Source organism: Kitasatospora sp. NPDC036934 (assembly GCF_055608425.1).
In genome coordinates this window covers 393,827-507,278 of sequence record NZ_JBVJQR010000002.1, presented here as the reverse complement: position 1 = coordinate 507,278, position 113,452 = coordinate 393,827, and the positions used below count along the sequence as shown (strand labels likewise).

Sequence of the window (113,452 nt, the reverse complement as noted above, 5' to 3'; positions counted from 1 at the left end):
GCTTCGCCCCAGACGCCCGCACCACAGCAGCGGGCCCGCGATACTGGAGTCACCACAGTGACCGACGTACAGACCCCCGCCACGCACCCCGCACCCGGCGTGCTCAGCAGGATCTTCCGCACCGAGCAGGACGGCGCCCCCGGCGACGGCCACGAGCAGGTCGTCCTCTGCCACGACCGCAGCTCCGGGCTCAAGGCGATCATCGCCATCCACTCCACCGCACTCGGCCCCGCCCTCGGCGGCACCCGCTTCTTCCCGTACGCCTCCGAGGAGGCGGCCCTGGAGGACGCGCTGAACCTGTCCCGCGGCATGTCCTACAAGAACGCGCTGGCCGGGCTCGACCTCGGCGGCGGCAAGGCCGTCATCATCGGCGACCCGAACAAGGACAAGAACGAGGCGATGCTCCGGGCCTACGGCCGCTTCGTGGAGTCGCTGCGCGGCCGGTACATCACCGCCTGCGACGTGGGCACCTACGTCCAGGACATGGACGTCATCGCGCGCGAGACCGAGTTCGTGACCGGCCGCTCGCCCGAGAACGGCGGCGCCGGCGACTCGTCCATCCTCACCGCCTTCGGCGTCTTCCAGGGCATGCGCGCCAGCGCCCAGGCCCGCTGGGGCCAGCCCACCCTGCGCGGCAAGCGGGTCGGCGTCGCGGGCGTCGGCAAGGTCGGCCACTACCTGGTCGGCCACCTGGTCGCGGACGGCGCCACCGTCGTCGTCACCGACCCCTTCGAGGCCGCCGTCAACCGGGTGCGCGCCGCCCACCCGGAGGTGGAGGTGGTCGCCGACACCACCGCCCTGCTCCAGGCCAAGCTGGACGTCTACGCCCCCTGCGCCCTCGGCGGCGCGCTGACCGACCCCGTGGTCGCGGCGCTCGGCGAGTCCGGCACCTCGATCGTCTGCGGCGCGGCCAACAACCAGCTGGCCCACCCGGGCGTCGAGAAGGACCTGGCCGACCGCGGCATCCTCTACGCCCCCGACTACCTGGTGAACTCCGGCGGCGTGATCCAGGTCGCCGACGAGATCGACGGCTTCAACTTCGAGCGGGCCAAGAACAAGGCCACCAAGATCTTCGACACCACCCTGGAGATCTTCACCCGGGCCGCCTCCGACGGCATCCCGCCGGCGGTCGCCGCCGACCGCCTGGCCGAGAAGCGGATGCGCGAGATCAGCGCCCTGCGCACGGTGCTGCTGCCGGGCAGCCGCCGCGGCTGATCGCGGTCGCTCCGCTGACCCCGGTGCGCGGGGGGCCGTCACCTCCGGCCCCCCGCGCATCACGATGTGGAACCGGATTCTCACTTCTCCGCCCGAACGGGTGATCCGAGGTCCCCCTTGGGGGGATAATCAGTCCTGGAACGACGGACCACGAACACCTCCGGACAGCGTGCAAAACGCCGCAAAACCTCCCCTGACCTGGGAAGACCTGGTCGCGGGTGCAGTCGGTGCGCGCCACGTCACACCGACGACGTACCGTCCAGCGGCGGAAACAGGTACCGTTAATGCTCCAAGGGACGGTCCTCCCATTCGGGCAGGCCGGACCTGATCATGAACACGTGTCAGACTCGGGGCCGTGAGCCCCATCGTTGAGGGGGTCGACCCATGGGGCGCGGCCGGGCCAAGGCCAAGCAGACGAAGGTCGCCCGCGAGCTGAAGTACAACAGCGGCGGGTTCGACGCTAACCGTCTGTCCAACGAGCTGGGCGTATCGCCGTCCACCGCTTCGATCGACCCCGAGCCGATCGAGGAGGAAGAGGACGACGACCCGTACGCGGAGTACGCCGCCCGCTACGCCGACCTCGACGACGAGGACGACACCGGGCCGGGCACCGGGCCGTCGCAGGCCTCCCGCCGCTCGTAACCGCAGCTTCGCCGGACCGGTCCTGGCGCCCCTGGGCGCCGGACCGGTCTTCGGCGTTCCCACGGGCGGGCGGGGCCCGGACGGCTTGCGCGCCGTTCCGGACCGGCCGGCCGGCCGGCCGCCGTGAACGCCCAGGACGTGCGAGAGGGCCCCTCCGGTGCGCCGGAGGGGCCCTCTCGCGTCCGCGGGCCGGTCAGCCCGCGGTGAAGCCCTCGTAGGCGTTGTACAGGGCCGCGCCGGCCTCGTGCTCGTCGGTGCGCTCCACGATGTCGCCGAGCAGCCAGGCCTCGACGCCGCGGTCCTCCAGGATCGACAGCACCGCGTCCACCGAGTGCGGCGGGACGACGGCGACCATGCCGACGCCCATGTTGAGCGTCTTCTCCAGCTCCAGGGTGGCCACCCGGCCGACCTCGGCGACGGTCCGGAAGACCGGCAGCGGGGTCCAGGTGCCGCGGTCCAGGCGGGCGTGCAGGCCGTCCGGGACCACCCGGGCCAGGTTGGCCGCCAGGCCGCCGCCGGTGACGTGCGAGAAGGCGTGCACCTCGGTCGCGCGGGTGAGCGCCAGGCAGTCCAGCGAGTAGATCCGGGTCGGCTCCAGCAGCTCCTCGCCGAGGGTGCGACCGAACTCCTCGACCTTGCGGTCCAGCTTCCAGCCGGCCTCGTTCAGCAGCACGTGGCGGACCAGCGAGTAGCCGTTGGAGTGCAGGCCGGAGGCGGCCATCGCGATCACCACGTCGCCGGCCCGGACCCGCTCGGAGCCCAGCAGCGCGTCGGCCTCGACCACACCGGTGCCGGCGCCCGCGACGTCGTACTCGTCCGGGCCGAGCAGGCCCGGGTGCTCGGCGGTCTCGCCGCCCACCAGGGCGCAGCCGGCCAGCGCGCAGCCCTCGGCGATGCCCTTGACGATCGAGGCGACCCGCTCCGGGACGACCTTGCCGACGCAGATGTAGTCGGTCATGAACAGCGGCTCGGCGCCGCACACCACGATGTCGTCCACGACCATGCCGACCAGGTCGTGGCCGATCGTGTCGTGCTTGTCCATGGCGGCCGCGATGGCCACCTTGGTCCCCACGCCGTCGGTGGCCGAAGCCAGCAGCGGCCGCTCGTAGTTCTTGAAGGCGGACACGTCGAAGAGGCCGGCGAAGCCGCCGAGACCGCCGACCACCTCGGGGCGGTTGGCCTTCTTCACCCACTGCTTCATCAGCTCGACGGCGCGGTCGCCCGCCTCGATGTCGACACCGGCGGCGGCGTAGGTGGCACCGTTCTGGTTCGTGGTCACTGCGTGCGGCCCTTTCGGGTCAGGGTGGGGGCGGTTCGTTACAGCAAGGGGGTGGAACGGCGGAGGGGCCCCGGTTCGCGGGACCCCACCGTGCGTTCCTACGGGCGGCGCAGCGCGTCGGCCGCGCCCGCCCCGCCGAGCAGCGACTGGACGCCGTCCAGGTCGCTGCCGCTGGTCGGCTTGCCGCGGACGGCGGGCTGCTGCCGGCCGCCCTTGATCTCGGCCTCCAGCAGGAGCTTGCCGAGCAGCGCCGGGTCCGGCAGCTCCATCGGGTACTCGCCGTCGAAGCAGGCCCGGCAGAGCTTGTCCTTGGGCTGCTTGGTGGCCTCGATCATGCCGTCGATCGAGATGTAGGAGAGCGAGTCGGCCCCGAGGGTGCGGCCGATCTCCTCGATGGTCATGCCGTTGGCGATCAGCTCCGCGCGGGTGGCGAAGTCGATGCCGAAGAAGCAGGGCCACTTCACCGGCGGCGAGGAGATCCGGATGTGCACCTCGGCGGCGCCAGCCTCGCGGAGCATCTTCACCAGCGCGCGCTGGGTGTTGCCGCGGACGATCGAGTCGTCCACGACCACCAGGCGCTTGCCGGCGATGACCTCGCGCAGCGGGTTCAGCTTGAGCCGGATGCCGAGCTGGCGGATCGTCTGGCTGGGCTGGATGAAGGTGCGGCCCACGTAGGCGTTCTTCACCAGGCCGGAGCCGTACGGGATGCCGCTGGCCTCGGCGTAGCCGATCGCGGCGGGGGTGCCGGACTCGGGAGTGGCTATCACCAGGTCGGCCTCGACGGGCGCCTCCTTGGCCAGCCGGCGGCCCATCTCCACCCGGGAGAGGTGCACGTTGCGGCCGGCGATGGAGGTGTCGGGGCGGGCCAGGTAGACGTACTCGAAGACACAGCCCTTGGGCTTGGCCTCGGCGAACCGCGAGCTGCGCATGCCGTTCTCGTCGATGGCGATCAGCTCGCCCGGCTCGACCTCGCGGATGAAGGAGGCGCCGCAGATGTCCAGCGCCGCCGTCTCGGATGCGACCACCCAGCCGCGCTCCAGCCGGCCGAGCACCAGCGGGCGGATGCCCTGGGGGTCGCGGGCGGCGTAGAGGGTGTGCTCGTCCATGAAGACGAGCGAGAACGCGCCCTTGACCTTGGGCAGCACGACCTTGGCCGTCTCCTCGATGGAGAGGTCCGGGTGGCCGGCCAGCAGGGCGGTCACCAGGTCGGTGTCGTTGGTCGCGGCGGTCCGGCCGGAGCGCGATACGTGCTCCTCGCCGGGCAGTTCGGCGACCATGGCCGCCAGTTCGGCGGTGTTCACCAGGTTTCCGTTGTGCCCGAGGGCCAGCGAACCGTGCACGGTCGCCCGGAAGGTCGGCTGGGCGTTCTCCCAGACCGAGGAACCGGTGGTCGAGTAGCGGGCGTGTCCGACGGCGATATGCCCGTGCAACGACCCCAGCGAGGCCTCGTCGAAGACCTGGGAGACGAGCCCCATGTCCTTGAAGACGAGAATCTGGGAGCCGTTGCTCACTGCGATGCCCGCGGATTCCTGACCGCGGTGCTGCAGGGCGTAAAGGCCGAAGAACGTGAGCTTGGCGACCTCCTCGCCGGGAGCCCAGACACCGAAGACGCCGCAAGCGTCCTGGGGGCCTTTCTCACCGGGAAGAAGATCGTGGTTGAGTCTTCCGTCACCACGTGGCACGCCTTCGAGTCTAGGGCAGTTGACCAGGGCTTCCGGAACCCGGGAGGTCCGGTTCGGACCGGGATCACGGAGTAACGCGCGTAGACAAAACCCCTTACGGGGCCGGGAATTCGGGTGGGGGAATTCCGGCGGACGGCGGTTGGCCTTGTGGTTCGCGCCCGTTGGGGCTTTCCGTGTGCGGACCGGTGATCGGCGGGCGGCCCCGAACGTGAGCCTGCTCACCCGTCGTTCACCCGGCGGTCACGCCGCGGGCAGCAGCAGGCCCCAGGCGCCCGGGTGAACCGTCCAGGTGCGGGCTCGGACCGGGCCCACCGGGTGGCCGTCCGCCTCGTAGCCGAAGCCCCGGCCGACCACCGAGACGCTCGCGGCCCGCGCCCGCACCAGCGCGCCCGGGCCGCGGACCACCACCTCCAGCACGCCCGCGCCGGCCGCGTCCCCGGCGCCCGGGAGGAAGACCTGCACCAGCCGGACGGGGCGGTGCACGTCGGCCAGCAGCCGGCCGTCCGCCTCGACCCGGACCCGGGCGCTGTGGTCGACGGGCTCCGGGGTGAGTGCGTTCGCCTGCTCGGCCGCAGCCAATTTCGCCCATAGCGAACGCCAGCCACCTGGACGGCCCCCCGGCCGGCGCCCGCCGCCACCGATGATCCGCACCCCGCCCAGGGCCACCCCGCCGCCGTCGTCCACCAGCAGGTCGAAGGTGCGCGGCGCGCCCGACAGCACCGCCCGCGCCGCCCGCACCGGCTCCCCCGGCACGCCGAGCGCGCGGGCCGTCGCCAGCTCCTCCGCCCGGCCGACCGGAACCATCCCCACCGGATCGGCACCCAGCTCACGCTGCCGGTGCAGGGCCTGCAGCACCCGCTGCAGCGCCAGGTCGGAACCGATCACCACCGGTCTCCGCCGACCCCGGTGCGAAAGCATCCGGTCGAGTTCGAACGGGCTCTCCGGATAGGCCACCTTGACGTCCGCGCCCCCGCACAACACGTCCTTCGCGATCCTCACCGACTCCCCGTCGGTCTGCCGGGCCACCGGGTCGAGCAGCAGCAGAAGGGGCTCGGGACCGCCGGTAGCAGGCGTGGACAGGGACGACACGACCGGTCCTTCCTCAGGTAATCTCTCGGTGCAAGAGCCCCTTGCGCCATTGCGCCAGGGGCTTCGTCTATCTCGGGGCAGACTGCGGCCTACGCAGGATGCCCCAACCGGAAGGGGTGTACGCCTGTGCCGGCACTCGTGCTCGTTGGCGCTCAGTGGGGGGACGAGGGCAAGGGGAAGGCCACCGACCTCCTCGGCGGCTCCGTCGACTACGTCGTCCGCTACCAGGGCGGCAACAACGCCGGTCACACGGTGGTCATCGGCGACCAGAAGTACGCCCTGCACCTGCTCCCCTCCGGCATCCTCAGCCCGAACGTGACTCCGGTCATCGGCAACGGCGTCGTGATCGACCCGGGCGTGCTGCTCTCCGAGCTCAACGGCCTCAACGAGCGCGGCATCGACACCTCGAAGCTGCTGGTCTCGGGCAACGCCCACCTGATCACCCCGTACCACCGGACCATCGACAAGGTCGCCGAGCGCTTCCTCGGCAAGCGGCGGATCGGCACCACCGGCCGCGGCATCGGCCCGACCTACGCGGACAAGATCAACCGCGTCGGCATCCGGGTCCAGGACCTGTTCGACGAGTCGATCCTGCGCCAGAAGATCGAGGCGGCGCTGCACGACAAGAACCAGATCCTGGTCAAGCTCTACAACCGCCGGGCCATCCCGGCCGACCTGGTGGTCGAGGAGTACCTGGGCTACGCGGAGAAGATCAAGCCCTTCCTCGCCGACACCACCCTCGTCCTGGACGAGGCCCTCAAGGCGAACAAGGTCGTCCTGCTGGAGGGCGGCCAGGGCACCCTGCTGGACGTCGACCACGGCACGTACCCCTTCGTGACCTCGTCGAACCCGACCGCGGGCGGCGCCTGCACCGGCGCCGGCATCGGCCCGACCAAGATCGACCGGGTCATCGGCATCCTCAAGGCCTACACCACCCGCGTCGGCTCCGGCCCGTTCCCGACCGAGCTGCTCGACGAGGACGGCGAGGCGCTGCGCCGCATCGGCGGCGAGCGGGGCGTCACCACCGGCCGCGACCGGCGCTGCGGCTGGTTCGACGCCGTCATCGCGCGCTACGCGACCCGGGTCAACGGCCTCACCGACTTCTTCCTCACCAAGCTCGACGTGCTGACCGGCTGGGAGCAGATCCCGGTCTGCGTCGCGTACGAGATCGACGGCCGCCGGGTCGAGGAACTCCCGTACAACCAGTCCGACTTCCACCACGCCAAGCCGATCTACGAGACGCTGCCGGGCTGGACCGAGGACATCAGCAAGGCGAAGACCTTCGCCGAGCTGCCGAAGAACGCCCAGGCCTACGTGAAGGCGCTGGAGGAGATGTCGGGCGCGCCGATCTCCGCCATCGGCGTCGGCCCGGGCCGGGACGAGACGATCCAGATCAACTCGTTCATCTGATCGCTCACCGGACCGCTCTCCACGAAGGGCCCCACGGGACGCACCGTCCCGTGGGGCCCTTCGTTCTGCGCCACTTCGGGAGAATTGAACTAGTACATAAAAGCATTGCCTCTAGTGCAGAGTGGCGCTACGTTCTGGGCATGACCGCGAAGCAGCCCGCACCCGTCACCCTCACCGGCCGGCACATCCGCCTGGAGCCGCTGGAGCACCGGCACACCGCCGACCTCTGGGCCACCGTCGGCCCCGACCCCGAGGTCTGGCGCTGGACCATGTCCCTCCCGCCGGCCACCGAGGAGGACCTCGGCCAGGACCTCGACGCCCGCATCGCCGAGGCCGCCACCGGCGAGTGCGTCTACTTCGCCGCCGTCGACCTCACCACCGGCACCGCCGTCGGCATCACCGGCTACCACGACATCAGCACCCGGAACGAGTCCCTCGAGATCGGCGCCACCTTCTACGGCCGCTCCTACTGGCGCACCGCCGTCAACACCGAGGCCAAGCTGCTGCTGCTCACCCACGCCTTCGAGGACCTCGGCATGGGCCGCGTCTACTGGAAGACCGACGCCGACAACGAGCGCTCCCGCAACGCCGTCCTGCGCCTCGGCGCCCAGTTCGAGGGCGTCCACCGCCGGCACCGCCTCCGGCCCACCGGCACCTGGCGCGACACCGCCTACTTCTCGATGCTCGCCGGCGAGTGGCCCGCCGCCAAGTCCCGCCTCACCGAGCGCCTCTCACGCGGCTGACCGGCCGGCCCCGGTGGCCCCGGCGGGGGCGGGGCCACCGGGGAGCGGGGTCAGGCGACGATCTGCCAGGACGTGGTGGGCACGGGGGGCCGGAGCGAGACGTCGTGCCAGCGGACGGTGCGGCGGGCGGGGCGGGGCGCCGGGGCGGCGGCACTGCGGGCTCTTCGCAGGAGCAGCACGGTGAGGGCGGCGATCTCCTCCGGGGTCAGGTCGGTCCGGTCGGTGCGGAAGAGGGCGGGCCGTTCGGGCTGGACGGACATCTGGGCCTCCTGGTGCGGGAACCCCGACGGCCCCGACGCGGTGCGTCGGGGCCGTCGAGGGGGGTTGGCGGCGCGGGGGTCGGGCGTCAGGCGTGCTTGACGAGCAGCAGGCGGTGCATCGGGGTGTCCAGCAGGGCGACCCTGCGCAGGCCGGCGTCGGCCAGCCACTGGTCGTAGTCGTGCACGGTGAAGGCGTCACCGCCGCCGGTGGCGAGCATGGACGCGGCGAACAGCCGGAAGAAGCGGTTCTGGGTGTTCCCGTCGGTGCTGTCCTCGTCGACGATGTGGTCGGCGATCGCGATCACACCGTCCTCGGTGAGCGCCTTGGCCGAGCGGAGCAGCAGCTCGCGGGCCGACTCGGGGGTCTGCAGGTGGAAGATGTTGACGAACAGGGCGACGTCGACGCCGGTGCCCCAGTCGTCCGCCCAGAAGTCGACGACCTCCGGGTTGAAGCGCTCGGCGACCCCGAGGCGGTGGGCCTGGGCGTTGGCGATCGGGATGATCCGCTCGGCGTCCAGGGCCCGGGCGTTGAGGCCGCTGAACTCCTGGAGCAGCAGCTGGCTGTAGATGCCGGTGCCGCAGCCGACGTCGAGCAGGGTACGGCCGGTGCCGTCGGTCCAGCCCTGCTCGCGCAGCGCGGTGGCGAGGGTGGCGGCGATCGGCGGCGCCCAGAAGTTGATGCCGCGGACCAGGGAGGTGTAGTCCTCCTCGGAGATCTGGTTGAGCTGCTGGGAGCCCTCGGAGTTGCGGGCGCCGGTGCGGACGTTGGTGGCCAGGTTGCGCCAGGCGCCCCAGGCCACGTTGCGGTCGTGCCGGATCTTGCCGACCAGGCTGTACAGGCCCTCGGGGGCGAAGATGTCGTGCATCTCCGGTGGCAGGGTGTAGACCGCCTGGCCGTCCGCCGCGCGGCTGCGCTCGACCACGTCGTAGGCGGCCAGGCCGTCCAGCAGGACGCGGGTGGCGCGCAGGTCGGTGCCGAGACGGATGGACAGCTCGCCGGCCGTGGCCGGGCCGCTGATCAGGGCGGTGAAGGCGCCGAGGTCGTGGGCGGCCTCGATGACGCCGGTGGCCCAGATGCCGATGAGGTGCTCGTACATCCGGTGGGCGGCGCTGACGCCGCTGCCGCGGCCGGGGAGCAGCTCGGTGTCGACCAGCGGGGTGTGGTTGTCGAAGGTGCGCACGGCGGGGATGGTCATGGTCGTATCTCCTAATCGAAGTTGACGGTGCGTCTGGTGCGTCTGGTCACAGGACGATTCCGCCGTCGATCTGCAGGACCGAGCCGGTGAGGTAGGCGGATTGCGGGCCCGCCAGGAAGGCGACCGAGTCGGCCACCTCGTCCGCCGTGCCGAAACGGCCGAGCGGGATGTGCTTGAGTGCGTCGGTGCGCTGGTTGTCGGTGAGCACCGAGGTCATGTCGGTCTCGATCATTCCGGGGGCGACCGCGTTGACCCGGACCCCGTACCGGCCGACCTCCTTGGCCAGGGCGCGGGTGAGCGCGATGATGCCGGCCTTGGAGGCCGCGTAGTTGCTCTGGCCGGGGTTGCCGTAGACGCCGGAGACCGAGGAGAGCGTGATGATCGAGCCGCCGCGGCGCTTGACCATCGGGAAGGCCACCGCGCGGCACAGGTTGGCGGTGCCGTTCAGGTTGGTGTCGGTGACGGACCGCCAGTCCTCGTCGGCCATCAGCAGCAGGGGCTTGTCCCGGGTGATGCCGGCGCTGGCGATGGCGACGGTGATCGGGCCGAGCTCCTCCTCGGTGCGGGTGACCCAGGCGCGGACCGCGGCGGCGTCGGTGACGTCGACCTTCACGGCCAGGACGCCGACGCCGAGGGCGTCGAGCTCCTTGGCCAGGAGGTCCGCGGCCTGCTGGTCGGACTGGTAGCAGAAGCTGATCGCGTAGCCCTCGGCGGCCAGTCGCAGGGCCGCCGCCTTGCCGATGCCGCGGGAGCCGCCGCTGATCAGGGCGATGCCCGGGGTGCTCATCGGCCACCGCCGGTGAGGCGCAGGACGGCGCAGGCGGCCAGGCCCTGGTGGTCGAGCGAGGCGATCACGGCGAGGCGGCCGGCGGCCGCGGGGTCGTGCTCGGCCAGGGACAGGACGGTGGTGAGGGAGAAGACGGTGCCCGCGGAGCCGGTGTCGCCGAGGAGTTCAGCCGTGCGGATCCGGCTGACGGCCTCGGCGCCGACCAGTTCGGCGAGCTGTGCCTCGGCCGGCTGCCCGGTGACGGCCGCGGCCCAGACCTGGTCGGGCGTCGCGTCGGCCTGGGCGAGGGCATCGCGGACGGTGGCGGCCAGGGCCGCCTGCGGGTCGTCGTCGACGTCCAACCGGACGTCCAGGGCCAGCAGTTCGGCCAGCACCCGGCGGCCGGGCGGCAGCGTCCGCGCGGTCTCCACCAGCAGCACGGCACTGCCCTCGCCGGTCGGCTCGTCGTGGTCGCCGGCCAGCCACTCGCGGGCCTCGGACTGCTCCTCCACCGCGCCGACCACGGCGCGTTCGGCGCGGCCGGCCGCCAGCAGGCGGCGGGCGTAGCCGAGGGCGAGCAGGCCGCCGGCGGCGCCGCCGGCCAGGGTGGTGTTGGGGCCCTTGAGGTCGAAGCGGATGGCGGTGGCCGCGGCCGGGCCGTTCATCAGCACGTTGGGCATCAGCTGGGCGGGCACGTCGTAGGGCTTGTCGCCCTCGAAGGAGGCCCGGCTGAACCCGGCCGCGCTCTGGGCGCTGCCGAGGGTGGTGCCGAGGACGAGGGCGGTGCCGCCGCCGGTGGCGATCGGGCTCTGCGCGGCCTCGGCCTCGCCGAGGAGTTCGCGGACGGCGGTGACGACCAGGCCGGTGGCCCGGTCGAAGGTACGGGTGCCGGCCTTGCCGAGCACCTTGCGGGTGTCGAAGTCGGGTACCTCGTGGGCCGGTTCCCCCCGGCCGACCCCGGCCGCGAACGCGTCGCGGCCGAGGCCGAACGGGGAGACGGCGGACCACGCGGTGATCAGCGGCCGGTCCCGGTGGATCGTGGTCGCACTCATGCGCACCTCTCGATGGTTCGCTCGCTGCGCTCGCTCATCGGCTGGGCTCCTCGTCATGGCGCCCCAGGACAACGGAGGCGTTGTTGCCGCCGAAGGCCAGTCCGTTGTTGACCACCACCCGGAGGTCCGCGGGGACGGAGTGGTTGGGCACGCAGTCGATCTGGCACTGGGGGTCGGTGGTGCGGTGGTTGACGGTGGGCGGGACGAACCCGTGGGTCAGCGCGAGCGCCGAGGCGGCCGCGCCGAGCGCGCTCGCCGCGCCCATCGAGTGGCCGAGCATCGCCTTGAGGGCGACGGTGCGCGGCGGGGTGTCGCCGAAGACCTCGCGGATCGCGCGGGTCTCGGTGATGTCGTTGGTGGGGGTGCCGGTGCCGTGGGCGGAGACGAGGTCCACCTCGGCCGCCTTGACCCCGGCGTCGGCGAGCGCCAGCTCCATGCAGCGGGCGACGCTCGCCTGGTCGGGCGCGGTCGGGTGGTGGGCGTCGCAGTTGAGGCCGTAGCCGAGCAGTTCGGCGTAGATCCGGGCGCCGCGGCGCCTGGCGGACTCCAGCGTCTCCAGGACGAGAACCCCCGCGCCCTCGGCCGTGAGCAGCCCCTCGCGGTCGGCGTCGAACGGACGGCAGACGTCGGAGGAGACCAGGCCGAGCCGGCTGAACCCGGCGAAGGTGCGGCGGCAGATCGCGTCCGCGCCGCCGACGACGGCGATGTCCGCCTCGCCGGTGCGCACCGCGTCGAAGCCGTCGCCGATCGCGTAGTTGCCGGCCGCGCAGGCGGTGCCGAGGACGGCCGGGACGACCCGGGGGAGCCGCAGCTCCCGGGCGATCGCCAGGGCCAGCTGGTGGGCCGGCAGGCGGCCGGCCACCAGCTGGTCGGCCGGGTGCTCCGGCCCCTTCGCGACGGACTCCGCCATCAGCTTGTCCAGCTCGGGGGCCTCACCGTCGGTGGTGCCGATGGTGATCTGGGCGCGCAGTCCGGCGAGCTCCTGCTCGTCGATGCCGGCGTCCTGGACGGCCATCCGGGCCGCCGCGACGGCGAACTGGGTGGCGCGGCCGAGCTGTTCGACGGCGAGGCGGCGGATCCACTGCTCCGGCTCGAAGCCGTCGACCTCGTGGCCGTTGGTGCGCAGGAAGCCCGTGGTGTCGAAGCTGGTGATCGGACCGGCGCCGCAGCGGCCCTCGCGCAGGGCCGAGGTGAACTCCTCGACGCCGTTGCCGATGCTCGACAGGACGCCGATGCCGGTCACCACCACGCGCTGCGGCTCGCTCATCGGGCGGTCGCCCGGGAGAGGACCTCCAGCACGGCGGCCAGGTTGACCATGTTGGGCAGCTCCTCCTGGGGGATGGTGACGTGGAACTCCTTCTCCAGGCGGGCCAGGACCTCGATGGCGTTCAGCGAGTCGGCGCCGTAGTGGTCGATGAAGTGGTCGGTGAGGGTGAGCTCGTCGAGCTCGAGGTCGAGGCAGTCGGCGACGATCTCGCGGACCTTGGGCTCGCTGATGGCGACGGTGCTCATGGGGTGCTCCAGAGGTGTGTTGGGTGAGTGGGTGGTCAGGCGGTGGCGTCGATCAGGCTCTGCGGGCGCAGGTCGGTCCAGGTGCGCTCGATGTGGTCCAGCGCCTCCTGCCGGGTGCTCGCGCCCTTGACGGTCCGCCAGCCGGCCGGGACCTCGGCGAAGGCGGGCCAGAGGCTGTGCTGGTTCTCGTGGTTGGCGAGGACGAGGAAGGTGCCCTGCTCGTCGTCGAACGGATTGCTCATGATTTCTCGGTCCTTTCGGAGTTCCCGGAAATCGTCCGGTTTTCGGGCGCAGTGCCCCCGGGGTGGAATTTCCGGGGCGGCCGCCGGTTATTTCAGGATGGCCGGTTCAGGGCCATTTCAGGTCAGCCATTCCAGGTCGGCCATTCCAGGATGGCTATGCCAGGACGGCCGACAGGGTCTTTCCGATGAATGCGGCCGGCGCCGGTTCGAGCATCGAGTCGTGGTCGCTGTCGACCGGGTGCCGGAGGATGCGGCCGGTCACGTGCTCCCGCCAGGACTCCGCGTCCGGGTGACCGGGGGCGAGGCCGCGGGTGGCCGTGAACAGGAGCAGGTCGCCCCGGTAGCGGCCGGGCCGGTGGGCGTCGCCCAGCAGGCTGTGGGTGCGGATCACCCCGAGCAGCCTGACCAGCTCGGTCTCGTCCAGTTCCGCGAGCGCGTTGCCGGCCTCGGCGAGGCGTTCGCGGGCGGTGGCGAGGTCGACCGGGCCGTCGCCGGGGAGGCCGGCCCGTTCGAGCAGTTCGGTCAGGACGGCCGCGTCGTCCGGCGCGTCCTCGGCGGGCGAGCCGCTGCCGGGGTAGCCGTCCAGGTCGGCGAGCAGTTCGACCTGTTCGCCGCGGGCCTGCAGCTGGACGGCGATCTCGTGGGCGACAACCCCCCCGAACGACCAGCCGAGAATACGATAAGGCCCCTGCGGCTGGATTTCCAGCATTTCGCCGAGATATTTTCCGGCGATTTCCCGGACGGACTCCGGGGCCTTTTCCGAGGAGCGTACCCCGGCCGCCTGGAAAGCGTACACGGGAATGTCCGCGTCAATTTCCGCGGCGAGGGCCAGGAACGGCCAGCCGAGTCCGACGGCGCCGTGCACGCAGAACAGCGGCCGGCCGGTGCCGGTCGGGCGGACGGCCAGGACGGGCGCGAACGGGTCCTCGGGCACACCGGTGCCGTCGACCGTGCCGGCCACCAGGGCCAGCCCGGCCACGGTGCGGTGCGCGAAGACGTCGGCGGGGGTGAGCGACAGCCCGGCCGCGCGGGCCCGGGTGACCAGCTGGATGGACTTCAGGCTGTCGCCGCCCAGCTCGAAGAAGCCGTCCTCGGCCCCGACCCCGTCCAGGCCGAGCACCTCGGCGAACACCCGGCCGAGCGCGAGTTCCACCGGTCCGCTGGGGGCGCGGCCGTCCGAACGGACCACCGCCCGGTCGCCGGCCCCGGGTGCGGGCAGCGCCTTGCGGTCCACCTTGCCGTTCGGGGTGAGCGGCAGCGCGTCCAGCGGCACGTAGCCGGCCGGGAGCATGTAATCCGGCAGCACGGCCGCCAAGTGGGCGCGCAGTTCGGCCGGTTCGGGCCGTTCGGAGCCGGCGGGCACCAGGTAGGCGACCAGCCGGCGTTCGCCGGGCGAGTCCTCCCGGTCGATCACCGCAGCCTGTCCGACCAGCGGATGGTCGGTCAACACGGCCTCGATCTCACCGAGTTCGATCCGGAAGCCGCGGATCTTCACCTGGTGGTCCACCCGGCCGAGGTAGTCGACCGAGCCGTCCGGCCGCCAGCGGGCGAGGTCCCCGGTGCGGTACGTCCGGGAGCCGGGCGGCCCGTACGGGTCGGCGGTGAAGCGTTCGGCGGTCAGCCCGGGGCGGTCGAGGTAGCCCCGGGCCAGGCCGGCGCCGGACAGGTACAGCTCGCCGACCACCCCGGGGGGCACCGGGCGCAGCGCGGCATCCAGCAGCCGGACCTGGTTGCCGGCCAGCGGCCGGCCGATCGGCGGGGTGCCGTCCTGGCCGGGCAGGACGTCCGCGGCCAGCGACCAGATGGTGGCCTCGGTCGGCCCGTACAGGTTGCCGACCCTCGCGGCGGCGCCGGTCAGCGCCGCGGCCAGGGCCGGGGGCAGCGCCTCGCCGCCGGTCAGGACGTGCAGCCCGACCAGCGACTCCGGCCTGGTGGTGACCAGGGTGTGCCACAGCGTCGGGGTGGCCTGGAGGACGTCCGGCCGGCTGCTGCCGATCAGTCCGGCGAGCAGCTCCGGGTCGCGGACCGTCTCCAGGGGGGCGACCACCAGCCGGGCGCCGCCGAGCAGCGGGGCCAGCAGCTCCAGGTTGGCGATGTCGAAACCGAAGGTGGTGACGGCCAGCAGGGTGCGCCCGGCGGTGAGGTCGAGCCGGCCCGCCAGGTCCAGCAGGTGGTTGACCAGCGCACCGCGCGGCACCACGACGCCCTTGGGGCGGCCGGTTGAGCCCGACGTGTAGATGACGTACGCGGCGTGCTCGGGCCGTACCGGCGCGGCCAGTTCGGCCGGGCTCAGGTGGTGCGCCGGCTGGCCGTCGACGAGGGCGCGGGTCGCCGGGTCGTCGAGCGGCAGGAGCGGGCCGGCGTCCAGGCCTGGGACGGCGGCGGCCACCTCGGCCGTGGTGACGGTCAGCACCGGCCGGGCGTCCTTGACCATCCCGGCGATCCGGTCGGCCGGGTAGGACGGGTCGATCGGCAGGTAGGCGGCGCCGCTCTTGATCACCGCGAGTGCGCCGACCACCAGATCGACCGAGCGCGGCAGGGCGATCGCCACCAGCCGGTCCGGCGCCGCGCCCTGGGCGACCAGGGTGCGGGCGAGCCGGTTGGCCCGCCGGTGCAGTTCGGCGAAGTCGAGCCGCCGGTCGGCGCATTCGAGTGCGACCGCGGCCGGGTCGGCGTCCGCCGCGGCCTCCAGCAGTTCGGCCAGCGTCCGCTCGCTGGTCAGGGCGTCGGCGCCGGTCCCGATGGTCAGCAGTTCCTCCTGCTCGCCGGGCAGCAGCACCGGTGCGGCACCGATCGGCCGGTCCGGCTGGTCGACCAGGGCGCCCAGCAGGTGCACCAGCCGGTCGGCGAGGCGCTGGGCGCCGGCCGCGCTGAACAGGTCGGTGCTGTACTCCAGTCGGCCGTCCAGCCCGCCGGGGCCGTCCGGCCCGGGGAGTTCGGCGAGTTCGAAGCAGAGGTCGAGCCGGGCCACGCCCAGCTCGGCCGCGCCCGCCTCGGCGGTGATGCCGGGCAGCTCCAGCCGGGCGGCGGCGTTGTTGTGCAGCGCCAGCAGGGTCTGGAACAGCGGGTTGCGGGCCGGGGCGCGCTCGGGGCCGAGGGCGTCGACCAGCTTCTCGAACGGCAGGTCCTGGTGGGCGTAGGCGGCCAGGTCGGTGGCCTTGACCCGGTCCAGCAGTTCGCGGAAGGTCGGGGCGCCGGACAGGTCGGTGCGCAGCACCAGGGTGTTGACGAACATCCCGACCAGGTCGTCCAGGGCGTCGTCGGTGCGGCCGGCGATCGGGGTGCCGAGCGGGATGTCCTCGCCCGCGCCGAGCCGGCCGTACAGGGTGGCCAGGGCGGCCTGGAGCACCATGAACAGGCTGGCCCCGCTCTGCCGGGCCAGCGCGACCGCCCGCCGGTGGAGTCCGGCCGGGACGGCGAAGCGCACGCTCGCGCCGCGGTAGCCGGTGGTGGCCCGGCGGGCGGTCTCCACCGGGAGCTGGAGCTCGTCGGGGATTCCGGCCAACTGCTCCTTCCAGTAGGCGGTCTGGCGGGCGATGAGGGACTCCTGGTCGCCCTCCTCGCCGAGCAGTTCGCGCTGCCAGAGCGCGTAGTCGGCGTACTGCACCGGCAGCGGCGTCCAGGCGGGCGCGCGGTCGGCCAGCCGGGCGGCGTAGGCGGTGGAGAGGTCGCGGGCGAGCGGGCCGTTGGACCAGCCGTCGCCGGCGATGTGGTGGATCACCACGACCAGCAGGTGGTCCTCGGGGCCGGCCGCGAGCAGGGTGGCGCGGATCGGCGGCCGGTTCGCCAGGTCGAAGCTGCCGGTGGCGAACTCCGCGGCGGCCCGGTCCAGTTCGCTCTCGGCCAGTTCGCGGACGGGCAGCTCGACGGCGGCCTCGCCGACCGACAGGACGCGCTGGTACGGCAGCCCGTCGCGGTCCGGGAAGACGGTGCGCAGGCTCTCGTGCCGCTCGACGACGTCGGTGAGCGCGGCGGTCAGCGCGGCGCGGTCCAGCGGTCCGCGCAGCCGCAGCGTCCAGGGCAGGTTGTAGGTGGCGGAGGGGCCCTCCAGCCGGTCCAGGAACCAGAGCCGCTGCTGGGCGTACGACAGCGGCAGCAGCTCCGGGCGCTCCCCGGCGGTCAGCGCGGGGCGGACGGCGTCCTGGGTGAGCCGGCCGGCCAGCGCGGCCACCGTGGGGGCCTCGAACAGGGTGCGGATCGCCAGTTCGGCGCCGAGCAGCGTGCGCACCCGGCTGACCAGCCGGGTGGCGAGCAGCGAGTGGCCGCCGAGCTGGAAGAAGTCCTCGTCGATGCCGACCCCGGGCAGGTCGAGCACCTCGGCGAAGGCGGTGCACAGCACCTCCTCCTGGGGGGTGCGCGGGCCGCGGCCGGTCGAGGCGGCCAGGTCGGCCTCGGGCAGTGCCTTGCGGTCCACCTTGCCGTTGGGGGTCAGCGGCAGGGCGTCCAGCACCACCAGGGCCGAGGGCACCATGTACTCGGGCAGGATCGCGGCGGCCGCCGCCCGGCCCCAGGCCGGGTCGAGGTCGCCGGTGACGTAGCCGACCAGCCGGGCGTCGCCGGCCCCGCCGCGGCGGACCACCACCACGGCGTCGCCGATCCGGTCGATCGAGCGCAGCGCGGCCTCGACCTCGCCGGGCTCGATCCGGTGGCCGCGGATCTTGACCTGGTGGTCGACCCGCTCCAGGAACTCCAGCTGGCCGTCCGGCCGCCGGATCACCCGGTCGCCGGTGCGGTACATCCGGGCGCCGGGCAGCGGGCTGAACGGGTCGGCGACGAACACCGCGGCGGTGCGGCCGGGCTGGTCCAGGTAGCCGCGGCCGACGCCGCGCCCGCCCACGTACAGCTCGCCGGGGACGCCGTCCGGGACGGGGCGCAGCGCGTCGTCCAGGACGTACAGGCCGGTGCCGCGCACCGCCCGGCCGATCGGGGCCCGGACGGAGTCCAGCTCGGCCGGGGAGCCGATCACGGCGTGGGTGACGTCGTCCGAGCACTCGGTCGGCCCGTACGCGTTGACCAGCGGGATCGCCGGGTAGCGGGCGAACCAGCGGTGCGCCAGGTCGGCGGGCAGTGCCTCGCCGGTGACGACCAGCTTGCGCAGCCCGTCCAGGACGGGCTGCCGGGCGCCGTCGTCCCAGCTGTCCAGGGCGGCCCGCAGCAGCGAGGGGACGACCTCCAGCACGGTGACGCCCTCGGGGGCGACCAGGCCGAACAACGCCTGGGGGTCGGCGGCGAGTTCGCGGCCGGTGACCCGCAGCCGCCCGCCGACGACCAGCGCGGAGAGCATCTGCCAGACCGAGATGTCGAACGTGACCGGGGCGTTGTGGACCAGCACGGTGTGCTCGTCCAGTTCGAGGTCGTCGATCTTGGCGAACAGGTGGTTGACCATGCCCGCCCGGTGCACCATGGCGCCCTTGGGGCGGCCGGTGGAGCCCGAGGTGAAGATGACGTACGCCAGGTCGTCGCCGGTGCCGCGCGGGGCGGGCAGCCGCTTGGCGGTATCCGTGCCCAGCTCCAGCACCGGGACGTCCAGTCCGGCCTCGGCCAGCAGTTCGGCGGCCATGGCGCGCTCGCCGGGGCCGACCAGCAGGGCGCTGATGCGCGCCTCGCCGGCCAGGACGGCGCCGCGCTTGACCGGTGCGGCGACGTCCAGCGGCAGCCAGGCGGCGCCGGCGCCGAGCACGCCGAGCACGGCGGTGACGAAGCCGCAACCGGGCTGGGCCAGCACCCCGACCGGTCCGGTCCCGGCGCCGGCGGCGACCAGCGCCCGGGAGAGGGCGCCGGCCCGGCCGGCCAGCTCGCGGTAGTCGAGCCGCTCGGTGCCGTCGGAGACGGCGATCGCGGCCGGGGTGGTGCGGGCGAACTCCTGGACCCGTGCCACCACGTCCGTCCACGGGTCGGTCTCGGCCGGCTCGGGGGCGGGGACGGCCAGCCGGGTGCTCTCGCCGGGCAGCAGGAGGTCCAGCCGCCCGAGCGGGCGGTCCGGCTCGGCCTGGGCGGTGCGCAGCACGTGCAGCAGCCGCTCGGCGACGACGGCGGCCTCGGCCGGGGTGAACCGGGCGGTGTCGTAGCCGATCTGGAGCCGCAGCCGCTCGCCGGGCAGGGCCATCAGGCTGAGCGGGTAGTGGTTGGCGTCGCCGGCCCGCAGGCCGGTCAGCCGCAGCCCGGCGACCTCGCCGGCCAGCGCCTCGGGGTCGAGCGGGTAGTTCTCGAAGACCAGCACGCTGTCGAAGAGGTCGCCGACCCCGGCGAGGCGCTGGATGGTGTTGAGGCCGAGGTGCTGGTGCGGGAGCAGCAGGGACTGGCGGTCCTGGAGGGCGGACAGCAGGTCGGTGAAGCTCTGCGCCGGGTCCAGGTCGACCCGGACCGGCAGGGTGTTGATGAACAGCCCGACCATGCCCTCGACGCCGGGCAGCTCCGGCGGGCGGCCGGAGACGGTGCCGCCGAAGACGATGTCGCGCAGTCCGGTCAGGGTGCCCAGGACGGTCGCCCAGGCGCCCTGCACCACGGTGTTGACGGTCAGGCCGCGGCTGCGGGCCCAGCCGGTGAGGGCGGCGAACTCCTGCGCGTCCAGCTCCACGGCGTGCTCGCCCGGCATGCCCCTCGGTGCTTCCGGGGCGCCGGCCGCGCCGGACAGCCGGGTGGGCTCGGTGAAGCCCTCCAGCGCGGCCGTCCAGGCCGCCTCGGCCGCCGCGCGGTCCTGCCTGGCCAGGTGGGCCAGGTAGGACTTGTACGGGGCGGGGCGGGGCAGCGAGACGCCGCCGTCGGCGTAGCAGGCGAACAGTTCGCGCACCACGATGGGCATGGACCAGCCGTCGAAGACGATCTGGTGGGAGGTCAGCACCAGCCGGTGCTGCCGGTCGGCCAGCCGCAACAGGCTGAAGCGCAGCAGCGGCGGGCGGGCCAGGTCGAAGGGGCGCAGCCGGTCGCGCCGGCAGAGCTCCTCGCTCTCGGTCTCCCGGGCGTCGGCGGGGAGGGCCCGCAGGTCGGCCTCCCGCCAGTCCAGCGGGACCTCGCGCGGCACGATCTGCACCGGGTCGCCGTTCTTGCGGTAGCGGAAGGCCGCCCGCAGGTTGGGGTGGCGCTCCAGCAGGGCGCCGACCGCGCCGCGCAGCCGCGCCGGGTCCAGCTCGCCGGCCAGGTCCAGCACCAACTGCACGGTGTAGACGTCGAGTTCCTCGCGGTGGTACTGCGCGTGGAACATCAGTCCTTCCTGCAGCGGTGCGACCGGCAGGATGTCGCTCAGATTGGAGCTCCGCGCGGGTCGTCGCCCGGTGCGGGGCTCGGCCGAGGCCGTGGTCACAGCTCGTCCCCCCAGTCGTCCATCTCGTCCTCGAATTCGTCGATCTCGTCCTGGCTGAGTGCCACCAGGTCGAGGTCGGACGGCGTCCAGCCGCCGGCGCCCGGCTCCCGGGTGTGCCGCACCAGGGCCCGCAGGGCGGCGAACCAGCCCTCGGCGAGGTCCTCGGCGTCGGTCTGCGCCATGGCCTGGCCGGCCCAGGTCCAGCGGGCGCTGAGCCGGGGTCCGTCGGGGCCGTCCTCGGTCACCGCGTTGACGTCCAGGACGTGCGGCAGCGGCATCCCCGGGTCGGCCCCGGCGGCCAGGGCGGCGGACTGCCCGGTCAGCGACCAGTCCTCGCCGGTGGGCGCGGGCAGCCGGCCCAGGTAGTTGAAGCCGAGCTGCGGCCGGGCGGTGCCGGACAGCTCCTCGGTGCTCCCGCCGTCCGAGCCGTGCCCGTCCAAATACCGCAGCAGGCCCCAGCCGAGCCCGTGCGCGGGCACCATCCGCAGGTGCTCCTTGACCAGCTTGAGGCTGTGCCCGGCGGCGGGACCGCCGGCCAGTGCCTCCGCGAGGTCCACCGCGCCCGGGTCCAGCCGCAGCGGGTAGGCGGTGGTGAACCAGCCGACCGTGCGGGAGAGGTCCACGCCGGGGGCGAACTCCTCGCGCCCGTGGCCCTCCAGCTCGACCGGGACCGGCCCCTCCGGCCGCCCGGTGCGGCGCCGCCAGTCGGCGACGGCGAGCGCCAGGGCGGTCAGCAGCACGTCGTTCACCTCGGCGTGGAACGCCCCGGTGACCTCGGTGAGCAGCGCCGCCGTGGTGTCGGCGTCCAGGACCAGGTGCAGCGTCCGGGCGGTGGCGAAGGTGTCCACCGCCGGGTCGGCGGCCCGGTGCCCCAGCGGGGCCTCGGCCGCGGCCGACTCGGCGCGCCACCAGTCGAGTTGGGCGCGCGTCCCGGGCTCGGCCGCGGTGCGCTCCAGCAGTCCGGACCAGTGCCGCAGCGAGGTGCCGACCGGTTGCAGCCGCACCTGCTCGCCCGCCCGGACGGCGCCGTGGGCGCGGGCCAGGTCGGGCAGCAGCACCCGCCAGGACACCCCGTCCACCACCAGGTGGTGCAGGGTGAGCAGCAGTTCCCCGGCGCCCCGGTGCCAGAGCGCCTGGACCATCACGCCCTCCCACGGCACCAGCCGCTGCCGGGCCGCGACCGCCTCGGCCGGCCAGTCGGGCGCCGGGCCGTCGATGACCCGCAGCAGGGCGGCGGCGTCCACCGTGCCGGCCTCGGTGATCAGCAGCGACCAGTCCGGCAGCAGCCGCATCCGCAGCCCGTCGTGGTGGTCCAGCACGGCCTGCAGGGCGGCGGTCAGCGACTCCCGGGTGGCGTCGGCCGGGGTGCGGACCAGGACGGCCTGGTGGAAGCCGTCCACCGGCCCGCCGAGTTCGCGCAGCCAGTGCCCGATCGGCAGCTGGCCGAGCGGGCCGACGCCGTCGTCCGTGCCGACCGTGACCGGCACCCCCTCGCCCTCGCCGTCACGGGCCACCACGGCCAGCGCCGCCGGGGTCCGGTGGGTGAAGACGTCCTGCGCGGTGACCACCAGCCCGGCCGCGCGGGCCCGGCTGACCAGCTGGATGGAGACGATGCTGTCGCCGCCCAGGTCGAAGAACCCGTCGTCGGCGCCGACCTCGGGCAGTCCGAGCACCTCCGCGAAGACCGCGCAGAACGCGGCCTCCCGGGCGTCGGCGGGGGCCCGGCCGGTGGATGCGGCGGCGTAGTCGGGCGCGGGCAGCGCCCGGCGGTCCAGCTTGCCGTTGCCGGTCAGCGGCAGGGTCTCCAGCGGGACGAACGCGGAGGGCACCAGGTAATCCGGCAGCTCCGCCGCGAGCGCCGCCCGCAGCTCGCCGACCGGCAGGCCGGCCGGGGTCACGTAGGCGACCAGCCGCTTGTCGCCGGGGCGGTCCTCACGGACCACCGCGGCGGCCTGCTCGACGCCCGGCCGGGCGAGCAGCGCGGTCTCGATCTCGCCGAGCTCGATCCGGAAGCCGCGCAGCTTGACCTGCTCGTCGACCCGGCCGACGTAGTCCAGCTGGCCGTCGGCCGTCCAGCGGACCAGGTCCCCGGTGCGGTACATCCGGTCGTTCAGGCCGCCGTACGGGTCGGCGGTGAAGCGCTGGGCGGTGAGCTCCGGCCGGTGCAGGTAGCCGAGGGCCACCCCGGCACCGGCCACGTACAGCTCGCCGATCACGCCCGGCGGGACCGGCCGCAGCGCCTCGTCCAGCACGTACACCCGGGCGCCGGCCAACGGTCGGCCGATCGGCGGCTTGACCGCTCCGGCCAGTGGTTCGCTGACGGTGGCGCAGACCGTGGTCTCGGTCGGGCCGTACGCGTTGAGCATCCGCCGGCCCGCGGACCACCGCTCGACCAGCTCGGGCGGGCAGGCCTCGCCGGCCGTGATGAGGGTCAGCCCATCGGGCATCGGCAGCCCGACCGGCCAGGCGGCGAGCACCGTCGGCGGCAGGCAGACCACCTCGACACCGGCCTCGGCGACCAGCTGGGCGAGCGGCTCGCCGGGTGCCCGGTCGGCCTCGGCGGCCAGCACCAGGACGGCGCCGTTGAGCAGCGCGGTGAGCAGCTCCCAGGCGGCGGCGTCGAAGCTGAACGAGGCGAACTGCAGCAGCCGGGTGCCCTCGCCGACGCCGAACCGGTCGTGTTCGGCGGCCAGCGCGGCCACCGCCCGGTGCGGCACCAGCACGCCCTTGGGACGGCCGGTGGAGCCGGAGGTGTAGATCACGTACGCCGGGTGGTCGGGCCCCAGCGGGGTGGTCCGCTCGGCGTCCTGCGGGTCGTGCCCGGGGGCGTCGGCGATCGCGGCGGTGGTCGCCGGGTCGTCCAGCAGCAGCACCGGCGCGGCGGGCTGCTCGGGCAGCCGCCCGGCCACCGAGCCGTGGCTGAGCACCGCGAGCGGACCGGAGTCCGCCAGCAGGTAGGCGATCCGCTCGCGCGGGTACGCCGGGTCGACGGGCAGGTAGGCCGCGCCGGTCTTGAGGACCGCGAGCACCGCGACGACCGCGTCGACCGTGCGCGGCAGCGCCAGGGCGACGATCCGTCCGGGGCCCGCGCCCAGGGCGATCAGGTGGTGGGCGAGCCGGTTGGCGCGCTCGTTCAGCTCGCCGTAGCCGAGCTCGGTGCGCACCGCGCCGTCCTCGAACCAGCGCAGCGCGGGCCGCTCGGGCGCGCGCCGGGCCTGGGCCTGGAACAGCTCCGGCAGCCGGACCGCGCCGACGGTGGTCGGCGTGGCGGCCCCGCTCCAGGAGCCGAGCAGCCGCTCGCGCTCCTCGGGCAGCAGGGCGTCCAGGCCGCTGAGCGGCCGGTCGGGCTCGCCGGTCAGCAGCCGCAGCAGGTGCGCCAGGCGGTCCGCCAGGCCCTGCGCGGTCCGCTCGGTGAACAGGTCGGTGCTGTACTCCAGGGTGCCGGTGAGGCCGTCCGGCTCGCCCGACGCGCCGTACTGCTCGACGAGTTCGAAGGCCAGGTCGAACTTGGCGGTGCCGTTGCCGACCGGGCTCACCTCGGCGGTGATCCCGGGCAGCTCGGGGCGGGCCCCGGCGTTGTTCTGGAAGGCCAGCATCACCTGGAAGAGCGGCTGGCGGGCCAGCGAGCGGCCGGCGCCGAGCCGGTCGACCAGCCTCTCGAACGGCACGTCCTGGTGGGCCAGGGCGGCGAGCACGGTCTCCCGGGCCCGGCCGACCAGGGTGCGGAAGGTCGGGTCGCCGCCCAGGTCGGTGCGGAGCACCAGGGTGTTGACGAAGAAGCCGACCAGGTCGTCCAGGGCGTCGTCGGTGCGGCCGGCGACCGGGGTGCCGAGCGGGATGTCGGTGCCGGCGCCGAGCTTGCCGAGCAGGACGGCCAGCGCCGCCTGCACCACCATGAACGGGCTGGCGCCGGACTCGCGGGCCAGCTCGGTCAGGGCGCGGTGCGCCGCGGCGTCCAGCCGCAGCGGCACGGTGGCGCCCCGGTAGCTGGGCACCGCCGGGCGGGGGAAGTCGACGGGCAGCGCCAGCTCTTCCGGCAGGTCGGCCAACTGACCCGCCCAGTAGTTCAGCTGACGGCTCATCAGGCTGTTCGGGTCGTCCGGCTCGCCGAGCAGACGGCGCTGCCAGAGCGTGTAGTCGGCGTACTGGACAGGCAGTTCGGCCCACTCCGGGGCGCCGCCGGCCAGCCGGGCCCGGTAGGCGGCCTGGAGGTCTCCGACCAGCGGGCGCACCGACCAGCCGTCGGCCGCGATGTGGTGCTGCACCAGCAGCAGCACGTGCTCCTCGACGCCGGTCTCGAACAGCACCGCGCGCAGCGGCGGTTCGGCGGCCAGGTCGAAGGGCGCGCCGGCCCGGGCGGCCAGCTCGGCGTCCAGCTCCTCGGCCGGACGGCCTGCGAACGGCACCACCGGCAGCTCGGGGCCGGCCTCGCCGACCGGGAGCACCCGCTGGTGCGGGCGGCCGTCCTCGGCGGGGAAGACGGTGCGCAGGCTCTCGTGCCGGGCCACCACGTCGGCCAGCGCCTCGGCGAGGGCCGCCCGCTCCAGCGGGCCGGTCAGCCGGACCGCGTGCGAGAGGTGGTAGGTGGCACCGGCGGCGTCCAACTGGGAGAGGAACCAGAGCCGTTGCTGCCCCGGGGAGAGCGGGACCAGCTCCGGCCGGGGGCCGGCCACCAGCTTCTCCCGCGCCGCCTCGGCACCGTCCAGGGCGAGGGCCAGGGCGTACGGGGTGGGCGCCTCGAACAGCGTCCGGATCGGCAGCTCGACACCGAGCCGCGCGCGCAGCCCGGTGACCACCCGGCCGGCCAGCAGCGAGTGCCCGCCGAGCTGGAAGAAGTCCTCGTCGGCGCCGACCTCGTCCAGCTCCAGGACCTCGGCGAACAGCGCGCACAGCAGCGCCTCGCGCTCGGTGGCCGGGGCCCGCCGCTCGCGGCGCAGCGCACTGAAGTCCGGCAGCGGCAGGGCCTTGCGGTCCACCTTGCCGTTGGGGGTCAGCGGCAGCGCGGCCAGCGGCACCAGCACGGCCGGGACCATGTAGTCGGGCAGCGTGCGGCCCAGTTCGGCGCGCACCCCGGCCGGGTCGGCGCCGCCGGTCAGGTGGGCGACCAGCCGGGCGCCGCCGGAGGGGTCCCGGGCTACGGTGACCACCGCGTCGGCCACGCCGGGCACGGCGCGCAGCGCGGCCTCGACCTCGCCGGGCTCGATCCGGTGGCCGCGGATCTTGACCTGGTGGTCGACCCGCTCCAGGAACTCCAGCTGGCCGTCGGTCCGGTGCACCACCCGGTCGCCGGTGCGGTACATCCGGGCGCCGGGCGCCGCCGCGTACGGGTCGGCCACGAAGGCGCCGGCGGTGCGCCGCGGGTCGTTCAGGTAGCCGCGGCCGACGCCGCGCCCGCCCACGTACAGCTCGCCGGGCTGGCCGGCCGGGACGGGCTGCAGCGAGTCGCCGAGCACGTAGAGCCGGGTGTCGCGGACCGGGCGGCCGATCGGGGCGCGCACCGAGTCCAGCTCGGCCGGGGAGCCGATCACGGCGTGGGCGACGTCGTCCGAGCACTCGGTCGGGCCGAAGGCGTTGACCAGCGGGATGCCGGGGCGCAGTGCGAACCAGCGCCGGGCCAGGTCGGCGGGCATCGCCTCGCCGGTGACCACCAGCCGTCGCAGCGCGGCGAGTCCGGGCAGCGCGGCGCCGGCCTCCCAGGCGTCCAGGGCGGCGCGCAGCAGCGAGGGGACGACCTCCAGCACGGTGACGCCCTCGGCGTCGGCGAGCGCGAACAGCGCGCCCGGGTCGGCGGCGAGCTCGCGGGAGACCACCCGCAGCCGGCCGCCCGCGACCAGCGGGCTGAGCATCTGCCAGACCGAGATGTCGAAGGTGACCGGGGCGTTGTGCACCACGGTGTCGGCCTCGGACAGCTCCAGGTCGGCGTGCTTGGCGAGCAGGTGGTTGACCATGCCGTCGCGGTGCACCATGGCGCCCTTGGGGCGGCCGGTGGAGCCCGAGGTGTAGATGACGTAGGCCAGTTCGGCGGGGCCGCCGGCGGGCGCCAGCAGCTGCTCGTCGCGGGCGTCGTCGAGGGTGAGGACGGCGGGGCGGTCCGGCAGGGCGCCGAGCAGGGTGTCGACGTACGGCCGCTGGTCCGCGCCGTGCAGCAGGACGGCGGCGCCGGCGGCCTCCACCAGGGCGGCGCCGCGGGCGGCCGGGGCGTGGACGTCCAGCGGCAGCCAGGCGGCGCCGGCGCCGAGCACCCCGAGGACGGCGGTCACGAAGCCGGTGCCGGGGGCGGCGGCGATCGCCACCAGCCGGTCCGGTCCGGCGCCGGCGTCGAGCAGTCGGCGGGAGAGGGCGCTGGCCCGGGCAACCAGCGCGGCGTAGTCGAGCCGGCCGCCGTCGTCCTGGACGGCGACGGCCCGGGGCTGCGCCAGGGCGAGGGCGCGGATCCGGGGAAGCACGTCGGTGAAGACCTCCGGCTGCTCCCCGTAGCTGTTCCACTCGACCAGGACGCGTTCGCGCTCGGCGTCGGGCAGCGCGGTGATCCGGCCGACCGGCAGCTCGGTGGAGACGGTGGCGAACTCGGCGAGGTAGCCGAGCAGGGCGTCGCGGAAGAGGTCCAGCCGCTCCTGGGGGTAGCGGTCGGCGTCGCCGTCGACCCGCAGTTCGCAGCCTTCCGTGCCGTTGTCCAGGAAGAGGATCTGGAGGTCCGGGACGGGGCCGGTGGACAGGTTGCGGACCTCGGCACGGCAGTCGCCGAGGGCGAACTCGCCGCCGGTCTGCAGCACGTTGACGGTCGGGCCGAAGGTGCGGCCGGCGTCGCCGGTGAGTCCGAGCTCGCGGCGGATGGCGTCGTGCCGGTGGCGCTGGTGGCGCAGCGTGCCGCGCAGAGCGGCGGCGACCTGGGTGAGCAGGCCGTCGCGGCCGAGCGCGGGGTGCGCGGAGAGCGGCAGCGGCAGGAAGTTGGCGCGCATGCCGGGCACGGACTGGGCGAGCGGGGTGGTCCGGGCGGCGACCGGCAGGGTCAGCACGACCCGGTCGGTGCCGCAGAGCTGGGCCAGGCAGCCGGCGGTGGCGCCGATCAGCAGGGTCTGCCAGGTGACCCGCTCGGCCCAGGCGGCGTCCTGCAGCCTGGTGACGGTCTCGGACGGGATCAGGCCGCTGCTGCGCAGGGTGGTCCGGGCGGGCGTGCCGAGGTGGCCGGAGAGCACGGTGGGCTCGATGCCGTCGGCCAGCCGCTCGGCCCAGTAGGCGCGGTCGCGCTCGTGGGTGGCGGAGGCGAGGTAGTCGCGCTCCTCGGCGAGCAGTTCGGCCAGGGTCGGGTCGGTGGCGGGCTCGGCGTCGGGCAGGTCGTACTCGGCGGCGAGCCGGCGGTAGACCAGGGTGCGGCTGAAACCGTCCAGCAGGATGTGGTTGGCCTTGACGTACAGCCAGGCCTGTTCGGGGCCGATCAGCAGCAGGGTGGCCGCCAGGGAGTCGGGGCCGAGGCTGGACGGGAGCTGCCGGTCGGCCTCCAGAAACGTTTCAGCGGCGGCCCGCGGGTCGGACTCACCGGTCAGGTCGAGCACCGGGAGGGGGCGCTCGCGGGGCGGCTCGACGATCTGCACCGGTCGGCCGTCGCGCTCGGCGAAGCGCACCCGCAGGCACTCGGTGCGGTCCTGCACCCGCTGCCAGGCGGCCCGAAGCCGGTCGTGGTCCAGCGGGCCGGTCAACTCCAGGCAGTCCGCCATGGTGAACACCGGGTTGCCCGGGTCCAGCTGCTGGGCGAACCACATCTCGCGCTGGGCATCGGACAGCGGCAGCTCTTCGGGATGCACTGCTTCAAAAGGACGCGCGAGGTGACGCATCGTCATCTTACCCCCGTGGCAATGGCGTTGGGCGGCGCCAGGCGTTCGATCGCATTCAGTGCGTCGGCGCCGTAGATGTCGCGCACCCACGCGCTCTGGTAAATGGTGTCGAGGTAGCGGTCACCCAGGTCGGGCGAGACGGCGACGGCGACGACGTCGTCCCGGCCGGCCCGGTGCTCCGCCAGCCAGGCGGCCGCTCCGCTGACCACCGTGCCGGTGGAACCGCCGAACAGGAAGCCGCCGCGGGCGAGCCGGTGACAGGTGCGGACGGTGTCGATCTCGGGCACGTGCACCACGTCGTCGACGAAGTTCTCGTCGAGCAGGGCCGGCCGGACGCCGGCGCCGAGCCCGGGGAGCATCCGCGGCCCGGACTCACCGCCGAAGGTGACGGAGCCGACGCTGTCCACCGCGACTATCCGGGTGGACGGCCGGTGCTCCCTGAAGTAGCGGGCGCAGCCCATCAGCGTGCCGGTGGTGCCGGCGCCGATGAACAACAGTTCCAGGTCCGGGAATTGACTTAGGATCGCCGGAGCCGTGGTGCGGTAGTGGGCCCGCCAGTTGTCCGGGTTGGCGTGCTGGTTCAGCCAGACGTAGCGGGGCGAGGAGGCGCACAGCTCACGGACGTAGTCGAGCCGGGCGCCCAGGAACCCGGTCTCCGGCGAGGGCTCGGTGATCATGTGCACCTTGCCGCCGAGTGTTTCGATGAGCTGACGGGTGGACAGATTGGTACGTGGGTCGACGACGCAGATGAACTGGTAGCCCCGGACTGAGGCGATCATGCTCAGCGCCATCCCGAGGTTCCCCGAGGAGGACTCCACCAGGATGGAGTCGCGGTTCAGCCGTCCGTCCCGCTCGGCGGCGTCGACCATGCTGAGGGCCGCCTTGAGCTTCACGGAGCCGGCGAAGTTGAAGCCCTCGCACTTGAGGTACAGCGGGTAGTCGAACATCGCCCGCAGGTCGACGAAGAGTTCGTCCTCGTTGAACTCCTGCGGCGTTCTGATGATGGGCATCGCCCGTCCCCCTTCGCAGTGGAGTGAGTGACGGGACGTCAGTCCCAGATGATGTCGTCGCCCTGCACGGAAACGGTGCCCGTGGTGGCCTGGACGGCGGCGGTGCGGGCGGCGACAACGGTGCTGCTGCTCATGATGAACCCCCGGAGACGATGGAGCCGCGGGCCGTGGAATCGGCGGCGGCGGAACGGCTGGAACGGATGAGCGCTCGGCCGGGCTCGGCTCCCGCGCTGAATCACCGGGCGAACCCGGAATCCCGAATCGCGGGAAGGGGCTTCCGGCCCCCTTCGCGTCGAGTGGTGGGAGGTCAGTCCCAGATGATGTCGTCGGCGTGCGCGGAAGCGGCGCCCTTGGCGACCGGGCCGTCCCAGATGATGTCGTCGCCGTGCACCGAACCGGTCGTCATGCGAGCCGGGGTGCCCTTGGCGACCGGGCCGTCCCAGATGATGTCGTCGCCGTGCACCGAACCGGCGCCCTTGGCGGCCGGGGCGGTCGCCGTGGTGGCGGCGCCGGCGACCGGCGCGGTGAGGGCGACGCCGGCGACCAACAGGCCGAGGACGGCGGCGGTGCGGGCGGCGACAACGGTGATGCTGCTCATGATGAACCCCCGGTGACAATGGTGCCGCGGGCCGTTAAATCGGCGGCGGCGAGACAGGCCATACGGATGAGTGCTGTGCCTGGTTCAAATTCCCGCGGTGAATGATCGCGCGGGCCCGGCTCTCGAATCCCCCCGGAAGGGGGTTCCGGCCCCCTTCGGCATGACCAAGTCTGTCTCGCACACACGTTCCGTGCCACAGTTCTCCACTGTCAGGGTCCTGCCCTGGCAGCACCCTGCACAGCGGCCGACCCCGGGGTCACTCCTCCAACAACGGCAGCCTGTCGTCGCTGAATTCGGCCGCCAGCCGCCATCCGCGCAGTTCAGGTGCATCGCGCAGGCAGCGGCCGGCGATCCGGTTCGCAGCGGAATCCAGGTTTCCGGATTTAGGTGGGCCGAGAAAGAAGACGAGATCCGCCCCCAGGGGATCGATCTCGACGTAAACGTGCTCCAGTCCGTCGGCCGGTTCGGCGGCCTTACGGAGCAGTTCGACGAGTTTGTCGGGCGTGACCTGTTCCGGCCCGACCATACCCCGAACCAGACGTCCGACAGTGATATACATGTCAAATCCTCTCGTGGGTGGACCCGCTCGAAGTCCGCAGGAAAGCGCCTGAACCCGAAACGGCGGGTGGCTGTGGGCAGGGTGTCGTAGCATGCCCCCGAGATCCGGCAATGACGTGGCGTCATCAGGTTCGAGTTATCGGGGGGGCAGGCGGTGCTGTCAGTGTTAGGACTGGATCCCGACGCCGAGGCCGTGTACCGGACGGTGCTGACGCGTCCGGAGCTCGGCATCGCAGGGGTGGCGCAGGACCTCGACTGGCCCGAACAACGCGTCCGGGACGCCCTGGACGGGCTGGCCCGGCTCACCCTGATCAGGCACTCCGAGCTGGATCCCGGGCACCTGCTCCTGGTGAACCCGGAGGTCAGCCTGGCCATGCTGATCGGCCGACAGGAGGCCGAACTCGCCGAGCGGCAGCGCCAGATCGCGCAGAGCCGGCTGGAGGCCGCCAAGCTCGTCGCCCAGTACGCGGAGAACCGCAAGGGTGAACGCGGCCTGGGCGTGGAGCAGTTGGAGGGCGTCGACCAGATCCGGCTGCGGCTGGAGGAGCTCTCGCACTCCTGCACCAGCGAGATCATGGGCTTCGCGACCGGCGGCGGACAGTCCCCGGCCGCCCGCAGAGCCGGCCAGACCGCCGACCAGGAGGTCTTCGACCGCGGCGTGCAGATGCGCAGCATCTACCTGGAGAGCGCCGCCAACGACGGCGGCACCATCTCCCACCTGGACTGGCTCACCGAGCGGGGCGCCCGGGTGCGGATAGCCCCGTCGCTCCCGATGCGCCTGGTGGTCTTCGACCGCAAGGTGGCCGTCGTCCCCACCGATCCGGACGACACCAGCGTGGGGGCCCTGGTGCTGTCCGGTCCCGGACTGGTCTCCGCGCTCTGCGCGCTGTTCGAGTACGTCTGGGAGAACGCCGCCCCGTACGGGACGGCCTCGGCCAAGGGGGCCGACGGCCTGAACCCGCAGGCGATGGCGGTGCTCAGCCTGCTCGCCCAGGGCCACACCGACGAGGTGGTGGCCCGCAAGCTCGGCGTCTCGGTGCGCACTTCGCGCCGGATCACGGCGGAGCTGATGGCCTGGCTCGGCGGCCGGAGCCGCTTCCAGGCCGGGGTGATCGCCGGCGAGCGCGGTCTGCTGCAGGGCGGCGCGGCGGCGCGCGAGGTCGACTGAGACCCCCGCGCGCCCACGCCGACGGCCGGTCCGGACGGGACGGGTACCGCCCCGCCCGAACCGGCCTGCCCGGTGGAGCGTCAACGCGTCACCGCGGTGCGGTAGACCCTCAGGTTCACCGGGATCAGCACCGCCAGCAGGGCCGCCACCACGATCACCGCGAGCAGTACCGGATGCCGGTCCGGCAGGCTGCCGCCGACCACCGTCGGGGCGTTGCCCCACAGCTCCCGGCAGGCCGCGGCCACCAGGCTGACCGGGTTCCACTCGGCCACCGCACGCAGCCAGGCGGGCAGCCCGGACAGCGGCATGAACGAGTTGGACAGGAACGACAGCACCACCAGGAACAGCGCCGAAATGCCGTTGATCGCCTCGGCGTTGCGCATCAGCATGCCGACCAGTGCGCCCAGCCAGAGCATCGCGTAGGCGAAGGCCAGCACCAGGACGAAGCCCAGCGCGGCCGAGCCGACGTCCTTGTGGATCCGCCAGCCGACCCCGAGGCCGGCCAGGGTGACCGCGAAGGTGGCGGCCGCGGCGGTCAGCAGGTCGGCCGCGGTGTGACTGACCAGGACGGCGGAGCGGCCCATCGGCAGCGAGCGGAAGCGGTCGATCAGCCCGGTGCGCAGATCGGTGGCCACGCCCAGCGCGGCCACGCCGACGCAGGTCAGGCCGACCTGGGCGAACACTCCGGCCATCACGTAGTCGTGGTACTCACCCGAGCCGGTCACCGTCACCACGCTGGCGAACAGGTAGCCGAGCACGACCACCATGGTCACCGGGGTGAGGGTGATCGCGATGATCTTCTCCGGGGTGCGCCGCAGATGCCGCAGGTGGCGGCCGATCAGCGCGGCGGTGTCTCCGAGGGCCGTGCCGAGGCCGGCCGGGGCGCCGATGTCACTCACTGCTGGTCTCCCGTCCGTCCGGCGGCGACGGCCACCGGTTCGCGCTGCTCCGGCCCGTCCGGTCCGTCCTCGTTCTGCTGTCCGGCCTGATCGCCGCGCTCGGGCTGCGGGGCGGCCTGCTCGGGGGCCCGGCCCACCTGGGTACCGCGCCCGGTCAGGTGGAAGAACACGTCGTCCAGCGACGGGCGGCGCAGCGCGAAGTCCGTCACCGGCACGCCCGCCGTCTCCAGGGCGACCGCGGCGGCGGCGATCGTGCCGATGCCGTCGGCCAGTTGGACGGTGATCCGGCGCCCGGTGCGGTCCACCTCGGGCTCGGCGGCGGCCACCGGGGCGAGCACGGCCAGGGCCTGCGGAAGGGCCGCGTCGGTGGCGACGCCCACCTCCAGCCACTCCTCGCCGACCTTGCGCTTGAGCTCGTCCGGAGTGCCCTCGGCGATCACCTGGCCGGTGTCGATCACCAGGATGCGATCGGCCAGGAAGTCGGCCTCCTCCAGGTACTGGGTGGTGAGCAGCACGGTCACCCCCTGGGCGACCTGCTCGCGGACCATCTCCCAGAGCACCAGCCGGCTCGCCGGGTCCAGCCCGGTGGTCGGCTCGTCCAGGAACAGCACCTCGGGCCGGCCGATCAGCGCGGCCGCCAGGTCCAGCCGGCGGCGCATGCCGCCGGAGTAGGTCTGGGCCGGCTTCCCGGCGGCGTCCTCCAGCTCGAACCGGGCGAGCAGCTCGGCCGCCCGCTCGCGGGCGCCCTTGCGGCCCAGGTGCAGCAGCCGGCCCAGGAGTTCGAGGTTCTCGCGGCCGGTGAGCAGCCCGTCCACGGCGGCGTACTGGCCGGCCAGGCCGATCCGCCGGCGCACCTGGCGCTGCTGGCGGACCACGTCGTAGCCGGCCACCTCGGCCCGGCCCTGGTCCGGCTCCAGCAGGGTGGCCAGCAGCCGGACGGTGGTGGTCTTGCCGGCGCCGTTGGGGCCGAGCAGGCCGAGCACGGTACCGGCCGCCACCTCCAGGTCCACGCCCTTCAACGCATGGTGATCGCCGTATCTCTTGCCGAGCCCGGTCGCCCGAATCGCGGTGTCCATCATTCATTCCCCCTTCCACGGAGGTCAGTGGATCGTTCGGAAAGCAGACGCCGGAGCGAATTCCCGGCGTGGGATCACGAAATTCTTCGGAATCGTGCGGGCGTCGGCCCGGTCGGGCAGCGAGGTGTTCGACGACCGGTCGGTCGCGTGCGGCGGCCTGCCGACTTTCCCGAATCATTGGCCCGGCGTCACCCGAATGTGGCCCGCTCGAATGGTTGTCCCTCAACGGGGACCGACCGTAGCACCGGGGAAACGGGCCCGGTAAGGGGCTCCGGCCCGGCTCTGCTGGCAGCAGCTTGCCACCGCAGGATGCTGCAACTCCCAAGGGCTCCGCAGCCGTTCGGGAGGCTCTACGGTCATGGGTATTCCCCCGGTCTCCCTCATGCCGGTGAGGACACATCCCGACCCACTGTCGCCACCGCGGCTTGATCATGCCGCCGATCGCAGGAGAGGTAATGGCAAGTCAAAGGAATTTCGCGGCTCGGCTGGGCGAGTGGAGTGCCCAGCACCGCAAGACCGCCGTCTTCGGCTGGATCATCCTGGTCGTCCTGGTCACCGTGCTCGGTGGCATGGCCGGGCAGAAGAGCCTGACCCAGGCCGACTACGGGACCGGGGAGTCGGGCCGCGCCGCCCAGGTCCTCAAGGACGCCGGGATCAACGACCCGGTCAACGAGCTGATCCTGGTCCACAGCGACGGCCTGACCTCGGACTCCCCGGAGTTCCGCAGCGCCGTCCAGGCCACCGCCGACGCGGTCGGCAAGACCGGTCTCGCGGAGAACCTGCGCGACCCGTACACCACCCAGGCCTTCTCGGCCGACAAGCACTCCGCGCTGATCATGTTCTCCGTCACCGGGGACCCGGACACCGCGGCCGACCGGATCGACCCGGTGATCACCGCGGTGCAGGACACCGCCAAGGCGCACCCGCAGGTGACGCTCGGCGAGTTCGGTGGCGCGACCGCCCTCAAGGGCATCAACGACAGCCTCGGCGAGGACTTCACCCGCGCCGAACTCACCGCGCTGCCGGTCGCGTTGGGCATCCTGCTGGTGGTCTTCGGCGCCTTCGTGGCGGCCGTGCTGCCGGTCGCCCTGGCGGTCACCGCCTGCATCGGCGCCATGGGCCTGCTCGCGCTGAGCAGCCAGGCGGTGCCGGTGGACGGCATGACCAACTCGGTGATGTTCCTGATGGGCCTCGCCGTCGGCGTCGACTACTGCCTGTTCTACCTGCGCCGTGAGCGCGAGGAGCGGGCGGCCGGCCGGGACAAGGCGACCGCGCTGCGGATCGCCGCCCACACCTCGGGCCACTCGGTGATGGTCTCCGGCCTCACCGTGATGGTCGCGATGGCCGGCATGTTCCTCTCCGGACTGACCGTCTTCGAGGGCTTCGCGATGGCCACCATCGAGGTCGTCGCCGTCGCGGTGGTCGGCTCGATGACCGTCCTGCCGGCCCTGATGTCGATGCTCGGCGACAAGGTCGCCTCCGGCCGGATCCCGTGGATCAGCAAGCGCCGCCAGGCCGCCGCGGCCAGCCCCAAGCCCGCCAACGCGCTGCTGCGCGGTGTGCTGGCCCGCCCGGGGATCTTCGCCGCGCTGGCCGCCGCCGTGCTGCTGGTGCTGGCCCTGCCGGCGCTCGGCATGAAGACCGAGAAGCTCGGCATGGACAAGCTGCTGCCCTCGGACAACCCGCTGGTCTCGGTCTCGCAGCAGATCGACCGGGAGTTCCCCGGTTCGCCCTCGCCCGCCACCGTGGTGGTCAAGGCCGACGACATCGAGTCGCCGCAGATCGCCAAGGGCATCGAGGACTTCAAGCAGGCCGCGCTGGCCTCCGGCAAGACCGGCAACCAGATCGACGTGCGGTACTGGAAGGACAAGAACATCGCCCAGATCAGCGTTCCGCTGGCGGGCAACGGCACCGACGCGACCTCCAAGGCGGCTCTGACGGCGCTGCGCGGGCAGCTGGTGCCGCAGACCCTCAAGTCCGTCCCCGGCACCACCGCGCTGGTCGCCGGTGACCTCGCCTTCTCGGTCGACTACAACGACCAGCTGGACAAGAGCATCGTCCCGGTGTTCGCCTTCGTCATGGGCGTCACCTTCCTGCTGATGCTCTTCTCCTTCCGCTCGCTGACCATCTCGATCACCTCGATCCTGCTCAACCTGCTCTCGGTGGCGGCCGCGTACGGCGTGATGACCGCGGTGTTCCAGCACGGCTGGGGGGCCTCGATCGTCGGCACCAAGGCGCCGGGCGCGATCGAGTCCTGGATGCCGCTGTTCGTCTTCGTGGTGCTGTTCGGCCTCTCGATGGACTACCACGTGTTCGTGGTCTCCCGGATCCGCGAGGCCTACCTCTCCGGCAAGTCCAGCCGGGAGGCGGTCGGCCTCGGCATCCGCAACACCGCCGGGGTGGTCACCAGCGCCGGTCTGATCATGGTCGCGGTGTTCGCGGTCTTCGGCACCCTGGGCATGCAGGACTTCAAGCAGCTCGGCATCGGCCTGGCGGTCGCGGTCCTGCTGGACGCCACCCTGGTCCGCGCGGTGCTGCTGCCCGCGGTGATGGCCCTGCTCGGCGACGGCAACTGGTACCTGCCGCGCTGGCTGGGCGGCGGTCGCACCGCCCGGGCCGCCCACGCCGCCGGGGCGCCCGCCGCCAACGGGCACCACGAGCCCGCCGGCACCGCCTACGTCGGCTGACCGAGCGCCCCTCCTCCTCCGTTCACCACTGGAGCCACCACCGTGTTCGAGTTCAGAGTCATCGACGGCACCACCGCCCGCGAGGTCATCGCGGGAGCCAGGCCCCGGATCGTCCAGGAGGTCCGGGAGACCTACCTGACCCACGGCGCCGGCGAGTCCGTGAACCCCGACAGCTACTTCCTGCGGTTCCCGGCCAAGCCCGACGCCCGGATCATCGCCCTCCCGGCCTACCTCGGCGGCGGCGTCGGCCTGGCCGGCCTCAAGTGGATCAGCAGCTTCCCGGCCAACATCGAGCGGGGCTTCCCGCGCGCCTCGGCCGCCCTGCTGCTGAACGACTACGAGACCGGCTACCCGTTCGCCGTCCTGGAGGCCTCGCAGATCAGCGCGGCCCGTACCGCGGCCTCCGCCGTCCTCGCCGCCGAGGTGCTCGGCGGCGGCCGTACGGCGGGCCGGCTCGCGGTGGTCGGCGCCGGCATCATCGCCCGCAACATCCTGGAGTTCTTCGGCGCCCAGCAGTGGGCGATCGACGAGCTGGTGGTGCACGACCGCAAGGCCGAGTACGCCCAGGCGCTGGTGGACCACGCCGACGCCGAACTCGGTTACCCGGCGCGGGTGGTGGAGGACCTGGGCGAGGCGCTCAAGGGCGCCGACGTGGTGGTGCTGGCGACCACCGCGGGCGAGCCCTACATCCTCGACCCGGAGACCTTCGCCCCCGGCCAGCTGGTGCTCAACATCTCGCTGCGCGACCTCGCCCCGGAGATCATCGGCGGCGCGTACAACGTGCTCGACGACGTGGAGCACTGCATGAAGGCGAACACCTCCCCGCACCTGGCCGAACAGCTCTACGGCAACCGGGAGTTCGTCACCGGCACGCTGGCCCAGGTGATCGAGGGCGAGGTCGCCGTCGGCACCGACCGCCCGGTGGTCTTCTCGCCGTTCGGCCTCGGCGTGCTCGACCTCGCGGTCGGCGCGCTGGTGCACGACGAGGCGGTGGCCGCGGGCAAGGCCACCGAGATCCCCGGCTTCTTCGCGGAGACCACCCGCTGGTAGGCCACGGCGCGGACCCGCCCCACCGGGACCGCTGACACCGGGCCCGTCCCCCAGCGGGCCCGTCACCACCGACGAGGGCCCCGACCGTTCACCACGGTCGGGGCCCTCGTGGGGTTCCGGACTCGGACCGAGCGGGCTCGGACCGGTCGGTCTCAGGCGTCGGTGCCGCCGAAGCGGGCGGTCCAGGCCGCCAGGTCCTCGTCGGTGATCTTCGCGAACAGCACCGGCGGCACGGTGAACGGCGTTCCGGCCGGGACGAGGTCCAGCGCCCGCGCCTCGTCCCCGGTGATCCAGCGGCGCTCGTCCGCGGGGAGCGCGAAGGCTCCGCGCATCGCCGCCGCCGCGGCCGGGACGAACGGCTCGGACACCACCGCGTACAGGTGGATCAGGTTCATCGCGGTCCGCAGGGTCAGCGCCGCCGCCTCCGGGTCGGTCTTCACCTGCCGCCAGGGCGCCGTCTCGTCCAGGTAGGAGTTGCCCGCGCTCCACAGCGCGCGCAGCGCCTGGGCGGCCTTGCGGAAGTTGAGCGCGTCCAGCTGGGCCTCGTACTCGGCCAGCAGGCCGGCGATCTGCTCGCCGAGCCGCGCCTCGGCCTCGCCCGCCGCGGCCCCGGCCGGGACGTCGTCGCCGAAGCGCTTGCGGCTGAACGAGAGCACCCGGTTGACGAAGTTGCCGAGGGTGTCGGCGAGGTCCTTGTTCACCACCGAGGCGAAGAGGTCCCAGGTGAAGCTGGAGTCGTCCGACTCGGGGGCGTGGGCCATCAGGAAGTAGCGCCAGTAGTCGGCCGGCAGCAGCTCCAGCGCGACGTCGGTGAAGATGCCGCGCTTCTGGCTGGTGGAGAACTTCCCGCCGTAGTACGTCAGCCAGTTGAAGGCCTTGACGTAGTCGACCTTCTTCCACGGGCGGCGCGAGCCGAGGATCGTCGCCGGGAACATCACGGTGTGGAACGGGACGTTGTCCTTGGCCATGAACTCGGTGTAGCGGACGGTCTCGTCGGCCTCGTACCACCAGGACTGCCAGTCCCGGGCCTGCCCGGCCGGGGCCGCGTCGGCCCACTCCTTGGTGGCGCCGATGTACTCGATCGGGGCGTCGAACCAGACGTAGAACACCTTGCCCTCGGCGGCCAGTTCGGGCCAGACGTCGCCCGGCACCGGGACGCCCCACTCCAGGTCGCGGGTGATCGAGCGGTCCTGGAGGCCCTCGGTCAGCCACTTGCGGGCGATCGAGGAGGCCAGCACCGGCCAGTCGTCGCCGTGCTCGGCGATCCAGGCCTCGACCTCCTCGGTCAGCTTCGACTGCAGCAGGAACAGGTGCCTGGTCTCCCGGACCTCCAGGTCGGAGCTGCCGCTGATCGCCGAGCGCGGCTCCAGCAGGTCGGTCGGGTCCAGCACCCGGGTGCAGTTCTCGCACTGGTCGCCGCGCGCCTTGTCGTAGCCGCAGTGCGGGCAGGTGCCGACGATGTAGCGGTCCGGCAGGAAGCGGCCGTCGGTGTTGGAGTACACCTGGCGGACGGCGCGCTCCTCGATGAAGCCGTTGCGCTGCAGCTCGCGGGCGATCTCCTGGGTGATCTCCCGGTTCTGCGGCGAGGAGCTGCGGCCGAAGTGGTCGAAGGACAGCCCGAAGCCGTCGTACACCGCCTTCTGCGCCTCGTGCGCCCGGGCGCAGAACTCGGCGACCGGCAGCCCGGCCTCCTGGGCGGCCAGCTCGGCGGGCGTGCCGTGCTCGTCGGTGGCGCAGATGTACAGCACCTCGTGGCCGCGTTGGCGCAGGTAGCGGGAGTAGACGTCCGCCGGGAGCATCGACCCGACCATGTTGCCCAGGTGCTTGATCCCGTTGATGTACGGAAGGGCGCTGGTGATCAGGTGCCGAGCCATCCTCGGATGCTCCGATTTCTCCCGCACGCGCACCCCACCCGGAGTGCTGTGCCAGGCGCAGGGGTCCACTGTGGGCTGCCAAGCCTACCGCCGCCGACCCGGCGGACCGCTCCGCCGCCCGGCCCGGGCGGCCGGATCCACGACCAGGTTCGCAGCTGGATCCACGGCCGGGTTCACGGCCGGGCGGGGTCGGCGTACCGGTCGAACTCCCCGGCCTTCACCCCGCGGACGAAGGCCGCCCACTTGCGCGGCGTCGTCCGCACGACCACGTCGGGCCGGTCCGACTCGCGGATCTCCACCAGGCCGCCCCTCGCTCTGACCTCGACGCAGTCGGTGCTCTCACCGCTGGCCGACGCCTTGCGCCAAACGTTCATGCGAAATCTTTCAGTAAGGCCCGGATGAAGTCCCGGGACTCCGCCGTCCCGAGCGCGATCGCCGCGGTCTTCTCCTTGATCCGCCGGTAGGAGGCCAATTCCGCTTCGGAGTGCACGAACTTCGGTCCGTGGGAGAGGTCGATCTGGACGGTGTCCAGTTCCGGGACGGGCCCCCGGGCGAGATACAGGCTCTCCCCGGACCCGGTGTAGGTGGGGACGCTGAACGGGATCACCCGGATCTCCACTCCGGGGCACTCGGAATTCTCCAGCAGGCCCAACAGCTGGCAGCGCAGCACTTCCGGGCCGCCGAACTGCATGCGCAGCGCGGATTCGTGCAGGATTGCGCTGTACGGCTTCGGACGGTCCACGAAGATCTGCTGGCGCCGAATCCGGAATGCCTTCCGGACCTCCGCCTCCTGCCGGTGCTGCGCGGGGAGCCGCTCGAACACCGCGGCCGCGTAGTCCGGGGTCTGCAGCAGCCCGGGGATGAAGGTGCTGTTCAGGATGGACAGCGAGGCCGCGTGGTGCTCCATCTCCGCGATGTCGACGATCCCGCTGGGCATCCGCCCCCGGTAGCCGTCCCACCAGTACTTCCGGCGGTCCTGCGTCATGGCGAGCAGGGCGTCCAGGTACGGCCCGTCCGGGCAGCCGCAGGTGCGCGCCCAGAGCCGCAGCCGCTCGGCGCTGATGCCCGACTTCCCGTTCTCCATCTGGGAGATCTTGGGCAGGTCGGTGCCGATCGTGGCGGCCAGGCTCTTGGGCGTCACGCCCACGCGTTCGCGCATCCTGCGCAACTCGATCCCCAGGCGCTGCTGGCGCACGGTCGGCGACAAGCGGGGTGGCATGACTCTCTTCTCCGGATCGCGGCTACGGTCGATGCTTCCGGTGAAGTGTGCCGTGCACACCGGGCCCTAGCTAGCGAATTGGGGGATACCCCACGATGGAGTGAACGTCCAGTCCCTCGGTAGCAACTCTGGCACCCTGACTCTATGGTCATCCGTGTCACTCACTGACTTGTTGCTCCCTAAACAGTCGCCACTCAGCCGTAAATACACACCAGATGCATGGTCAGGGCGCTCGACATCACCGACCGGAGACAGCCATGCCCCTTCCCCCGCCTCTCCGCCTTCCCCGTCGCCCCCACCTTCCCCGGCGCATTTCCGCACCCCGGTGAATGCCCTTCTCGTCGCCGGATTGTCCGCCCTCCTCCTCGCCGTCCTATTCGTCGGCTGGCTGGTCTGGCTGGTCAGCGTCCAGCCCCGGGAACTCCGGGCGACGACCCGCGAACTCCGGGCGACTAAGCACGACTTCACCCCCCGTCCGCCCGTGCCGGGCCGGCCCGACTAGCGGGTCGGCCCGCCGACACCGCCGACCCGGCCGCCGGGGGCGCCGCACCCTCCCCCGGAGAAGCCAGGAGGCCCGGAGCCCCCCTGGCCCCGGACCCTCCCGCCTCCCGCCCCGCTCTCACCCGATCAGATCCAGCGTCCCCGCCCAGGGCCCCGTCCCGACCAGGTCGTAGCCGCCCGCCAGCACCAGGAACAGCAGCGCCGCCAGCGTCACCCCGGTGTAGTGCAGCCGACCGAACACCCCCCACCAGCCGCGCCGCCAGGCGACCACCGCGCAGACCACCATCAGCAGGGTGAGCACCGCCGCCCCCGCGTACATCGCCGGCACCACCTTCAGCAGCGGCGAATCCCCCAGGAAGAGCGTCTGGTTGAGCGCGTTGGAGTCCGAGGTGAGGAGCGCGAAGCACCCGGTGGCGACGACCAGCACCGCGCCGGTCACCCACCCCAGCAGCCGCACCACCGGCTGCCCGGCCCGCCCCTTGCCCCGCGCGGCCCGCACCACCGCGGCCACCAGCCAGCCGATCACGGTGAGCCCCAACAGCGCCAGGCTTCCGATCGCGATCCGCTGGTGCAGCTCGGGGGCCTGGTACCAGGCCAGCGGCTGGTAGGCGATGGTCGGGTCGCTGTCCGTGACCATCGAGACGACGTCGCCGTCCCCGTTCAGCTCGAAGGCGAGCTGCGCCGCGCCGCCGACCTGCTGGAAGAGACCCGGCTGCACCTGCTCCCACTGGGTCTCGTCGACCTGCGGGTCCCGGCTGACCGGCCCGGTCACGATCAGCTTGCCGTCCCGGGCGGCGATGTGGACGGAGCCCATCAGCGCCGCCGCCTTGGTCAGGTTGGACTGGCTGACCCGGGTCGACCGGTAGTCCCCGGTGAACTTCCCGAGGTCCCCGCCGATCGCGGCAGGCGCGGCGGCGGAGGGGGAGGCCGGGTAGAAGCGGTCCACGAAGGCGTTCAGCACCTGCTGGGTCATCCACCCGCCGGTGGCGTCCTCGCCGTCCCCGTTGACGGTCACGTACAGCCCGACGCCCCGCCCCGGCAGCAGCGCCAGGTTGCTGTGGAAGCCGGGCACGTCGCCGTCCTTGACCAGCAGCTGCTGACCGTTCCGGTTGCGCTGTTCGAGCAGGTACGCCATGCCGGGGATCCGCTGGTCGGGCCCGAAGTGCCGGGCGAGCAGCAGGGCGTCGCCCTCCCGGTCGAGGATCGAGCGGCCGTCCACCGAGCCCCCCTGGAGCTGGGCGAGCATCAGCCGCCCCATGTCGGTGACGGTGGTGACGGCGGCCGCGCCGGTCGGGGTGAGCGGGCCGTAGAGCCCCTTGGTCTCGGTCTGGCCGTCGCCGTCCGGCCGGTAGCCGTGGGCGAGGTCGGCGTCGATGCCGGCCGGGTGCGGCTGGGAGAAGGTGGTGTGGTCCATGCCGAGCGGCTGCAGGATGTGCTCGGCGACGTACTGGTCGAACGGCTGTCCGGAGACCACCTCGACCAGGTAACCGGCCAGCGCCACACCGTAGTTGTCGTACGCGGCGGTCACCCCGGGCGCCCGGACCCGGTCCGGCTGGTGGGCGGCCAGCGCCGCCCCCAGGCCGCCGACGTGCTGCGGGGCGGCCTCGGCCAGCCCCATGAAGGTGTCGTCGAAGCCACCGGTGTGGGTGAGCAGGTTCTCCACGGTGACCGGGTGCCCCGGGTAGCTGTCCTTGATCTTGAAGCCGGTCAGGTAGGTGTTGACGTCCGCGTGGAGGTCCAACTTCCCCGCCCGGACCTGCTGGAGGACGGCTACGGCGGTGAACACCTTGGCGTCGGAGCCCATGAAGAACGCGGTCCGGGCCGGGTCGACGGCCTTGCGGTTCGGCACGTCGGAGACCCCGTACCCGCCGGCGAAGACCTGCTGCCCGCCGGCCACCACGCCGACCGCCGCGCCGGGGATCTTGTGCTCGGCGAGCAGTTTCGGCACGATCTCGTCGAACAACCGCTTCACCGACCCGGGGTCGGGTGGTGCCGTCGATCCGCCCGCCGCCGCCGAACTCCCGCTGGCCGCCGTCGTGGTGGCGGCGTGGGCGCGGTCCGGCGTGAGCCCGTACAGGAACAGACCGATCGCCGCGAGCAGCAGGACCAGTCGCACCCAACCCCGCCGGACCAGCGGCCGGGTACCCTCTGCACGTCGCACGCTCATGGTGAACTCCCGTTCGGTACAAGTGGCTTGTGGAAGCTCCGGCGCCCTGCGGCGGGTTGCTTCCCGACACCCCCAACACTAGGTCGGGGAGCACCACCGGGACATGGCCTCTGGGCGTCGATCGGGGGGTGTACCCAGGTACCACCAACAGGGGTCCAGGGCCCAGTGATCGGAGCGGCGCCGGACGGCAGTCTTGTTGTCGTCAGCAAGCGACGCAACGGGTAGGGATACCGGCCGCGAGGCCGTCACGGAAGGGGCCGAGCGGTCATGACCAGCAGCATCACCACGGGAGTTGTGAGCAACGTGCAGAACACCGACACCACGAGCGGCCGCGCCGGTCGACGGAACCCGCTCGGCGCGCTGCGCAACGCCGTCGCGTCGCTCTTCCGCGGCCCGGCCCTGGCCGCCTTCGCGGTGCCGCAGCTGGCGCTGCTGACCGCCGCCTCGGTCGCCGCCGCCCTGCTGGGCCTCGGCGTCGGCGCCCTGCTGGTGCCGCCCACGATCCTGGCGGTCCGCGGCCTGGCCGGGCTGCGGCGCCGGCTGGCCGCCCGCTGGTCCGGAGTGGAGATCCGCGACCCCTACCAGCCGCTGCCGGAGGGCGAGGCGGGCTTCAAGGGGGCCTGGAAGCGCTGCCAGGCGATGCTGTCGGACCAGGCCACCTGGCGCGACCTGCTCTGGCTGCTGATCGACCCGGTGATCGGCTTCACGGTGGCGCTGCTCCCGCTCGCGGTGGTCGCCTACGGCGTCTTCGGCCTGGTGCTGCCCCAGGTCTGGCAGTCGATCGCCGACAACGGCGGCAACACCTGGTACCTCTGGTTCCACGTCACCGACTCGGCCACGGCCGGCACCGCCGCCCTGTTCGGCGTCCCGGTGGTGCTGGCCGGCCTGGCGCTCGCCCCCGCCGCCCTGCGCGGCCACACCGCCCTCGCCAAGGCGCTGCTCGGCCCGACCGCCCGGGCCGAGGCGCTGGCCGCCGAGCGCAAGGTCGCCCACCTCACCGAGACCCGCCGCGACGCGCTGACCACCCAGGCCGCCGAGCTGCGCCGGATCGAGCGGGACCTCCACGACGGTGCCCAGGCCCGGCTGGTCGCCATGGGCATGAACCTGGGCGTCGCCGAGCGGCTGGTCGAGCGTGACCCGGAGGCCGCCAAGCAGCTGCTCGCCGAGACCCGCCAGGCCTCCGCCTCCGCCCTCAACGAGCTGCGCGACCTGGTCCGCGGCATCCACCCGCCGGTGCTCGCCGACCGCGGACTGGCCGACGCCGTCCGGGCCCTGGGCATGGACAGCCCGCTGAACGTGACCGTCTCCGCCGAACTGCCCGGCCGCCCCGAGGCCCCGGTCGAGTCCGCCATCTACTTCGCCGTCTCCGAGGCCCTCACCAACGCCGCCAAGCACTCCGGCGCCGCCCACGTGGACGTCCAACTCTGGTACGAGAACGGCACTCTGAAGGCCCAGATCACGGACGACGGCACCGGCGGCGCCGACCCCTCCCGCGGCACCGGCCTGCGCGGCCTGGAGCGCCGACTTGCTACCTTCGACGGAGTCCTGGCCGTCCGCAGCCCGCTCGGCGGCCCCACGACCCTGACGATGGAGCTGCCGTGCGAGTTGTACTCGCGGAGGACCTCTTCCTCCTGAGGGACGGTCTGATCCGGATGCTGCAGGCCTACGACTTCGAGGTCGTGGCCGCGGTGGACACCGGACCGGACCTCCTACAGGCCCTCCTCACCGAACGGCCGGACGTGGCAGTCGTCGACGTACGACTCCCCCCGACGTTCACCGACGAGGGCCTGCAGGCGGCTCTGGAAGCGCGCCGGCAGATCCCGGGTCTGCCGGTGCTCGTGCTTTCCCAGTACGTGGAGCAGCTCTACGCCAAGGAGTTGCTCGCCGACGGCAGCGGAGCGATCGGCTACCTGCTGAAGGACCGGGTCTTCGACCCCGACGAGTTCGTCGCCACCGTCCACCGGGTGGCCTCGGGCGGCACCGCGCTCGACCCCCAGGTGATCGCGATGCTGGTCAGCAACACCGAACGCACCAAGCCGCTGGCCCGCCTGACGCCCCGTGAGCGCGAGGTCCTGGAGCTGATGGCGGAGGGCCGCTCGAACGGGGCGATCGCCGAGCGGATGGTGATCACCGAGCGGGCGGTGAAGAAGCACACCGCGAACATCTTCCTCAAGCTCGACCTGCCGCCCTCCGAGGAGGACCACCGCCGGGTACTGGCGGTGCTGGCCTTCCTCCAGGTCGCCCCCTGACCGGCTAGGACGCCGTCTCCCCGGCCACCCAGCGCAGGTAGCCGGGGCTGCCGGACACCACCGGCACGGCGATCACCTCGGGCGTCTCGTACGGGTGCCGCTCGGCGACGAACCCGGCCAGCCGGCCGGCGAGTTCGGCCCGGGTCTTGAGGTCGATCCGCCACTCCTCGGCGTCCTGCACCTCGCCGTCCCACCAGTACACCGACCGCACCGGGTACACCTGGGCGCAGGCCGCCAGCCGCTCCCGCACCACGGCGGCGGCCAGGCCCCGGGCCTGCTGCTCGCTCTCGTGGGTGGTGGTCACCACGACGAAACCCTGCTCGTTCGCTGCCATCCCCCGAGCCTAGGGCGTTTCCCGCCCGGGCGCCCGGGCGGGCGGGGCCGGAGTCCCTCACCCCCTGCGGGCGGTGTGGACGGTCATCGCGGACAGGTAGAAGGCGTCCGGCCGGTGCAGGATCCCGGTCGGGGCGTCCTCGTCGATCAGTGCCGCCAGGGTGGCGCGGTCCTCCGGGTCGAGCACCTCGGCGAGCTGGTCGTACCGCCGGGCGAGCTGGGTGCGCAGGTACGCGCGGACCGGGGGGTCCAGCGGGGCCGGGCGGTCGACCAGGAAGGTGCGGGTGCCGCTGGGGGTCAGCCCGGCCCGCCGCAGCATGGCCGGCCAGTCCTCGATCTCCTCGGTGGCGCCCGGGAGTTCGGCCCGCATGGTGGCGAAGCCGTCCTCCTGGGCGGCGTCCAACCGGGCCTGGAAGCCGGGCCGGCCGAGGCCGAAGTCGCGGGGCAGGAAGCGCGGCGGCAGTCCGCTCTCGGCGACGGCGAGCAGCCCGCCGGGGCGCAGTCGGCCGGCCAGGGCGGTGAGTGCGGCCTGCTGGTCGCCGAGGTGGTGGATGGCGTTGCCGGACCAGATCAGGTCGGCCTCGCCGAGCTTGTCGAACTCGGCTGGCAGCTCGACCTGTTGGGTGCCGAGCCGGCCGCCGGAACGGGTCCGGGCGCGCTCCAGCAGAGCGGCCGACTGGTCGACGGCGACCACCTCGGCCGCCGGGAAGACGTCCGCGAGCAGCCCGGCGATCACCCCGGGCCCGGCTCCGACGTCGAGCACCCGGCGCACCCCGCCGTCACCGGCGAGCCCGGCCAGCCAGTGCCCGGCCCCGGTGACGGCCTCGGCGCGCAGTTCGGCCTCCTGCTCCAGGTGCGCCGCGAGGGCGTCCCAGTCGAGGTCGGCGGCGGGCACCTGCCCATGACTGTGGCCGTGGCCGTGCTGCTGGTGCTGGTGCTGCTGGTGTGCGGACATGGTGTCGCCTCTCAGATGGTGGATCGGTGGTGGATGGTGCCGGGTCAATGGCAGCCTGCCCGCTCAGACGGCCGGCGCCCGGCCGGCCGCGCGGCCGAGCGCGACCGCCCGGCCGATCTCCTCGTCCAGCAGGTCGTGGTCGAGGGCGAAGGCGGCGGCCGCGCCCGTCCCGGCGGCGACGACCACCTGGGCGCGCGGGTCGGCGACGTTGCCGACCGCCCAGACGCCGGGCACGCTGGTGCGGCCGGTCCGGTCCGTGGTGACCCAGCCGTCGTCGTCCCGGGCGCAGCCCAGGCCGGCGAGCAGCGCATCCCGGGGCACCGGCCGCGGGACGACGAACGCCGCCTCCCGGTCGACCACCCGCCCGCCGTCCAGTTCGACGCCGCGCAGCCCTCCGTCATCGGCGACCAGCCGGACGATCCGGCCCTCGACCACCCGTACGCCGCGCGCCGCGAGCCGCTCCCGCTCGGTGACGGTCGGCTCCAGGGTGTGGGCGAGCAGCACCACGTCGGCCGACCACTGCCGCAGCAGCAGCGCCTGGTCGACCGCCGCCGGGGAGGTGCCGAGCACCCCGAGCGGCCGGTCGCGGACCTCCCAGCCGTGGCAGTACGGGCAGTGCAGCACGTCCCGGCCCCAGCGTCCGGCGAGGCCGGGCAGGTCCGGCAGTTCGTCCCGCAGCCCGGTGGCGACGACCAGCCGGCGCGCGCGCAGCACCGGCCCGCCCGCCAGGTGGACGACGAAGCCGGCTTCGGCCGGTCCGGCGTCCTCGACGTGCTCGACCCGTCCGTCGATCAGGTCCGCCCCGTACCGGGTGACCTCCTCCCGCCCGACCGCCAGCAGCGCGGCCGGCGGCATGCCGTCCCGGCTCAGGAAGCCCTGCAGGTGGGCCGCGGGGGCGTTGCGCGGTTCACCCGCGTCGACCACCGCGACCCGCCGCCGGGCCCGGCCCAGCACGAGGGCGGCGTTCAGTCCCGCCGCACCGGCTCCGACCACGACCGCGTCGTAGCGCTCCGCCGTACTCTTCTCGCTCATCGTCGCTCACCTCCACCGCCAGGCTGCGACCGACCACCCGATTCCGGCAAGCCTTGTTGCCGTCTCAGCAAACACCTTCCGTTCCGCTCCCGGTCCACCGCCAGTACCGGCGGTCGGCCCCCACCCGCGCCACCCCGCACCCCGGCGAAGGCCCCGGCCCCGACCCAGGCCACCCGCAACACCTGCCCGGGCGTGGCCGGTTCGCCCTGCCGGACGCCGACCACCCCGAGCGGGCACAGCGACAGGTAGCGGAGCCGTCGTGCACATAGGCGGCGTACGTCTGCTCGCCGCTGATCCCCGCGAAGCTGCCGGGGCGGCCATCCCGTTCCCCGCCAGGGAGATCCCCGGAACTCCTTGCCCTGGAGCGCACTCCAACTCCTAGCATCTCCCCCGACCCACCGACTCACCGACCAAAGGACCCCCATGCGCTACCGCGCCCTCGGCGGCACCGGCATCGAGGTCAGCGCCTACTGCCTCGGCACGATGATGTTCGGCGCCATCGGCAACCCCGACCACGACGACTGCGCCCGGATCATCAACACCGCGCTCGACCGGGGCATCAACTTCGTCGACACCGCCGACGTCTACTCGGCCGGCGAGTCCGAGGAGATCGTCGGCAAGACCCTGGCCGCCCGCGGCGACCGGGACGACATCGTGCTGGCCACCAAGGCGCACTTCCCGATGGGCGAGGGCCGGGGCCGCGGCGGCAACTCCCGGCGCTGGATCGTCCGCGAGGTCGAGGAGAGCCTGCGCCGGCTGCGCACCGACCGGATCGACCTCTACCAGATCCACCGGCCGGACCACACCACCGACATCGAGGAGACCCTCGCCGCCCTGGGCGACCTCGTCCGGGCCGGCAAGATCCTCTCCTTCGGCTGCTCGACCTTCCCCGCCGAGCAGATCGTGGACGCCCACCACGTCGCCGAGCGCCGTGCCCTGCCCCGCTTCCGCACCGAACAGCCGCCCTACTCGCTGCTCGCCCGCGGCATCGAACGGGACGTCCTGCCGGTCGTTCAGCGGCTCGGCATGGGCGCCCTGACCTGGGGCCCGCTGGCCGGCGGCTTCCTCACCGGCCGCTACCGCAAGGGCCGCCCGGTCGACCTCAGCACCGGCCGCCCCGCCATCAACCCGGGCCGCTTCGACCCGGCGCTGCCCACCACGGCCGCCAAGCTGGACGCGGTCGAGGCCTTCACCGAACTCGCCGACGGCCTCGGCCGCACCCTGCCCGAACTGGCCACCGCCTTCCCGCTGGCCCACCCCGCCGTCACCTCGGTGATCATCGGCCCCCGCACCATGGACCAGCTCGAGTCCGCCCTCAAGGCCGCCGACCTGGTCCTGGACGACGCCACCCTGGACCGGATCGACGCCGTCGTCCCGCCCGGCACCGACCTCTACCGGGCCGACGGCGCCTGGCAGCCCCCGTCCCTCACCACCCCCGCCCTCCGCCGCCGCCCCACCCCCGACCGCCCGGCCGCCTAAGGCCTCGGGCGTGTCGCCGTCCCGCAGGCGGGAGTTCGAGGACACGCCCCAGGGCCCGGCACCGAACTCACACCCTCGGCGCGGCGAAGCAGTGCACCAGGACCGTACGGCCGGAGGCCCAGCACTGTTCGCCGCTGCCGAGCAGGGTCCAGCCGAGGCGGCGGTAGAGGCCCAGGGCGGCGGTGTCGGTGGCGAGCACGTCGAGCACCGGGTGCAGCCCGAGCGTCCGGGCGTGCACCACGGCGTGGGCCAGCAGCCGGGCGCCGGCGTCCCGGCCGCGGGCCGCCGGGGCCACGTACAACCGGCCGATCACGGCGGTGAGTTCCGGTCTGCCGCCGGTGCGCAGGCTCCACAGTCCGGGGGCCATGTCCCCGGGTCCGCTGCGGACCAGCCCGACGTGGCCGGCGATCCGGCCGTCCGCCTCGGCGACCCAGGCGGCCAGCAGGCCGTCCGGGGTGAGCCAGTCGGCCGGCCGCTCGGGCCACTCGGCTGGGTAGCCGTCGGTGGCGTGGACGTCGCCCAGGGCCCGTACACAGTCGGCGAGGTCGGCGGCGCGGCGCCGACGGACGCCCACCCCCACCCCGCTCCACGGTGGGCCGGACGCGACGACTTTGGCGCGTTCTTCAAGGTCAGCCATGCCGGTACGTTACCGGCAGGCCCTCACCGCCGCAGCAGGTCGACCACGCCGGTGAGGTCCTCGGCGCCACTGCCGAGAGCCAGCCGGTGCTCCATCAACCGGAAGTACGGGGACAGCAGTTCGGCGCTCACGCCCTGTTCCTCGGCGGTGCGCAGCAGCGTGCCCTTCCCCGCGACCTGCATCGCCAGGCTGGAGGCCACCCCGGTGGTGTAGTCCCCGCTCTCCAACCGCTCCGCCGTCCCCGCCACCGACCCGGCCATCGCGGTGAGCCAACTCCCCAGCAGCGGAGCCAGCTCGCCCGGCGCCACCCCCGACCCGCGCACCAGCGCGAACGCGTGGGCGATCCCGGCGAACATCCCGTACATCGCACTGAGCAGCGCCACGTCGTGCAGTGCGGCGTGCCCGGCGTCCGCACCGACGTACCGGGCCCCCGCCGGGACGCCCAGCACCTCCCGGTGCTCCTCGAACAACTCCCCCGAGCCGCTGTAGAAGACGTACGCCCCGGCCCCCGGAACCCCGATCATCGGCGGCACCGCCATGATCCCGCCGCCCAGGTAGCGGGCCCCGCGCGCCTCCGCCCAGACCGCGCGGGCCCGCGCCTGCCCCGGGGTGCCGGTGACCAGGTTCACCACGTCCTTCCCCGCCAATTCCACAACGCCCAGCGCCTCTTCGACCGACTCGTCGCCGAGCAGGCAGACCACCACCAGCCGCCCGGCGGCGACGGCCTCGGCCGCGGTGGCCGCCACCGCGGCGCCCTCGGCGGCCAGCGGTTCGGCGCGGACGCCGGTGCGGTTCCAGACGGTGAGCGGGTGCCCGGCGGCGAGCCAGGCGCGGGCCAGTGCGGTGCCCATCGCCCCGAGGCCGAGCAGGGCGACGGGGAACTTCGACTGATTCTCAACTTCCTTCTGTGCCATGCCGATCAGCGTCGACCAACCCCCACCCACGATCAAGTACGCACTTCGGAGTGGGTGGTTACCCTGGGGTGAGCGACGAGGTCGGAAGGGGTGGGGCATGGCGACCGTGCCGAGGCCGGGGGCGCACGTCTGCGGAATCGACGCCGCGATGGACGTGATCGGCGGCAAGTGGAAGGTGCTGATCCTGTGGGCCCTCGGCGAGCGCCCGCACTGCCGCTTCGGCGAACTGCGCCGGCTGGTGCCGGGCATCACCGAGAAGGTCCTGGCCGCCCACCTGCGCGAGCTGGAGGCGGACGGCATCGTGCACCGGGAGGCCCACCAGGAGGTGCCGCCCCGGGTCGAGTACGCGCTGACCGAATCGGGGCGGCACCTGAACGCGGCCCTGGCCCCGCTGGGCGCCTGGGGCCGGAGCCACGTCCTGAACCGGTGACACCGATGCCTCAGTGCTCCTCCTCCGCCAGGTGGTCCACGCCGGCCGCGATCGCGAGCAGCAGCCCGGTGTCCGCCCCGTCCGCGACCTCCACCCCGTAGGTGTCCCGGACCCGGAACCACTTGCGGGAGATCCGGGCGAGCTGGTCCCCCTGGTGGTTCTCGATCCGGTAGTCCTTGTCGATCAGGTCGCCGTGGATCCGCAGCTCACCACCGCCGGCCAGCTCCACCAGGTACTTGTCCCGGAACGGGGTGAACAGCTTCTCCCGTACGGTCGCCACCACCTCGCCGTCGGCGTCCTCGATCCTCATCGCGTCGCGGACGGTGAGCATCTTCTCCTTCACCACCGCGACCACCCGCCCGTGGGCGTCCTTCAGCTCGAAGGTGTGCCGAAGCCGCAGCACCTTGCCGTCCACCAGGTAGGCCTTGTGCCCCCGATCGTCCTCGATCCAGTAGTCGTCGCCGACCGCGAACAGCTTCTCCCTGACCAGGTATCGCACCACAGCCTCCTCCGAACCCGACTCGAACCACCCATTCGACCCGAGCCCCCACCCACCACCAAGCACCGCCGCGCCACCCCGTTTCAATACCGCCATGCTGATCACCCCGCTGCACACCGAGCGCCTCGACCTCCTCCCCCTCACCCCCGACCACGCCGACGACCTCGCCGCCGCCCTCGCCGACCCCGCCCTGCACACCTTCACCGGCGGCCGCCCCGCCACCCCCGAGGAACAGCGCGCCCGCTGCGCCCGACTCGCCGCCGGCTCCCCCGACCCGGCCGAGGTCTGGGCCAACTGGGTCCTGCGCCTGCGCGCCGACGCCACCCTGACCGGCTACGTCCAAGCCACCGTCCACCCCGCGGCCGCCGAAGCCGAACTCGCCTGGGTGGTCGGCACCCCCTGGCAGGGCCGCGGCCTGGCCACCGAGGCCGCCCGCGCCCTCCTCACCCACCTCACCGCCTCCGGCATCACCACCGCCACCGCCCACATCCACCCCGCCCACCACGCCTCCGCCCACATCGCCCGCACCCTCGGCCTGCGCCCCACCCCCCACACCCAGGACGGCGAAACCCGCTGGCAGACCGATCTCCCCCACCCGTAGGCACCCACCCCAGCACCCCGAGCACCCCCACCCACGCCCACCCCCACCTCCCCCTCCCCCGACCAGGCGAGAGGGACGCGCTGCGGGAGGGGGCGGTGGAGGGGGTGGGCGCGGAGAGGGGCGTGACGGGTGATTTTCAGACCGCCAACGACGAGCACCCCGCGCGATGAGGGTCGGCGGTCCGAAAATCACCCAGCCCCCGGAGCACCCACCCCCGGAACCGCCCCCGGAACCACCCCCGGAACCACCCACCCTCCCGAAAGCCCCCCACACAACAACAGCCCCGCGCAGCGGCCCCCACCCCCGGAACACCCCCGCCCCTCATGAGGTTGGATAACCCCATGGCATCTCGTGCACGCGTACGCGCCCCCGAACTCCTCGGCGCAGGCGATTGGCTCAACACCGGCGGCAAGGACCTCACCCTCGCCGACTTCCGGGGCAAGATCACCATCCTGGACTTCTGGACCTTCTGCTGCATCAACTGTCTGCACGTCCTCGACGAGCTCCGCGAGCTCGAGGAGCAGCACCGCGACACCGTGGTGATCGTCGGGGTGCACTCGCCGAAGTTCGTGCACGAGGCCGACCACCAGGCCGTCGTCGACGCCGTCGCCCGCTACGAGGTGCACCACCCGGTGCTGGACGACCCCGCGCTGGCGACCTGGAAGCAGTACGCCGTCCGCGCCTGGCCGACCCTCGTGGTGATCGACCCGGAGGGCTACGTGGTGGCCCAGCACGCCGGCGAGGGCCACGCCCACGCGATCGCCCGGCTGGTGGCCGAGCTGGAGGCCGAGCACGAGGCCAAGGGCACCCTGCGCCGCGGCGACGGCCCGTACGTGGCGCCCGAGCCGAGCACCGACGACCTCAAGTTCCCCGGCAAGGCGGTCCGGCTGCCGAACGGCCACTTCCTGGTCGCCGACTCCGGCCACCACAGCCTGGTCGAGCTGGCCGAGGACGGCGAGACGGTGCTGCGCCGGATCGGTGACGGGCAGCGCGGCCTGGTGGACGGCACCAGCCCGCGGTTCAGCGAGCCCCAGGGCCTCACCCTGCTCCCCGAGGGCAGCGACCACGACGTGATCGTCGCCGACACCGTGAACCACGCGCTGCGCGGCGTGCGGCTGGCCGACGGCAGTGTCACCACCCTGGCCGGCACCGGCCGTCAGTGGTGGCAGGGCTCGCCCACCGAGGGCCCGGCCCGCGAAGTGGACCTCTCCTCGCCGTGGGACGTCGCCTGGTTCGACGGCCGGGTGTGGATCGCGATGGCCGGCGTGCACCAGCTGTGGGCGTACGACCCGGCGGACGGCACGGTCGGCGTCGCGGCCGGCACCACCAACGAGGGCTTGGTGGACGGCCCGGTGGCCGAGGCCTGGTTCGCCCAGCCGTCCGGTCTGGCCGTCTCGGCGGACGGCGGGAAGCTCTGGGTCGCCGACTCGGAGACCTCCGCCCTGCGCTTCGTTTCACGTGAAACGGACGGCACCCAAACGGGCACCACAACGGGCGCCAAAACGGTCAGCACCGCCGTCGGCACCGGCCTGTTCGACTTCGGCCACCGCGACGGCGCCGCCGACCAGGCGCTGTTCCAGCACCCGCTGGGCGTGACCGTGCTGCCGGACGGCTCGGTGGCCGTCGCCGACACCTACAACCACGCGCTGCGCCGCTTCGACCCGGCGAGCGGCGAGGTCACCACCCTGGCCACCGACCTGCGCGAACCCTCCGGGGCGGTGCTGGTGGACGGCGACATCGTGGTGGTCGAGTCGGCCCGGCACCGGCTGACCAGGCTGCGGCTGCCCGAGGAGGCGGTGCGGGTCGAGTCGGTGGCGCACCGCACCCAGCGCGCGGCCACCGAGGTCGCCCCGGGCACCCTCCGGCTGGACGTGGTCTTCGAGGCGCCGAGCGGCCAGAAGCTGGACGAGCGCTACGGCCCGTCCACCCGGCTGCTGGTCAGCGCGACCCCGCCCGAGCTGCTGGTCTCCGGCGCGGGCGCGGACACCGACCTCTCCCGCGAGCTGGTGCTCTCGGACGAGGTCACCGAGGGCGTGCTGCACGTCTCGGCGATGGCCGCCTCCTGCGACGACGACCCGGAGATCGAGTACCCGGCCTGCCACGTGCACCAGCAGGACTGGGGCGTGCCGGTGAAGTTGGTCGCCGACGGTGTCCGCCGCCTCCCGCTGGTCCTGGCGGGCATGGAGTAGCCGGCAACTCCTGAAGAGCAACTCCTCCTGAAGGAGCGGCTCCTCGTGAAGAGCAGCTCCTCGTGAAGAGCAGCTCCTCGTGAAGAGCAGCTCCTGAAGGGCACCACGGAGGGGGCCCGCCGAAGAACCGGCGGGCCCCCTCCGTCGCACCGGCTCAGTCCCGCTCAGCCCTCCAGGAAGGCCTTGATCGCGCTCGCCAGCAGGTACGGGTCCTCGGCCCCGCACAGCTCGCGCGCCGAGTGCATGGACAGCGCCGCGATGCCGCAGTCCACCGTCTTGATGCCCAGCCGCGCCGCCGTGATCGGGCCGATCGTCGTCCCGCAGGGCATCGCGTTGTTGGACACGAAGCTCTGCCACGGCACGCCTGCCTTCTCGCAGGCGGCCGCGAAGACCGCCCGGCCGACGCCGTCGGTCGCGTAGCGGTTGTTGACGTTGACCTTGAGGATCGGCCCGCCGTTCGGCAGCGGGTGGTGGCCCGGCTCGTGCCGCTCGGAGTAGTTCGGGTGGACGGCGTGGCCCATGTCCGAGGAGAGGCAGACGGTGCCGGCCAGCGCCCGGGCGCGGTCCTCCGGGGTGCCGCCGCGGGCGTGGACCGTCCGGTCCAGCACGTTGCCCAGCAGCGGGCTCTGCGCGCCGGTGTCGGACTCGCTGCCGGTCTCCTCGTGGTCGAAGGCGGCCAGCACCGGGATGTACGGCAGCGCGACCCCGCCCTCAGCGGCGGCGACGGCCACGGCGGCCAGCGCGGCGGTGGCCGCGTGCACCGACAGCAGGTTGTCCAGGCGCGGGCCGGCCAGCAGCTCGCGGTCTCGGCCCAGGTAGGAGGCGGGCTGGACGTCGTGGGTCATGAGGTCCCAGCCGGCCACATCCTCGGCGGCCAGCCCGGCCCGCTCGGCGACGTAGGCGATCAGCGAGCCCTCGTCGACCGGCCCGAGACCCCAGATCGGGGTGAGGTGCCGCTGCCGGTCGAGCTTCATGCCGTCGTTGACCTGGCGGTCCAGGTGGATGGCGAGCTGGGGCACCCGCAGCAGCGGCTCGTCCAGCTGGACGAGCTGCGCGGTGCCGTCCTTCAGCGCCAGTCGGCCGGACAGGCCCAGGTCACGGTCGAGCCAGGTGTTCAGCGGCACTCCGCCGTAGATCTCCACCGCGACCTGCCGCCACCCGGCCGAGCCGGTGTCCGGCACCGGCTTCACCCGCAGGTTGGGCGAGTCGGTGTGGGTGCCGACGATCCGGAACGGGGTCTCCGGCCCGGCCCCCTCCGGCAGGTACCAGGCGATCAGCGCACCTCCGCGGATCAGGTAGCGCCCGCCGGCCGCCGCGTCCCAGGAGTCCGTCTCCGCGACCTGACGGAACCCCGCCTTCTCCAGGCGCTCGGCGGCGCTCGCGACCGCGTGGTACGGGGACGGCGAGGTGCCGAGGAACGCGATCAGATCGTCGGTGTGCGTCCGGTCGAAGAATGCCCGGCGGGCGGCGGTCGACATACTGCTCCAGGGTCGAGGGAGGGCCGAAGCCGGATGGGGGTCGGCTTCGCACCTTGAGCATATGCCCGTACACGGACATGGCATTCGTGACCTCGCACGGGTTCCAGGACACCGACACAACCCCTGAACCCGCACCTCACCGACCCTCTTCACCCCCGCCCCCCTTTGCCGCACACCGCCCGCGCCACGGGGGAACACCGAAGGGCCCGGTGGCAGCCGGGCCCTTCGGTGCGAGGGTTTCGCCAGTCGGTCGGAAAGGGGCGTCGGCCTTAGAAGGCCTCCTCCGCCAGCTCCATGATCTCGTTGTCGATGCCCTCGGCGATCGCCCGCTGCGGAGCGATGGTCGGGAGGACGTTCTTGGCGAAGAAGCGGGCGGCCGCGACCTTGCCCTGGTAGAACGGCACGTCCTTCTCGGAGGCGCCGGCCTCCAGCTTGGCCAGGGCCACCGCGGCCTGGCGCAGCAGCAGCCAGCCGACGACGACGTCACCGGAGACCATCAGCAGGCGGGTGGTGTTGAGGCCCACCTTGTACATGTTCTTGACGTCCTGCTCGACCGAGGTCAGGTCGGCGATGAGCTTGCCGACGATGGCCTCCAGGTCGCCGGCGGCCTTGGCGAGCAGCTCGCGCTCGGCGGCCAGGGCGTCGCCGCCCTCGGCGGAGGCGAGGAACTTCTGGATCTGCTCGGACAGCGCGGCGAGCGCCTGGCCGCCGTCCTTGACGATCTTGCGGAAGAAGAAGTCCTGGCCCTGGATCGCCGTGGTGCCCTCGTACAGGGTGTCGATCTTGGCGTCGCGGATGTACTGCTCGATCGGGTACTCCTGCAGGTAGCCGGAGCCACCGAAGGTCTGCAGGGACTGGGCGAGCTGCTCGTAGGACTTCTCCGAGCCGTAGCCCTTGACGATCGGCAGGAGCAGGTCGTTGAGGCGCTCGGCGGCCTCGTCGCGCTCGCCGCGCAGCGCGGCGGCGGTCATGTCGTCCTGGACGGACGCGGTGAACAGCACCAGCGCGCGCATGCCCTCGGCGTAGGCCTTCTGGGTGAGCAGCGAGCGGCGCACGTCGGGGTGGTGGGTGATGGTGACGCGCGGAGCGGTCTTGTCCAGGAACTGCGAGATGTCGGCGCCCTGCACGCGCTCCTTGGCGTACTCCAGGGCGTTCAGGTAGCCGGTGGAGAGGGTGGCGATGGCCTTCGTGCCGACCATCATGCGGGCGAACTCGATGATCTTGAACATCTGGCGGATGCCGTCGACCTTCTCGCCGAGCAGCCAGCCCTTGGCCGGGTGCTTGGCACCGAAGGTCATCTCGCAGGTGTTCGAGGCCTTGAGGCCCATCTTGTGCTCGACGTTGGTGGCGTAGACGCCGTTGCGCTCGCCCAGCTCGCCGGTCTCCCAGTCGAAGTCGAACTTGGGGACGATGAACAGGCCCAGGCCCTTGGTGCCCGGCTTACCGCCCTCGGGGCGGGCCAGCACCATGTGGATGATGTTCTCGGACATGTCGTGCTCGCCCGAGGTGATGAAGCGCTTGACGCCCTCGATGTGCCAGGAGCCGTCCTCCTGCTGGATCGCCTTGGTGCGGCCGGCGCCCACGTCGGAGCCCGCGTCGGGCTCGGTGAGGACCATGGTGGAGCCCCACAGGCGGTCGGTCATCCGCTTGGCGACCGCGAGCTGCTCCTCGGTGCCCTCCTCGGCGATGACGCCGGCGAAGGCCGGGCCGGAGGAGTACATCCAGATGGCGGGGTTGGAGCCCAGGATCTGCTCGGCGAAGGCCCAGATCAGCGAGTTCGGGGTGACCTGGCCGCCGATGGACTCCGGGATGCCCAGGCGCCACCACTCGGCGTCCATGAAGGTCTGGTAGCTCTTCTTGAACGTGGCCGGGATCGGCGCGGTGTTGGTCTCCGGGTCGAAGACCGGCGGGTTGCGGTCGGTGTCGGCGAAGGACGCGGCGAGGTCGTTCTCGGCGAGACGGGCGATCTCGCTGAGGATGTTCTTCGCGGTCTCGACGTCCATGTCCGCGTACGGGCCGGTGCCGTACACCTGGTCGCGACCGAACACCTCGAAGAGGTTGAACTCCACGTCCCGCAGGTTGGACTTGTAGTGACCCATGGCCGTTTTCTCCGGTTCGTCGCTTCCGGGAGACCGCCGCGTTTCGGGCGTCCCGTACCCACCAGTAGGCATCATGATGCTACCCAGCGGTAACTTGGGCAAGCCCCCGACGGTGAATCCGCTATGAACGTGGTCACGTCCCACAAGCCGGGGCGACCACTCCTTGTCAGGATCGACGCCAGCGCGGGCGGGTGCGCTCCCGCTAGCCTGTCCGTGTGTACGGATATGACCAGAACGCATACCCGGGTGACCCCTACCAGCAGCAGGCGGGTCCGCAGCCGGGCATGAACGGCATGCCCGGACCGGACGCGTACGGCGCACAGGGGCAGGCCCCCCAGCAGTCCCTCTACCCGGAGCCCTCGCCGCCGTCCCTGGCGGACGCGGTGCGGGCCTTCACCACGGGCTCGATGGCGGTCGAGGACTTCCAGGCCATCTTCATCACCTCGAAGGTGCACTGCCCGCGCGGCGAGCGCCCCGGCTTCCTGGCGCTGCACAACACCCCGACGCCGGTGATCCCGATGTTCAGCTCGCTCAAGGAGCTGCGCCGCTACGCCGGCAAGGATTCCAAGCACTTCACCGTCACCGGCGCCGAGGTGCTGGACCTGCTGCCGACCGGCTACGGCTTCGCGCTGGACATGGAGGGCGAGCACCGGATGGTGTTCGACGCCAAGGCGGTCGAGCAGATGGTCGACTTCACCATGCGCCGGATGTACGGATAGCCCACCCCGGAGGAGGAGCCCGCGCTCCTTCGTCACCACATAGTTCAACTTTCAACTTGCTTGTTGTTGATGATTGAACTAACCTCGTCCACGTAGGCCAGAGAACCCCCCTCGAAGGAGGCCGACATGCCCGCCGTGACCGTCGACAACCCGCTGACCCTCCCGCGCGTCACCACGCCGGACCCGGCCGTCGCGAACGCGCGGCCGGTGCTGACCGTCGCCACCGCCCCCGAGGGCTACGAGGGCGAGGGCTTCCCCGTCCGTCGCGCCTTCGCCAAGATCAACCAGAAGTACCTCGACCCGTTCATCATGATGGACCAGATGGGCGAGGTGGACTACGCGGCCGGCGAGCCCAAGGGAACCCCCTGGCACCCGCACCGCGGCTTCGAGACGGTCACCTACATCATTGACGGAACGTTCATCCACCGGGACTCGCACGGCGGTGGCGGCACCATCACCGATGGCGACACCCAGTGGATGACCGCCGGCTCCGGCCTCCTGCACATCGAGACCCCGCCGGAGTCCCTGGTGCGGTCCGGCGGCCTCTTCCACGGCCTCCAGCTCTGGGTGAACCTGCCCGCCTCGGACAAGATGATCACCCCGAAGTACCAGGACATCCGCGGCGGCAGCGTCAAGCTGCTCGGCTCCGAGGACGGCGGCGCGCTGCTCCGGGTGATCTCCGGCGAGCTGGACGGCCACCAGGGCCCGGGCACCACCTTCACCCCGATCACCATGATCCACGCGTCGATCAGCCCCGGCGCCCAGGTCACCCTGCCCTGGCGCGCCGACTTCAACGCCCTCGCCTACGGCCTCGCGGGCAACGGTTCGGCCGGCGCCGAGCACCGTCCCTTCCACCGGGGCCAGGCCGTCGTCTTCGGCGACGGCGACTCGATCACCATCCGCGCCGACGAGAAGCAGGACTCCCGCGACAACAACTTCGAGGTGGTCCTCCTCGGCGGCCTCCCGATCCGCGAACCCGTCGCCCACTACGGCCCGTTCGTCATGAACAGCCACCGCGAACTCCAGCAGGCCATGGAGGACTTCCAGGCCGGCCGACTCGGCACCATCCCGACCGACGCCAGCTGACACGCTCCATCACGAGGGCCCGGACCACACGGTCCGGGCCCTTTCACATGCTCCGTACCGGAAGTGCTCAGGAGCCCCATCTCCCCCTTGCCGCAAGGGTATTGACACCAGCTCCAGGCGCGTCGGGATAATGCGATTGGTCTGAACCACTGGCCAGATTGGTCGAGACCACAACGGGAGGACCCCAGCCATGCGCCGTACCGTCCGGCAGCTCGCCGTACTCGCCGCAGCCCCGCTGATCGCCCTGACCGGAGCCACCGCGGCCCAGGCCCGACCGTCCATCGACACCGGCTCGTACACCGTCTACGACACCACGGGCACCTGCTCGATCTACGTGCACTTCTACTACAACGCGCACTGGTACGTGGAGTACGACCTGACCAACTGGAGCAACGGCACCCAGGGCTGCGAGGCCGGCGCGTACACCAGCGACCAGGGCTGGGTCGGCCAGATCACCGGCGGCGGGTACTCGACCAGCGACGACACGTCCCGCTACGTGCGGCCGTGGGTCCAGAAGGTCGGCGACCCGTCCAGCTTCGCCTGGGGCTACAACCGCTGACCCGGCGGGCCCCGAGAACGCCCGAACGACGCCTCCGCCGCCTACAGCAACGCGTAGACGGCGGAGGCGTCGTCATGGGTCTTGCCGCGCGGCCAGCGCTCGCAGCCGGCGTCCGCCCGCTCCACCGCACGGACCTGGGCGATCAGCTCGCCCGGCCCCGACTCGGCGAGCAGCCTCAGCACATCGCCCCAACTGCCCAGCCCGAAGCGCTCGGTGTAGCGCGAGGCGCCGTCGGTGAGGGCGGCCAGCGCGTGCAGCCGGTCCAGCCGGACGAAGCCGGTCTCGGCATGCTCGGCGGCCCGCGGGGTGGCGGCGGCGATCCACGGACCGGCGCCCCGGTTACGGGCGGCGCGCACCGCCAGCACGTACTCCAGGTGCAGCGCGGCCCGCTCGGCCGAGCCGGGGACGGTCGCCCAGACCTGGCGGCGCAGCCCCTCCCCGCCGGGGAAGCGCTGGTTGTCGCCGATCACCCGGGGCGGGCCGTCCTTGAACTCCAGCACCAGCAGCGAGTCGCCGAGCACCAGGTACTCCAGCGACTCTCCGTGCCGCCGGGCCGCGACCACCATCGCCGCGGGCGTGTTGGCGTGGCCGAGGTCGCAGCGGCCGCCGTGCAGCGCGGCCGTCTCCACGATGGCGTCGGCCAGGCACTCGGCGATCGACCGGTCCACCCGGTCGGTGAGCCGGGCGAGCAGGTGCACGCCCAACCGGCGTACGTACCAGGCGGTTCCGTGCCGGCACCCGGACTCCAGACCGGCCGGCGAACTCGCACCGTCCAGCAGGACCAGTGCCTCCGGCGAGGCCGCCGCGAAGTCCTCGCTCTCGCGGTCGGGCCGCCGTGCTTCCCCTGCGAGCTGTAGCTGCATCCCGACAGTGTGGCCGCCACTCCCGGCCTGCGCCCAGACCCGTGCGCCGGTGTGGCGCGGGCCGGTGCCCGGCGCCCGGTGGCAGCGGGGGTGATTCGGCCATACCGTCGGATAACGACCGGACAATTCGGCCATTCAGGGCCGGTCGGGTTTGGGGCCACCTTCGGGTGCCCCGACGGCCCGGGACTGACGAGGAGCGGAAGATGTTCTGGCAGTTCATCGTGCTGGTCGCCGCCGGGTTCGGCTTCCCGACCGCCGCACTGTTCTTCCTGATCGGCGGGCCGCGCTTCCCGGACGAGAAGCGCGGCCCCGACCCCGCCGCTTAGGCCTTCCAGGCCGGGTCGCGCCCCAGCAGTGCCAGGGCCCGGTCGAACCGCCCGGCGCCGGCCCCGGGTGCCAGCCCCGGGCGGAAGGCCCGGCCGGGCGCGCGGGCCTCCGGGGTGTCCGGGACGGCCTCGGAGACCGCCAGCAGCGCGTCGGCAAGCGCATCGTCCCCGTCCACCGCCGTGACCAGCCGCTCGGTGCTGCCGAGCGCCGCCGCGACGTCCCAGCCGTGCACCAGCGTGTCCACCAGGTGGAAGCCGACGGCCTGGGCGAGCGGGAAGGGCCCGCCGTCCCGGATCTCCGGCAGCCAGAGCGCCCGCTCGCCGACGGCCGCCTCCCGGAAGGCGGCGGTGAGGTCGGCGCCGGTTCGGCGGAAGTCCGCCGCCGGGTCCGCGCTCAGCGGGGCGTCCGCGAACAGCGCGAGGTCCGGCCCGGCGCCGCGGGCGGCCGCGGTGAAGCCCTGGTGCTGCCCGACGCAGTGCTCCAGCAGCCGGCGCAGCGTCCAGCCGGCACACGGGGTGGGAAGGTCCAGCTGGTCCGGCCGTACCGTGTCCACCACCTCGACGGCCAAGTCCACGGCCCGTGCGTGCAGTTCGACGAGTTTCATGCGGCAGTTACCCCCAGTCCCGCAGAGATGAATCCGATCACCTGGTCAACGACGGCCGGTTCCCCGATGATCCGGCGGTGGCCGAGCCCCCGGGTGACCACCAGGTCGAGCTGCTCCCCGTACGCCCGCGCCAGCCGGTGCGCCTGGGCGATCGGCACCACGCCGTCGCCCTCGTCGTGCACCACCAGGAGGGGCAGGTCGATCGACGCCGCCCGGACGGCCGCGTCGTAGCGTTCCCAGACCCCGGCGTCCCCGGCGAACAGGTCCTGCTCGATCCGCTGCCGCAGCGCCCGCTCGACGGCGGCGTCCAGACCGAGTTGGGCGCAGAAGGCTCCGGGGAAGAAGCCGACCTCGGACACCCCGGAGACGGCCGCCAGCCGGCCCGCCCGCAGCCCGTCGCCGAGCGCCCCGAAGGCCGCGCACACGCCCAGCGAGTGGGCCACCACGGCCTCGAACGGCCCGTACCGCTCCTGGAGCCGGGAGGCCAGTTCGCGGTACTCCAGCACGCTGGTGCTGCGCCCGCCGGAGTCGCCGTGGCCGGGCGCGTCGAAGGCGACGACGCTGAGTCCGAGCGCGCGCAGCCGGGGGACGAAGGGCGCGAACCGGGAGGCCCGGGAGCGCCAGCCGTGCAGCAGCAGGACGGGCCGCTCGCCGCTGCCCCAGCGGTAGCCGACCACGGGCTTGCCGTGCACGGCGAGCGGTTCGCGGACGGCCTGCCGGTGGACCTCCTGCTCGGTGATCCGGACCCGGCTGCGCCGCAGCGGGCGCCGGAACAGTTCGAAGGCCGCCCGGCCGGCCGCGCCGGGGGCGATCCGGGCGGTCGGGTTGAGGGCGGTGCGGATCAGTGCCTGGGCGGGGTCCATCGGGTCTCCCTGCTCGTCGCTCCCTGGGCCTTGCTCTCGTGCTCCTTGCTCGGGGCGAGATATTAGCACGACCGTTCGTGCAGTTTTTGGAGCAGCCCGCGGGCGGCGCACTACCCTGGGCGACACCCCTGCGAAAGGAACGAGGACGCACGATGGCCGGACCGACCACGGACGGACGGGTCCTGCGCGGCGAGGAGACCCGTCGGGCGGTCCTGCGCCGCGCCGTCGGGATCGCCTCCGTCGAGGGCCTGGACGCCCTGTCCATCGGCCGCCTCGCCACCGACCTCGGGCTCAGCAAGAGCGGCGTCTTCGCGGGCTTCGGCTCCAAGGAGGAGCTGCAGCTCGCCACCGTCCGCGCCGCCCGCCGGATCTTCGCCGACGCCGTCGTCGCCCCGGTCGCCGCCACCCCGCCCGGCCTCGCCAAGGCCCGGGCACTGTGCGAGAGCTGGCTCGCCTACTCCCGGGCCCGGGTGTTCCCCGGCGGCTGCTTCTTCTACGAGGTCACCGCGGAGTTCGACGCCCGCCCCGGCCCCGTCCGGGACGCCCTGGCCGACTGCGCCCGGGAGTGGCACACCACGGTCGTCGCCGCCCTCGCCGAAGCCCGTACGGCCGGCACCCTTCGCCCCGACACCGACCTCGGCGACCTCGCCTTCGCCCTGATCGCGGTGCTGGAGACGGCCAACTCCCAGGCCGTGCTGCACGAGGAGGACGTCCCCTACCAGCGGGCCGGCCGCCTCCTGCTCCGCCTGCTGCGCGCCGAAGCCACCGACCCCGCCGACCCGGCGCTCGCCTAGGCCCTAATCCTTCCTCGCCAACAGCCCCTCCAGCACGGCGGCTTGGACCAGCAGCCGCTCGTCCCCGCCCGCCGCGCCGACCAGTTGCAGCCCGAGCGGCAGCCCGTCCGGGGTCCGCCCGGCCGGCAGGCTCAGCGCGGGCAGGCCGAGGAAGCTCCACGGCAGCGACATCACCGCGTCCCCGGTGCCGTGCAGCCCCTCCGGCGCCCCGCCGGGCGCGGACGGCGCCAGCCAGAGGTCCACCCCGGCCCCGGCGGCCGCCCCGGCCACCCGCTCGCGCAACCGCTCCCGGAACCGCAGGGCGGCCACCCGGTCCTCCGCCGCGACCCCCTGCCCGGCCCGGATGCCCGCCACCGTCTCCGGCCGGTACAGCCCGCCGAACCGGGCGAACCAGTCGGCGTGACTGCGGGCCAGCTCGAACCGGTTGACCGCCTGCAACTGCCGTGTCACCTCGGCGAAGTCGGGGAACAGCGGCACCCGGCGCACCGTCACCCCGGCCCGCGCCAGCCGCTCCAGCTGTTCCTCGAACACCCGCCGCGCGGCCGGTTCGGCCCGCTCCAGGTACGGGCCGTCCGGCACCCCGACCACCGGCGCCGGGTCCGCCGACTCGGGCACCGGCCGCCAGTCGTCGCAGAGCAGCTGGGCGGCCAGCGCCGCGCCCGCCAGGTCGGCGGTGAACACCCCCAGGGTGTCGAAGCTCGGCGCGTTCGGGATCACCCCCGCGACCGGGATCCGCCCGTACGTCGGACGGAACCCCACCACCCCGCAGTACGCGGCCGGCCGGATCACCGACCCGACCGTCTGGGTGCCGATCGCCAGCGGCACCAGCCCGGCCGCGACCGCCGCCGCCGAACCGCTGCTGGAACCACCCGGGGTGTGCCCCGGGCGGTGCGGATTGCGGGTCGGGCCCGGGGCACTCGCCGCGAACTCGGCGGTCACCGTCTTGCCCGCGACCAGCGCCCCCGCCGCCAGCAACCGGTCCACCACCACGGCCTGCGGGCCGGCCAGCACCCCCGGCGGCAGGGCCGACCCGGCGTGCGTGGGCAATCCGTCCACGTGCACGATGTCCTTGACCCCGACCGCCACCCCGTACAGCGGCGGCCGCCCGGCCGGAACGGGGTACCGCGCGGTCAACTCCCTTGCCCGTGCCTGCAGTCGGTCGTGCCGCCCGGGCTCCGCCACGAAGGCGCGGAGCAGCGGATCCACCCGCTCGACCAGCGCGCAGAACCGGTCGACGTACTCGGGCAGAGCGGGCGCACCGGAGCTCAGCGCGGCGGCCTCGACGGTCAGCGACCGGGGCCGGACCAGGGATTCCTCCATACCGGCCACGGTAGCGGCCGGCCGCTCACTGGTGCTCGGCGGACAGGTACGGCGCCTCGCGCAGGAAGTACGCCCCGCAGGTGTGGCAGCACAGCTCCGGGGTCTTCCCCCAGTCCACCGCCTCCCGCACCGGCGCCCCGGAGCCGAGCTCCCGGCCGCACATCGCCACGCTCTGCACGCCCCGGACCATGTGCCACAGCCGCACCCCGCCGGCCTCCCCCTCGGGCCCGTACTCGGCTCGCATCCGATGCATCATGCCCCCATCGTCCGACCGCCCCCCACGCCCGGCAACCGGGGCCGCCGTGGCGCTCCCGGTCCGCCGCACACAAACGACACAAGACCCACCGGGCGCCGTCCGAACCCCGCCACCCCCGTCCGGATCCGGCCACGGCGGCTCGATAGGGTGCGCGATCGCGACCCGCCCGGCGCCCCGCGCCCGGCCGCCGTCGCCGTACCACGGCCTTCCCCTCTTCACAGCTGGAGCACCCGATCGTGCGCTCTTCCCGCCTCCTGGCCTCCGCGGCCCTGGTCGCCCTCTCCCTCGGCACCACGGTCGGCGCCGCCACCGCCGGCGCCGTCGGTGTCCCCGTGACCCCCACCGCGGCACCGAGCGCCCCCACCGGCGGCCCCGCCACCCCGCCGACCCACCTGCCGACCACCCTCCCGACCAACCTGCCGACCCCGCCGATGCCCTCGCCCGGCGGCCCCTGCCCGGGCGGGTACCACCTGGAGAACCTCAAGGTCACCGGCAGCGGCCTGTCCGGCGTCACCCTGACCAAGGGCGGCGCCCCGCAGGAGGCGAGTGTGACCTTCGAGAACGACACCCCCGTCGACCTGAAGAAGCTCAGCACCCACTTCTTCGTCACCGACATCGGCGAGGAGGGCGCGCCCAACCAGCCCACCTGGGGCAAGGACGCCTTCACCGTCCAGGTGAAGCTGCCCGGCGGCGACTGGAAGCCCGTCAGCCCGAGCGCCATCGAGAACAACATGAGCTACATCCGCGCCGACCTCGGCACGTTCAAGCTCGGCAAGGGCGAGAAGCTCACCCTCCAGGTGCGCCTCGCCGCCACCGACAAGGCGCTCGCCGCCGGCTACTTCGCCCAGCTCGACGGCGCCTCCGAGTCCTTCCCCAGCAAGGACGTCCCGGGCGTCCGCCAGGGGCCGGAGGGCAGCTGCACCGGCTTCAGCGGGAGCTACCGCATCCCCGAGCTCTTCAAGGTCGTCGCCGGCACCCCGGCCCCCGCCGGCACGGGTACGCCCTCCGCGTCCGCCCCGGCCGCCGCCACCCCCGCCGCCACCGCCGCCACCGCGCCCGGTGCCACCACGACCCCGGCCGGTCCCGAACTGGCGCACACCGGTGCCGACTCCAACACCCTGCCGATCGCCCTCGGCGGCGCGGCGGTGCTGGCCGCCGGCGCCGGCACCCTGTTCGTCCTGCGCCGCCGCAAGGCCGGCGTCCACAGCTGATCCTCCGCCACATGAACCGAGGGGCGCGGACAACCGTTCGGGCCCCTCGGTGGTCTTCCCCCGGAGAGCGAACCCCGACCCCACCGCTGGAGCCCGCCGATGCGTCCCGCCCGCCTTCCCGCCGCCTGCACCCTGCTCGTGCTCACCGCCGGTCCGGTCGCCCTCGCCATGGCCCCCGCCCACGCCGCCGACACCCCGTCGGCCGCCCCCACGGCCGCGCCGTCCGCCCCCGCGCCCTCCGCCGCCCCCGGCGAGTGCCCGGAGGGCACCACCGAGGACCCGATCCCGGTCACCGGCGCCACCGACACCGCGGGCGAACTCTCCGTCACCTTCACCAACACCAGCACCGCGACGGTCAAGCAGCTCGCCACCACCGTCGCCCTCGCCGAGGCCGGCGGCCTCTCGCTCGAAGTCCGCGCGGGGACCGGCGCCTGGAGGCCCCTCACCGTCACCGGCACCCCGGTCAACACCGGCGGCTACCCGGTCCCCCAGGGCCAGAGGCTCACCCTCACCGTGCGCGCCGCCACCGGAGCCCCGCACGACGAGCACCGCCTCACCTTCACCGCCAAGTCCGAGGTCCTCCCGAGCGGCTCCGCCCCGGCGAAGAAGTACACCTGCCCCCAGCTCACCGCCACCTACACGGGTGCCCTCGCCCCCATCGACCACGCCCCCACCGACCGCACCCCGACCCCCGCCCACCTCGCCGACACCGGCGCCGGCACCGCCACCCGCCCCCTCGCCGTCGCCGGCACCACCACCCTCCTCCTCGGCGCCGCCCTCCTCCTCCTCACCCGCCGCCGCCCCACCGCCGACTGACCACCCCGGGCCCGCTCCGGCCGGCGGACCGGCGGACCGGCGTCAACGAGGAAGACCCCCGGCCCCGGTCAGGACGCGACGCGGAGCAGCGCGCCGTCCTGCCACTTGAGGATCTTGTCGAAGCTCACGATGGCCCCCCGGAGGGGGTGGTTGCGGAGCTGGACGTGGTCGGTGAGGGCGTGGATGAGGAAGAGGCCGCGACCGGATTCGGCGGTGAGGTCGGGGAGGGCGTCCAGGTCGACCGGGCGCAGGGTGGCGGCCGGGGCACGGTGGGGAAGGACGTGGGTGTCGTACGGGTGGCCGTCGCGGCGGGGGCGGTGGGCGGTGAGGACGCGGGCCGGGACGGTGGCGCGGGCGCGGCGGGAGCGGCGGGGGGCGCGGGCGCTGCCGACGGGGTGGGGGGCCGGGCGGCGGGCGGGCGGGGCGCTGGGGGCGGGCAGGCCCGGGCCGGAGTCGGTGACCTCGATCCGCAGCCGGTCACCGCTGATGGAGGCGGTCACCTGGAAGCCGTCGTCAGGCCGGCCGGTGGCGCCGTGTTCGACGGCGTTGGCGCAGGCTTCGGTGATCGCGACGCCGAGGTCGTCGGCGATCTGCGGGTCGACGCCCGCGGTCGCCATGGCACCGAGCAGGATGCGCCGGGCCAGCGGAACGCTGGCCGGGTCGCGCTTGAGGTGCAGAGTCCACCAGATGTCCACGGGAGGTCCCTCCTGGCTGCGGCTCCACATACAACTAGGTATCTCCGGGCGATTCGGCGGTGAACCGTGCCCGGGGGCGGCTACCGCCCGTTCGGCGGATGGACTGGGGACGGGGTCTGTGCCGAAGGGCGCGCTCGTGGTCCTGCACGCCGCGGCCGAACGGGGCATTCGTAGGGATTTCCCCCCCTGCCCGTGTCGGCGGTGTGCGCGATGAGATGATGGCCCGGCCATGACTGCCCTCCCCTCCGCCCCCTTCCAGGGCACCCCTGTCTTCGAGCGGGCCCAGTCGGCTCCGCCGGTGGGGGCCGCCTGGGACCTGCGGCTTGCCCGGGCGGTCCCGTTCGCGGTGGTCTGCACGCTGATAGCGGCCGCCGGGCACGCGCTGGCGGGTGGCGGGAACGTGCCGCCGGTCGCGCTGGCGACGGGCTTCGCCGCGGTGCTGGTGCTCGCGGTGGCGTGCGGCGGACGTGAGCGTTCGCTGGCGGCCATCGCCGGTGCGCTGGGCGCGGGGCAGCTGGGGCTGCACTGCCTGTTCCACGGTTTCGGCGGCCACGGCATGCCCGACGGCGTCCCGATGAGCATGCCGCAGGCGGCCGGCCGGCTGATCTGCAACGAGGCCCGGCCGGGCACGCTGGCCGGGCTGCCGGGCGGCACCTCGCCGGAGCAGTTGGTGTCCTCCGCCGGTCTGGATCCGCACGCGTACGCCGCCGCGCCGTGGTGGCAGGGCGGCGTGCTGGGGATGACGCCGTCGATGCTGGCCGGGCACCTGGCCGCCGCGCTGGTGGCGGGCTGGTGGCTGCGGCGCGGCGAGGCGGCGCTGTGGCGGCTGGTGCGGGTGGCCGCGTCGGCGGCCCGGGAGCACTGGGCGGCGCCGCTGCGGTGGGCGCTGGTGCTGGTGGCCGCGCTGCTGCGCGGTCTGTTCGGCGCGGCCGGTCCGGTCCGCCGGTTCGGTGCGGGGGGCGGCGGGAGCCGGCTCTCCGCGGGTGCGGTGCTGCGGCACAGCGTGGTGCGGCGCGGTCCGCCGTGCGGGGTCCTCGCGTACTGATCCGGTGGTCCCGTGCGCCCCGTGGTGGGGTGCCGGTCGGGTCCCGGTGAGGTGCGCGGTGTCCGGGTCGTTCCCGTCCTCCGACGGCGGCGGCCCCTGGCTCTGCCCCACCCACGTCCGCACGTGCGGCGCCGCCGAGGCACGGTTCCCCCGTCGCCCGGGACGGCCGGCCGCCGAGCTCCGATCGGAGACCCCCATCATGCGTTCCCTTCCCACCCGCCGCCTCGCCGCCGTCGCCCTGACCGCCGCCGCCTCCGTGGTGGCGCTGGCCGGCCCGGCCTTCGCGCACGTCACCGTGAACCCGGGCTCGGCCGCCCAGGGCGGTTACGCGACGGTCAACTTCCAGGTGCCGAACGAGAGCGACACGGCGAGCACGGTGAAGGTGGAGGTCAACCTGCCGATGGACCACCCGCTGGCCTCGGTCCGGACCCTGCCGATGCCGGGTTGGACGGCGACCGTCGAGAAGGCCAAGCTCGACAAGCCGATCAAGGTGCACGGCAGCGACGTCACCGAGGCCGCCTCCAAGATCACCTGGACCGCCGACACCGGCACCAAGATCGCCCCCGGCCAGTTCCAGGAGTTCCGGCTGTCGCTCGGCGCGCTGCCGACCGACGCCGACAGCATGGTCTTCAAGGCCCTGCAGACCTACGACAACGGCGACGTCGTCCGCTGGATCGACGAGGCCCAGGCCGGCCAGCCCGAGCCGGCCCACCCGGCGCCGACCCTGAAGCTCACCAAGGCCGCTGCCGGTGACGGCCACGGCGTCACCGCCTCCGCCTCCCCGGCCGCCGGCGCCCACGGGGACAGCTCGGACCACGCCGCCGTCTCCGGCGACACCAAGTCCAGCGACAGCACCGCCCGCACCCTGGGCGTGGTCGGCATCGTGGTCGGCGTGATCGGCACCGCCGTCGGCGTGCTCGGCCTGCGCCGGAAGAACAGCGGCTCCGCCTCCTGACCCCCGCGCCGGCGGGGCCGTACCCCGCACCCGTACCGGGTACGGCCCCGCCGGCGGTCCACCGCGCCTGATCGGATCCACCATGCACCGCACCACCCGCACGTCCCGCTCCACCCGGCTGGCCGGCGCCGCCGCGCTCGCCCTGGCCGCCGCGCTGACCCTGTCCGCCTGCGGCTCCTCCGGCGGCGGCTCGACCGCCGCCAAGGTGACCCAGCAGAAGGACGACACCCCGTACCAGGGCACCAAGCTGGCCAAGAACTTCGAGAAGCCCGACCTCCAGCTGACCGACACCTCCGGCCAGCCGTACGACCTGCGGCAGCAGACCAACGGCAAGGCCACCCTGCTGTTCTTCGGCTACACCAGCTGCCCGGACGTCTGCCCGACCACGATGGGCGACATCGGCGTGGCGATGAAGGCGCTCTCCGCGGAGGACCGGAAGAAGGTCAACGTCGTCTTCGTCTCCACCGACCCCCAGCGCGACACCCCCAAGGTGCTGCGCACCTGGCTGGACTCGATGGGCACCGACTTCATAGGCCTCACCGGTGACCTGGGGAAGGTGAAGACCGCCGCCAGGTCGCTGGGCATCATGATCGAGGACCCGGTGGTCAACGCGGACGGCACCGTCACCTCCACCCACGGCGCCCAGGTGCTGGCCTTCCTCCCCTCGGACGACAAGGCGCACGTGCTCTACATGAGCGGCACCGAGGAGAAGACCTACGAGCACGACCTGCCGCTGCTCGCCAAGGGGGTCGCGGCGTGATCCCGGCGAACCGGCGGTTCCGCCGCTCGGCGCTGGCCGGGGCGGTGCTGGCGACGGTCCTCGGCGGCGGGGCGGTACTCGCCGCCTGCGGGACGGGCGACCAGAGCGGCGGCCGGGCCGAGGCCGGGCCGGCGAAGCTGACCGTGGCCGACCCCTACATCCCGCTGCCCCCGGCCGGCGGGATGGGCGCCGGCTACCTGACCGTGCGCAACGACGGCGGGCCGGACCAGCTGCTCAAGGTGACCAGCCCGGAGGCCGGGTCGGTCACCATGCACCGCTCGACCGCCTCGACCATGGAGCAGGTGAGCAGCCTGGACGTGCCCGCGCACGGCGCGCTGCAGCTCGCCCGGGGCGGCACCCATCTGATGATCATGGACTGGCAGAAGGCCCCTGCCCTGGGCGACGAGCTCGAGCTCGACCTGACCTTCGCCAAGTCCGGCACCATCACCGTCAAGGTGCCGGTCAAGGAGCTCACCTACCGCCCAGGCCAGAGTTAGGGGACCCGCCAGCATGGAGAAGGCCGCCCACCCCCGGACGGTCCGCCGCCGGACCGCCCGCGCCCGTACCCTCCCCCGGCGGATCGCCGCGGCGCTGGGGACGCTCGGCGCGCTGCTCGCGCTGATGCTCGCCGGTGCCGCGCCGGCTTCCGCGCACGCCACCCTGGACGCCACCGACCCGGCGAAGAACTCGGTGGTCGCCACCGCCCCGGCGGCGGTGACCCTGACCTTCAGCGAGAGCGTCTCGCTGTCCGGGGACTCCGTCCGGGTGCTCGACCCGGCCGGCAAGGCCGTGGACACCGGCAACCCGGCGCACGCCGACGGCAAGGGCGACACCGCCCGGGTCGGCCTGAACAGCGGACTCGCCAACGGCACGTACACCGTCGCGTGGCGGGCCGTCTCGGAGGACTCGCACCCGGTCGGCGGGGCGTTCACCTTCTCCATCGGCGCCCCCTCGGACACCTCGGTGTCCACCACCGCGCTGCAGGGAGCCAAGGCCGACGGCCTGGTCGCCGCCCTGTACGGCACCGGGCGCACCGTCGCCTACGCGGCGTTCGCGCTGCTCGCCGGGGTCGCCGCCTTCGTGCTGGTCTGCTGGCCGGCCGGCGCCGCCCGGCGACCGGTGCAGCGGCTGCTGATGACCGGCTGGACGGCGCTGCTGGCCTCCACCGTCGCGGTGCTGATGCTGCGCGGCCCGTACGAGCGCGGCTCGGGCATCGGGCAGGCCCTCGACCTGTCGCTGGTGCGCGCCACCCTGGACGAGCGGATCGGCACCGCGCTGGCCGCCCGACTGCTGCTGCTCGCCGCGGCCGGGATCTTCCTGTCACTGCTGGTCGGGCAGCTGGGGCAGCCGGTGGCCGCGCCGGCCGCCGAGGAGCAGGGCCGGGACGAGTCCACCGAGGACACCGAGTCCACCGAGGACGCGGAGTCCCGCGAGGCCGCCGAGCTGCGCGCGCTGGAGCAACGGGCCGCCGAGCGCCCGCAGCGCGAGACCCGGCTCGGCCTCGGCGTGGCCGGACTGCTGCTGGTCGTCGCGCTCTCGGCCACCTGGGTCGGCGCCGACCACGCCTCGGTGGGCCTCCAGGTCTGGCTGGCGCTCCCGTTCGGCGTCCTGCACCTGATCGCGATGGCGCTCTGGCTGGGCGGCCTGGCCTCGCTGCTGGTCGCCCTGCGCGAGGGCGTCGGCGCCGAGGTGGTGGACCGCTTCTCGAAGATCGCCTTCGGTTCGGTGGCCGTGCTGGCCGGCACCGGCATCTACCAGTCCTGGCGGGGCCTGGGCAGCTGGAGCGCGCTGACCGGCACCGAGTACGGGAAGCTGCTGCTGGTGAAGAGCGGGTGCGTGGTCGTGATGCTGGGCGTCGCCTGGATCTCCCGCAGCTGGCTGGCCCGGCTGCGCTCGGCCCCGGCCGAGGCGGCGGAGGTCGAGCGGGCCGAGGTGCCCGAGCCGGTGGGCGCCGCGGCGCACGGCGAGGACCCGGTCCGACGGGCCCAGCTGGAGCGCCAGCGGGCCGCCGCGGCGAGCGCCGGGCGCGAGCGCGGGCTCACCCCGACCCGGGCCGGGCTGCGCCGCTCGGTGCTGGTCGAGACGCTGGTCGCGGTGGCGGTGCTGGTGGTCACCACGATGCTCACCAACTCCCCGCCCGGGCGGGTGGCGGGCGAGGTCAAGGCGGCCGGGAACACCGCCCCGGTGGCGGGCGGCACCGCCGCCGCCCCGCAGACCGAGCCGGGCCGCACGGTGGAGCTCAAGCTGCCGTACGACACCAAGGGCCGGACGCCGAACGCCAAGGGCACCGCGACCGTCACCCTCAACCCGGCCCGGACCGGCCCGAACGAGGTCAAGCTCGCGCTGGACGGCGCGGACGGCAAGCCGGTGGACGTCCCCGAGGTGCAGCTCGCCTTCACCCTGCCGGACCGCGACCTCGGCCCGCTGCCCGTCGCGCTCGCCCCCGAGGGCACCGGCCGCTGGAGCGGCACCGCGCAGCTGCCGCTGGGCGGCACCTGGGTGGTCTCGGTGCAGATCCGCTCCTCCGACATCGACCAGACCACCCCGACCCAGCAGTTCAAGGTCGGGTGAGCGCGGTGGACGCGGTGGAACAGAACGCGGTGGATCAGGAAGCGGCGGCACAGCAGGGGGCGGCCCCGGCGGGCTTCACCCGGCGGGCGCTGCTCGGCACGGCCGGCGCCGGACTGCTGGTCGGCGCCGGGGCCGGGGTGGCCGGGGCGGTCGCCTACGACCGCCGGCCGGGCGCCGGCCCCGGGGCGCCGGGCGGCGACCTCGGCGCGGGCCGGGTGCCGTTCCGCGGCGAGCACCAGGCCGGCATCCTCGAACCCCAGCAGGCCCGGGTCCAGCTGGCCGCCTTCGACCTGGTCGACGGCGCCGGCCGGGACGGACTGCGCAGCCTGCTGCAACGCTGGACCAAAGCCGTCGACCGGCTGACCGCCGGGGAGCCGGCCGAGGAGTTCGACAACCAGGTCGCCCTGGACGCCGGACCCTGCTCGCTCACCCTCACCCTCGGCCTCGGCGCCGCGCTGTTCGACAAGACCGGGCTGGCCGACCGCCGCCCGGCCGCCCTCGAACCGCTGCCCGCCTTCCCCGGCGAGGCACTGGATCCGACGCGCGGCGACGGCGACCTGTTCGTCCAGCTCGGCGCCGACGACGCGCTGGTGACGGTGCACGCCCTGCGCACCCTGCAGAAGCTGGCGGCCGGCACCGCGACACTGCGCTGGCAGTCGGCCGGCTTCGCCCGGACCCCGGGCGCCACCGCCCGGCCGATCACCGGGCGCAACCTGATGGGCCAGATCGACGGCACCAACAACCCCAAGCCCGGCGAGGACGGCTTCGCCGCCAAGGTGTTCTGCACCGCCGGCGGGGACCAGCCGGCCTGGCTGGCCGGGGGCTCGTACCTGGTCTTCCGGCGGATCCGGATGCTGCTGGACCACTGGGAGGAGCTGCCGGTGGAGCGCCAGGAGCGGGTGATCGGGCGGCGCAAGGCGGACGGTTCGCCGCTGAGCGCGCCGGCCGGCTCGGGCGAGGGCACCCCGGTGGACCTCGCCGCCCAGGGCCCGGACGGGGCGCTGGCCATCCCCTCCGACGCCCACGTCCGGGTCGCCGCCCCGGCGGGCAACGGCGGGGCGGCGATGCTGCGGCGCGGCTTCTCGTACCACGACGGGGCGCTGCCGGACGGCTCGCCGGACGCCGGGCTGCTCTTCCTCGCCTTCCAGGCCGACCCCCGCAAGGGCTTCACCCCGGTGCAGCGCAAGCTCTCCCGGGGCGACGGGCTGTCCCGCTTCCTGCGGCACGAGGCGAGCGGGCTGTACGCCGTCCCGCCGGGGGTGCCGGCCGGAGGGTACCTCGGGCAGCAGCTGCTGGAGGGGTAGGGGGCAGCGGTCCCGGCCCGCGAAACGCTTTCCGGCCGGGGCCGCGGAATCGTTATGGTGGCTGCTTCGGCACCACCCTGCCCCGGTACCACTCCCGTTCACTCACGGAGGCGTCATGTCGGCCACCCGCTACACCTACCTCGGTCCGGCCGGCACCTTCACCGAGGCGGCGTTGCACACCCTGCCCGAGGCGGCGACCCGGGAGCTGGTGCCGCTGTCCTCGGTGGCGCTGGCGCTGGAGGCGGTGCGCGGCGGGGAGGCCGCCGGGGCGTTCGTGCCGATCGAGAACTCGGTGGAGGGCGCCGTCACCGCGACCAACGACGAACTGGCCTCCGGCGCACCGCTGATGATCTACCGTGAGGTGCTGCTGCCGATCACCTTCGCGCTGCTGGTGCGGCCGGGCACCGAGCTGTCCGGGGTGAAGACGGTGACCAGCCACCCGGTGGCCCAGCCGCAGGTGCGCAAGTGGCTGGCGGCCAACCTGCCGGACGCCGTCTGGGAGTCGGCCGCCTCCAACGCGGACGGGGCCCGGCTGGTCGCCGAGGGCCGGTACGACGGGGCGTTCGCGGGCGAGTTCGCGGCGCCGATCTACGGGCTGGACCCGCTGGTCAAGGAGATCGCGGACGCCCAGAGCGCGACCACCCGGTTCGTACTGGTCGGCCGCCCGGGGCGGGTCTCCTCGCCGACCGGGGCGGACAAGACCTCGATGGTGGTCCGGCTGCCGGACGACCACCCGGGTGCGCTGCTGGAGCTGCTGCAGGAGTTCGCGGTGCGCGGGGTCAACCTGATGCGGATCGAGTCCCGGCCGACCGGCGAGGGGCTGGGCAGCTACTGCTTCCTGATCGACTGCGAGGGGCACCTGTCCGAGCGGCGGGTGGCCGAGGCGATGATGGGGCTCAAGCGGATCAGTCCGCAGGTGCGGTTCCTCGGCTCCTATCCGCGCGCGGACCGGCAGGCCTCCAAGCACCGCCGGCCGGGGACCTCGGACGAGGACTTCGCCGCGGCGGCGGACTGGTTCTCCCGCGCGCTCGACGGGCGCGGGGAGATCTGATCCCGGCCTGGTCCGCGCATGATCCACGACGCCTGAGCGCCATCTCGCGTCTTTCCGGCCTTTTCCGACTGCTATCGACCGTTATCGACCGGGCCGATCAAGTGCGGCGGGTGACCGTACCGTCATCCACAGGAACGTCCGGCTCCGGGGGCCGCTGTCCACAGGCCTTCGCACTGTCCACAGCCGAAAGTTATCCACAGGCCTGGGGATGAGTCGACAAACCGGTATAGCCATTGCCCAGAACTGGTCGGACCATCGGTTTGCGTCGCAGAGATGACTTATCCGACCAGAGTCACCTGGTTGCCTGCAAATCACCCGTGCGAGTGCTTCAATTCCCTCACCCGAGAAGGTTCATTGAGGTTTGAAAGCACAATTCCCTGGTTTCGATCGGCGGACGCCGATCGTCCGCTCTCATCCACAGGGCCCGGGCCAGACCTGTGGATAACCCGGCCCCGACCCGGACCCCGCGCGTTGCCCACAGGAGTTATCCACAGGATCCGGTGGGTTATCCCCAGGGGAAAACCGGTACCGGTGGAGGAACGCCCGCCCGGTACGCTTGGGCCTGTGATTGACCTTCGCCTGCTCCGTGAGGACCCTGACCGAGTGCGCGCCTCGCAGCGCGTCCGTGGCGAGGACGTCGACATCGTCGACGCCCTCCTCTCCGCCGACGAGCGACGCCGGTCCTCGGGCAGCCGCTTCGACGAACTGCGCAACGAGCAGCGGGTGCTCGGCAAGCAGGTCGCCCAGGCCAAGGGCGAGGAGAAGACCGCCCTGCTGCAGCGCACCAAGGAACTGGCCGCCGAGGTCAAGGCCGCGGACGCCGAGCAGAGCGCGGCCAAGGAGGAGGCGGACCGCCTGCTCCGCTCCCTGGCGAACCTCATCGACCCGGCCGCCCCGGTCGGCGGCGAGGAGGACTTCGTCACCCTGGAGGAGATCGGCACCCCGCGCGACTTCGCCGCCGAGGGCTTCGAGCCCCGCGACCACGTCGAACTCGGCCAGCTGCTGGGCGCGATCGACACCGAGCGCGGCGCCAAGGTCGCCGGTGCCCGCTCCTACTACCTGACCGGTCCCGGCGCGCTGCTGGAGCTCGCCCTGGTCAACATGGCGATCGCCCAGGCCACCGCGGCCGGCTTCATCCCGATGATCACCCCGGCCCTGGTCCGCCCGGCCGCCATGGACGGCACCGGTTTCCTCGGCCAGGCCGCCGAGAACGTGTACCACCTCCCCGAGGAGGACAAGTACCTGGTCGGCACCAGCGAGGTCCCGCTGGCGGCGTACCACATGGACGAGATCATCGAGGCCGACAAGCTGCCGCTGCGCTACGCCGGCTACTCGTCCTGCTTCCGCCGTGAGGCGGGCACCTACGGCAAGGACACCCGCGGCATCATCCGCGTCCACCAGTTCGAGAAGGTGGAGATGTTCGTCTTCACCACGCCCGAGGACGCGGAGAACGAGCACCGCCGCCTGCTCCAGTGGGAGAAGGACTTCCTCAACGCGCTGGAGCTGCCGTACCGGGTGATCGACGTCGCCTCCGGTGACCTCGGCTCCTCGGCCGTGCGCAAGTTCGACATCGAGGCCTGGATCCCGACCCAGGGCAAGTACCGCGAGGTCACTTCGACCTCCAACACCACCGAGTACCAGGCCCGCCGGCTGTCGATCCGGATGCGTGAGGAGGGCAAGACCCGCCCGCTCGCCACCCTGAACGGCACCCTGGTCGCCGTCCCGCGCACCATCGTGGCGATCCTGGAGAACCACCAGCAGGCCGACGGCTCGGTCGTCCTGCCCGAGGCGCTGCGTCCGTACCTCGGCGGGCGGACCGTCCTCGAGCCGGTCAAGTGACCTCGACCGCACACCCGATCGGTGGCGACCTGCCCTACCGGCTGGTCGCCACCGACCTCGACGGCACGCTGCTGACCAGCGCGGAGGCCGTCTCGGAGCGCACCCGCGCCGCCCTGGCCGCGGCCACCGGCGCGGGCGCGCTGCACATCGTCGTGACCGGCCGCTCGGCCGTCTGGGCCCGCCCGGTCTTCGACGAGATCGGCTACACCGGGATAGCGGTCTGCGGCCAGGGCGCCCAGGTCTACGACGCCGGCGCGCACAAGCTGCTCACCTCGCTCACCCTGGACCGCCGGCTCGCCGCCGTCGCCCTGGAGAAGATCGAGGCCGAGACCGGCCCGCTGGCCATCGCCGCCAACCAGGACGGCCTGGACGGCCAGGTGCTGGCCGGCCCCGGCTACGAGCTGCTGATCGGCTCCGACCTCCCGGTCGTCCGGGTCGAGCGCGGCGAACTGCTCGCCTCCCCGGTCAGCAAGCTCTACATCCAGCACCCCGGCCTGACCGACGACGCCCTCGCCGAGGCCGCCCGGCGCGCCGCCGGCGACCTGGTCGGTGTGGTGATGGCCGGCGCGGGCGTGGTCGAGCTGCTGCCGCTGGGCCTGTCCAAGGCCACCGGCCTGGCCGTCGCGGCCCGCCGGCTGGGCGTGCGCGCCGCCGACACCATCGCCTTCGGCGACATGCCCAACGACGTGCCGATGTTCGGCTGGGCCGCGCACGGCGTGGCCATGGCCAACGCCCACGAGGAGTTGCTCGCCGTCGCCGACGAGGTCACCACGGGCAATGACGAGGACGGCGTCGCCGTCGTCCTGGAACGCCTCTACCCGGAACGCTGAGCATCGGGGGCCCGCGGTGATCGCCAGCACGCCGGTGGCCCGGTGGACGTGGAGCGGGGCCGTCGACGCCCCCGACCCGCTCGCCCCCGACCCGCTCGACTCCGACCCGCTCGACTCCGACCTGCTCGCCCGCTGTCTGCGGGACCTGCGGACCGGCTGGACGGTGCTGGCCGGGCAGCGGCTCGCGGTCGGCGAGCCCGACGTCCGGCTCACCCTCGGCGACACCGGCAGGCCGAACGCCCAGCTGTACCGGGGCGCCCTCACCAGGCAGTTGCCGCCCGGCCCGTACGGCTCGGCGGACGCCTGGTGCACCGTGCCGGGGCTGCTCGACGGCGGGCCCGGCCGGCTCGACGGGGCCGCGCCCGCGGCGGGGCTGTTCCGGCTGTCCGCCGGCGCGGACAGCCGCTCCGCCCGGGTGGAGCTGGTGACGTACTCCGACGCCTGGCTGCCCTTCGACCTGAGGGGCCGGGCGCAGCCCGGCGTGCACGCGGCGAACGCGCCCCGGCTGGCGGCCGTGCTGGCCGGACTGGCCGAGGCGCTCGGCCGGGAGACCGCCCCCGAGGAGCCGACCTCCTTCGGCACCCCCACCGCGACCGGCGTGCTCCCTCGCCAGGAACCGGACGGCAGCCCGTCCGACACCTGGTCCCGCTTCGAACTGGCGGGCCGGTACCGGGAGTTCGTCCACGCGCCCGGCCACGGTCGGATCGGCTACCGGCGCACCACCGCGACCCCGGTGCGCTACCTGCCGGTCTCCGACGGGCACGGGCCGCTCGGGTACCTGTGGGCCTGCGACAGCGAGCACGCGGCGAGCTTCGAACCGCTCGACCTGGCGGTGCTCGACCACCCGGAGCGGTACCGGACGGCCCGTGAGTGGCTGGCCCGGCTGCACACCGCCCACGACCTCGGCCTCACGCCCGGCGAGGCGCTGGCCGAGCTGACCGGACGGCCACCGGGCGAGGCCCACGGGCCGGTCGAGCTCCTGGCGCTGCGGGAGCCGGACCAGCGGGACTGACCGGTCGAGCGGAGCTGGTCGGGCGGAGCCGGTCGACTTGTGCCTGCGCGGTCGCGAGCCGGCCGGCCGGGCGTGAGCGTCGCCGGTCAGGTCACCGGTCAGCTCACCGCAGCCGGGGTGCCACCACGGCGGAGTCGTGCGCACCGCGGGCGGCCAGCCTGCGGGCGACTCCGTCCGCGAGCAGCAGCAAGGCGGCGGTCACCAGCGCGGCCATGTGTTCGTAACCCGCCAACTCCGGGTCCACCGCCGTGATCGCGGCCGTCACCAGCACCACGCCCAGCGCGGTCCAGCGCGCCCCGAACCGCCAGGCGACCAGCAGGCCCAGACCGACGACGGCCGCCGACGGCCCGGTGTCCCGGACCTGGGCGAACACGGCGGGCAGATGGAGCAGGTGGCCGGGCGGCCGGGACACCCCGAAGCGCGCGTAGCAGGTGCCCACCAGCGAGCAGGTGTACCCGACGGCGACCGTGCGCCACGGGCCGAGGGTCAGCTCGGCGATCGCGAAGACCACGAACACCTGGGCCAGCGCCCCCCAGACCGGCAGGCCCAGGGCCGGCACGAATATCGATACCGGGAAGCGCAGCAGCGCGACGTCCCACGGCTCGGTGGCCCGGACCACGCCTATCCGGGAGACCAGGGCCGCCCCGCTCGGGAACTGGTCGACCGCGGCGAACAGCAGCACCAGGCAGCTGGAGACCACGGTGAGGGTCAGTGCGGCGGCGCCCCTGGCCCGCAGTCGGGCGCGCGCTCGGCGGTGGAGCAGGCCCCACTCGTTCTCGACCGCGCGCCGGATGCCGGGATAGTTCACGACGCTCCTCCAGTCCCGATCAGGCGTCGATGGTGGCCGCACACCGGTCCGCGGCACCGGCGCGCGGCCGGCCGTCGGAGCCCGGGGTGCACGGCCGCAGCAGCGCGAAGTAGGACAGGGCCGGTCCGGACTGCCGGAGGAGGTGCAGGCCGACGGCGTTGGCGTGCCGGGCCAGGGTCGCCGGGCGGATCTGGTGGCGGTCGAAGAACTCGCCGACGACCAGGCGACCGGTCGGCTTGAGGACGCGGCGCAGCTCGCTCAGGGCGGCGGGGACGTCCGGGATCTCGCCCAGCGCGGTGACCAGGTAGGCGGCGTCGAACGTGGCGTCGTCGAAGGGGAGTTCGCGCGCGTCGGCCAGGGTGGGGACGATGGTGTCGAGGCCGGATCCGGCGGCCCGGCGCATCACGTGGTCGAGCATCTCCTGCTGGATGTCGACGATGTCCAGCCGGCCGTCGGCGCCGAGCCGGGGCGCCACCTGGAGCGACTGCAGCCCGGTGCCGGGACCGATCTCCAGCATCCGCTCGCCCGGCAGCGGCTGGAGCTGCTCGGCCAGCCGCTCCCAGGACAGGAACGGCAGTGGCAGGTCGAGCAGTCGGTGCTGCGCGTAGGGGTACGGCGCGGAGTCGGTCACCCACCAGGCGGTGGCCGCGGCCGCGACCGAGGCGCCCGCGAGGGCCCAGACGCCGGCCTTGCCGAACGGGGCGCGCAGGGGTGAGGAGGGTTGGCGCATGGTTCTTCTCCAACGTTGGTCGTCGGCGTGGGGCGGTGGTGCCCGCTCAGTGGATGTGGCTGCCGCCGTTGGGGGCGGCCACGGTGAGGACGGCCGACGCACCGTCCACTCCTCGTTCCCGGAAGGCCGGTGGCCTTCGCCGGTGGTTCGCGGCGGCGCTGCGGGGGCGGCGCACCTGCGCGACCCCGCACCGACCATCTGCCTTCCAGCCAACAGCAGTTGGGCCGGGCCGGACACGTGGCCAGCCCACCGGACCGGGGTAGGGATAACCCACCTGTCGGTCCCGGCCGTCGTTGTCGGGCGGGGTGGCGGTGCCGACGGTGTCGGCCGGGGAGGTGGCGGCCAGCGGCTGCGCGGCGGCGCTGGCTCCGGATGCGATGGCGGGCGCGACGAGGCGCCGGGAAGCACCTTCCGGAAGGCAGCCACCGCCGCCGACCGCCAGGTCAGGTCAGGTCAGGTCAGGTCAGGTCGGTTCGGGTCGGGCCCGGTCGGGTCAGGTCTCGGCAAGCTCGGCTGCCCGTTCGAGCTGCTCACCCGGACGATGAACCGCCCCGCACCGGCGGTGGCTCCTCGCTCTGTCGGATCACCCTCGACCTGATCGGCGCCCCGACCGGCGCCCCGCTGCCGCGGCTGCTACCGCCGGTCCGCGCTCGGAGTGATCCCCGGGACGCTCCGCCGGATGGCCGCGGGGTGCCGCGGGGTGCCGACCACCGTCGTTCGCGGCACGGGCGTGCTCAGTGGACCGTGATGCCGCCGCGCGTGGTCTTCACCACCACGCTGCGCGGCGCGTCCACGGCGGTGTTCGGCAGCGAGACGCTCGGCGACGACCAGGAGCTCTGCGCGTCGACGTGGTAGGTGGCGTCGTGAGGCACCTTGAGGTCGACCCCGCCGTAGCCCGTGGTGACCTTCAGGGAGGCGGGTGCCGCCGTGAAGGAGGCGCTGACCGCGCCGTCGGTGGTGATCACCTCGGTGTTCGGGGCGCTGCTGTCGGCGAGGGTCACCGCGCCGTACGTGCTCCGCACGGTCAGCGGGCCGGACGACTGGTCCACCTCGACCCCGCCCAGCCCGGTGGTCAGGTCCAGCGGGCCGGTCAGGCCCTTCGCCTGGATCCCGGCGTCCCCGGTGCTCACCTGCGCGGCCAGGCCGGCCGGCACCGTGATCCGCAGGTGCCCCGAGCAGTCGCCGGAGCAGCCGGCGGTGACCGTGACGTCCGGCCCGGACCTGGCGACGGAGACCTGCGGGACACGGCCCGTGTAGCTGCCGTCCATGGCCACCGTGACCTGCGAGGAGCCGTCCTGATCCAGCGTCACGCCGATTCCGTCGGTCCGGACCGTCACCTGGCGGGCGCCGGCCGCGTCCTGCTGCCAGTTGCCGCTGTACCGGTGCTGCACCGGAAGCAGGGCGACCACACCCCAACTGGCCACGGCGACGACCGCGACGAGGACGGCCAGCCCCATGAGGAAGCATCCGCGGCGCATCTTCGGTGTGGTACTGATCTCAAGCTCCCAGGTAGCGCAGCACGGCGAGCACGCGGCGGTGGTCCCCCGCCTCCTGCTGCAGATCGAACTTCACGAAGATGCTGCGGATGTACTTCTCCACCGCCGCCGTGCCGATCACCAGATCGGCCGCGATCCCGGCGTTGGAACGGCCCCCCGCCATGGCCGTGAGGACCTCCCGCTCGCGCGGCGTCAGGGTGGACAGCGGATCCCGCTGCCGGCTGCCGGCCAGCAACTGCTTGACCACCTCCGGGTCGAGGACGGTCTCGCCCGCGGCGACCCGGCGCAGCGCGTCCACGAACTCCTCGGCGTCCGACACCCGGTCCTTGAGCAGGTAACCGACCCCGTTGTCATTGGAGTTGACCAGGTCGATGGCGTAGCGCTCCTCGACGTAGTTGGAGAGCACCAGGACGCCGGTCTCCGGCCAGCGGGCGCGTACCGCCAGTGCGGCGCGCAGGCCCTCGTCCAGGAACGTGGGCGGCATCCGGACGTCCGTCACACAGGCGTCCGGCCGGTGTTCGGCCACCGCGCGCAGGAGTTGCTCCCCGTCGCGGACCGCGGCGACCACCTCGATCCCCTGTTCGCTGAGCAGCAGTTCGATGCCCTGGCGCAGCAGCGCGGAGTCCTCGGCCAGTACTACCCGCACGGCAATTCCACCTCGATCACGGTCGGTCCACCCACCGGACTGCTGATCCGGAACCGCCCGTCCACCCCGGACACCCGGTCCGCCAGACCGGTCAGACCCGTGCCGGCCGCGAGGTCGGCTCCGCCACGTCCGTCATCGCCAACCGTAACGTCCAGTCGGGCGCCCTCCCGCCGGATCTCCACCCAGGCGCGGGTCGCATGAGCGTGTTTGGCCACATTGGTGAGCGCCTCGGTCACCGTGAAGTAGGCGACCGCCTCGATGGCGGACGAGGGGCGCGGCTCCACCAGGACGTCAAGGCGCACCGGCACCGGAGCCAGCGCGGCGACGGCGGAGAGCGATGCCTCCAGGCCGCGGTCGGTCAGCACCGGCGGGTGCAGGCCGCGGGCCAGGTTGCGCAACTCGGCGATGGTGCTGAGGGTTTCCCGCCGGACGTCCTCGACCAGCTTGTTGGTCTCGTGGTCACCGGACTTCTTCAACCGCGAGCTGGCCCGGCCCAGGGTGATCGACATCGCCACCAGCCGTTGCTGGGCACCGTCGTGCAGGTCCCGCTCGATCCGTTTGCGCTCCGCCTCGGCGGCGTCCACCACCCGGGCTCGACTTTCCGTCAGCTCGGTCACCCGCTGCTCCAGTTCCATGCCGCGGGGCCGGGAGAGCAGTGCGACGGCCAGCGCGGTGTCCAGCGCCAGCAGGAGTTTGACCATCAGCGGGGAAAGGACCGCGCCGACCAGCAGCGCCACCGCCGCGACCAGCAGTGCCCGGGGCAGGGAATCCACCACGAACGGCCCGAGCTGGGCCTGGCCGCCGGGCAGGCCCCGGTAGTAGGCCGGAAGCAGCACCATGGTCAGCGGCACGGCCCAGGTCAGCGCCACCCCGACCACGGTCACCACCGCCACCGGCAGCATCAGTACGAAGTAGCCGATCAGCCGCCAGGTGCAGAGGTTGTGGACGAGCGACTGCAGCGACTTGGCCAGCCGCCACGAACAGACCGGCACCGGCAGCTCGTCGAGCTCCAGCCCGCAGGTCACGGCGAACCGGGTGCGCTCGACGGCGGCCAGCCGGAACAGCGCCCACCCGGCCGCCACCGTGAGCGGCAGGCCCACCAGGCCGGCCGGCGCCAGGCAGACGGCGGCGACCATCACGACCAGTACGACCAGTCCCGCCAGCGCCACCAGACCGTCGAGTACCAGGTGGATCGACGCCCACCACAGGACGGGGGAGGCCAGCGCACGCAGCGGATTGCCCGGCACCACCTCGCGGGGTGGCCGGGCGTCCGTCCAGGCTCTGCCGGTGGCACGGCCGACGATGTTCTCGGTCAACTGCTTCGGACCCGCTCTCGTGGGCGGTGCGGGCGGCGACCAGTTCACCGTCCGCACCTCGATTCGACAAGGGGACGGTACCCAACCCGACCACCCGTCGACAGCGAGGAGAGCCCACCAGCGGGGGTAGGGTTTACCCCCCGTCCGGCCGGTGGGTTCACGCTGCCGACCCGGCGCCGCCCGGTGCGACATCGTGGGAACATGACCGATCGACACCCGAGCGCCGCCGGCCGCCCCTGCCCGGCCGGCGGGACCGACGACATCGAGCAGTTCCTCGTGCGCCACGGGGACACCATCGACGACCGGGTCGCCGAGATCGTCGAAGAGGTCCTCGGTGAGCAGCTGAGGCGGTACCGGCGCGACGTCGTCCCGCCGGTCACCGTCGCGCTGCTGGCGGCCGCGGCCGTCTCGCCGGCACTCATGTGGTGGAGCCCGTGGACCGTCCCCCTGGTGTGGGCCGTCACCTCCGTCATCTGCGTCTCGGTGTCATGGACCGCCCCGGCCCTGCGCCGCTCGTAACGGGCCCAGGGCCCCGCCCCGCCCGGGTCGAGGGGTGCCCCCGCGGTCGACCGCCCGCGATGCGGTGGCGGCCACCGCGGGTTCACCCCCAGTTGTAGGATGACCGGGCAAGCGGTTGTAGGATGACCGACGACCGATGAGTGGTGTGCGAAGGGAGGCCCGGCATGAGCAGCGGCGGCAACGGCCTGCAGGCGGCCGGGCGGCGTTCCCTGGTGGACACCGCGATCGACCGGCTGCGCGAGCAGCTGGCCGACGGGGCCTGGCCGGTGGGCTCGCAGATCCCCACCGAGCACGAGCTGGCCGAACAGCTGCAGGTCGGGCGGAACACCGTACGGGAGGCGATCCGGGTGCTGGCGCACGCCGGAATGCTGGTCTCCCGGCAGGGCGAGGGCACGTTCGTACGGTCCACCAGCGACCCGGCGGCGGTGCTGCGCGGCGTCCAGCGCTCGGGCATCCGGGACGTCCTGGAGGTCCGGGCCGCGCTGGAGACCGAGGGCGCCCGACTGGCCGCTCTGCGGCACACCCCCGAGGACATCCGGCGGATGCGGGCCGCACTGGCCCGGGAGGCCGAGGTCTTCGCCCGGCACCCCGAGCGGGCCAGCCGCGAGGCCACCGTCGAGCACGACCTGGAGTTCCACACCGCCGTCGTCGAGGCCGCGCACAACCCGGCCCTGGCCGAGGTGTACCGCTACTTCGGCGCCTCCGTGCGCGAGGCGATGACCTCCGCGTTCGGCGACCACGAGATGCCCGAGGCGGTCGTGGCCACCCACGAGGCACTGGTCGACGCGATCGAGAGCGGCGACCCGGACCGCGCCGAGACGGCGTGCCGCGCGCTGCTCGCCGAGCCGACCGCGGCCGTCGAGCAGCTGCTCGCGGCCATCGCGGCCCGGAAATAGGACGGCGCGAGCGCCCTTCCGTCCTCCCCGCGGCCGGTGGAGGCCTCCCTCCGCCGTGCCCGCACCACCCCTGATCCACGGAAAGAACAGCACACCCATGGCCGTCACCCGTGCCCAGCAGCCGGTTGTCACCGCTCCCGCCCCGCTCCCCGTCCGCGCCCGGCTGGCCCACCCGGCCCTGCTGCTGACCGGCATCCTGCTGGTCGCGCTGAACATGCGCGCCTGCCTGGCCGCCGTCTCCCCGATGGTCGCCGAGATCCAGCGGACGTTCGGGCTGTCCGCCACCGCGAGCGGGCTGATCACCACCGTCCCGGTGCTGTTCCAGGGCGTCGGCGCACCGCTCACCCCCCGGCTGACCCGCCGGTTCGGCGCCGAGCGGGTCGTGCTGGGCGCGGTGCTGGTGCTGGGCGCGGGCGTGCTGCTGCGGGTGCTGCCCTCGGTGTTCGCGTTGTACGCGGGCTGCGTGGTGATCGGCGTGGCCATCGCGGTGCTGAACGTGTCGATGCCGGGCCTGGTCAAGCGGGAGTTCCCGGACCGCGCGGCCACCATGACCGGCGTCTACTCGACCACCATGCTGGTCGGCGCGACCCTCGCGGCCGGCACCTCCGTCCCGCTGGAGCACGCGCTCGGCGGCGGCTGGCGGGCCTCGCTCGGCGCCTGGTCGCTGCTCGCGCTGGTCGCCGCGGTGGCCTGGCTGCCGCAGGTGCTGCGCTCCCGGCAGGAGAAGGCGGCGGTCGCCACCGCGACCCGGCCCGCCAAGCCGATCGAGGGCCTCTGGAAGTCCCCGCTGGCCTGGCAGATCAGCCTGTTCATGGGCATCTCGTCGCTGCTCGTCTACACCCTGGTCGCCTGGATGCCGACCATCCTGGCCGACCACGGCATGGACCGCGGCCAGGCCGGCCTGGTCTTCGCCTTCTCCAACCTGGTCCAGGTCGCCGGCGCCTTCCTGGTGCCGCTGATGGCCGGCCGGATGACCAGCCAGCGCGCCCTGGCGGTCACCATGGCCGCCCTGAACGGGCTCGGCATCGCGATGCTGCTGGTCGCGCCGGTCTCCGGTGCCTGGGCGACGGCGGCCGTCCTCGGTGTGGCCCAGGGCGGTTCGCTTGGCCTCGGCCTGGCCTTCATCGTGCTGCGCACCGGCACCGCGGCCGGCGCCGCCCAGCTGGGCGGCATGTCCCAGGCGATCGGCTACCTGGTCGCGGCGGCCGGCCCGGTCGGCGCCGGTGCCCTGCACCAGCTCACCGGCGGCTGGGACGCCACCCTGGTGCTGATGCTGGTGCTGGTCCTGGTGGTCGGCGCCGCCGGCTTCGGGGCCGGACGCAACCGGACCCTGTAGGGCCGGGGGCACCCGTCGGCGGGTGGGGGTCAGGCCCTACTCGAAGGCGAAGCCGAGGCCCTACTCGTCGGCGGCGAGGGTCAGCCCGGCGAGCTTCACCGAGGCCAGCACCGTCGCTCCGACGGCGACCACCAGCAGCAGCGGGACGGCCACCCCGAGGGAGACGTCGGCGCCGATCGCGGAGTCCCCGGCCACCGCCTCGGCGACCGCCCGTCCCCACTGCTGGATGCTCAGCGTCCGGGCGCCCTCGACGAAGTTCCCGATCAGCGACTCCCAGATCAGCGCGTACGCCAGCCCGGCCACCACCGCGTGCCGGGTGACCACGCCGAGCAGCAGGAACAGCGCGCTGTACGCGGCCCCGGCGACCAGTACGGCGACGGTGTAGCCGAGCGCCACGCCGTCCTCGGTGCCGTACAGCAGCAGCCCGGCGAGCAGCGTCGGGACGGCGGCGAACACCCAGGTGGTGCCGATCGCGACGGTCAGCTTGGTGGTGATGATCTGCCGGCGCGGCAGCGGCTTGGCGAGCAGGTAGACGATCGAGCCGTCGTCGATCTCGGTGGCGATCACGCCGGTGCCGATCACCAGGCCGAGGATCGGGACGAGGGTGCCGAGGTCCAGCTGGCCGAGGATCTTGACGGTCAGGCTGTGCGCGTCCCCGCTCGACCCGCTCGCGATGGCGGAGACGACCAGCAGCAGGGCGGGGGCCGCCAGGAGCAGGACGCCGCGGCGGCGGCCGAGCAGGCCGCGCAGGGTCAGCCTGGCGACGGTGGGGTTCATGGTCGGTCGGCCCCTTCCCGGGCAACGGTGGAGGTCATGCGGACACCAGGTAGGCGAAGACGCTCTCCAGCGACTCGTCCGCCGGGGAGACGGTGTACAGCCGGATGCCGGCCTCCCGGGCGACCCTGGGCAGCAGGGTGGTGAAGCCCTGGAAGTTCACCGCCTCGATCCGCAGTGCCCGCTCCCGGCCGTCCACCTCGATGCCGGTGGTCGAGCCGTCGGCGATCAGCGCGGCGGCAAGCCGGCGGTCGTCGCTGGAGCGGACCAGGTAGCGGTGCGGGCGGTCGGTCATCAGCCGCCGGATCCGCCGGAAGTCGCCCGAGGCGGCGTGCCGTCCGGCCACCACCACCTCGATGTGCCGGGCCAGTTGCTCGACCTCCTCCAGGATGTGGGAGGAGAACAGCACCGTCCGGCCGTCCGCGCCGAAGCGGCGCAGCAACTCCATCAGCTGCAGCCGCTGGCGCGGGTCCATGCCGTTGAAGGGCTCGTCCAGCAGCAGCACGGCCGGGTCGTGGACCAGCGCCGAGGCCATCTTGACCCGCTGCTTCATGCCCTTGGAGTACGTCCCGGTGCGGCGGTCCTGGGCGTGGGCCATCTCGACCAGGTCAAGGGCCCGCCGGGCAGCGGCGCCGGGCTGGGGCAGGCCGTGGAGTTCGGCGTTGGCGAGGACGAACTCCCAGCCGGTCAGGTAGTCGTACATCGACTCCCGCTCGGGGACCAGGCCGATCTGCCGGTACACCTGCTGGTTGCGCCAGATCGGCGCGCCGTCCAGGGTGACCGCGCCGCTGGACGGGGAGAGGAAGCCGCTCATCATGTGGATGAGGGTGGACTTGCCCGCGCCGTTGGGCCCCAGCAGGCCGGTGATGCCGGGGCCGATCGACATCGTGATGTCGTTGACCGCGACCACGTTCCCGAACCAGCGGGAGACCTTGTCGATGGTGATGGTGGCCATGCCGCCCTCTCAGACGTCTTGCCGGACACTGCGGTTGATCGGACGTGGTCGATCGGACGCGGTCGATCAGACGCGGCTGTAGCGGCGCAGCAGGAGCCGGTACGCCCCCGCCACCATCGCCACCGCGACCAGGGCGAACACCAGCGTGCCGAGCGCGCCCGGAGCGTGCCGGCGGTCGATGCCGTCACCGAGGTCGAACACCTCGTTGACCAGCGCCTCCACCAGGCCGTTCGGCGAGATCAGCGCCGTCCACTGGGCCGCGTCCGAGCCGCCCGGGCTCGGGCTGCTCATGCCCACCACGACTGCCGCGACCGTCGAACTCACCGCCAGGTAGCCCATGATGGCGGCCACCCCGAAGCCCCGGCGCGGGGTGCTCGCGGCGATCACCAGCGCCACCGAGGTCGGCACCAGGGCGTACAGCACGGCCGCCGCCAGGCCGTACAGGAAGTGGCCGGTGTTGTGCCCGAAGTCCATCCCGGCGAGCAGCGCACCGATGTACAGCACCAGCAACGGCGCTGCCATCAGCAGGAGTTGGGCACAGGCCATGGCGGCGAACTTGGCCCGGACGTAGTCGGCGCGGGTGATCGGGCGGGAGAAGTAGAGCGGGACGGTGTGGTACCGGAGGTCCCTCGAGAGCAGCACCGGCGCCTGGGAGGCGAGGAAGATCGACACCACCAGGCTGAGGCTGGAGAGGTAGCCGGCGTACTCGACCGGCAGTTCGTCCCGCTTCAGGTAGACCGCGGCCGCGACGAAGATCATCGCCGGGACGGTGACCACGCCCAGCAGCAGCATCGGCAGCACCTTGGACTTGCCGGAGCGACCCAGTCCGTAGGTGGCGCGCAGGCTCTGGGTGAAGAGCGAGCGGGTCGCGTAGCCGCGGCCCAGGCGCGGGCCGGTGTAGCCGCGGTAGCCGATGTCGTGGATGACGCCGGTGTCGGCGGGCCTGGTGTCAGGAGGCTGCGACATCGTCCTTACCTCCCCTGGCGCTGTCGGTGCCGTCGGTGCCGTCCGTGTCGGCGGTGAAGAGCTCGGCGACCCGGTGCCGGCGCTGCTCCAACCGGACCAGGCCGAGGCCGAGTTCGGCGACCGTGTCGCGGATGGTGTCGTAGGTGTCCTCGCCGGCCAGCCGGACCAGCAGCAGGTGCGAGCCCTCCGCCTGGACCTCCAGCCCGCCGGCCGCGAGCCGCGCCCGGACCTCGGCGCCGGGCTCGGCGATCGCGTCCTCCGGGTGGTCGGTGACCTCGACCGCGAGGACGGCCGTCGCCTCGGCGAAGGAGGCGGTGGAGGAGGAGCGCAGCAGCTTGCCGCCGTCGATGACCACCAGGTGGTCGCAGGTGCGCTCCAGCTCGCCCAGCAGGTGGGTGGTGACCAGCACCGAGATCCCGAAGTCGGTGTGCACGCGGCGGATCAGGCCGAGCATCTCGTCCCGGCCGGCCGGGTCCAGGCCGTTGGTCGGCTCGTCCAGCAGCACCAGCTTGGGGTCGTGCACCAGCGCCTGGGCCAGCTTCACCCGCTGCTTCATGCCCGTCGAGTAGCCGCCCATCGGGCGGTAGCGCTCCTCGTACAGGCCGACGTGCCGCAGCGTGTCCGCGGTGCGCTCGCGGGCGGCGGTGGCGGGCAGCCCGGCCATCCGCGCCATGTGCACCACGAACTCGGTCGCGGAGACGTCCGGCGGCAGGCAGTCGTGCTCGGGCATGTAGCCGACCCGCTCGCGGATCTCCGAGCCCCGGGTGGCGATGTCCAGGCCGAGCACCTCGCCGCGGCCGGCGGTCGCCGGGGAGAGCCCGAGCAGGATCTTGATCAGGGTGGACTTGCCCGCCCCGTTGGCCCCGACCAGCCCGACGACCCCGGGCTGCACCTCGACGGTCAGCTGGTCGAGGGCGGTGACCCGGGGGAACCTCTTGCTGAGGCCCTCGGTCTTGATGACAGCAGTGGACACGCCCTCAACGTAACGGGCCGCTGCCACAAGGGCCATGAGCTGGAATGACGAGGCCGTCTAGTGCCCCGGTATGACACCGGGCCGGGCCACCCCTAGGGGGCCGCCCGGCCCGGTGTCACGTCCGCCGTCGGGTCAGGAGCTCGGACGCTCCCACATCTCGGTGACCTTGCCGGAGGCGTCGAACGCGACCTTGTAGACGCCGCTCGAACAGGGGTAGAAGCCCTTCTGGTTCCCCGGCGTGGCGATGCACTCGTTGATGTGCTTCGCCAGGTCGGCCGCGTTGACGTCCTTCGGCGCGGCGACGACCGACTTGAGGTGGCCCTTGACGGTGGGCGCGAACTGCGCGGTCTTGTCGGGGCCCACCGCCTCGTGGGCGACGTCGTCGACGCCGCAGGCGTCCTTGGTCTCCTTGTAGACCAGGGCCGTCGCGCTGGTGCCCTTCTCCACGTTGATCCACTTCTGCCCGGCGGGCAGCGGGTCGCTGGTGCAGAAGCCCTCCGGGCCGCCGTCGGTGGGCTTGCCGCTCGGCGCGGGCTTGGCGGTGCCGGTGGCCGGAGCGGCGGTGGGCGACGCGGCGCCGGCACCGGCCGGCGCGGCGGTCGCGGTGGCGCCGCCGGCGCCCTGGTCGGACGTGTTGTCCGGGCCGCAGGCCGCGAGGCCCAGCGCGGCGGTGGCGACCAGAGCGGTGGCGAGCAGCCTCCTGGATGCAGACATGACGAAAGAACCCCCGTTTAACGCATGATCAGATAAAGGTGCGGCGGACAGACTAGCGCCTCCCGCCCACGGGACTCGTGGACGTGGACCGGGGCTTGCGCCGGCGCGGCGTCCCGGGGTTGCTGTGCGGCCATGTGTGCGGCCATGCGGTGACCCTCACCGCTGTGGCACGGCTGTGACGGCCGGCGCACGAAGCTGTGGATCATCGCGGGATACAACTGGCACTGAAGGTTCACGAACAAGAGCGGCATGGAACGGCAGGACCGCCCTGCCCTCCGGGGGGACTGATCCCCGATCCGCGGGCGCGCCGCCGACGCGGTGGGCAGGCCGGGAGGAGCGGAGGAACACCGGCGGCGCCCACGCCCCCTCCCGGGGAGGAGCCCCCCTACTCGGCCGCCGGCTCCGCCCGGCGGCGCGGGCGGAGCCGGGCCGCCGTTCAGGAGGAGAGGCGGTTCAGCGCCGCGGTGGCGATGCCTTCGACGTAGCCCGGGGCGTCGGTGGGCTGGCGGGTGAGCTCGACGACGGCGACCCTGGTGCCGCTGCGCAGGACCGCGACCCCGCCGCTGACGGTGCCGTCGCCGTTGTACGCCGGGTACCAGTGGGCGGTGCCGCCGGTGACGGTCAGGGTGTGGGCCGCGCCGTAGTACCAGTGGCCGGCGGGCTCGTCCCGGCAGTCCTCGACGAGCGCGACGAGCTGCTTCTCCCAGGTGTCGGCGGCGGTCCCGGTGGGGGCGCTCGCCGCCGACTCGATCAGTCGGCCGTCGGTGTCGAAGCTCCAGGTCACGGACGCGTACCCGGTGGCCTCGCCCTTGGTCAGGTCGCGCATCGTCTCCTCTCCGGAGCACGCGGACAGCCCCTGGCGTCCGGTCAGCGAAACGGTCGCGCCGACCGGGTTCAGGCCCTGCTGGACGTAGTCCTCGCTCTGGACGAGGGCGGCGGAGCCGAGTCCGGGCGCGGCGACCGCGGCGCGGTGCGGTGCGTTGTGCGCGGCGCCGTCGGCGGTGGCCGACTGGGTGCCGACGACGCTGACCGTGATCAGTGCGGCGGCGAAGCAGGCCGCGGCGGCGACCCGATTGCGGCGAACGGACTTCTGCTGGACGGCCTGGTTCTCGGTCATCTGGTCCCCCTGCTGGTCGGGACGCCTGCTGCGTCCTCGTACAACCGGGGAGATGCCGCCGGAGGAGCAAATGTCGGAGCCCTGACCGGCTGTTTCACAGCTGTGACAGAGCGGCCCTGACGACGCGGTCCATCGCGGCCGTCCCCAGACAGGCATCGACCTCCAGCACCCCGTAGTGGCTGCCGCTGCGCAGCACGGCGATGCCGCCGCAGGGCTCCTTGCCCTCGGGCGCTCTGCCGGTGGTGTTGAGCGCTCCCGGGTAGAGGCCCATCCAACTCGCGGTGACGTCCGGGGCGAGGTGCAGCGTCGTGGTCTTTCCGTAGACCCAGTGCCCCGGCGATTCCTCCTGGCAGGGCACCTCCTCCAGCAGCAGACGCTCGCTGAAGTTCTGCGCCCGAGCAGGGCCAGGTGTCTCGGCGGCGACCTCGCGGGCGACCTGGTCGGCGGAGGCGACGGCCACCGTGGGGTCACCCGGATCGGTACGGGTGGTGGTCATCAGCCCGCGGAAGTGGGCACCGGGCCCGCCCAGGGTCTGGCCGAGGGTCTTCTCGCCGGTGCAGGCCGCGTTGGCGTAGACCCCGTCGCCGTACCGGTCGGTGACGTGGATCCGCCCGATGCCGACGTCCGGGCCGAACGCCGCCGGTCCCAGCAGGTTCGCGGTCGTCACCGGACCGGTAGCGCCGGTCGGCGAGGCGGAGGCGGAGAGGGAGCCGGAGGACGCGGGCGCAGACCTCGGGACGGCCCCGCCGGGTGGCGGTGGCAGGACGAACCGGCCGGTCGCCAGCCCGAGCGCGGCAGCCGCCACCAGGGCGGCGACGGCGTACCGGGGCCGGACGACGGCGTGGCCGCCGCCCGCAGCGGGACCGCCGTTCACAGATCGGCGACCAGGCGCTCGCGCATGAAGCGGCGGGCCTGGTGGATCCGGTCCCTGACCGTGCCCAACGGGATGCCCAGTTGCTCGGCGGCCTGGGCGTAGGTCAGGTCGCCCAGGTCGCGCAGCACGAAGGACTCCACCAGGGTGGGGTGCTGCTGCTCCAGCGCGGCCAGCGCCTCCATCACGTCGAGCCTGGTCCCGGCGATGACGCTGGTGGTGCGCGGGTCGACGGACTCGGGGAGGTCGGCGTGGCTGTCCTCGGCGCGCCGACGCATCGAGCGGTAGGTGGACCGGGCGGCGTTCGAGGCGATCACCGTCACCCAGCCCAGGAAGGAGCCGCGGCCGCCGTACCCGCCCAGGTGCGTGCTGATGGACAGCAGCGCGTCCTGCGCGGCCTCCTCCGCGTCGGCGTGGTGGGGCAGGAAGCGCGAGCAGCGGCGCAGCACCACCGGCCGCAACTTCGCCAGCAGGTACTCCATCGACCCCGGGTCCCCCGCCTGGGCGGCCGCCACGAGCCGCTCCAGCTCGCCTTCCTCCAACACCCGGATCCCCCCGTTCGTCCCGCCCCGAGTACGGGTGTTCCACGCTCCCCCCGACTCCGGCAGAATGCTCCCACATGCGCAAGCTCGGCCGTTACCTCCTTCTGGAGCGGCTCGGAGCCGGCTCCTTCGCCACGGTCTGGAAGGCCTACGATCCGGAGCTCGACACCGAGGTCGCGGTGAAGGTGCTGGCCGAGAACTGGGCCGCCAACGCCGATGTGCGCGAGCGGTTCCTGGCGGAGGCGAGGCTGCTGCGCCGGATCGCCAGCCCGCGGGTGGTCCGGGTGCACGACGTCGGGGTGCAGGAGGAGCGGCCCTACTTCGTCATGGACTACGTACGCGGCGGCACCCTGGCGGACCGGGTCGGGCAGTGCGACCCGCAGGAGGCGCTGCGGCTGGCCGCGGAGGCGGGCTACGCGGTCCAGGTCCTGCACGAGGCGGGCGTGGTGCACCGCGACGTCAAACCGTCCAACCTGCTGCTCGCCGACGGCCCGGCGCCCGCCGCGGTGCTGGTGGCGGATCTGGGCAGCGCGAAGCAACTGGCCGACGCGTCCGGGCTGACGGTGACCACGGGCACGCCCGCGTACATGGCACCGGAACAGGCCTTCCAGACCGGCGGGTTGGACGGGCGGGCCGACGTGTACGCGCTGGCCGTCGTGGCCTACGAGCTGCTGACCGGGCAGAAGCCGTTCGGCCCGGGCGGACGCGCCACAGCCCTGATGACCGACCAGCCGACCGCCTCGACGCTGCCGGCGCTCCCAGCCGCAACGGAGCTCCCACCGAACGTCGTCCTGCTGCTACGGGCCGCGATGTCCGTCGAACCGGCAGACCGACCGCCGACCGCCCAGGCCTTCGCGGACGCGCTGCTGGCTCCGGTTCCGCAGTCCCAGCCCCTCGAAGGCCCGCGGTGGCTGACCCCGCGCGCGGTCTGTCTGGCGTCGGGCGCGGTGTTCTCGGCGACGGCCCTGCTCAGCTGGCTGCGGCGCTGAATCCGCGTCGACGATGACGACGGCCCGCTCGCCGGGCCCACACCGTGCGCGGCAGCGCGCTCCCTCAGAGGTCGGGCGCCGACCGCAGAGGCTGCCGTAGGGTCGTACAGCAGTTGGTAGGCGCCGATCGCATCGAAGGAAGCGACCGCCTCTGCTGCCTTGAGGTGGTTCGACGCTTGGGCCAGCAGGTTGTCGGCCTGCTCCCGGCTCGCGGGTACGCGCTCCAGCTCCTTGCGCGCCAACATGCTTGCGACTGCGGCGCGGCCCTGCTGCCACTTCATCCCTTGTGCTTCCTTTCGAACGCTTCGAGCTGAACCGTCGGCCGGCTTCTGGCGCCCGTGAGGAACGGGTCCGTGCCCGGCTCGTGCCAGCGGGCCGACGAGATCCGGTGAACGTTGACTTCTCGGTCGAGCAGACGTTCCGCCTCGCGTGCAGCCTCGTACAGCTCGTCCTCGTCGGGGGTACCCACCACAAGGACATCGACGTCGTTGGGTACCCCGCCGCCCTCCCCGGTGTAACGGGCGGCCCAGGAGCCGTAGATGTGGGCTTCCTCTACGCCGGCGAGCGGTAGCAGCAGACCTCCGAGCACGGCGATCGGACCGTAGGTGAGGGCGAACAGCTCGGTCAGTGGGCCTGCCAGCCGCCCGGTGGCGTCGGCCCGCAGCAGCCGGAGGTTTCCGAGCCGTCGCTCTGTGATCAGTTCGGCCTCAACCAGCCGGTCCGCCTCGCGGCTGGCGGTTGCGGTCGAGACCCCGGAGCGTGCGGCAATGTCGGCAAGTGAGGTCTCTTCCTGCGGATGCAGATACAGCCAGGCCAGCATCTCCCCCTGGAACGGGGTGCGCAGGAGCGGCAGCAGTGCCGGCGGAGGAGTTTGCATAAGCCGCACAGCAGCTTGCACCTTATGCAAATAGCCCCTGATGAGTCACTAATTCATCCCTACGAGTGATCGGAGGCCACGCGCCGTGCTCTGGTGAACTTCTGCCGTCCGGTGCCGGCGGCGAGCTCGCTGAGGCGCTCGCCGATCACGGAAACTCCCGGGCGGGGCTCCTGCTCGTAGTACCGGCGCTTGCGCCGGCGCAGCATTTCCTCGCCGTGCTCGGCCCAGGTGAACCCGGGCTTCCGCAGCAACTTCCGGAACACCTCGTCGACGGTCTCCGGGTGGGCGGCGGCCAGCCGGCGGATCGGCAGTGGGGCGATCGACTCCTCGCGCAGGTACGTACGCAGCAGGTCCTGGCGATGCCTACGGCTCGGGAGGGCCGGGTCGGTGAAGAGGTCCCGCAGCATCCCGTAGTCCGGGTAGAAGTTGAGCCCGTCGACTTCGTCGTAGATGACACCGACCGTGTCCGATTCCGCGAGTCCTCGCGGTAGTTCGAAGGCCGGGAAGGCCAGACCGGGGAGCCGCCTGCCCCGGACGCGGTCGGGATGCTCGGCGACGGCGGCCTCCTGCCGATGCCGGTAGTAGGCGTTGAGCCGGTCCTCGGCTTCGGCAGGGGGAAGGACCAGTTCGTCGCTGCCGCAGAACTCGATGAACGCGGTTCGGTCCTCCCGCATCGAGCGCCATCCCTGCTCGATCTTCTCGGGGTTGCGGAAGACCAATGAGGGATGTTCGGTGGCCAGTTGGAGCGCCGCCTGGGCGATCTCGGTGGCGCTGGACTTCGGGTAGGACGACATCATTCCGGAGATCAGCCACGCCCCGTCGACCGAGTGGACGGGCACCAGGCAGGTGTGCAGGAATCCCCCCTTGGACACTCCGCGGAAGGCCACCCGCCCGACGTTCGAGTACGTGCGGTACTCCAGGTCGTCGATCAGGTTCAGCAGGACGACGGCGTCCCCGTCCTTGCGCCGGATCTCGAAGATGCCCTCGACCGGATCACGCCAGCCGAGAAGCATCTCCCGATCCGCCTCGGTCAAGCCCCGTCGTCCGGCGACGAACCGGTCCACCACGGTCGAACCGTCCGGAAAGCGGTACCGCAGGATGAAGTTGTCGATGATCCGGATCGCATCGCCTTCCTCCAACTGCCGCCGGGGCCCGGCGACCTCCAGGAGGAGGGGCGTCAACCACCGGTCGAAGCGCGCGCTCTGGGCGAAGGCGACGAGTTCACCCTTCAGTTCGGAGCTTCGCTCGATCAGGTCTCGCAACGATGCCTCGTCCTCGTTCCGTACCACGGCAGCCATGCAGGCCCTCTCGATCTTGAAGGTTCCGGCGCTCACTGCGTCCAGTAGTAGCGGTACGCCTCAACCCACTCCGCGCCGTCCGGAGCCGGTTCCGGCAGCTGAAGGTCCAGCAATCCGATCGTCTGCCGGAACTCACCGCGGGCACACAGGGCGACGATCCTTCCGTCCCGGGAGAGGTCGATGCCACGCACGGTCACCTCGACGCCCAGCACCGAGGTGCTGAACGGCACCGCCAGGTTCTCCTCGACGGCGGTGAACAGAGCCGTCAGTTCCTCGTGCTCGTCGTAGGTGTCGACCGTCGCTTCCTCGACCAGCGCGGCCAGTTCTCGCCTGCTCAACGTGCCCATGGCTCCACGCTAGCGGACCTGCTCGTGCCGACTTGCGGGCGGTCCGAAGTCCCGCCGATCCGCAGGCGTATCGTCACGGCATGCGCTTGAGTACCGTTATCCTCCCCATCCACCGGTGGAGCGAGGGGCAGAAGATCTGGCGGCGGGCCGAGGAGCTCGGGTTCCATGCCGCGTACACCTATGACCACCTCTCCTGGCGGTCGTTCCGGGACGAGCCGTGGTTCGGGTCGGTCCCGACGCTGACGGCGGCGGCCGGGGTGACTGAGCGGCTCCGCCTCGGCACCCTGGTGACCTCGCCGAACTTCCGGCACCCGGTGACGCTGGCGAAGGAGCTGATCACGCTGGACGACGTGTCCGGCGGGCGGGTCACGCTGGGGATCGGGGCCGGCGGGACGGGCTTCGACGCGACGGCGATGGGGCAGGAGGCGTGGTCGCCGAAGGAACGGGCGGACCGGTTCGGGGAGTTCCTGCCGCTGCTGGACGAGCTGCTGCGCACCGACGCCACGACCCGCCAGGGCACGTACTACTCGGCGGTCGAGGCGCGGAACATCCCCGGCTGCGTGCAGACCCCACGGGTGCCGTTCTACGTGGCCGCGACCGGCCCGCGCGGGCTGCGGCTGGCGGCCGAGCACGGGCAGGGCTGGGTGACGTACGGCGACCCGAAGGGCCCGGCGGACGTGCCGGTGGAGCAGGCGCCCGCGGTGATCGCCGCGCAGATCGCGAAGCTGACGGCCGCCTGCGAGGCGCAGGGCCGGGACGCGGCCACGCTGGAGAAGGTGCTGCTCCAGGGCTCGACGGCGGAGAAGCCGCTGCAGTCGCTGGACGCCTTCGTGGACTGGGCCGGGACGTACCGGGAGTTGGGGATCACCGAGTTGGTGATCCACTGGCCAGTGCCGGACTCGATCTTCGAGAACGACCTCGCCGTGTTCGAGCGGATCGCCACCGAGGGCCTCGCCCAGCTGGGCTGAGGCCGGGCGTCACGGGTGCGGGCGGGTGCGCTGGGCGGGGAGGGCGGGGGGCTGGGCCGGGGTGCGGCGGGCGAGCTCGGCGAGGGTGTGGAAGAGGACCTCGCCGAGCAGGACCGGCTCGCGGGAGGCGGCCGGTGCGCCCGGGGGCTCGTGGGCCTCGGTGGAGTCCGGGGAGGGGAGGGTCGGGGGCGGCTCGTCACGGAGCTGGCGAGTGGGCATGGCTCTTCCTGCCGACGACGGTGACCGGGGGAAGTCCTGCCCGGCGCGCCCGCAGCGACACCCCGGGCGGGCCCGGATCGGCCGGAAACGGCGCCCGAAGGGCCGGAACCCGACCGTACGGTCGGGGCCGCACGCCCCGGCCGCGCCGGTGACCGGGCAGCGGCGATGGGCGAAGATGGACCGGTGACCGAACCCCGCACCGCCCCCCGCCTCATCGCCACCGACCTGGACGGCACCCTGCTGTGCTCCGGCGGCACCGTCAGCGACCGCACCGCCGCCGCGCTGGCCGCGGCCGAGGCGGCCGGCGTGCAGGTGGTGTTCGTGACCGGCCGGCCGCCGCGCTGGATGCAGCAGGTGAGCCCGCACATCGGCGGTCACGGGGTGGCGATCTGCTCCAACGGCGGCGCGATCGTGGACGTGCGGCGCGGCGAGCTGATCGAGTACTTCCCGATGGCGGCGGAGACCTCGCTGGCCGTGGTCGAGACGCTGCGGGCCAAACTGCCCGGCACCGCGTTCGCGTTCGAGTACGCGGACGGCTGGGCCCGCGAGCCCGGGTACGAGGTGCTGATGTGGGGCGACGACGAGGTCCGCGCGGTCGGCCCGGCCGAGGAGCTGCTGGCGGACGGCGGCCCGGTGCGCGGCCTGTTCAAGCTGCTGGCCAAGCACCCGGAGCTGGACCCGGACACCTTTCTCGCCGAGGCCCGTACGGCCGCCGGGCACCTGGCCGAGATCACCCGCTCCGCGCCGATCTCGCTGCTGGAGATCAGCGCACCCGGCGTCACCAAGGCCAGCACGCTGGCCCGTTGGTGCGCCGAGCACGGGATCGACCGCGCCGAGGTGGTGGCCTTCGGCGACATGCCGAACGACCTGGAGATGCTGGCCTGGGCCGGCACCGCGTACGCCGTCGCCAACGCGCACCCGCAGGTGCTGGCGGCGGTGTCGCTGCACACGGTGAGCAACGAGGAGGACGGCGTCGCGGCGGTGCTGGAGGGGCTGCTTCGACTGCTCTAGCCGAAGCGGCCGTTGACGTAGTCGGAGGTCCGCTGGTCGCGCGGGTCGCCGAAGAGCCGCTCGGTCGGCCCGGCCTCGACGATCCGGCCCGGGGTGTCGTGGGTGGCCAGGAAGAACGCGCAGGTCTGGGAGACCCGTTGGGCCTGCTGCATGTTGTGGGTGACGATCACGATGGTGAGCCGCCCGCGCAGTTCGGCGATGGTCTCCTCGACCCGGCGGGTGGAGGTCGGGTCGAGCGCGGAGCACGGCTCGTCCATCAGCAGGATGTCCGGCGAGACAGCCAACGACCGTGCGATGCACAGGCGTTGCTGCTGACCGCCGGAGAGGGCGCCGCCGGGGGTGTGCAGCCGGGTGGCCACCTCGTCCCAGAGCCCGGCCCGGCGCAGACTGGTCTCCACCAGGTGCCGGCGCTCCTCCTTGGACACCTTGATGCCGGCCAGCTTGAGCCCGCTGGAGACGTTGTCCTGGATGGACATCGCCGGGAACGGGTTGGGCCGCTGGAACACCATGCCGATCCGGCGCCGCACCTCGGCGGGGCGGCGCCCGGGCCGGTAGACGTCGTCCCCGTCCAGCAGCACCTCGCCGGCCAGGGCGGCGCCGCGCACCATCTCGTGCATCCGGTTGAGGATCCGCAGGTAGGTGGACTTGCCGCAGCCGGACGGGCCGATCAGCGCGGTGACCCCGCCGGCCGGCATCGCCAGCGAGACCCGCTCCAGCACCTTGCGGCTGCCGAACCAGGCGGAGACGTCCCGGGTCTCCAGCCCGGCCAGCACCCCGTCACGGGGGCCGGGGGCCGGGGGCACCGACGGGAGGGTGAGGGTGTCGGCGGCGGCCGGGTCGACCGCCGCCTCGTGCGGCTGGTGCGTGGTGTCGGTCATCGGTACGGCCCTCCGGGCGCGCGTCAGTAGAGGTTGGGCAGCAGGGCGGCGGCGTTCTCGTAGACCGCCCAGAGCAGGGCGCCGACCACGGGCGCCGCGCTCAGGCAGGCGGTCGAGCGCCGCCAGTACCGGGCCAGCAGCAGCGCGCCGGCCACCGCGCCCAGCAGCGCGAGCGACCACAGCTGCAGCGTGGCCAGCGCGCCCTTGTCCGAGGCCAGCGCCTTGTCGTACGCGACGGTGGCCGGGCGGCCGCCGGGGTTCTGCTGCGGGTCGCCCTCCAGTCGGGCGTCGATCATCACGGTGGAGCCGGCGATCCAGTCGGAGTCGCCGGTGACCAGGACCAGCCGGTCGCGGACCGGGTCGGTGATCGGGTGGTCGCCGTCGCCGTACGCGTTGACCACGTAGGTGGCCTTGCCCTGCCCGGTGGTGGTCTCGATCCGGTCGCCGACCCGGAGCCCGGACAGCTCCGCGAACGGCGCGCCGAAGGTGGCGCCCCGGCCGAACAGCACCGCCACCCCGCCCTGGCCGGGCAGCGCGGTGTCCCGGCGGTGGCCGGGACCACGCATCAGGTCCCGGCCGGTGGTGCCCTCGACCACCACGGCCTGGTGCAGGCCGATCGCCGGGATGTCCAGCAGCGCCACCGGGTCGCCGTCGGCGGCGGCGCCGGTCGGGGCGACGGCCCGGGCGAGCTGGTCCCGGAAGGTCTTGTACGCCGTCGACTGGTAGTGCCGCTCCTGGACGTGCGAGAGCGTGAAGAGGTAGCCGACGAAGCCCAGCACCAGCGCGGCCAGCAGGCTGGCCGCCCAGGCGCCCTGGAGGAAGCGGCGCCGGGCGGGGCTGACGGCCGGGCGGGCCGCGGCCGGCCCGGCCGCCGGCGGGGCCTCGACGGGCCGGGGCGGGGCGGGCGGCTTCTCCAGGACGGGTGCCGTCACGAGGCACCGCCCGAGCCCTTGCGCCGGCGCAGCAGCCGGCGACCGAGCAGCGGCGGGACGAGGACGACGGCGAGCAGTTCCACGGCGGTGAGCGAGGAGAGCATCCAGTCCTCCGGCCGGCCGCCCACCTCGACCACGTTGGCCGCGACCTCGGTGGAGCCGCCCCGGCCGCGCGCGACCACCTGGCCGGTCTGCGGGTCGACGGTGTCGGCGGAGCCGTCGCCGCCGTTCGGGTCGCCGGCCGCGGCGCCACCGGCGTTCGGGTCGCCGCCGACCGCGGCGGCGCCGGTCCCGCCCGCGTCGCCGTTGCCGCCCGCACCACCGGACCCACTGCCGCCGGACCCGCCGGTAGCGCCACCGCCGGAGCCGCCACCGGCCGCACCGCCGGAGCCGGCGGACCCGCCGGAGCCGCCCGATCCGCCTGAACCGGTCTTCACCGCCTGGCCGTTCTGGACGGTGCAGTCCAGCGGGGCGCCCTGCTTGTCACAGGGGCTCGGCTGCGGGGCGTTCTTGAGGACGGTCAGCTCACCGGCCGAGTTGAACGTCGGGTTGGCGCAGTTGGACAGGGTTTCGGGGTCGACCGGACTGGCGTTGCCGGGGATCGACCTGGCCTGCAACAGCCCGCCGCGCACCAGGCCGCGCGGGATCGGCGAGTAGCCGAGGCCGTCGGCCTCGCCCTGGCCCTCGCAGAGCACGTAGGCGAGGAACCTGCTGAGCGCGGCGCCCTTGTCGTTGTTGAAGCGGCCCGGCGGGGGCAGCGCGGCGCCGGTCCGCGGCACGATCACGTAGCTGTAGCTGGAGATCGGGTACGAGCGCGGATCGTCCATGGTGTAGACGCCGTCGAGGTTCTGCTGCAGGTAGTTCGGGTCGGACGGCGGGGTGTTGTCGTCCACGCCGCGGATCTTGGCGGCGGTGAGCGCGATGGCGACGTTGGAGGCGGTCGGCAGCGAGTAGTAGCCGGCCTGGTTGAGCACCTTCACGACCGGCCAGTTGCTGCGCTTGGCGAAGGCGTACTCGTCGTAGCCGATGGTGCCGAGGCCGGCCGCCGCCTTGATGTAGCCGGCCACCACGTCGGAGCCGTTCTGGGCGACCATCCGGCCGGACGGCGGGAAGAACTCCGTGTAGTCACCGCAGGTGGTGCCGTTGACGGACTTGCAGTAGTCGTCCCACTGGCCCTGGTGGGTGTGCTCCATCCAGCGGGTGAACTGGGCGGTGGCACCGGAGCCGTCCGAGCGGACCACCGGGGTGATCGGCAGGTTGGGCAGGGCCTTGCCGTAGTCGGCGGTGATCTTCGGGTCGTTCCAGTTGGTGATCTTGTTGGTGAAGATGTCCACGACGGTCTGCGGGGACAACCGCAGGTCGCGGACCTGCTTGCCGCCGACCACCAGGTTGTACATGAAGGTCGTGCCGCCCGCGGTGATCGGCACGTAGGAGAAGCCGTAGACCGGGTTCTCCCTGGTGCCCTGGCCGCTGGTGCGGGCCCCGGAGTTCAGGCCGGTGTCCTCGGTGCTGCGGAACGGCACGTCCGAGGCGGTGAAGTCGTCCTGCCCGTTGCTCCAGGCGGTCCGGCCCGCGGCCGAGCCGACCGGGTTGAAGCTGATCTGGATGCCCTGCGGCCCGACGTCCTGGCGCCACTGGTCGATGGCCGGTCCGGCCCAGCTGGATCCGTCGGCGCTCAGCGCGACCGACGCGGCGAAGGCCGGTGCGGCCGGTCCGAACAGCAGGGAGGCCGTGGCGAGCAGCAACGCCAGTCCTCCCGCCAGGACGCGGGCCACGGAGCGCCTTGCGGCCTCCCATGACATGAGAACTCCTCTGGTACGGAGGGGGGTTGGATGGGTCATCAGCCGTTCCAGGGCAGCGCGGCGGTCGGCTGGGCGGCGGTCGGCTGGGCTCCGGCGACGGCCGGCCGGGCGACGACGGAGCCGGCGGCGCTCTCGGCCCGCCGCGCCTCCCGGTCGGTCCGGCGCCGCTGGGCGCGGGTCAGCTCGCCGGGGCGGCGACCGCCGAGCACCCGCGCGGTGACGAACAGGATCAGCACCAGGGCCATCAGGGTCAGCCCCGCCGCGAAGGCGCGCGCGACCATCTCGGGGTAGGGCTGCTTGACGTAGTTCCAGATGTACAGCGGCAACGACACCTGGTGCTCGTGGAACGGGTCGGCGTTGAACTGCGGGGTGAAGCCCGAGGTCAGCAGCACCGGCGAGGTCTCCCCGATGCCGCGTGCCACGCCGAGCACGACCGCGGTGACCAGGCCCGGCCGGGCGGTCGGCAGCACGACGTTCCACACCGTCCGCCACTGGCTGCCGCCGAGCGCGTACGAGGCCTCGCGCAGGGTGCCCGGCACCAGCCGGATGACCACCTCGGAGGCCCGGGTGACGATCGGCATCATCATCACCGTGAGCGCGAGCGAGGCCGCGAAGCCGCTCTTGTCGAAGCCGAGCGTCAGGATCACGATGCCGAGCACGAACAGGCCCGCGACGATCGACGGCAGGGCCGTCATCGCCTCGACGAGGGTCCGCACCGGCTTGGCCATCCGGCCGCCGACCTCGGACATGAAGATCGCCGCGGCGATGCCCAGCGGCACCGCGAACAGCGTTGCCAGGCCGACCTGTTCGAGCGAACCGACGATCGCGTTCAGCGCGCCGCCGGAGGTGATCGGGGAGAGCGCGGCGGTCCGCTCCATCGACTCGGTGAAGAAGTTGAGGTGCTGGGCGGCCTCGTACCCGCGCACCGCGAGGTAGCCGACCTGGTCGACGACCAGCGCCAGCACCAGCAGGCCGGCGCTCCACGCCAGCACGGAGACCAGGCGCTCGCGCACCAGCAGCGGGCCCCACTGGAGCCGGCCCAGCGTGAAGTAGGCGCCCAGGAAGAGCAGGTACCAGCAGACCAGGAAGCCGAAGGCGCCGCTGAACGGCAGCACCCGCTCGTACAGCATCCAGTTCAGCGCCAGCGAGCCGACCGCCGCGCCGGCCACGGTGAACACGTCCTCGCGGGTGGCGCCGCCGAGCTTCACGCGCTTCTCCGGACGCGGCTCCGCCGGGCCGGCCGTGGGCACGGCGGCGCCCGGGCCGGCGGCGCCCGGAGCCGCGGACGGAGGCAGGTCGAGCGTGGTCATCGGGTCGTTCCCTTCGACGGGTTCTCGGCCGGGGGCCCGGCGAGGGTCCCGGCAGCGGTCTCGGCGGGACCGCTCATGTGTCGGTACCGCCCGCTCAGTCGGCGGTGGAGGCCCCGGAGCGGGACCGGTTGATCACGAAGCCCGCCGCCACGTTGACCAGCAGGGTCAGCGCGAACAGCACCAGGCCGGCCGCCATCAGCGCGGAGAGCGAGAGCGCGTCCGACTCGCCGAAGCGCAGCGCGATGAGCGCCGAGATCGAGTTGGCGCCGTTCTCCAGGATGTGGGTGATGGCCTTGAAGTTCGGCGAGATGATCAGCGCGACCGCGATGGTCTCGCCCATGGCCCGGCCGAAGCCCAGCATCACCGCGCCGATCACGCCGCCGCGGCCGAACGGAAGCACCACCGTGCGCACCATCCCCCAGCGGGTCGAGCCGAGCGCGTAGGCGCCCTCCCGCTCGCCCTGCGGGGCCTGGGAGAAGACCTCCCGGCTGAGCGAGGTGACGATCGGGACGATCATGAGCGAGACGACCACGCCCGCGATGAAGGTGGAGGAGGTGTAGGAGGTCCCGATGTCGCCGGTGCGCACCTTGAGGAAGGGGATCGTGTCGCCGAGGTGGTTGGAGAGCCAGCGGGAGAGGCCGATGATCCGCGGCTGGAGGAAGAACAGCCCCCACAGGCCGTAGATGATGCTGGGGATCGCCGCCATCAGGTCGATCAGCGAAACCAGCGAGGCGCGCAGCCGGGCGGGCGCGTACTCGGAGATGAAGATCGCCGTGGCGAGCGCCACCGGTACGGCGATGACCAGCGCGATCACGGCGATCAGCAGGCCGTTCGGCAGCACGGCGGCGATGCCGAAGGTGTGCGCCGCCGTCTGCCACTTCTGCTCGGTCAGGAAGGACCAGCCGACGGCGCGCAGCGCGTCCGAGCCGCGCAGCAGCAGGAAGAAGGCGATCAGGCCCATGATCGCGAACACCGAGAGCCCGGCCGCCCGCAGCACCCCGCGGAACACCCGGTCGCCGGGGGTCGCGGGGGCGGTGATGGTGCGCGGGACGTCGGCGTCGGCTCCGCGGTCGGGTGTGCCCGGGGCCCCGGCGGACGAGGCCGAGGGCTCGGCGGCGGCTGTCATGCTCTGCTCTCCGTGCTCGGGTGCGGATGGCCGGGCGGGCGCCCGGACTGGACGGTGGCGCGAAGTCGTCGTGATGGGCGGTCGGTTGGCGTCGGACGGTGGTTCCGGTGCGTACCCATTCGGCCATCCCGAGGTGGCCGCACCGGGTCGCGCGCGTGTACGAGGCCCCAACGAGGCTGTCCGGTAGCGGAGTTGACCACCGGAGCGGGCCAGGAGAGCCGGATGGGCGGGCCGCCGGAGGGCGGAAAGGATCCGGCCACCGGCGCCATGCGCCACCAACTGACGGAGTACGCAGCCGAGTCGATCCGAACAGCGGACGGCTCGGCGAGGCCGGAACGGCGGCCTCGCCGAACCGTCGGGGGCACCGGCGACCAGAACCGGTGGCCGGAACCGGCGGTCAGAACCGGCGGTCAGAACCGGCGGCGCAGCCGCGACCAGCCGTTCCTCAGCCCGGCGAGCGTCCGCTCACCGGCCGGTGTCCCGCCCAGGATCAGCGCCGCCGGCCCGCCGACCAGCAGCACCAGCCCGCCGACCAGCGCGATCGGCAGCAGCAGCCGGGCGGCGCCGGAGCGGTCCGCCGCCGGTGTCCCGGCCGCGACGGGCGCGGCGCTCAGCGACTTGCCGGGCGCGCCCGGGGTGGTGCCGGGGTTCTTCCCGCCCGCGGCCGGAGCCCCGGCGGCGGCGCCACCGGGCGTCGCGGAGCCGGCCCCGAGGCCGCCGGTCGAGGACTCCCCGAGGCCGCCACCGGCCGTACCGCCGTCGGGGCCGGCGCTGACGGGGGTGGTGCCGCCAGCGGCGCCCGAGCCCTCCGCCGGGGTGCCCCCGCCGGCGCCCCCGTCACCGGGGCCGACGGCCGGCGGGTTCGGCGGCGCGGCCTGGTCGCCGGGCAGCTTGGCGTCCTGGGCCTCCACGTGCGAGGCGGCGTCGGCCGCCTGGGCCCGCTGGGCGCTGGTGAGCGCCAGGAAGCCCGGCGCCAGGTGGCCCGGTTCGTTGCCGTAGACCTGGCCGCTCGTCGTGGTGGTCCGCAGGAACCTGGTGATCGCGGTCGCCTTGTCCGCCGGGACGCCCCGGGTGGGCACCATCGCGTACTGCACGGTGGTCAGCGGGTACGCCCGCTGGTCGCGGGAGAAGGCCGTGTCGGCGCTCCCGTACGGCAGTGACTGCACTCCCGTCGAGGCGTCGACGGTCATGTCGGCCACCGCGGCCTGGAAGCCGGTGGTGCCGGGGGAGACGAACGCCCCGGCGGGGTTGAGCAGTTGGGCCTCGGGCAGGGAGTAGGCCTTGGCCTGGCCGGTGTCCGTGATCGAGAACAGCGTCCGGGTGCCCGGCTCCATCGGCACGCACGCGTCGTGGCCGCCCGCGCCGTTGACGCTGGCCTGGATGCAACTGGGCTTGTTCTGCACGGTCCTGCGGACCAGGTCGCCCAGCCCGGAGGTGACCGGGTTCCACTCGAACTCGCGCCAGTGCTTCTGCTCCTCGCTGGTGGGATTGTCCATCCCGGAGGAGTCCTGCCGGAGGAAGGTGTCGACCGGGTACCCGGAGAACGCGGGCCGCAGGTAGTAGCTGTCGATGTGCATGCCCCACGGGTCGGGCTCGCCGTCCAGGAACCGGGCGGCGTCCGGGTCGGCGGCGATCCACGAGGTCAGCTGGTGGACCAGGTCCGTCGTCCCGCCCACGACCGTCGGGGCGAACTCGTTGACGTTGCAGAACTGCGGCCACTTGAGCCCGGAGGAGTCGGGCAGCAGGTTCAGCTTCAGGAACTCCGGGTCCGCGAAGATGCAGGTCGGGTTGCCCTTCACCGATGCCACGGCGCCCTTCGGCGAGTAGGACTGGGTGAGCAGCTTCGCCAGCAGCCGGGCGTTGAGCTTCATGTCCCTGATCTGCCGACCCGTCGTCGGGTCGTCGACCAGGAAGACCACCGACACCCCCGAGGTGGCCAGCGGCGCGTAGACGTACGGGCGCGCCGGGGCGGCCGGGTCCGGACGCGCCGTCAGGGCCACGTCCGTCGTCCCGGCGAGGAAGCGGGTGCGGGCCTGCGGCTCACCGCTGGCGGACAGGTACTGGAACGAGAGCGGCGAGTCCCCGACGCACAGGCCGGCCCGCCACTTCTGCACGGCCCGGTTGGCCATCTCCAGCCCCTCGGACACGAACGCCGGCGTCCGGGAGTCGCAGGCGGCGGGCGTCGGCGCGAAGGACAGCGGGATCACCTTGGCGTTCGCCCAGGCGCACTGCTCACCGCTCGCCATCCCGTTCATGGCGACGCGGTTGAACACCACGTCGGCCGCGGTGGTGCGGGAGCGCAGCTTGTCCATGGCGTGGTTCTTGCAGTCCACCGAGCGGTCCGTGGTGGTCGCGCCGAGGCTGTCCCCGCCGTAGTTCGCCTCCACCACCAGGGAGCACGGGTGGGTGGCGTCGCAGCCCAGGGTGGGGCTCTGGTCCGAGGTGTACAGCTGGACGTCCGCGGCTCCGGAGCCGTCCGGGCCGGTCGGGGCGATCGCCATGTTGCTCGGGAAGTCCGGCGCCGTCACCTTGGGCGCCGGCTGCTGGAAGCCCGCCGCCTGGTCCCCTCCGTACAGCGAGCTGTCGTAGCAGTCGGTGATGCTCGGCTTCTCGCCGCGGCACTCGTAGATCCGGACGGCGTAGAAGGTGGTGGCGTCCGACCGGTGCGCGGTCGGCCTCGGGTTACCGACGCCGTCCACGGTCGGCGTGAAGCCGCTCCAGGAGACCTGGACCACCTGGTTGGTGAGGTCCTTGGTCTGCGAGACGGTGATGCTGCCGGGCTTGCCGGGCACGCCGGGGTTCTTCGGGTCGAACAGGTTCGGCCCCGGGACGGTCACGGCGGAGGACTCCGCCGCCGCCCGCGGTACGGCGCCCAGGCCGATCGGCACCACCCCGAGCGCCACCACAACCGACCACACCAGCGCGGCCGCCGGAAGCCGGCGGCGCCACCGTCCCGGGTGTCTCCGGTCGGGCAGTCGGACTCTCATGGCGGGCACCTCCGTGCGAATCCGCGCCGCCCAGCACGCGGCGCAAAGGGATCGGGCATGCCGACGGCCGGGCACCCCCAGTCCCACCATTCGGCCAGCCCGACGTGTCCGGATCCGGTCGACCGGGTGTACGAGAACACAACGCGGCTACCCCGGAACGGAGTTGGACGCTCCCATGACGCACGAGCGGGCCCGCGCCGAGGCACGGGCCCGCCGTTCACCGGCTGTCGGGCCGGGCGCCGGATCAGCTGCCGGGCGTGTACGACAGCGCGAGCGAGCCCACCGACTGGCCGCCCGTGAAGTACGTGGTGCCGAGGGCGGAGTCCAGGTACTGCGCCCCGGCCGCGTCCACCTGGAGGCTGGAGGCCGACACGGTCTGGGTGGTGCCCGTGACGCCCCGCTGGGTGTAGCCGCGCGGGTCCAGCAGCGCCACCGGCGCGGTGCCGCCGGCCGGGACGGCCGAGATGTTCCAGGCCCGGACGCCGAAGTCCAACTGCTTGAAGGCGACGTTCTTGCCGTTGTCGAGGTTCACGAACAGCAGGCCGCCGCCGAACTGGACGTGGCCGTTGAACGCCGGGATGTTGGCCACGCCACCGGTGACCGGAAAGGTCGTGGTGAGGACGTTGTCGGTGTCGTCCGCCGTGGCCGACGGCAGCGGGACGACGATGATGCCGTTGAGCCCGGCGTTGGCCAGGAACTGCTGATCGACGGTGATCACCGCACTGCCGGTGGGCGCGGTGGTGACGGCGGTGTCGGCCGCGGCCACGCTGCTGAAGCCGGTGGCTCCGAGGACCACGGCCGCCCCGGTGGCAGCGAGACGGGCGCCGATTCTTGCCATGGTGTACTCCCAGGGAGAGGTGAGGTGGAGCGGATGTGACGTGACGTCAGAACGCTTTGGAGTGACCACTGCTGGCTGGCGGGTCGTGTTCGTGGTCGTGGCCCGGGCTCGGGAGGGTCGCGTCGCGGCCGGCAGCGTCGGCCCTCCCGGGTCCGCCACGGCCGGGGCCGGTGCCGGGGCGGCGGGCCGGCGGCCACGGACGCGAGGCCCGTGGCCGCCGGGTGGTACGGGGGGCGGTCAGGAGTGCAGGGTGCTGCCGCAGGCGCCGGCCGGCAGCGGCAGGAAGCCGAAGCTCTGGAGGTCGGCGGTCGCGGTGGCGTTGTTGCAGATCCAGCCGTTGGTGCCGAAGATCGCCTGCAGCGCGGTGCCGTGGGTGTCGGTGGCGACGAACTCGGAGTGGCGCAGCACGTTGTAGACCGAGCGGGCGTAGTTGGTGCTCGCGAAGGCGTCGGTGATCACCTTGTCGGTGGTGTCGATCGGGGCGACGCCGTCGATGCTGCGGACGGTCAGCGGGCCCTGGACGTCGCTGCCGCTGCCCTTGCCGTAGTACGCCTGGCCGATGAAGTGGGCGACGGAGTAGGGCACCACGGCGTCCGGGTCCTGCAGCGCGAGGGTGCTGCCCTGGTTCTCCTGGACGCCCTGGGTGACGCAGGAGTTGATGGTGGTGATGCCGAGCGCCTTCAGGAAGAACGCGCGGGTGCCGGAGTTGGCCTGCGGCAGGAAGGGCTTGATGGCATTGGTCGACAGGCTCGGGTCGATCTGGTTCCAGGTGGTGACGTTGCAGTTGAAGATGTCCTTCAGGTTCTGCGTCGTCAGGTTGGCCGGCGCGTGGCCGCCGCTCTGGGCCGCCCAGGAGACCGCGTCCGTCGCGTAGGCGACGAAGTCGAAGGTGTTCGGGTCCGAGGACTGCGGGTCCCTGGAGGAGCGGGCGAAGTCCACGGTGGCGCTGGTGTTGGCGGCCAGCGCGGAGATGCCGGCACCGGAGCCGTTCGGGCGGGTGATGGAGGTGGCACCCGTCTTGGTGGTGATCGGCGAGGTGCCGGTGGCGTCGTAGCTGTACAGGTGCGGGGCGGTGGAGCCGGAGCCCAGCGAGGCGTTGTAGTCGGTCGAGAACTGGTTCAGCACGGCCTGGGTGGTGTCCGAGCCGACACCCACGATGTCCTGCGCGGCCGGGGTGACGCCGGCGGCCGGGTCGGCCACGGCGGTGCCGGTGGCGACGGTGGCGAGGGAGGTCGCCAGCGCGGCGGCGGCGAGCAGCTTGGCAGCGGTCTTACGCATGTTCCTGTTCCTCCGAAGAAGGGACGTACATCGCGTGAACCCGTGCTCCGGGGGAGCCCGGGGCCGGTGGGCCGTGTCTGCTGCGGCCGCTCCGGCAGTACAGATCCTGTCCGGCCGGGCGGTTCCGTCGGAAGGGTGGTCGGGCTCGGCCGAGGGTTGTCGACTCATCGGTTCGACGAGGTTTAGCCACTGGTCACCGCGGACGTGACAGGGCCGGAACAGGGCCTCCGAACCCCGTCGACGTTCTTCTCCAGGAGGCGGCTCGGGGTGTTGCCGGAAACCCGCGCTTCACCGGGACAGCACGAACCCGAGGGACCCGAAGGGGCATGACGGGAGGGCGTGGCAGGAGGGGTGACGGGAACCGGGGGCGCGGACCCGATCGGCCCTACAGCGGCCAGCGGCCGTTCCGGCCGGATCGCCGCAACTCCTGCCCCACCCACTGCAGTCCGGCCAGGAAGCCCTCGACACCCGCCCGGCACTGGTCGCGCCGCAGGTAACCGCGCGCGCTCCGGGCGACGGGGACGCCGGCGGCCGAGCCCGGCCGGGTGCTGCGCACCGGCAGGTGGGCGGACCAGACCCACTGGCGCCCCTCGGACTGCGCCGTCGAGCAGCGCAGCACGGCCCGTTCGATGATCAGTTCGCGGACGGCCTCGGCGAGTTCCTCCTCGCTGCGGTACGTCCGCACGCCGACGGCCAGCGGCCGGCCGTTGGCGGCGCGCAGCGCCCAGCCCACGCAGCGGTCGGCCGCGGGCACGATCAGCAGCCGTGGCCCGCGCCGCTCAGCGGCCATCGGGGCGTCTCAGCGGCACGGCTCTTCGGCCGGGTCCGGGTGCCGGAACGTCGCGGGCCGCGATGTCACGGGCAGAACGGTCTCGCACGGCCGGCTCGCGCAGCTCCCGTACCGACGTCTCCCGTAGCGACGTCTCCCGCACCACCGGCTCGCGCGCGGGCTGTTTGGCGAGCAGCACGACGAAGCGGCGGAAGGCGTTCTGGCACGTCGCGTACCGTTCGTAGGCGCGGCTGGACCGCACTTCGGGCAGGGTGCGCGAGCCGGGGATGACCCAGATCCAGCCGATCCCGTCGCGGACATGGGTGATCCGCGCGGTCAGTTCGGCGGCGCCGGCGCGCAGGCCCTCGAAGCCCCGCTCGGCCTCGCCGGGCGTCTCGAACAGCGCGGAGGTGATCGCCACCACCCGTCCGTTGGACGCCTTCAGCTGCCAGCGGTACCGCCCGTCCGGCGCGCGCTCGGTCCGGAACCCCCCTCGACTTGCCCCTGCTGCGGTGTGACCGCGGCCGGAAGCGTCCACTGCCCCCTCCGTCCAGTGGTACGGATCAGCGCCGTCCCCTCCGAGACGGGAGACAAGCTATGTGTGCACACGGAACCGCCGAAAGCCCAGAACGTTCACAACTTGCGCCGTTGGTCGGGAAGTTCTCCCTTGTTCAGCTTTCACCTACCAGTACACGAACGGCTAGAGCCGGGCCGTCCAGCGCACCCTGGTCCCCTTCCGGTACGGTCCGCTCTCGTGCCAGGCCGCGCCGCCGAGGGCCTCGGCGCGCCGGGTCAGGTTGAGCAGTCCGCTGCGCCGCCCGCCCTGCGGGATGCCGACGCCGTCGTCGGTGACGGTGAGCAGCACGCCGGGTCGGCCGCCCCGGTCCAGCGACTCGGGGTCGCCGCCGACGGGCCGGCCGCCGTCGTCCAGGCGAATGGTCGCGTCGATCTCCATGCCGACCCGGGAGGCGCGCGCGTGCCGGGCCGTGTTGGAGAGCATCTCTCGTAGTGCGGCGAGGAGTTGGCGGCCGGTGTTCTCCCCGACGAGGCTCTCGACCGGCCCGACGAAGCTGACCGAGGGCTTGAAGCCGAGGGCGGCGGCGGCCTGGCTCGCCTCGCGCAGGACGCGGGTGCGCAGGGTGTCGGGGGCGTCGCCGTGGTTGTCGTGCTGGAGGGCGTAGATGGTGGTGCGGACCTCCTGGATGGTGGCGTCCAGTTCGTCGACGGCGTTGCCGATGCCGACCCTGACCTCGGGGACGACGGCCCGACGGGCGGCGCTCTCCAGCATCATCCCGGTGGCGAACAACCGCTGGATGACCAGGTCGTGGAGGTCGCGGGCGATCCGGTCGCGGTCCTGGAAGACGGCCAGCCGCTGCTGGTCGCGCTGGCCCTCGGCGAGCCGCAGGGCGAGGGCGGCCTGGGAGGCGAAGGTCTCGGCGAGCTGCTTCTCGGAGTCGGTGAACGGCAGGGCGCCGCGCGAGCGCCAGACGCAGAGACCGCCGAGCACCCGCCCGGCGGCGACCATCGGCACGGCCATCGACGGGCCGAAGCTACGGGCCAGCCGCATCACCACGGTGGGGTCACCGGACATGTCGTCCAGGTGGACGCTGTCCCCCTCCAGCAGTTGGGCGGCGAAGCTGTCCCTGGGCAGCAGTTCGCCGCGGACGAACTCGGCGGCCTCGCCGGAGGCGTGGGCGACCCTCATCTGGCAGTCCCCCTCCCCCACCGTGCCGGTGGGCAGCAGGATCATGCCGAGCGCCGC

General features: G+C 73.2%; 99 protein-coding genes (1 of these 99 only partly in view). 36 read left to right on the top strand and 63 right to left on the bottom strand.

Translation table 11 applies throughout. From position 1 onward, the window contains the following. The first annotated feature begins 57 nt into the window (after positions 1-57). Complete coding sequence (locus ACZ7BZ_RS05020; protein ID WP_380463502.1) at positions 58-1,215, top strand: Glu/Leu/Phe/Val dehydrogenase dimerization domain-containing protein; 1,158 nt, start codon at positions 58-60, stop codon at positions 1,213-1,215. A 384-nt stretch (positions 1,216-1,599) separates the two neighbouring features. Next, the gene (locus ACZ7BZ_RS05015; RefSeq protein ID WP_380463500.1) at positions 1,600-1,857 is read left to right on the top strand and encodes a DUF3073 domain-containing protein; all 258 of its coding nucleotides are present in this window, start codon (positions 1,600-1,602) and stop codon (positions 1,855-1,857) included. Between the two features lie 193 nt (positions 1,858-2,050). Here the strand turns inward: ACZ7BZ_RS05015 and purM are convergent, their stop codons facing one another. From purM to ACZ7BZ_RS05000, 3 genes are all read right to left on the bottom strand, one after another. Further along, positions 2,051-3,136, bottom strand: coding sequence for a phosphoribosylformylglycinamidine cyclo-ligase (gene purM / locus ACZ7BZ_RS05010; RefSeq protein ID WP_380459343.1), 1,086 nt, complete (start codon positions 3,134-3,136; stop codon positions 2,051-2,053). Positions 3,137-3,234: 98 nt separating this feature from the next. Continuing rightward, complete coding sequence (purF, locus tag ACZ7BZ_RS05005; RefSeq protein WP_470357137.1) at positions 3,235-4,818, bottom strand: amidophosphoribosyltransferase; 1,584 nt, start codon at positions 4,816-4,818, stop codon at positions 3,235-3,237. 240 nt (positions 4,819-5,058) lie between these two features. Beyond that, positions 5,059-5,907, bottom strand: a complete 849-nt coding sequence (locus ACZ7BZ_RS05000) for a diacylglycerol kinase catalytic domain-containing protein (RefSeq protein WP_470357136.1) — start codon at positions 5,905-5,907, stop codon at positions 5,059-5,061. 126 nt (positions 5,908-6,033) lie between these two features. Between ACZ7BZ_RS05000 and ACZ7BZ_RS04995 the strand changes: the two genes are divergently transcribed. Next, positions 6,034-7,317, top strand: a complete 1,284-nt coding sequence (locus ACZ7BZ_RS04995; protein WP_380459335.1) for an adenylosuccinate synthase — start codon at positions 6,034-6,036, stop codon at positions 7,315-7,317. Between the two features lie 140 nt (positions 7,318-7,457). Then, on the top strand, positions 7,458-8,060 hold the full coding sequence (locus ACZ7BZ_RS04990; RefSeq protein WP_380459333.1) for a GNAT family N-acetyltransferase: 603 nt from the start codon (positions 7,458-7,460) through the stop codon (positions 8,058-8,060). 50 nt (positions 8,061-8,110) lie between these two features. On the opposite strand, the gene ACZ7BZ_RS04985 is transcribed toward ACZ7BZ_RS04990, so the two are convergent. From ACZ7BZ_RS04985 to ACZ7BZ_RS04930, 12 genes are all read right to left on the bottom strand, one after another. After that, entirely contained in the window at positions 8,111-8,320 is a 210-nt protein-coding gene (locus tag ACZ7BZ_RS04985) for an acyl-CoA carboxylase epsilon subunit (protein ID WP_470357135.1), read from the bottom strand. An 86-nt stretch (positions 8,321-8,406) separates the two neighbouring features. After that, a complete protein-coding gene (locus tag ACZ7BZ_RS04980) occupies positions 8,407-9,516 on the bottom strand; it encodes a class I SAM-dependent methyltransferase (protein WP_470357134.1) in 1,110 nt (369 codons plus the stop codon). Positions 9,517-9,562: 46 nt separating this feature from the next. Further along, positions 9,563-10,303 carry a 3-oxoacyl-ACP reductase FabG gene (gene fabG / locus ACZ7BZ_RS04975; protein ID WP_465749243.1) on the bottom strand — a complete coding sequence of 247 codons (741 nt, stop codon included), beginning with the start codon at positions 10,301-10,303 and terminating at the stop codon, positions 9,563-9,565. Then, entirely contained in the window at positions 10,300-11,334 is a 1,035-nt protein-coding gene (locus tag ACZ7BZ_RS04970) for a beta-ketoacyl synthase N-terminal-like domain-containing protein (RefSeq protein ID WP_470357133.1), read from the bottom strand. The genes fabG and ACZ7BZ_RS04970 overlap by 4 nt, the downstream gene beginning before the upstream one ends. Positions 11,335-11,368: 34 nt before the next feature. Next, a complete protein-coding gene (locus ACZ7BZ_RS04965; RefSeq protein ID WP_470357132.1) occupies positions 11,369-12,601 on the bottom strand; it encodes a beta-ketoacyl-[acyl-carrier-protein] synthase family protein in 1,233 nt (410 codons plus the stop codon). Continuing rightward, on the bottom strand, positions 12,598-12,846 hold the full coding sequence (locus tag ACZ7BZ_RS04960) for an acyl carrier protein (protein ID WP_188309404.1): 249 nt from the start codon (positions 12,844-12,846) through the stop codon (positions 12,598-12,600). Before ACZ7BZ_RS04960 ends, ACZ7BZ_RS04965 begins: the two co-directional genes overlap by 4 nt. A gap of 35 nt (positions 12,847-12,881) precedes the next feature. After that, positions 12,882-13,088, bottom strand: coding sequence for an MbtH family protein (locus ACZ7BZ_RS04955; protein WP_030289532.1), 207 nt, complete (start codon positions 13,086-13,088; stop codon positions 12,882-12,884). Positions 13,089-13,242: 154 nt separating this feature from the next. Beyond that, positions 13,243-20,388: an amino acid adenylation domain-containing protein gene (locus ACZ7BZ_RS04950; protein ID WP_470357131.1), complete on the bottom strand. Its 7,146-nt coding sequence runs from the start codon at positions 20,386-20,388 to the stop codon at positions 13,243-13,245. After that, positions 20,385-28,190: an amino acid adenylation domain-containing protein gene (locus ACZ7BZ_RS04945; RefSeq protein WP_470357130.1), complete on the bottom strand. Its 7,806-nt coding sequence runs from the start codon at positions 28,188-28,190 to the stop codon at positions 20,385-20,387. Before ACZ7BZ_RS04945 ends, ACZ7BZ_RS04950 begins: the two co-directional genes overlap by 4 nt. A gap of 32 nt (positions 28,191-28,222) precedes the next feature. Continuing rightward, entirely contained in the window at positions 28,223-29,230 is a 1,008-nt protein-coding gene (gene sbnA / locus ACZ7BZ_RS04940; protein WP_470357129.1) for a 2,3-diaminopropionate biosynthesis protein SbnA, read from the bottom strand. A gap of 307 nt (positions 29,231-29,537) precedes the next feature. Beyond that, the gene (locus ACZ7BZ_RS04935) at positions 29,538-29,828 is read right to left on the bottom strand and encodes a hypothetical protein (protein ID WP_470357128.1); all 291 of its coding nucleotides are present in this window, start codon (positions 29,826-29,828) and stop codon (positions 29,538-29,540) included. A 256-nt stretch (positions 29,829-30,084) separates the two neighbouring features. After that, the gene (locus ACZ7BZ_RS04930; RefSeq protein ID WP_470357127.1) at positions 30,085-30,387 is read right to left on the bottom strand and encodes a hypothetical protein; all 303 of its coding nucleotides are present in this window, start codon (positions 30,385-30,387) and stop codon (positions 30,085-30,087) included. A 153-nt stretch (positions 30,388-30,540) separates the two neighbouring features. On the opposite strand from ACZ7BZ_RS04930, the gene ACZ7BZ_RS04925 reads away from it, so the two are divergent. Continuing rightward, complete coding sequence (locus tag ACZ7BZ_RS04925) at positions 30,541-31,554, top strand: LuxR family transcriptional regulator (protein ID WP_470357126.1); 1,014 nt, start codon at positions 30,541-30,543, stop codon at positions 31,552-31,554. 80 nt (positions 31,555-31,634) lie between these two features. On the opposite strand, the gene ACZ7BZ_RS04920 is transcribed toward ACZ7BZ_RS04925, so the two are convergent. Both ACZ7BZ_RS04920 and ACZ7BZ_RS04915 read right to left on the bottom strand, forming a co-directional pair. Next, positions 31,635-32,453, bottom strand: coding sequence for an ABC transporter permease (locus ACZ7BZ_RS04920; RefSeq protein ID WP_470357125.1), 819 nt, complete (start codon positions 32,451-32,453; stop codon positions 31,635-31,637). Then, positions 32,450-33,529: an ATP-binding cassette domain-containing protein gene (locus tag ACZ7BZ_RS04915; RefSeq protein ID WP_470357124.1), complete on the bottom strand. Its 1,080-nt coding sequence runs from the start codon at positions 33,527-33,529 to the stop codon at positions 32,450-32,452. Before ACZ7BZ_RS04915 ends, ACZ7BZ_RS04920 begins: the two co-directional genes overlap by 4 nt. Before the next feature lie 455 nt (positions 33,530-33,984). Here ACZ7BZ_RS04915 and ACZ7BZ_RS04910 point away from each other — a divergent pair, with 455 nt between their 5' ends. Next, entirely contained in the window at positions 33,985-36,216 is a 2,232-nt protein-coding gene (locus ACZ7BZ_RS04910) for an MMPL family transporter (RefSeq protein WP_470357123.1), read from the top strand. Between the two features lie 42 nt (positions 36,217-36,258). Next, complete coding sequence (gene sbnB, locus ACZ7BZ_RS04905) at positions 36,259-37,266, top strand: 2,3-diaminopropionate biosynthesis protein SbnB (RefSeq protein ID WP_380459291.1); 1,008 nt, start codon at positions 36,259-36,261, stop codon at positions 37,264-37,266. A 152-nt stretch (positions 37,267-37,418) separates the two neighbouring features. Here the strand turns inward: sbnB and metG are convergent, their stop codons facing one another. From metG to ACZ7BZ_RS04885, 4 genes are all read right to left on the bottom strand, one after another. Continuing rightward, a complete protein-coding gene (metG, locus tag ACZ7BZ_RS04900; protein WP_470357122.1) occupies positions 37,419-39,140 on the bottom strand; it encodes a methionine--tRNA ligase in 1,722 nt (573 codons plus the stop codon). Positions 39,141-39,313: 173 nt separating this feature from the next. Beyond that, positions 39,314-39,514, bottom strand: a complete 201-nt coding sequence (locus ACZ7BZ_RS04895) for a DUF397 domain-containing protein (RefSeq protein ID WP_380459286.1) — start codon at positions 39,512-39,514, stop codon at positions 39,314-39,316. Further along, complete coding sequence (locus ACZ7BZ_RS04890; protein ID WP_470357121.1) at positions 39,511-40,359, bottom strand: helix-turn-helix domain-containing protein; 849 nt, start codon at positions 40,357-40,359, stop codon at positions 39,511-39,513. Before ACZ7BZ_RS04890 ends, ACZ7BZ_RS04895 begins: the two co-directional genes overlap by 4 nt. Before the next feature lie 619 nt (positions 40,360-40,978). Then, positions 40,979-43,027, bottom strand: a complete 2,049-nt coding sequence (locus tag ACZ7BZ_RS04885; RefSeq protein WP_470357120.1) for a serine hydrolase domain-containing protein — start codon at positions 43,025-43,027, stop codon at positions 40,979-40,981. 267 nt (positions 43,028-43,294) lie between these two features. Between ACZ7BZ_RS04885 and ACZ7BZ_RS04880 the strand changes: the two genes are divergently transcribed. Together ACZ7BZ_RS04880 and ACZ7BZ_RS04875 are read left to right on the top strand one after the other, a co-directional pair. Continuing rightward, positions 43,295-44,662: a sensor histidine kinase gene (locus ACZ7BZ_RS04880; RefSeq protein ID WP_470357119.1), complete on the top strand. Its 1,368-nt coding sequence runs from the start codon at positions 43,295-43,297 to the stop codon at positions 44,660-44,662. Then, positions 44,626-45,276 carry a LuxR C-terminal-related transcriptional regulator gene (locus tag ACZ7BZ_RS04875; RefSeq protein ID WP_380459276.1) on the top strand — a complete coding sequence of 217 codons (651 nt, stop codon included), beginning with the start codon at positions 44,626-44,628 and terminating at the stop codon, positions 45,274-45,276. The genes ACZ7BZ_RS04880 and ACZ7BZ_RS04875 overlap by 37 nt, the downstream gene beginning before the upstream one ends. A 4-nt stretch (positions 45,277-45,280) precedes the next feature. Here ACZ7BZ_RS04875 and cutA read toward each other — a convergent pair whose 3' ends face one another. From cutA to ACZ7BZ_RS04860, 3 genes are all read right to left on the bottom strand, one after another. Beyond that, complete coding sequence (cutA, locus tag ACZ7BZ_RS04870) at positions 45,281-45,610, bottom strand: divalent-cation tolerance protein CutA (RefSeq protein WP_470357118.1); 330 nt, start codon at positions 45,608-45,610, stop codon at positions 45,281-45,283. Positions 45,611-45,667: 57 nt separating this feature from the next. Further along, complete coding sequence (locus ACZ7BZ_RS04865) at positions 45,668-46,564, bottom strand: class I SAM-dependent methyltransferase (RefSeq protein WP_470357117.1); 897 nt, start codon at positions 46,562-46,564, stop codon at positions 45,668-45,670. 63 nt (positions 46,565-46,627) lie between these two features. Then, entirely contained in the window at positions 46,628-47,596 is a 969-nt protein-coding gene (locus ACZ7BZ_RS04860; protein WP_470357116.1) for an NAD(P)/FAD-dependent oxidoreductase, read from the bottom strand. 423 nt (positions 47,597-48,019) lie between these two features. On the opposite strand from ACZ7BZ_RS04860, the gene ACZ7BZ_RS04855 reads away from it, so the two are divergent. After that, positions 48,020-49,075, top strand: a complete 1,056-nt coding sequence (locus ACZ7BZ_RS04855) for an aldo/keto reductase (RefSeq protein WP_470357115.1) — start codon at positions 48,020-48,022, stop codon at positions 49,073-49,075. A gap of 67 nt (positions 49,076-49,142) precedes the next feature. Here ACZ7BZ_RS04855 and ACZ7BZ_RS04850 read toward each other — a convergent pair whose 3' ends face one another. Beyond that, positions 49,143-49,712: a GNAT family N-acetyltransferase gene (locus ACZ7BZ_RS04850; protein WP_470357114.1), complete on the bottom strand. Its 570-nt coding sequence runs from the start codon at positions 49,710-49,712 to the stop codon at positions 49,143-49,145. 23 nt (positions 49,713-49,735) lie between these two features. Further along, on the bottom strand, positions 49,736-50,626 hold the full coding sequence (locus tag ACZ7BZ_RS04845) for an NAD(P)-dependent oxidoreductase (RefSeq protein WP_470357113.1): 891 nt from the start codon (positions 50,624-50,626) through the stop codon (positions 49,736-49,738). 97 nt (positions 50,627-50,723) lie between these two features. Between ACZ7BZ_RS04845 and ACZ7BZ_RS04840 the strand changes: the two genes are divergently transcribed. Continuing rightward, entirely contained in the window at positions 50,724-51,056 is a 333-nt protein-coding gene (locus ACZ7BZ_RS04840; protein ID WP_470357112.1) for a winged helix-turn-helix transcriptional regulator, read from the top strand. Between the two features lie 10 nt (positions 51,057-51,066). On the opposite strand, the gene ACZ7BZ_RS04835 is transcribed toward ACZ7BZ_RS04840, so the two are convergent. After that, positions 51,067-51,555: an LURP-one-related/scramblase family protein gene (locus ACZ7BZ_RS04835; protein ID WP_470357111.1), complete on the bottom strand. Its 489-nt coding sequence runs from the start codon at positions 51,553-51,555 to the stop codon at positions 51,067-51,069. Between the two features lie 94 nt (positions 51,556-51,649). Between ACZ7BZ_RS04835 and ACZ7BZ_RS04830 the strand changes: the two genes are divergently transcribed. Beyond that, on the top strand, positions 51,650-52,156 hold the full coding sequence (locus ACZ7BZ_RS04830) for a GNAT family N-acetyltransferase (protein WP_470357110.1): 507 nt from the start codon (positions 51,650-51,652) through the stop codon (positions 52,154-52,156). A gap of 341 nt (positions 52,157-52,497) precedes the next feature. After that, positions 52,498-54,345: an NHL domain-containing thioredoxin family protein gene (locus tag ACZ7BZ_RS04825; RefSeq protein WP_470357109.1), complete on the top strand. Its 1,848-nt coding sequence runs from the start codon at positions 52,498-52,500 to the stop codon at positions 54,343-54,345. 164 nt (positions 54,346-54,509) lie between these two features. Here the strand turns inward: ACZ7BZ_RS04825 and ACZ7BZ_RS04820 are convergent, their stop codons facing one another. Both ACZ7BZ_RS04820 and ACZ7BZ_RS04815 read right to left on the bottom strand, forming a co-directional pair. Continuing rightward, entirely contained in the window at positions 54,510-55,823 is a 1,314-nt protein-coding gene (locus tag ACZ7BZ_RS04820; RefSeq protein WP_470357108.1) for a M18 family aminopeptidase, read from the bottom strand. Between the two features lie 269 nt (positions 55,824-56,092). Then, positions 56,093-57,922 carry an acyl-CoA dehydrogenase gene (locus tag ACZ7BZ_RS04815; RefSeq protein ID WP_470357107.1) on the bottom strand — a complete coding sequence of 610 codons (1,830 nt, stop codon included), beginning with the start codon at positions 57,920-57,922 and terminating at the stop codon, positions 56,093-56,095. Between the two features lie 215 nt (positions 57,923-58,137). Between ACZ7BZ_RS04815 and ACZ7BZ_RS04810 the strand changes: the two genes are divergently transcribed. The 3 genes from ACZ7BZ_RS04810 (at position 58,138) to ACZ7BZ_RS04800 (ending at position 60,286) form a co-directional block, all read left to right on the top strand. Further along, complete coding sequence (locus tag ACZ7BZ_RS04810) at positions 58,138-58,641, top strand: SseB family protein (RefSeq protein WP_380408510.1); 504 nt, start codon at positions 58,138-58,140, stop codon at positions 58,639-58,641. Positions 58,642-58,767: 126 nt separating this feature from the next. Then, complete coding sequence (locus ACZ7BZ_RS04805) at positions 58,768-59,727, top strand: pirin family protein (protein ID WP_470357106.1); 960 nt, start codon at positions 58,768-58,770, stop codon at positions 59,725-59,727. A gap of 190 nt (positions 59,728-59,917) precedes the next feature. Continuing rightward, a complete protein-coding gene (locus ACZ7BZ_RS04800) occupies positions 59,918-60,286 on the top strand; it encodes a hypothetical protein (RefSeq protein WP_470357105.1) in 369 nt (122 codons plus the stop codon). A gap of 41 nt (positions 60,287-60,327) precedes the next feature. Here ACZ7BZ_RS04800 and ACZ7BZ_RS04795 read toward each other — a convergent pair whose 3' ends face one another. Beyond that, positions 60,328-61,149: an integrase gene (locus ACZ7BZ_RS04795; protein ID WP_465751160.1), complete on the bottom strand. Its 822-nt coding sequence runs from the start codon at positions 61,147-61,149 to the stop codon at positions 60,328-60,330. A gap of 203 nt (positions 61,150-61,352) precedes the next feature. Here ACZ7BZ_RS04795 and ACZ7BZ_RS04790 point away from each other — a divergent pair, with 203 nt between their 5' ends. Further along, positions 61,353-61,475: a hypothetical protein gene (locus ACZ7BZ_RS04790; RefSeq protein ID WP_470357104.1), complete on the top strand. Its 123-nt coding sequence runs from the start codon at positions 61,353-61,355 to the stop codon at positions 61,473-61,475. On the opposite strand, the gene ACZ7BZ_RS04785 is transcribed toward ACZ7BZ_RS04790, so the two are convergent. Both ACZ7BZ_RS04785 and ACZ7BZ_RS04780 read right to left on the bottom strand, forming a co-directional pair. Continuing rightward, entirely contained in the window at positions 61,472-62,080 is a 609-nt protein-coding gene (locus ACZ7BZ_RS04785) for a TIGR03086 family metal-binding protein (protein ID WP_470357103.1), read from the bottom strand. The genes ACZ7BZ_RS04790 and ACZ7BZ_RS04785 overlap by 4 nt on opposite strands. Continuing rightward, positions 62,077-62,943, bottom strand: a complete 867-nt coding sequence (locus tag ACZ7BZ_RS04780) for an alpha/beta hydrolase (protein WP_470357102.1) — start codon at positions 62,941-62,943, stop codon at positions 62,077-62,079. The genes ACZ7BZ_RS04785 and ACZ7BZ_RS04780 overlap by 4 nt, the downstream gene beginning before the upstream one ends. A 152-nt stretch (positions 62,944-63,095) precedes the next feature. Here ACZ7BZ_RS04780 and ACZ7BZ_RS04775 point away from each other — a divergent pair, with 152 nt between their 5' ends. Next, a complete protein-coding gene (locus tag ACZ7BZ_RS04775) occupies positions 63,096-63,737 on the top strand; it encodes a TetR/AcrR family transcriptional regulator (protein WP_470357101.1) in 642 nt (213 codons plus the stop codon). 3 nt (positions 63,738-63,740) lie between these two features. Here the strand turns inward: ACZ7BZ_RS04775 and ACZ7BZ_RS04770 are convergent, their stop codons facing one another. Beyond that, the gene (locus tag ACZ7BZ_RS04770; protein WP_470357100.1) at positions 63,741-65,057 is read right to left on the bottom strand and encodes an amidase; all 1,317 of its coding nucleotides are present in this window, start codon (positions 65,055-65,057) and stop codon (positions 63,741-63,743) included. A gap of 25 nt (positions 65,058-65,082) precedes the next feature. Beyond that, positions 65,083-65,301: a hypothetical protein gene (locus ACZ7BZ_RS04765; protein ID WP_470357099.1), complete on the bottom strand. Its 219-nt coding sequence runs from the start codon at positions 65,299-65,301 to the stop codon at positions 65,083-65,085. Positions 65,302-65,549: 248 nt separating this feature from the next. On the opposite strand from ACZ7BZ_RS04765, the gene ACZ7BZ_RS04760 reads away from it, so the two are divergent. Next, positions 65,550-66,524 carry an LAETG motif-containing sortase-dependent surface protein gene (locus ACZ7BZ_RS04760; protein WP_470357098.1) on the top strand — a complete coding sequence of 325 codons (975 nt, stop codon included), beginning with the start codon at positions 65,550-65,552 and terminating at the stop codon, positions 66,522-66,524. Positions 66,525-66,623: 99 nt separating this feature from the next. Beyond that, positions 66,624-67,340: an LPXTG cell wall anchor domain-containing protein gene (locus ACZ7BZ_RS04755; protein WP_470357097.1), complete on the top strand. Its 717-nt coding sequence runs from the start codon at positions 66,624-66,626 to the stop codon at positions 67,338-67,340. Between the two features lie 68 nt (positions 67,341-67,408). Here the strand turns inward: ACZ7BZ_RS04755 and ACZ7BZ_RS04750 are convergent, their stop codons facing one another. Beyond that, entirely contained in the window at positions 67,409-68,035 is a 627-nt protein-coding gene (locus ACZ7BZ_RS04750; protein ID WP_380452618.1) for an ATP-binding protein, read from the bottom strand. Between the two features lie 229 nt (positions 68,036-68,264). Between ACZ7BZ_RS04750 and ACZ7BZ_RS04745 the strand changes: the two genes are divergently transcribed. The 10 genes from ACZ7BZ_RS04745 (at position 68,265) to ACZ7BZ_RS04700 (ending at position 79,402) form a co-directional block, all read left to right on the top strand. Further along, positions 68,265-69,080: a hypothetical protein gene (locus tag ACZ7BZ_RS04745; RefSeq protein WP_470357096.1), complete on the top strand. Its 816-nt coding sequence runs from the start codon at positions 68,265-68,267 to the stop codon at positions 69,078-69,080. Between the two features lie 199 nt (positions 69,081-69,279). Continuing rightward, positions 69,280-70,035, top strand: a complete 756-nt coding sequence (locus ACZ7BZ_RS04740) for a YcnI family copper-binding membrane protein (protein ID WP_470357095.1) — start codon at positions 69,280-69,282, stop codon at positions 70,033-70,035. An 82-nt stretch (positions 70,036-70,117) separates the two neighbouring features. After that, entirely contained in the window at positions 70,118-70,795 is a 678-nt protein-coding gene (locus ACZ7BZ_RS04735; protein ID WP_470357094.1) for an SCO family protein, read from the top strand. After that, positions 70,792-71,292, top strand: a complete 501-nt coding sequence (locus ACZ7BZ_RS04730) for a copper chaperone PCu(A)C (RefSeq protein WP_470357093.1) — start codon at positions 70,792-70,794, stop codon at positions 71,290-71,292. The genes ACZ7BZ_RS04735 and ACZ7BZ_RS04730 overlap by 4 nt, the downstream gene beginning before the upstream one ends. 13 nt (positions 71,293-71,305) lie before the next feature. Beyond that, positions 71,306-73,366, top strand: a complete 2,061-nt coding sequence (locus ACZ7BZ_RS04725; protein ID WP_470357092.1) for a copper resistance CopC/CopD family protein — start codon at positions 71,306-71,308, stop codon at positions 73,364-73,366. Between the two features lie 5 nt (positions 73,367-73,371). Then, positions 73,372-74,670: an iron uptake transporter deferrochelatase/peroxidase subunit gene (gene efeB / locus ACZ7BZ_RS04720; protein WP_470357091.1), complete on the top strand. Its 1,299-nt coding sequence runs from the start codon at positions 73,372-73,374 to the stop codon at positions 74,668-74,670. A gap of 115 nt (positions 74,671-74,785) precedes the next feature. Further along, positions 74,786-75,721, top strand: coding sequence for a prephenate dehydratase (gene pheA / locus ACZ7BZ_RS04715; protein ID WP_470357090.1), 936 nt, complete (start codon positions 74,786-74,788; stop codon positions 75,719-75,721). Positions 75,722-76,285: 564 nt separating this feature from the next. Next, positions 76,286-77,560, top strand: a complete 1,275-nt coding sequence (gene serS, locus ACZ7BZ_RS04710; RefSeq protein ID WP_380452603.1) for a serine--tRNA ligase — start codon at positions 76,286-76,288, stop codon at positions 77,558-77,560. Continuing rightward, a complete protein-coding gene (locus tag ACZ7BZ_RS04705) occupies positions 77,557-78,390 on the top strand; it encodes an HAD family hydrolase (protein ID WP_470357089.1) in 834 nt (277 codons plus the stop codon). The genes serS and ACZ7BZ_RS04705 overlap by 4 nt, the downstream gene beginning before the upstream one ends. A 16-nt stretch (positions 78,391-78,406) precedes the next feature. Continuing rightward, a complete protein-coding gene (locus ACZ7BZ_RS04700) occupies positions 78,407-79,402 on the top strand; it encodes a hypothetical protein (RefSeq protein WP_470357088.1) in 996 nt (331 codons plus the stop codon). 103 nt (positions 79,403-79,505) lie between these two features. Here ACZ7BZ_RS04700 and ACZ7BZ_RS04695 read toward each other — a convergent pair whose 3' ends face one another. The 5 genes from ACZ7BZ_RS04695 to ACZ7BZ_RS04675 form a co-directional block, all read right to left on the bottom strand. After that, on the bottom strand, positions 79,506-80,210 hold the full coding sequence (locus ACZ7BZ_RS04695) for a hypothetical protein (protein ID WP_470357087.1): 705 nt from the start codon (positions 80,208-80,210) through the stop codon (positions 79,506-79,508). Positions 80,211-80,229: 19 nt separating this feature from the next. Further along, positions 80,230-80,940, bottom strand: coding sequence for a class I SAM-dependent methyltransferase (locus ACZ7BZ_RS04690; RefSeq protein ID WP_470357086.1), 711 nt, complete (start codon positions 80,938-80,940; stop codon positions 80,230-80,232). 734 nt (positions 80,941-81,674) lie between these two features. Then, positions 81,675-82,418, bottom strand: a complete 744-nt coding sequence (locus ACZ7BZ_RS04685) for a DUF4097 family beta strand repeat-containing protein (RefSeq protein ID WP_470357085.1) — start codon at positions 82,416-82,418, stop codon at positions 81,675-81,677. Between the two features lie 19 nt (positions 82,419-82,437). Then, on the bottom strand, positions 82,438-83,082 hold the full coding sequence (locus ACZ7BZ_RS04680) for a response regulator transcription factor (RefSeq protein WP_380452592.1): 645 nt from the start codon (positions 83,080-83,082) through the stop codon (positions 82,438-82,440). Further along, positions 83,073-84,398, bottom strand: coding sequence for a sensor histidine kinase (locus ACZ7BZ_RS04675; protein ID WP_470357084.1), 1,326 nt, complete (start codon positions 84,396-84,398; stop codon positions 83,073-83,075). Before ACZ7BZ_RS04675 ends, ACZ7BZ_RS04680 begins: the two co-directional genes overlap by 10 nt. 201 nt (positions 84,399-84,599) lie before the next feature. Here ACZ7BZ_RS04675 and ACZ7BZ_RS04670 point away from each other — a divergent pair, with 201 nt between their 5' ends. From ACZ7BZ_RS04670 to ACZ7BZ_RS04660, 3 genes are all read left to right on the top strand, one after another. Further along, positions 84,600-84,917 (top strand): hypothetical protein, encoded by a 318-nt coding sequence (locus ACZ7BZ_RS04670; RefSeq protein ID WP_470357083.1) that lies wholly within the window; start codon positions 84,600-84,602, stop codon positions 84,915-84,917. A gap of 164 nt (positions 84,918-85,081) precedes the next feature. Next, a complete protein-coding gene (locus tag ACZ7BZ_RS04665; RefSeq protein WP_380452586.1) occupies positions 85,082-85,813 on the top strand; it encodes a FadR/GntR family transcriptional regulator in 732 nt (243 codons plus the stop codon). 97 nt (positions 85,814-85,910) lie between these two features. After that, a complete protein-coding gene (locus ACZ7BZ_RS04660) occupies positions 85,911-87,149 on the top strand; it encodes a CynX/NimT family MFS transporter (protein WP_470357082.1) in 1,239 nt (412 codons plus the stop codon). Positions 87,150-87,209: 60 nt separating this feature from the next. On the opposite strand, the gene ACZ7BZ_RS04655 is transcribed toward ACZ7BZ_RS04660, so the two are convergent. From ACZ7BZ_RS04655 to ACZ7BZ_RS04620, 8 genes are all read right to left on the bottom strand, one after another. After that, complete coding sequence (locus ACZ7BZ_RS04655; RefSeq protein WP_380452582.1) at positions 87,210-87,926, bottom strand: ABC transporter permease; 717 nt, start codon at positions 87,924-87,926, stop codon at positions 87,210-87,212. 34 nt (positions 87,927-87,960) lie between these two features. Continuing rightward, positions 87,961-88,878, bottom strand: a complete 918-nt coding sequence (locus ACZ7BZ_RS04650) for an ABC transporter ATP-binding protein (protein ID WP_470357081.1) — start codon at positions 88,876-88,878, stop codon at positions 87,961-87,963. Between the two features lie 66 nt (positions 88,879-88,944). Next, positions 88,945-89,844 carry an ABC transporter permease gene (locus ACZ7BZ_RS04645; RefSeq protein ID WP_470357080.1) on the bottom strand — a complete coding sequence of 300 codons (900 nt, stop codon included), beginning with the start codon at positions 89,842-89,844 and terminating at the stop codon, positions 88,945-88,947. Further along, complete coding sequence (locus ACZ7BZ_RS04640) at positions 89,828-90,853, bottom strand: ABC transporter ATP-binding protein (protein WP_470357079.1); 1,026 nt, start codon at positions 90,851-90,853, stop codon at positions 89,828-89,830. The genes ACZ7BZ_RS04645 and ACZ7BZ_RS04640 overlap by 17 nt, the downstream gene beginning before the upstream one ends. A gap of 96 nt (positions 90,854-90,949) precedes the next feature. Next, entirely contained in the window at positions 90,950-91,531 is a 582-nt protein-coding gene (locus ACZ7BZ_RS04635; RefSeq protein WP_380452574.1) for a hypothetical protein, read from the bottom strand. A gap of 436 nt (positions 91,532-91,967) precedes the next feature. Next, on the bottom strand, positions 91,968-92,648 hold the full coding sequence (locus ACZ7BZ_RS04630) for a hypothetical protein (protein ID WP_470357078.1): 681 nt from the start codon (positions 92,646-92,648) through the stop codon (positions 91,968-91,970). A 94-nt stretch (positions 92,649-92,742) separates the two neighbouring features. Beyond that, complete coding sequence (locus tag ACZ7BZ_RS04625) at positions 92,743-93,522, bottom strand: hypothetical protein (protein WP_470357077.1); 780 nt, start codon at positions 93,520-93,522, stop codon at positions 92,743-92,745. After that, on the bottom strand, positions 93,519-94,061 hold the full coding sequence (locus tag ACZ7BZ_RS04620) for an RNA polymerase sigma factor (RefSeq protein WP_470357076.1): 543 nt from the start codon (positions 94,059-94,061) through the stop codon (positions 93,519-93,521). The genes ACZ7BZ_RS04625 and ACZ7BZ_RS04620 overlap by 4 nt, the downstream gene beginning before the upstream one ends. A gap of 77 nt (positions 94,062-94,138) precedes the next feature. On the opposite strand from ACZ7BZ_RS04620, the gene ACZ7BZ_RS04615 reads away from it, so the two are divergent. After that, complete coding sequence (locus ACZ7BZ_RS04615) at positions 94,139-95,050, top strand: serine/threonine-protein kinase (protein WP_470357075.1); 912 nt, start codon at positions 94,139-94,141, stop codon at positions 95,048-95,050. Positions 95,051-95,327: 277 nt separating this feature from the next. On the opposite strand, the gene ACZ7BZ_RS04610 is transcribed toward ACZ7BZ_RS04615, so the two are convergent. From ACZ7BZ_RS04610 to ACZ7BZ_RS04600, 3 genes are all read right to left on the bottom strand, one after another. Then, complete coding sequence (locus ACZ7BZ_RS04610; protein WP_470357074.1) at positions 95,328-95,870, bottom strand: MarR family transcriptional regulator; 543 nt, start codon at positions 95,868-95,870, stop codon at positions 95,328-95,330. 116 nt (positions 95,871-95,986) lie between these two features. Next, entirely contained in the window at positions 95,987-97,225 is a 1,239-nt protein-coding gene (locus ACZ7BZ_RS04605; protein ID WP_470357073.1) for a hypothetical protein, read from the bottom strand. A gap of 32 nt (positions 97,226-97,257) precedes the next feature. After that, entirely contained in the window at positions 97,258-97,572 is a 315-nt protein-coding gene (locus ACZ7BZ_RS04600; RefSeq protein WP_465660039.1) for a hypothetical protein, read from the bottom strand. Between the two features lie 80 nt (positions 97,573-97,652). Here ACZ7BZ_RS04600 and ACZ7BZ_RS04595 point away from each other — a divergent pair, with 80 nt between their 5' ends. After that, entirely contained in the window at positions 97,653-98,540 is an 888-nt protein-coding gene (locus tag ACZ7BZ_RS04595) for an LLM class flavin-dependent oxidoreductase (protein WP_470357072.1), read from the top strand. A gap of 9 nt (positions 98,541-98,549) precedes the next feature. Here the strand turns inward: ACZ7BZ_RS04595 and ACZ7BZ_RS04590 are convergent, their stop codons facing one another. Further along, entirely contained in the window at positions 98,550-98,759 is a 210-nt protein-coding gene (locus ACZ7BZ_RS04590) for a hypothetical protein (RefSeq protein ID WP_470357071.1), read from the bottom strand. Positions 98,760-98,924: 165 nt separating this feature from the next. Here ACZ7BZ_RS04590 and ACZ7BZ_RS04585 point away from each other — a divergent pair, with 165 nt between their 5' ends. Continuing rightward, a complete protein-coding gene (locus tag ACZ7BZ_RS04585) occupies positions 98,925-99,770 on the top strand; it encodes an HAD family hydrolase (protein ID WP_465739989.1) in 846 nt (281 codons plus the stop codon). On the opposite strand, the gene ACZ7BZ_RS04580 is transcribed toward ACZ7BZ_RS04585, so the two are convergent. The 11 genes from ACZ7BZ_RS04580 to ACZ7BZ_RS04530 all read right to left on the bottom strand — a co-directional run. Continuing rightward, on the bottom strand, positions 99,767-100,543 hold the full coding sequence (locus ACZ7BZ_RS04580; protein WP_470357174.1) for a phosphate ABC transporter ATP-binding protein: 777 nt from the start codon (positions 100,541-100,543) through the stop codon (positions 99,767-99,769). The two genes, ACZ7BZ_RS04585 and ACZ7BZ_RS04580, sit on opposite strands and share 4 nt — an antisense overlap. Before the next feature lie 128 nt (positions 100,544-100,671). Then, positions 100,672-101,580 carry a sortase gene (locus tag ACZ7BZ_RS04575; RefSeq protein WP_470357070.1) on the bottom strand — a complete coding sequence of 303 codons (909 nt, stop codon included), beginning with the start codon at positions 101,578-101,580 and terminating at the stop codon, positions 100,672-100,674. Next, on the bottom strand, positions 101,577-103,382 hold the full coding sequence (locus ACZ7BZ_RS04570; protein ID WP_470357069.1) for a substrate-binding domain-containing protein: 1,806 nt from the start codon (positions 103,380-103,382) through the stop codon (positions 101,577-101,579). Before ACZ7BZ_RS04570 ends, ACZ7BZ_RS04575 begins: the two co-directional genes overlap by 4 nt. 38 nt (positions 103,383-103,420) lie before the next feature. Then, positions 103,421-104,692, bottom strand: a complete 1,272-nt coding sequence (gene pstA, locus ACZ7BZ_RS04565; RefSeq protein WP_470357068.1) for a phosphate ABC transporter permease PstA — start codon at positions 104,690-104,692, stop codon at positions 103,421-103,423. A gap of 94 nt (positions 104,693-104,786) precedes the next feature. Beyond that, a complete protein-coding gene (gene pstC, locus ACZ7BZ_RS04560) occupies positions 104,787-105,818 on the bottom strand; it encodes a phosphate ABC transporter permease subunit PstC (RefSeq protein ID WP_470357067.1) in 1,032 nt (343 codons plus the stop codon). 410 nt (positions 105,819-106,228) lie between these two features. Further along, positions 106,229-108,805, bottom strand: coding sequence for a hypothetical protein (locus ACZ7BZ_RS04555; protein ID WP_470357066.1), 2,577 nt, complete (start codon positions 108,803-108,805; stop codon positions 106,229-106,231). Positions 108,806-109,049: 244 nt separating this feature from the next. Then, positions 109,050-109,643 (bottom strand): hypothetical protein, encoded by a 594-nt coding sequence (locus tag ACZ7BZ_RS04550; RefSeq protein WP_470357065.1) that lies wholly within the window; start codon positions 109,641-109,643, stop codon positions 109,050-109,052. A gap of 237 nt (positions 109,644-109,880) precedes the next feature. Further along, positions 109,881-110,921 carry a PstS family phosphate ABC transporter substrate-binding protein gene (locus ACZ7BZ_RS04545; RefSeq protein WP_470357064.1) on the bottom strand — a complete coding sequence of 347 codons (1,041 nt, stop codon included), beginning with the start codon at positions 110,919-110,921 and terminating at the stop codon, positions 109,881-109,883. Positions 110,922-111,306: 385 nt separating this feature from the next. Beyond that, on the bottom strand, positions 111,307-111,711 hold the full coding sequence (locus tag ACZ7BZ_RS04540) for a hypothetical protein (RefSeq protein WP_470357063.1): 405 nt from the start codon (positions 111,709-111,711) through the stop codon (positions 111,307-111,309). Then, positions 111,701-112,228, bottom strand: coding sequence for a DUF1508 domain-containing protein (locus ACZ7BZ_RS04535; RefSeq protein ID WP_470357062.1), 528 nt, complete (start codon positions 112,226-112,228; stop codon positions 111,701-111,703). The genes ACZ7BZ_RS04540 and ACZ7BZ_RS04535 overlap by 11 nt, the downstream gene beginning before the upstream one ends. A 162-nt stretch (positions 112,229-112,390) precedes the next feature. After that, positions 112,391-113,452: the 3' portion of a sensor histidine kinase gene (locus tag ACZ7BZ_RS04530; RefSeq protein WP_470357061.1), read on the bottom strand. 747 nt of this gene lie beyond the right edge of the window; only the last 1,062 of its 1,809 coding nucleotides appear in the window; its start codon lies beyond the right edge, outside the window; it ends in the stop codon at positions 112,391-112,393.

Coding starts and splice junctions, on each gene's coding strand:
- ACZ7BZ_RS05015 (WP_380463500.1), top strand. CDS start 1,600: ATGGGGCGCGGCCGGGCCAAGGCCAAGCAGACGAAGGTCGCCCGCGAG.
- ACZ7BZ_RS04990 (WP_380459333.1), top strand. CDS start 7,458: ATGACCGCGAAGCAGCCCGCACCCGTCACCCTCACCGGCCGGCACATC.
- ACZ7BZ_RS04985 (WP_470357135.1), bottom strand. CDS start 8,320: ATGTCCGTCCAGCCCGAACGGCCCGCCCTCTTCCGCACCGACCGGACC.
- ACZ7BZ_RS04980 (WP_470357134.1), bottom strand. CDS start 9,516: ATGACCATCCCCGCCGTGCGCACCTTCGACAACCACACCCCGCTGGTC.
- fabG (WP_465749243.1), bottom strand. CDS start 10,303: ATGAGCACCCCGGGCATCGCCCTGATCAGCGGCGGCTCCCGCGGCATC.
- ACZ7BZ_RS04970 (WP_470357133.1), bottom strand. CDS start 11,334: ATGAGTGCGACCACGATCCACCGGGACCGGCCGCTGATCACCGCGTGG.
- ACZ7BZ_RS04965 (WP_470357132.1), bottom strand. CDS start 12,601: ATGAGCGAGCCGCAGCGCGTGGTGGTGACCGGCATCGGCGTCCTGTCG.
- ACZ7BZ_RS04960 (WP_188309404.1), bottom strand. CDS start 12,846: ATGAGCACCGTCGCCATCAGCGAGCCCAAGGTCCGCGAGATCGTCGCC.
- ACZ7BZ_RS04955 (WP_030289532.1), bottom strand. CDS start 13,088: ATGAGCAATCCGTTCGACGACGAGCAGGGCACCTTCCTCGTCCTCGCC.
- sbnA (WP_470357129.1), bottom strand. CDS start 29,230: ATGCCCATCATCAGAACGCCGCAGGAGTTCAACGAGGACGAACTCTTC.
- ACZ7BZ_RS04935 (WP_470357128.1), bottom strand. CDS start 29,828: ATGAGCAGCATCACCGTTGTCGCCGCCCGCACCGCCGCCGTCCTCGGC.
- ACZ7BZ_RS04930 (WP_470357127.1), bottom strand. CDS start 30,387: ATGTATATCACTGTCGGACGTCTGGTTCGGGGTATGGTCGGGCCGGAA.
- ACZ7BZ_RS04915 (WP_470357124.1), bottom strand. CDS start 33,529: ATGGACACCGCGATTCGGGCGACCGGGCTCGGCAAGAGATACGGCGAT.
- ACZ7BZ_RS04910 (WP_470357123.1), top strand. CDS start 33,985: ATGGCAAGTCAAAGGAATTTCGCGGCTCGGCTGGGCGAGTGGAGTGCC.
- metG (WP_470357122.1), bottom strand. CDS start 39,140: ATGGCTCGGCACCTGATCACCAGCGCCCTTCCGTACATCAACGGGATC.
- ACZ7BZ_RS04895 (WP_380459286.1), bottom strand. CDS start 39,514: ATGAACGTTTGGCGCAAGGCGTCGGCCAGCGGTGAGAGCACCGACTGC.
- ACZ7BZ_RS04890 (WP_470357121.1), bottom strand. CDS start 40,359: ATGCCACCCCGCTTGTCGCCGACCGTGCGCCAGCAGCGCCTGGGGATC.
- ACZ7BZ_RS04885 (WP_470357120.1), bottom strand. CDS start 43,027: ATGAGCGTGCGACGTGCAGAGGGTACCCGGCCGCTGGTCCGGCGGGGT.
- ACZ7BZ_RS04880 (WP_470357119.1), top strand. CDS start 43,295: ATGACCAGCAGCATCACCACGGGAGTTGTGAGCAACGTGCAGAACACC.
- cutA (WP_470357118.1), bottom strand. CDS start 45,610: ATGGCAGCGAACGAGCAGGGTTTCGTCGTGGTGACCACCACCCACGAG.
- ACZ7BZ_RS04865 (WP_470357117.1), bottom strand. CDS start 46,564: ATGTCCGCACACCAGCAGCACCAGCACCAGCAGCACGGCCACGGCCAC.
- ACZ7BZ_RS04860 (WP_470357116.1), bottom strand. CDS start 47,596: ATGAGCGAGAAGAGTACGGCGGAGCGCTACGACGCGGTCGTGGTCGGA.
- ACZ7BZ_RS04855 (WP_470357115.1), top strand. CDS start 48,020: ATGCGCTACCGCGCCCTCGGCGGCACCGGCATCGAGGTCAGCGCCTAC.
- ACZ7BZ_RS04850 (WP_470357114.1), bottom strand. CDS start 49,712: ATGGCTGACCTTGAAGAACGCGCCAAAGTCGTCGCGTCCGGCCCACCG.
- ACZ7BZ_RS04845 (WP_470357113.1), bottom strand. CDS start 50,626: ATGGCACAGAAGGAAGTTGAGAATCAGTCGAAGTTCCCCGTCGCCCTG.
- ACZ7BZ_RS04840 (WP_470357112.1), top strand. CDS start 50,724: ATGGCGACCGTGCCGAGGCCGGGGGCGCACGTCTGCGGAATCGACGCC.
- ACZ7BZ_RS04830 (WP_470357110.1), top strand. CDS start 51,650: ATGCTGATCACCCCGCTGCACACCGAGCGCCTCGACCTCCTCCCCCTC.
- ACZ7BZ_RS04825 (WP_470357109.1), top strand. CDS start 52,498: ATGGCATCTCGTGCACGCGTACGCGCCCCCGAACTCCTCGGCGCAGGC.
- ACZ7BZ_RS04820 (WP_470357108.1), bottom strand. CDS start 55,823: ATGTCGACCGCCGCCCGCCGGGCATTCTTCGACCGGACGCACACCGAC.
- ACZ7BZ_RS04815 (WP_470357107.1), bottom strand. CDS start 57,922: ATGGGTCACTACAAGTCCAACCTGCGGGACGTGGAGTTCAACCTCTTC.
- ACZ7BZ_RS04805 (WP_470357106.1), top strand. CDS start 58,768: ATGCCCGCCGTGACCGTCGACAACCCGCTGACCCTCCCGCGCGTCACC.
- ACZ7BZ_RS04800 (WP_470357105.1), top strand. CDS start 59,918: ATGCGCCGTACCGTCCGGCAGCTCGCCGTACTCGCCGCAGCCCCGCTG.
- ACZ7BZ_RS04795 (WP_465751160.1), bottom strand. CDS start 61,149: ATGCAGCTACAGCTCGCAGGGGAAGCACGGCGGCCCGACCGCGAGAGC.
- ACZ7BZ_RS04790 (WP_470357104.1), top strand. CDS start 61,353: ATGTTCTGGCAGTTCATCGTGCTGGTCGCCGCCGGGTTCGGCTTCCCG.
- ACZ7BZ_RS04785 (WP_470357103.1), bottom strand. CDS start 62,080: ATGAAACTCGTCGAACTGCACGCACGGGCCGTGGACTTGGCCGTCGAG.
- ACZ7BZ_RS04780 (WP_470357102.1), bottom strand. CDS start 62,943: ATGGACCCCGCCCAGGCACTGATCCGCACCGCCCTCAACCCGACCGCC.
- ACZ7BZ_RS04775 (WP_470357101.1), top strand. CDS start 63,096: ATGGCCGGACCGACCACGGACGGACGGGTCCTGCGCGGCGAGGAGACC.
- ACZ7BZ_RS04770 (WP_470357100.1), bottom strand. CDS start 65,057: ATGGAGGAATCCCTGGTCCGGCCCCGGTCGCTGACCGTCGAGGCCGCC.
- ACZ7BZ_RS04765 (WP_470357099.1), bottom strand. CDS start 65,301: ATGCGAGCCGAGTACGGGCCCGAGGGGGAGGCCGGCGGGGTGCGGCTG.
- ACZ7BZ_RS04755 (WP_470357097.1), top strand. CDS start 66,624: ATGCGTCCCGCCCGCCTTCCCGCCGCCTGCACCCTGCTCGTGCTCACC.
- ACZ7BZ_RS04745 (WP_470357096.1), top strand. CDS start 68,265: ATGACTGCCCTCCCCTCCGCCCCCTTCCAGGGCACCCCTGTCTTCGAG.
- ACZ7BZ_RS04740 (WP_470357095.1), top strand. CDS start 69,280: ATGCGTTCCCTTCCCACCCGCCGCCTCGCCGCCGTCGCCCTGACCGCC.
- ACZ7BZ_RS04735 (WP_470357094.1), top strand. CDS start 70,118: ATGCACCGCACCACCCGCACGTCCCGCTCCACCCGGCTGGCCGGCGCC.
- ACZ7BZ_RS04725 (WP_470357092.1), top strand. CDS start 71,306: ATGGAGAAGGCCGCCCACCCCCGGACGGTCCGCCGCCGGACCGCCCGC.
- pheA (WP_470357090.1), top strand. CDS start 74,786: ATGTCGGCCACCCGCTACACCTACCTCGGTCCGGCCGGCACCTTCACC.
- ACZ7BZ_RS04690 (WP_470357086.1), bottom strand. CDS start 80,940: ATGCGCCAACCCTCCTCACCCCTGCGCGCCCCGTTCGGCAAGGCCGGC.
- ACZ7BZ_RS04685 (WP_470357085.1), bottom strand. CDS start 82,418: ATGCGCCGCGGATGCTTCCTCATGGGGCTGGCCGTCCTCGTCGCGGTC.
- ACZ7BZ_RS04670 (WP_470357083.1), top strand. CDS start 84,600: ATGACCGATCGACACCCGAGCGCCGCCGGCCGCCCCTGCCCGGCCGGC.
- ACZ7BZ_RS04665 (WP_380452586.1), top strand. CDS start 85,082: ATGAGCAGCGGCGGCAACGGCCTGCAGGCGGCCGGGCGGCGTTCCCTG.
- ACZ7BZ_RS04660 (WP_470357082.1), top strand. CDS start 85,911: ATGGCCGTCACCCGTGCCCAGCAGCCGGTTGTCACCGCTCCCGCCCCG.
- ACZ7BZ_RS04655 (WP_380452582.1), bottom strand. CDS start 87,926: ATGAACCCCACCGTCGCCAGGCTGACCCTGCGCGGCCTGCTCGGCCGC.
- ACZ7BZ_RS04650 (WP_470357081.1), bottom strand. CDS start 88,878: ATGGCCACCATCACCATCGACAAGGTCTCCCGCTGGTTCGGGAACGTG.
- ACZ7BZ_RS04645 (WP_470357080.1), bottom strand. CDS start 89,844: ATGTCGCAGCCTCCTGACACCAGGCCCGCCGACACCGGCGTCATCCAC.
- ACZ7BZ_RS04640 (WP_470357079.1), bottom strand. CDS start 90,853: ATGGCCCTTGTGGCAGCGGCCCGTTACGTTGAGGGCGTGTCCACTGCT.
- ACZ7BZ_RS04635 (WP_380452574.1), bottom strand. CDS start 91,531: ATGTCTGCATCCAGGAGGCTGCTCGCCACCGCTCTGGTCGCCACCGCC.
- ACZ7BZ_RS04630 (WP_470357078.1), bottom strand. CDS start 92,648: ATGACCGAGAACCAGGCCGTCCAGCAGAAGTCCGTTCGCCGCAATCGG.
- ACZ7BZ_RS04615 (WP_470357075.1), top strand. CDS start 94,139: ATGCGCAAGCTCGGCCGTTACCTCCTTCTGGAGCGGCTCGGAGCCGGC.
- ACZ7BZ_RS04610 (WP_470357074.1), bottom strand. CDS start 95,870: ATGCTGGCCTGGCTGTATCTGCATCCGCAGGAAGAGACCTCACTTGCC.
- ACZ7BZ_RS04605 (WP_470357073.1), bottom strand. CDS start 97,225: ATGGCTGCCGTGGTACGGAACGAGGACGAGGCATCGTTGCGAGACCTG.
- ACZ7BZ_RS04600 (WP_465660039.1), bottom strand. CDS start 97,572: ATGGGCACGTTGAGCAGGCGAGAACTGGCCGCGCTGGTCGAGGAAGCG.
- ACZ7BZ_RS04595 (WP_470357072.1), top strand. CDS start 97,653: ATGCGCTTGAGTACCGTTATCCTCCCCATCCACCGGTGGAGCGAGGGG.
- ACZ7BZ_RS04590 (WP_470357071.1), bottom strand. CDS start 98,759: ATGCCCACTCGCCAGCTCCGTGACGAGCCGCCCCCGACCCTCCCCTCC.
- ACZ7BZ_RS04585 (WP_465739989.1), top strand. CDS start 98,925: ATGGGCGAAGATGGACCGGTGACCGAACCCCGCACCGCCCCCCGCCTC.
- ACZ7BZ_RS04570 (WP_470357069.1), bottom strand. CDS start 103,382: ATGTCATGGGAGGCCGCAAGGCGCTCCGTGGCCCGCGTCCTGGCGGGA.
- pstA (WP_470357068.1), bottom strand. CDS start 104,692: ATGACCACGCTCGACCTGCCTCCGTCCGCGGCTCCGGGCGCCGCCGGC.
- pstC (WP_470357067.1), bottom strand. CDS start 105,818: ATGACAGCCGCCGCCGAGCCCTCGGCCTCGTCCGCCGGGGCCCCGGGC.
- ACZ7BZ_RS04555 (WP_470357066.1), bottom strand. CDS start 108,805: ATGAGAGTCCGACTGCCCGACCGGAGACACCCGGGACGGTGGCGCCGC.
- ACZ7BZ_RS04550 (WP_470357065.1), bottom strand. CDS start 109,643: ATGGCAAGAATCGGCGCCCGTCTCGCTGCCACCGGGGCGGCCGTGGTC.
- ACZ7BZ_RS04545 (WP_470357064.1), bottom strand. CDS start 110,921: ATGCGTAAGACCGCTGCCAAGCTGCTCGCCGCCGCCGCGCTGGCGACC.
- ACZ7BZ_RS04540 (WP_470357063.1), bottom strand. CDS start 111,711: ATGGCCGCTGAGCGGCGCGGGCCACGGCTGCTGATCGTGCCCGCGGCC.